We start from the raw sequence: 86,690 nt of genomic DNA, 5'->3' as shown, positions 1-86,690 counted from the left end.
TAAAAGCTCGTTCACGCATGCCGACCATACACGATTGGCGAACTATCTCATAAAAAAATGCGAAGCCAAATGGCTGTTAGACATCAAAGCTACGCCGTTTATACTTTCACTTTATGAAAACAAAGGGCTGTCAATAACCTCATTCGATAAAAAATATCAAGTAAGTTTTATGAACCGAAACGACAAAGCCGTAAAGCATTTGATAATAAAAAACTATTAAATGCAGATACTAATAATTCTAATAGATGGAGGTTTAAAAATATTTGCACAAAATATTTGCCCTGTTATTAGAAAATTCCTATATTTGCAACTAATTATAACAACCTTGCTTTTGGCGACATCTTTACTAAAAACCGTGGATAGTCGGCGGAGGCATTTTAATACTTAAACAACATGAGAAAAGATCTTGAGATTTTTGATCTCATCGAGCAAGAGCACCAACGCCAGTTGAAAGGCATGGAGCTTATCGCTTCAGAGAACTTCGTTAGCGACGAAGTAATGCAGGCAATGGGGTCTTACCTCACCAACAAGTACGCTGAAGGCTATCCCGGCAAGCGTTACTATGGTGGTTGCCAAGTAGTAGACGTAGTAGAGAACCTCTGCATCGAGCGCGTAAAGAAAGTGTTCGGTGCATGCTGGGCAAACGTGCAGCCACACTCCGGTGCACAGGCTAACCAAGCTGTTCTTTCAGCAATTCTCGAACCGGGCGACACTTTCATGGGGCTCGACCTCAACCATGGCGGCCACCTTTCGCACGGTAGCCCGGTAAACAACTCCGGTATTCTCTACCGTCCTATCGGCTATCAGCTCGATAAGGAAACCGGTCGTGTAGACTACGACAACATGGAGAAGCTCGCTCGCGAGCACAAGCCAAAGCTCATCATTGCGGGTGCATCGGCATACAGCCGCGAGTGGGACTACGCACGCTTCCGCAAGGTAGCCGACGAAATTGGTGCAATCTTCATGGTAGACATGGCTCACCCGGCAGGTTTGATAGCTGCAGGTTTGCTCGAAAACCCTGTTAAGTACGCTCACATCGTAACAACAACTACACACAAGACCCTCCGTGGTCCTCGCGGTGGTGTGATTATGATGGGTGAAGACTTCGACAATCCATGGGGAAAGACAACTCCAAAGGGTGTTATCAAGAAGATGTCGCAGCTTCTCGATTCTGCTGTGTTCCCCGGAAACCAAGGCGGTCCGTTAGAGCACGTTATTGCTGCTAAGGCTGTTGCCTTCGGTGAAATCCTCGAACCAAGCTGGAAAGAGTATGCTACACAGGTGAAAAAGAACGCTGCCGTGCTTGCCGAAGAACTCGTAAAGCGTGGCTATGGCATTGTTTCAGGCGGTACCGACAACCACTCAATGTTGCTCGACCTCCGCACCAAATTCCCGGAACTTACCGGTAAGGTAGCCGAAAATGCACTCGTTGCAGCCGACATCACCGTAAACAAGAACATGGTACCATTCGATACACGTTCTGCTTTCCAGACCTCAGGTATCCGTCTTGGTACTGCTGCCATGACAACTCGTGGTGCTAAGGAAGACTTGATGATTCTCGTTGCCGAGCTTATCGACAAGGTTCTTTCTGCGCCGGAAGACGAAAAAGTCATCGCAAAAGTTCGCGAGAAAGTAAATGCTACAATGAAAGAATATCCATTGTTCGCTTACTAATCAAGAACAAAAACAAATTTCTCATAGCTAAAAAGACTCCCTCAACGGCATGCCGTTGAGGGAGTTCTGTTTTCTTATGCAGTCTGTTGCTTTATTATTGGGGCGTGCTTCATCATGCCGGCGCACTTCTTCGACATCGTTAGGGCAGTCTGTCGCTTTATTGTTGGGGCGTGCTTCATCACGTTTTGTCCTTATCAAACTTACGTGAGTTCAGCAGAAAGAAAACAAGTTGAGCAGGTTATCTTGCGGATGTTTTTAGGCAGGTTCACCAATGAAACCGTGAGCGTTTTTCGGTCTTACTTTGTAAAGATAATTCTGTTAAAAAGTGATATAATCGCTTTGACGTTGCGAAACCGTAGGTTTTGCGATGCAAAACCTACGGTTTAACCGTGCAAAACCTACGGTTTTGGAATGCAAAACAATAGGTTTTGCAATACGCTGATAGTAAGATAGTTATACGATAGCTACGCTTATGAAAAACTTTTACGTTTTTATCGCCTTTTTTCTGCATAAAACAGACGGTTTCGTGGTGGGTGGGAAAGAAAAGAGTAGGGGATATAAAACGAAAGAAAGTCGCTCGTTTGGGGCGACTTTCTTGCATTTAGTTGCGGGTGCAGGACTCGAACATGCGACCTCCAGGTTATGAGCCTGGCGAGCTACCAACTGCTCCAACCCGCGATATTAACCAGTTGCAATTTATAAAATAAGTTATATTGACTTGTTCCTGAATTGCGAGTGCAAAGGTACACATTTCTTTTTAAACGTGCAAAACTTTAGGGAAAGAATGAAAAGAATAGGCGTTTATTTAACATTTGTAAATATTTCAAGCCATAAAAACTTGATAAGTGGTGGCATTTTATTTTGTAAAACGGATATTTTCCATTACCTTTGTCTGTGGTTTTATTTGCTTGCCGCAAGGGCAAAGATGGCAGATAAAGAACCAATAATTAATATAAGGTGGAATGTAATAATGACACCTCAACTTAAACAAGATAATACATGGAAAAGAAAATTGTAATGGTTACGGGCGCAACAAGCGGCATTGGCGAGGCTTGCGCTAAGAAGTTTGCACAAGGCGGATACGATGTCATCATCACGGGGCGTCGGAAAGAGAAGCTCGATGCGCTGAAAAAGGAACTCGAAGGTATGGGTGCCGAAGTGCTGGCGATGCAGTTTGATGTGCGAGAACGCGAAGCTGCCAAGAAAGCAGTGGAGTTTCTGAAAGGCAAGTGGGCAAAGATTGATGTGCTGATAAACAATGCCGGACTTGCATTAGGCTTGGACAAGGAGTATGAAGGCAACTTCGATGACTGGGACACGATGATAGATACCAATATCAAGGGACTGCTGAACATGACACGTTTCGTAGTGCCTGCCATGGTGGAGCGCAACGAAGGACACATTATTAATATAGGTTCGGTTGCCGGCGATGCTGCTTATGCAAACGGAAATGTGTATTGTGCCACGAAGGCAGCGGTGAAAACCATTACCGACGGTCTGCGCATTGATGTGGCAGAGAGCAACGTGCGTGTTACGAACTTGAAACCGGGGCTGGTACAAACCAACTTCTCGAATGTCCGTTTCCATGGCGACGATGCCCGTGCCGAGAATGTTTATAAAGGCGTGAAGCCACTGACGGGCGACGATATTGCCGACGTTGCGTTCTATGCAGCGAGTGCACCGGCACACGTTCAGATAGCCGAAGTGCTTATTTTGGCTACACATCAGGCAAACGGTTCGGTGATTGTGCGAAAGTAAATACGAGGTTTAAGAGAAGAAAAACAAGGATATTGTAAGACAATAAAGAAGAAAACAGAAAGGCGAAGTGTTGTATAGTCGTGGTTGCGACGGTTCGATACTTCGCTTTTTCGTGCCTAAGTGCGTGGTTGCTTTAGCCTTGCTTTCAGCCGTTTGTAGCCTTCTACGCCCAAAATAGTGAGTCCGCTGTATTGGAAAGTCTTTGCCAATCCGAAGAAAACCACCCACAATATGCCTTTCGTGGCAGCAGAAAGGGGGAGGGCGAATTGCGCAAACGAGACGATGTAGAACGGAATGCACATAGCCAAAACCATTACGCCGGTGCGAAACGAGAGACGTTTAAGCCACGCTATGATGCGTTTCAATGCAGTAGATGTTGTCATTTAATGGTTATTTTCGGAAATTATCCCACACCTTTTCGGCAGGCAAGGGCGAAACTACGGATATGTTTTCCTTGCTTACGGGGTGTATAAATTCTACCGTACGGCTTAGCAGCGATATGCTGCCGTCGGGGTTGGAGCGGCGTGCGCCGTATTTCAAGTCGCCTTTAATGGGGCAGCCGATGGCTGAAAGCTGACAGCGTATTTGGTGGTGGCGACCTGTAAGCAGGTTCACTTCGAGCAGTGTGTAGTGCTCGGTCTGCCCAACGGTTTTGTATTTCAGTATTGCTTTCTTTGCATTGGGCACTTCGTGGTCGTATGCGTAGCTCTTGTTTTGCCGTTCGTTGCGCACCAACCAGTGGGTCAGCGTGCCTTCAGCCTCTGCCGGTGGTGCCTGCACCATTGCCCAATAGGTTTTCTTCACTTCGCCTTTGCGGAACATATCGTTCAGGCGGGAAAGTGCTTTTGATGTCTTTGCGAAGACTACCAATCCCGATACGGGGCGGTCTAAACGATGCACCACACCAAGAAACACATTGCCGGGCTTGGCATATTTCTCTTTTATCCACGCCTTGATGGTTTCCGAAAGCGGTTTGTCGCCTGTTTTATCGCCTTGTACTATCTCGCCGCTTTCTTTGTAAACGATGATGATATGGTTGTCTTCGTAGAGAACTTGCATAGTTTAAAAAAGTCTATCGCCCCTTACCGACGAGGGCAAGGGGGATAGAAAAGTTGAAAGGAGTTTTACATATTCATACCGCCATCAACCTGAATGACCTGTCCTGATACGTAGCTTGAAAGGTCGGAAGCAAGGTAGAGGGCTGTGTTTGCGATGTCTTCGGTAGTTCCGCCACGGCGCAATGGAATCTTAGAAGCCCATTCTTTGCGAATTTCGTCGGAGAGTTGCTGTGTCATCGCTGTGTCGATGAAACCCGGAGCAATGGCATTGGCGCGCAAACCCTTTGGTCCCATTTCCTGCGCCACACTCTTTGCAAGGGCAATCATACCCGCCTTAGATGCAGCATAGTTAGCCTGACCGGCATTACCGTGCACACCTACCACGCTTGCCATATTGATAATGCTGCCGCTGCGCTGTCGCATCATCACCGGAATGCAAGCGTGAATGAAGTTGAACGCACTCTTGAGGTTCACACCGATAACTGCGTCCCACTGTGCTTCGGTCATACGGAGCATCAAACCGTCCTTTGTGATACCTGCGTTGTTTACAAGTACGTCGATGCTGCCGAACTCTTCCTTCACTTGCTTTACCACTTCTTCCGACTCAGCAAAGTCGGCTGCGTTGCTTGCATAGCCTTTGCACTTTACGCCGAGTGCTGAAATTTCAGCTTCGGTAGCCTTTCCGTTCTCGTCGATAACGAGGTCGGTGAATGCGATATTTGCACCTTCGCTTGCGAACTTAATGGCGATTGCCTTACCTATACCACGTGCAGCACCTGTGATGAGGGCTGTCTTACCTGTTAATAATCCCATTTTCTGTTTGTGTTTATGTTGTTAATATCTATTTTCTTAATATGTTTATAGCTTCTTGATAATAATTATTGGCTATGTTCTTAATGAATATTGGTTACCCTTTAAATAATCAATATCTGCCTTCTTAATATTTGTTGTTGTCGGATTTGCCTTTCCCCATCTTGTTGCCCAACGCTCCGTACACCACCTTTGCCACGAGTGGGCGGCTGCTTTCTTCGGTCAGACCGTGTCCGAGGCGACCGTAGATGAAGGGAACTTCGAGTCCTTTGATACAATAATGGGTGATGTCGGCAACCAAATCTACGTTGTCGATGTCGAAATCGCCATCGGTTTTCGCCTCCGTATATACCTTTCTGAAGAGTTCTATCTCGTCTTCATCGAAGTTTTTGCGTACACGTTCCACCATCCAGATGTTGCGAAAGAACTCCGCTCTGAGGTTTCCGTTTCTCATTACTGTTTCTTTTATCATACTCAGGTGGGTGTAGATGAGTTCGATAATCTTGTCGTGAGGCGGTATTCGCTTTGATGCCACTTCGTCCAACTTGTCCGACAAGCGTTCCAATTCGGCTTCTATAACCGCATAATAAACGTCGTCCTTGCTTTTAAAGTAGGTGTATAGCGTGCGACGGCCCTTCCCTGAGGCTTCCGCAATATCGTTCATAGTTGTGTTGGCTATGCCTTTCTTGGCAAAAATCTGCCTTGCCACATCTACGAACATCTGTCTTGTCTTGGAAATAGACATTTTTTCTTTCCTCCTAATTTTCCTTTTAGTGTGATGAAAGACTCACGCTTTCTGCTATTGCACAATGTATTTATTGTGTGCAAATGTAGAGAAAAAAAACTAATCTCACAAGTAATTCAACAAAAATACTTGCTTTTTAGGGTTCTGATAGTTTATAGATGTTCTAGAAATCCTAGGGATTCTAGAGCTTCTAGGAGCTCTAGAATAAATAGAAACTGTGGGAAACAGGGCGCACCGCAAGCCCTGCTCGCAAGCAACCTGTGCTTGCTTACACTTTTATCTCTGCTTGCTTACAACTTTCTGTGCTTGCTTGCAACTTTCATCTCTGCTTTCTTACACTTCGATTTCCAAACCGTCGTAGGCAAAGAATATATTGTGGGGAAGGTTTTGCTGCGCTACTTCGTGCAGTCCTATTTCGTGTGTGAGGTGCGTTAGATAGGTGCGCTTGGCGTTGATGGTACGGCTGAAGGCGATGGCGTCGGCGATAAGCTGATGCGAATGATGCTCGCGCTGCCAGCGTAAGGCATTCACTACGAGGGTTTCGACACCTTCGAGATAAGGCAGTTCGGCAGCGTTGATGGCCTTCATATCGGTGATATAGGCGAAGTTTCCTATGCGATAGCCCAAGATAGGTAGGGCTCCATGCATCACTTCGATGGGTACGACGGTGCAATCGCCTATCGGAAAAGCCTTGTGAGGGACGATTGTGTGTAGGTTTAGCTTGGGTACGCCGGGGTAGAGGTGCTCTTTGAAACAGTAAGGAAAGTTGTGGCGCAGTCCGTTGCAGGTGTCCTCGTTCGCAAAAATATCTATGTCGGAAAGCCAACTGAAGGGGCGCAGGTCGTCGATTCCGCCTACATGGTCGTAGTGGATATGCGTTACCAATATGCCGTCAATCTTTCTGTAGGGTAGGGGAAGTATCTGTTGGCGGAAGTCGGGACCGCAATCCATGAGTATGCGTGTAGTTTCGGTTTCGAGTAAAGCCGACGTGCGCAGTCGTTTATCTTTCGTATTGCTGCTTTTACACACCTTGCAGCTGCAGCCAATGACGGGTACTCCGTTGGAAGTTCCTGTGCCTAAAAAACGTAGTTTCATCGTTGCTGTTTAGCGTATGTTCACTTCCGGGTTGATTTCGATGCCGAATTTCTGCCTCACGTCGTGCTGAATGGTTTCGCAAAGGTGCACCACCTCGCTGCCCGTTGCACCGCCGCGGTTCACCAATACCAATGCTTGCTTGTCGTGTACGGCAGCTCTGCCCATTGCTTTTCCTTTCCAACCGCATTGTTCTATCAGCCACCCTGCGGGTATTTTCTCGTGTTCGCTGTCGATGGTATAGTGGGGCATACCCTCGTATTGCCGTGCCAACTCGTTGTATTTCTGCGTCGGAACTATCGGGTTCATAAAGAAACTGCCGGCATTGCCCAGCACTTTGGGGTCGGGCAGCTTTGCATTTCTAATCTCGGAAATAACTTCGCGCAATTCCGTAGCAGTGGGAAAGTCTATCTGTTTCGCAGCCAAGGCGGCACGAATGTTGCCGTAGTCCAACTTCGGAGCGTAGGTTGTAGACAGCTTGTAAGTAACGGCAGTGATGAGAAACCGCCCCTGCCATGCGTGTTTGAACTTGCTTTGCCGGTAGCTATATTCACATTCGGCGTTCGTGAAGTGGCGAATGCGCCCCGTTTCTATCTCTACTGCCTCCACAGACACTATCAAATCCTTTACTTCCACGCCGTAAGCACCGATGTTTTGCACAGCACCGGCACCCACTTCGCCCGGTATAATCGACAAGTTCTCGGCTCCGTACAGTCCGTTTTCTACGCAATAAGCCACCACATCGTCCCAAACGTAGCCCGAACCGCAGCGAATGTGGCATTCGTCGATTTGTTCGAGAAAGCGAATGCCCGAATGCAACACCGTTCCGTCGTAGTCGGCAGTCAGCAATAAGTTGCTGCCGCCACCGAGAATAAGCAGCGGTCGGTCGGCTTCGGTAAGCATCTGTGCCACCTGTTGCGCCTCTTCCACCGTGTCATACTCTATAAATCGCTTGCATTTCGCATCGATTCCGAACGTGTTGTGCCTAAGCAGGCTGTAGTCTTTTCGGTCTGTCATTGTCTTTTCCCTTGTGCTTCGTTCTTCTTTTCCTTGCAAAGTTGCAACCTTATTTAATAGGCAATAACTTTCTCTAAACGCCAATTGTTGCCTCTTTGCCTAAACTCAAGTTGGGTTTCAACACCGTTGGAGAGTCCTCGGAATACCAGAAACTTCTTTTTACTCTTCTCGTATTTCTGTCCGTAAAGAATGTTGTAAATGATGTTTCCCGGCACTTCCGGCAAGTATGTGCTCCATTCCGATGCAGGAATGGTGGTGTTCACCCTGCTCGTTACTTCGCCGTTGGGGTCTATACCCGAGTAGGGCAGTGGATCTTTTATGCTGCCTTGCCCATCGTTTGCGAGGAATTTCTGCAGGAACTTCAAGAACGAAGCATTGTGATTTTGCGAGAAACCGATGTTTTTAATCTTGTTCATCTCCCAGCGTCCGTCCTGATGGTCGAAGCAATATTGCTCAACAAGTCCTTGTTTCAAGTTGATTTTCTCTACTATCACGGTGTCGAGGTTGGTCGATTTTGCTAATTCGGCTTGCTTTTCATTGTCGAAAATCAGCGTGTAATAGCCTTGCGGACGGAAGAAACGCTCCATTTTCCACCGGTTTTGTGCTATCTGTTTCGTAACTTCTCCGTTGGTTTCCACCGGCAGCGGGAACTTAATGCGGTTGCGTTGCAGCTTCTTGTTGGCGATGAAGTTGAAGAAGAAGTCGTCGAAGAGTTGGTCGGCTGCCTTCGGCATCGGTGTTTCTGCAATGATTTCTGTTGCCGAATCTTCCGCTTCGGTTGTATCCTCAACGGTTGTCGAGTCTGTTTTTGTAGAATCAGCCGGCTCTACTTTCTTGTTGTTACAGCTTGTTGTGAAGCATACCATTGCGGCACACACCACTACAACGAATAAGATTGCTTTTCTCATATTCTAATAAATATTGTTCTCAAATTTTGATGCAAAAGTACTACTTTTATTTTATAATAACATAACTTTTATTTTATAATAATATCGTAAGCGCAATAATTTTCTCTGTCTGTACTTCCCTGTTCGGATTATATATTGTACCTTTGCACTAAAATTAGGAATTATGATTCTCGAAAAGATAGAAGAACTTTTAAAGGAAGTGAGTTCCGTATCGGCTAAAAACGCCGAAGAGGTGGAGCAGCTTCGATTGAAATATCTCAGTAAAAAAGGCGAAATAAACGCCTTGATGGGCGAGTTCCGCAACGTAGCTGCCGACCAAAAGAAAGCAGTGGGCATGAAAATAAACGAGCTGAAGCAGCTTGCACAAGCCAAGATTAACGATTTGCGCGAACAATTGGAGACAAGCGAAGCGCAAAGCACCGACATCGACCTTACCCGAACAGCTTATCCCATCGAGCTGGGCACGCGCCACCCGCTGACGTTGGTGAAGAAAGAAATCATCGACATCTTTGCGCGAATGGGCTTTACCTTATATCAAGGACCGGAAATCGACGACGACCGACACGTGTTTACCATGCTGAACTTTGCCGCCGACCACCCCGCTCGCGATATGCAGGACACTTTCTTCATAGAACGCTCAAGCACAATGGACGTTACGAAGAACGTTCTGCTGCGCAGCCACACTTCTAACGACGAGGCACACTATATGTCTACCCACGAGCCACCTATCCGTGTGCTCTGTCCCGGACGCGTTTACCGCAACGAAGCCATCAGCGCACGCGCCCACTGTTTCTTCCATCAGGTGGAAGGACTGTATGTAGACAAGAACGTCAGCTTCACCGACCTGAAGCAAGTATTGCTTACTTTCGCCCGCGAAATGTTTGGTGCAGACACCAAAATACGTTTGCGTCCAAGCTATTTCCCCTTCACCGAGCCGAGTGCCGAAATGGATATAAGCTGTAATATCTGCGGTGGCGAAGGCTGTGGTTTCTGCAAACACACGGGTTGGGTTGAGATTTTGGGTTGCGGAATGGTAGACCCGCACGACCTTGAAGCCTGCGGCATCGACTCATCGGTTTACACCGGCTACGCTTTCGGTATGGGTGTGGAGCGCATTACCAACCTTAAGTATCGTGTCAGCGACCTCCGTCTGTTCTCTGAAAACGATGTTCGCTTCTTGAAAGAATTTGAAAGCGCGCTGTAAGCGCATTATACATATATATAATAATGTAGGGGGCAAGTTCCAAGAACTTGCCCCCTACATTATTATTCTAGAGTTCCTAGAACCTCTAGAAATTCTAGAATAAAGCTATAAATCCCCCTTGTTTTTGTAAAGATAAATCCCTTAAAAAACGATAATTGCGCTTTGGCGTTGCGAAACCGTAGGTTTTGCAACGCAAAACCTACGGTTTTACCGTGCAAAACAGCCGCTTTTGCAACGCCAAACAATAGGTTTTGTAATGCGCTGATAACGAAATAGTTACGCGATAGCTACGCTTGCGAAAAATATTTACACATTTATCGTCTTTTTTCCGTACTTTTCGAGGAACGAAAAAAGTGCGTTTTCTCGGTATGGCTGTGCTTAAATAAATTGGGCATTGCGCGTTTGGCTGAACGAAAAAGTTTATGAATAATGTGGCTTCGGTGTAAGAATTTGAGGACAAAGATACTTCATATCTTCTTGATAATAAGCATATTAAATCACAATCGGTTCTTTCTTTGCGTATCTTATAAATAATATACCGATGTAATTCTGATGCCCGGCTCATGTTGAAGCATATTTTTTATGGCACCGGCACGTCTAAAAAGCACGATGAAGTTGTGCATTTTGATTTTGAATTTCCACCGAAACAACTGAAGAGATAAAAGGTATGGTTTAGACATTGCGTAAGAAGAAACAGCTTATTTTAGCCAAAATCTTCCTCTTTTTATGACATAATGAAGCGAAAACATATTTTTTTGAATAGTTTAAGGCTAAATATTTTGTAGTTTGCCGCCTTATTCTTAATTTTACACCGTAAAGAAACTATGCCTAAGAAATTTAATATACAAAATAAAAATGGTACAAGAAAAACAAATCATTGAATGTGTCCCTAATATTAGCGAGGGACGTAACAAAGCTGTCATCAAGCAAGTAACAGACGAAATAGAACGTGTTAAAGGCGTGAAACTGCTTGATGTAGACCCGGGTGAAGCTACAAACCGTACGGTAATTACTTTTGTAGGTGCTCCTGATGTTGTATTGGAAGCTGCTTTTCAATGCGTAAAGAAGGCTGCACAACTTATCGACATGCGCCAACATCACGGTGCGCACCCACGTATGGGAGCTACCGATGTTTGCCCATTAATTCCGGTTGCAGGCATCACACTTGAAGAATGTGCTGAATTGGCACGCAAGTTGGCAGAACGTATTGCCAACGAATTGCAAATACCTTGCTATTGTTACGAAGCTGCTGCAAGAACTCCGGAACGCCGCAACCTCGCTATTTGCCGTAAGGGAGAGTACGAAGGATTGGCAGAAAGAATGACTGTTGAAGCTGAAGCACCTGATTTTGGTGCCCGCGCATGGGACGAAGGGGTAGCTCGTACAGGTTGTACTGCAGTGGGTGCCCGCGACTTCTTGATTGCGACAAACTTCAACTTGAACACTACTTCTACCCGTCGTGCCAATGCAATTGCATTCGATGTACGCGAAAAAGGTCGTCCACAGCGCGAAGGCGGCTCACCGGTTGGCAAACCAATGAAGGACGAAAACGGAAAAACCATTATGATTCCCGGTACATTGAAAGCTACAAAAGCCATTGGTTGGTTTATCGACGAATACGGCATAGCACAGGTTTCAATGAACATTACCGATATAAATGTAACACCGTTGCACGTTGCTTTCGACGAAGTTTGCCGTTGCGCACAAAATCGTGGCATTCGTGTTACAGGTACGGAAATCGTAGGTTTGATACCCAAGCGTACATTGATAGAAGCCGGTAAATACTTCTTGAAAAAGCAAGACCGCTCTACCGGTATTCCCGAAGAAGATATTTTGCAGATTGCCATTAAATCAATGGGACTGGACGACTTGAAGGAATTCAACCCACGCGAAAAGGTTATCGAATACCTTTTGGAAGACGAGAACAAGTCAAAGAAACTTATCGACCTCACCGTGAAAGGCTTTGCCGACGAAACATCGCGCGAATCGCCGGCTCCGGGTGGTGGTACCATCTCCGCTTATATGGGTGCTTTAGGTGCGGCATTGGGTACAATGGTTGCCAACCTCTCAAGCCATAAAGCCGGCTGGGACGCTCGTTGGGAAGAATTTAGCAACTGGGCGGACAAAGGACAGAAGATACAAGCAGAGCTGATGGTACTTGTAGACGAAGATACGGAAGCTTTCAACCGCATTATGGAGGCATTTGGTCTTCCTAAAAAGACCGACGAGGAGAAAGTAGCCCGCTCTGCGGCTATCCAAGCTGCAACGTTGTTTGCTACACAAGTGCCTCTGCACACCATGCAAGCATCGTTCAAGGTGTTCGAACTCTGCAAAGCTATGGCAGAAGAAGGTAATCCGAACAGCGTTTCCGATGCCGGTGTAGGCGTATTGGCAGCCCGTGCAGCCGTACTGGGTGCAGGTTTGAACGTTAAGATTAATGCGTCGGGACTGAAAGACCGCGAAACTGCCGACAAGCTTGTAGGCGAAGCCAACGAACTCATTAAGAAAGCTAATGAACTTGAAGCTGAAATAATGAAGATAGTAGAAGGTAAATTATAAAAACTATACAAAAATGACTAAGGAACAATTTATAGCAGACATTCGTGCCGGCATACCCGAAACGCTTCCGGAGCCTCAGGCATACGACACGTCTATTAACCATGCTCCAAAACGCAAGGATATTCTTACCGCAGAGGAAAAGAAACTTGCACTGCGCAATGCATTGCGCTATTTCCCAAAGAAATTCCACGCTACATTGGCACCGGAATTTGCCAATGAGTTAGAAACATACGGACGCATATACATGTATCGCTTCCGTCCTACATACGAAATGTACGCTCGTCCCATCGACGAATATCCGCACAAGTCTCATCAGGCTGCTGCTATCATGATGATGATTCAGAACAACCTTGACAAGGCTGTGGCACAACACCCGCACGAATTGATTACATACGGTGGCAATGGTGCTGTTTTCCAAAACTGGGCGCAATACCGTTTGGTTATGAAATACTTGAGCGAAATGACCGACGAGCAAACGCTTGTTATGTATTCGGGACACCCTCTCGGACTTTTCCCATCGCACAAGAATGCACCACGTGTGGTTGTAACCAATGGTATGGTTATTCCTAATTACTCTAAACCGGACGATTGGGAACGCGACAACGCACTCGGCGTAAGCCAGTACGGTCAGATGACAGCGGGTTCGTATATGTATATCGGTCCGCAAGGTATCGTTCACGGGACGACAATCACAGTGTTGAACGCTGCACGCAAGGTAGGTGGCGACAATATGAAGCTGTTTGTAACAGCCGGTCTTGGCGGAATGTCAGGCGCACAGCCTAAAGCCGGCAACATTGCAGGCGTTGTCAGCGTAACTGCCGAAATCAATCCGCTGGCTGCTCGCAAGCGTTATGAACAAGGTTGGGTAGATGAATTGCACGAAAATCTCGACGAACTGATTGCTGCAATCCGCAAGGCTGTTGAAGAAAAGCGTGTCGTTTCAATGGCATACGTGGGCAACGTAGTAGACCTTTGGGAACGTTTGGCAGAAGAAAATATCCACGTAGACCTTGGTTCCGACCAGACTTCGCTCCACAATCCTTGGGCGGGCGGCTACTATCCGGTAGGTGTTTCGTTGGAAGAAAGCAACCGCATGATGGCAGAAGAACCCGAATTGTTCAAGGAAAAGGTACAAGAGTCTTTGCGTCGTCAAGTTGCTGCAATCAACAAACTCACTGCCGACGGTATGTACTTCTTCGATTACGGCAATGCTTTCCTATTGGAGTCGAGCCGTGCAGGTGCTGACATTATGGGAGAGAACGGCAAATTCCGTTATCCTTCATACGTTCAGGACATCATGGGACCAATGTTCTTCGACTATGGTTTCGGTCCTTTCCGCTGGGTATGCTCGTCCGGCGACCCTAAAGACTTGGAGACAACCGACCGTATCGCAACAGAAGTTCTCGAGGAAATACGCAAGACCGCAACTCCTGACATTATCGGACAATTGGACGATAATATCCACTGGATTAAGGAAGCAGGCAAGAACAAGCTCGTTGTAGGTTCACAGGCTCGTATTCTCTACGCTGACTCTGAAGGTCGTACGAAGATTGCCTTGGCATTCAACGAAGCTATCAAGCGAGGCGAAATCAGTCGCCCCGTAGTATTGGGACGCGACCACCACGACGTATCAGGTACCGACTCACCATTCCGCGAAACCAGCAACATTTACGACGGCTCACAGTTCTGCGCTGATATGGCTGTTCAGAACGTTATCGGCGACTCTTTCCGTGGCGCAACATGGGTTTCAATCCACAACGGTGGCGGCGTAGGCTGGGGCGAAGTTATCAATGGCGGCTTCGGTATGGTTATTGATGGCAGTGAAGATTCAGCTCGCCACATTCGTCAAATGCTCCTTTGGGACGTGAACAATGGTATTTCTCGTCGCAGCTGGGCACGCAACAAGGGTTCAATCGACGCCATCAAGCGCGAAATGGAACGTACTCCGGGCTTGACCGTAACGCTTCCTAACTTTGTTGATGACGATATTATCAACGAAGCATACAAATAAAAAAGCAACGTATTCACAGATAGGGCACACGTCCTTATCTGTGAATTTTAATTTTAAAACAATACCTTAAACTTTTAAATACAATTATGACACATAAGATAAGTGCAGACCACCTCTCTATCGAAAGAATTGGTGAAATCATTGAAAACAACATTAAACTTGAACTATCTGACGACGCACGCAACCGCATTGTGCGTTGCCGCGAATACTTGGACAAAAAGATTGAAACATCAGATAAGCCTATCTATGGTGTAACAACAGGCTTCGGCTCACTCTGTAAAATCTCTATCGACAAGCAGCAACTTTCCGACCTTCAGAAAAACCTGATGATGTCGCACGCTTGCGGTGTAGGCGAAAGAGTGCCAAACGAAATCGTTAAGATTATGTTGCTGCTCAAGATACAGTCGCTAAGCTATGGTTTCTCAGGCTGCCAGTTGGTTACTGTAGAGCGTTTGATTGATTTTTTCAACAACGATATTTATCCTGTTGTCTACATGCAAGGCTCTCTCGGCGCATCGGGCGACCTCGTTCCATTGGCTCACCTGTGCTTGCCGCTCTTGGGTATTGGCAGTGTGGAAATGAACGGTGAAGTTATTTCCGGCGAGGAAATGCTGAAAAAGATGAACTGGCAACCAATCCAACTCGTTTCAAAAGAAGGTTTGGCATTGCTCAACGGTACACAGAACATGAACTCATTTGCTGTTTGGTGCTTGCTCCAAGCACAGCGGTTGAGCGATTGGGCAGACAAAATCGGCACAATGTCGCTCGAAGCTTACGACGGACGTATCGAACCATTCACACACGCTGTACACGCCGTGCGTCCTCACCAAGGGCAAATCGAAACAGCCGCTCGCATTCGTGAATTGCTCGAAGGCAGCGAACTCATCAAGCAACCAAAGGTAAACGTGCAAGACCCTTACTCTTTCCGTTGTATGCCACAGGTTCACGGCGCATCAAAAGACACTATCCGCTACGTGAAATCTGTAATCGACATTGAAGTGAACGCAGCTACCGACAACCCAACTGTCTGCCCGGACGAAGATTTGGTTATCTCTGCGGGCAACTTCCACGGCGAACCTATCGCACAACCAATGGACTTCCTTGCCATTGCACTGTGCGAACTGAGCAACATTTCAGAGCGTCGTATCTACAAACTCGTATCCGGCACACGCGACCTTCCAAGTTTCTTGGTAGCTAAACCGGGCGTGAACAGCGGTTTCATGATTCCGCAATACACTGCCGCTTCTATCGTTAGCCAGAGCAAGATGTACTGTACACCGGCTTCTGCCGACAGCATTCCTTCATCACAAGGTCAGGAAGACCACGTCAGCATGGGTGCTAACGCAGCTACAAAGCTCTACCAAGTAGTGCTGAACACAGAGCGTGTACTCGCTATCGAGCTTTTCAATGCGGCACAGGCACTCGAATTCCGTCGCCCATTGAAGTCTTCTCCTGCCATCGAAGCTATCTTCGAGGCTTATCGTAAGGTTGTGCCATTCGTTGAAAACGACCAATTTATGGCACCGCACATTGCTAAGTCAGTAGATTTCCTCCGCAAATGAAACTCTTAGTAACAAATATCGGCATACTGGCAGGCATCGGACACGAAGGTAAACGATGCCTGCGAGGGGCTGAAATGTCCCAACTAAACACCATTGAAAATGCTTACCTTTACGTAGAAAACGGTCGCATCGTTTCTTACGGTCCACGCGTCGATATGCCACAAATAGGGCGCAGCACATTGGTTGTAGATGCAGAAGGCGGAACCGTTATGCCGTCGTTCTGCGATTCACACACTCATGTTGTCTACGCCGGCAGCCGGGAAGGCGAATTTGTAGATAAAATACGTGGATTGAGCTATGCGGAAATAGCAAAGCGTGGTGGCGGTATCCTCAATTCTGCCGACCGCCTGCACGAACTGTCGGAAGACGAACTCTACGAACAGGCAATGAAACGGGTAGACGAAGTTATTCGCAAAGGTACGGGTGCGATGGAGATAAAGAGCGGCTACGGCTTGAACCTTGAAGACGAGCTGAAAATGCTGCGTGTCATTCGCCGAATAAAGGAGACAGCTCCCGTTAAAGTAGTTGCCAACTTCCTCGGTGCGCACGCTGTCGGTCGCGAATATGCCGGTCGCCAAGCCGAATACGTAGACCACATCATCAACGATATGTTGCCGGCCGTGGCAGAAGAAGGACTTGCCGACTTCATAGACGTGTTCTGCGATGAAGGTTTCTTCACGCCCGACGAAACGAGACGCCTGCTCCAAGCAGGTGCCAAATACGGTCTTCGCGGTAAAATTCACGGCGAAGAGCTTGCTGTTTCAGGCGGTGTGGAAGTAGGTGTTGAATGCAATGCCCTCTCCGTAGACCACCTTGAAGCGATGGACGACCGCGACATAGAACTGCTGAAAGACGCTGAAACCATGCCAACCGCTTTGCCCGGAACATCGTTCTTCCTGAACATGCCGTTTGCGCCGGGCAGGAAAATGATTGACGCAGGACTTCCGATGGCAATAGCTTCCGACTATAATCCCGGCTCTACACCATCGGGCGATATGAAGTTTGCCGTATCGTTGGCGTGCATCAAGATGCGCCTGATGCCTGCCGAAGCCATCAACGCAGCTACAATCAACTCGGCTTATGCCATGGGACTGAGCGAAGAGTACGGCTCTATCACTGTGGGTAAGGTAGCCAACTTTTACATTACCGACCCTATCCCGTCTATCGACTTTATCCCTTACGCATACACCACACCTATTATTCGCCGAGTATTCCTCAATGGCGAAGAGTATGCGCTATAAACATACAGCAATCCCACTGCCCGCACTCGCAGCAGTGGGATTTTGTTTTTTCCTCCCTCATTTTACCGTGAGTCCAACGAATTATACTTAATTGCAACTAGTGTACTCTAGTTTTTCTAGATTTTCTAGACATAGGAACACAATAAATTGCACCTAATTGCAACTGGTGGGTTCTGGTTTTTCTATAGCTTCTATGCATAAAAACACAATAAATTATACTTAATTGCAACATAATAGCAGGAAAGTAAAAAAAGATTATAAAATATTTGCTGTTTTAAAATAAAATTGTTATCTTCGCAAATATATCAACAACAACTGTTAAAGTTCAGAACATAGTTTACATTAACTTATGAAACGCCCGCATCTCCGACACGGCGTTGCTCTCCAAAGCGGGGGTTCAACAGGGAGATATTGCAAACAATGAATACAAATTTACTTAAGAGCGTGTATGCAACCATCGCTGCATTGTTCGTTGCAATGTTTGCACTGCCCACCACGGCACATGCACAAGGAAAGGCAAGAATCATTCTCGAGGCACACAATGTGTGGCAAGATGGTAGCGGCTATCAGATGTTGCTCGATGCCGACCACAATCTCTACGGCGACAAAATTCCTGCCGACGGACCGTTATGGAATGATGCCAACCCGCCGGCTGACCTCTACAATGGCTTCGAATACAAAATTCCGGCAGACGCCGACCCTTCTACCGAGCCCAAGCATATGGTGGTTGATGGCGAAGACTTTGTGGACATTCCGGCAGGAGTTTACGATTTCTGCATTGCGGCACCGCAGGCAGAAACTAAAATATGGATTGCCGGCTTTTATGACGGTCCTACAAGAGCCGATGATTACAAGTTCGAGGCAGGCAAAACCTACCGTTTCACGATGCACATGACGGAAGATGAGAGTAATGATGCTGCCAAGCTGACGATTACCGAAGAAGGTGTTACAACTTACGAACTTGCAATTTGTGGAGAAAAAGTAAGCTCTGAAAATTGCAACGACCTTTCTGTGATTAACGGTGTAAGCGGAACGGTGAAGTACGACCCAACCAACAACGTTCTCACACTGCAAGATGCTACAATCAATGCAGGAGAACAGAATGCTATCTTTTCAAACATCAATGGCTTAAAAGTACAGGTTGTTGGTACAAACACCCTTACAGCTAAAGACAGATCAACGTTTAGCTTCACCGCCCCGCTGCTTATAATGGGTGACGGAGTACTTAATGTGAAGTGCGAAGGCGACTGTGCTCTCTACGCAAGCGAAACCAATCTCACCATCGAAAATTGTACCGTGAATGTTGAAGGAGCATACGCCATCGCAGGAAGGAACGGCACAAGCGAGATATTTACCGTTAAAAATGCTACGGTAACAGCCGTGGGAGCAGAATACGGCTCTATCTGCGACTTCGCCGAACTTAACATGACAGGCTGCTATATCTCTCAACCTTCGGGAGCTAAGTTTGACCCAACATCGCACAGTGTAGCACTGAACGGAGAGACGGTAAAGGATAAGGTGGTGATTACGAAAGACCCGAATGCCATTGAAGTACCGACTGCCGACAACAACACCGCCACACAAGGCATCTATACCCTTAGCGGCGTGCGCCGGGCGGGCGAGCTGAAAGACCTTCCAAAGGGCGTTTACATCGTGAACGGCAAGAAGGTTGTGAAACCATAAATAGATTTGCGAGTGTACGAAACATTGCTTTCATACACCCTATTAGTTAAACATGAGTAATAGAAACGATGGTAGGAGCGTGAGCAAATCGCGCTCCTACTTTTTTACCCCAATTGTTCATTAGCGTCCTTGACCGATTTTGTTCGATTGTCGGGCAGATGTGCTGCCGTTTCAAAAGCGTAGTTGCTGATAACTTCTTCGGCTTAGGAACACAATAAACTGTGCCTAATTGCAACTGGTGAACCCTAGTTTTTCTAGGGCTTCTAGGCTTTAAAACACAATAAATTATACTTAATTGCAACATAATAGCAGAAAAGTAAAAAAAGATTATGAAATGTTTGCTGTTTTAAAATAAAATTGTTATCTTCGCAAATATATCAACAACAACTATTAAAATTCAGAGTATAGTTCATATTAACTTATCAAACGCCCGCATCTCCGACACGGCGTTGCTCCCCAAAGCGGGGGTTCAATAGGGAGATACTGCAAACAATGAATACAAATTTACTTAAGAACGTGTATGCAACCATCGCTGCATTGTTCGTTGCAATGTTTGCACTGCCCACCACGGCGCATGCACAAGGAAAGGCAAGAATCATTCTCGAGGCACACAATGTGTGGGGAGACGGCAGCGGCTATCAGATGTTGCTCGATGCCGACCACAATCTCTACGGCGACAAGTTTTCTGCCGAAGGACCATTATGGAATGATGCCAACCCACCGGCTGACCTCTACAATGGCTTCGAATACAAAATTCCTGCCAATGCCGACCCATCTACAACGCCTCAGTACATGATTGTGGACGGTGAGGACTACGTGGACATTCCTGCAGGAGTTTACGATTTCTGCATTGCAGCACCGCAGGCAGAAACTAAAATATGGATTGCCGGCTTTTATGACGGTCCCACAAGAGCCGACGATTACAAGTTCGAGGCAGGCAAAACCTACCGTTTCACGATGCACATGACGGAAAATGAGAGTAATGATGCTGCCAAGCTGACGATTACCGAAGATGATCCGACCGCCATTGAAACACCGACTGCCGACAACACTACCGCCACACAAGGCATCTATACCCTTAGCGGTGTGCGCCGGTCGGGCGAGCTGAAAGACCTTCCAAAGGGCGTTTACATCGTGAACGGCAAGAAGGTTGTGAAACCATAAATAGATTTGCGAGTGTACGAAACATTGCTTTCATACACCCTATGAGTTAAACATGAGTAATAAAAACGATGGTAGGAGCGTGAGCTATTCGCGCTCCTACTTTTTTATCCCCACTCGGTTATTAGCGTCCTAATGCTCGATTGGGGTTTAATGCGTCCGTTACGCCCTGCCACAGATGCGGATCGGCAAAGTCGTGGTATGATTTTGCACACCCATTTTTGCGGTCGTGAAAAGGCGAAATATCTTTACAGAAAATCAATGGTTTTTCTTTGGTTTTCCAAAAGCGTAGGTTTTGCGATGCAAAACCTACGCTTTTACCTTGTAAAACCTACGGTTTTGCAATGCCAAACAATAGGTTTTGGAGTGCCAAAGCGTAGTTATTGATAGTCAGTGTGTTATGTGCGGTGTGCGAAAGCGGTATTTTGTTATGTTTTTTCGCAAGGAAAAATACAACCGTTCCGCATTCATTTTAACCCTAATCGGTTCATTAGCGTCCTAATGAACCGATTGGGTTTTAATGAGAATAGACTACAATGGAGCGGCAAAACTCTATTCGTTCTGCAACAAATTCTTTGGCGATACACCGAAATGCGCTTTAAACTGGCGGCTGAAATGCTGCGGATAGTCGAAGCCAAGTGCCGAAGCCGTCTCTGCCACAGTCAGTCCTTCGGTCAGCAGAACCTGTGCCCGCTGCATGACAAACTTACGAATGGTGTAGATGGCGGTGTCGCCCGTAAGCTGTCGGACAAGGTCGCCAAAATAGTTGGGAGACAGAAACAGCTCCTGCGCGCAGTATTTCACGGTCGGCACACCATGTTTCAGCTGTCGGTTTTCCTTATAATACAGATGCAGCAACTTATTGAAACGCTTCAGAAGGTCGTTGTTGTTGCCCACCGTTTCGGCATGGAACTGCCGTTCGTAAAAGCGCGAGCAGTATTCCAAAATCAGCTGTAGATAGGTTACGAGAATATTCCGCCGGTGGGGTGCATCGCGATGTGCCTGCAGTTCGTAGCGTATCATCTTCATGCAAGTAACTATCGTGCGCCACTCATCGGGCTGCATGCGCAACGCCTCGCTTTGATAATAGGAGAAGAAATGGTAATTTTCCATCTGCCGTTCAAGCGGTGTGCCGGCTATAAGCAGCGGAGAAAAGAGCAGTGCCCAGCCTTTCAAGCTGATTTCCTCGCCCGTATCCGACACTCCGCCCATCTGTCCCGGCGCAACACAGAGCATCGAATGATTACCCGACTGATAAATTCCCTGTCCGTAAGCAAGCGTGTAGGGGCTTTCTTCCATCAGGAAAAGCCCATATACACCATAGTTGTTCAGGCTGTGCCTGCAATGTTTCAGCTCGTCGTAGTGTATGATGCTGACGAGCGGGTGCATTGTTTCAGCTCCTATATATTCTGCGTAATCATTGACAGAATTTACCTTTAACACCTTCTTCATTGTTATATCTTTTCTCTTTCAAGGGGTAAAGATACGCATTTATAGTTACATATCCATAAAAATGGTAGCTGTTTCAGTAAAATATTTATGCCTTCTTCCAACTTTTAGCTTTAACTTTGCACTATCAATTTAAAACAATAGAAATTATGAAAGAATCGAAAATTGCATTAGGAACTTGGGCTTGGGGCGCAGGAGCCTTCGGTGGCGACAGCGTGTTTGGTAGCAAAACAGACGAAGAGACACTCCGTCCGGTATTTGAAACTGCCATGAAAGCAGGACTGAACCTGTGGGACACAGCCACAGTATATGGTATGGGAGAGTCGGAACGCATACTTGGAACATTCGTAAAGGAGCAGAAACGCGAAGACGTACTGGTATCGACGAAGTTCACACCGCAGATAGCCGAGATGTACGAGAACAGCGTCGGGAAGATGGCAGAAGCTCAATGGAACGCATGGGCTTAGACTATATCGACATTTATTGGATACACAACCCCATGGACGTGCAGCGTTGGACACCGGAACTCGTTCCTCTTCTGAAGTCGGGCAAGGTGAAACGCGTCGGTGTTTCCAACCATAACCTCGACGAGATACGCCGTGCCAACGAGATTTTGAACAAGGAAGGTTTCAGAATATCAGCCGTTCAGAACCATTATTCCCTGCTTTACCGCTCGTCAGAGAAAGCCGGAATACTCGACTATTGCAAGCAGAACGACATCAGTTTTTGGGCTTACATGGTCTTGGAGCAAGGCGCACTGTCGGGAAAATACAATAAAGAGAACCCCCTTCCTGCAGAAAGCGACCGCGGCAAACGCTACAATCCGGTGTTGGACAAGCTCGAAAACCTCACCAACGGCATGAAAGCCATCGGCGAAAAATACGGCATTTCCTGCTCACAAGTAGCGTGGCGTGGGCCATTGCCAAAGGAGCGCAACCGCTAATCGGTGCAACCAAGGAGCGACACGTGCTTGAAGCCGCCGCTGCAGCCAAGATACAGCTGCTGAAAGAAGAGGTAGAACAGCTTGAACAGCTCGCCGATGCCACCGGAGTCGATACTCGCGGCGAATGGGAGCACAGCATGGAATAGGCAATGGTGAAGAACTTAATCCTCATAAGTTTTATGGCAATACTTTCTTTGGGCATGAAAGCGCAAACGCATGTAGTGCGCATAGCCGACATAGAGGTCTATCCTCAATACTTGGACGAGTACATCAAGATGGGTAAAGAGATTGCCGCAACGAGCATACGGGAAGAGACGGGCGTCGTCTGCCTCTTCCCCTGCCAGTTGAAAGAGGACAGTACGCGTTTCCGTATCGTGGAGATATACGCATCGCCGGAGCTTACCGCCACCATATAAATACGGAACACTTCCTGCGTTACAAGCAGAAAACAATGAAAATGGTGAAGTCTTTGAAGCTGAACGACCTAACACCGCTGGACACTGCCGGCATGGCGAACATCTTCAGGCGGAACGATTGATGACAAAGAACAGAATATTAAGAAACCGACAACAAAGCAAAAGAGATGAAGAAGAGAATATTTCTTATCCTGACAGTGATGACAGCATTTTGTCTCACTGCCTGTTCGCAGAGTAGTAAAAACAAGGAGAACAAGAATATGAAGACATTAGTAGCTTATTTTTCTGCATCGGGAACCACACGAAAGGCAGCCGAACGGTTGGCTAAAGCAACAGGCGCGACGCTTTGCGAGATACAACCGCAGCAGCCTTACACAGATGCAGACCTCGACTGGACCGACAAACAGTCGCGTTCGAACGTAGAGATGGAAAACAGAAACTCGCGTCCGGCTATCAAGAAACTATCGGTAAACATTGCCGACTATGATGTTATCTACGTGGGTTTCCCCATTTGGTGGTACACTTGTCCTACCATTATCAACACCTTTATGGAGTCGGCAGACTTCAAAGGTAAGACCGTTATACCGTTTGCAACGTCGGGAGGAAGTACCATAGCGAAGGCATGCACAGACCTTAAAACGGCTTATCCGGAGGTAAACTGGAAGTCAGGCTTGCTGATGAACGGCGTTTCAGACAGCGAAATCAACAAATGGATTAACCGGTAGGCAATGAAAAAGACTATCATAATGGCACTGTTAATGGCTTCTTCGCTTCATACCGTATCGGCACAGAACATCATAGACGTACATTCGCACGTCGTTTCGCCGTCTTATCTTGACGCTCTCACCCGACATGATGCTTTGTTGGAAGAAGGGTTTCCGCTTCCTCAATGGAGCGTAGAAAGCCAGTTGAAGTTCATGGACGAGGCAGGCGTGAAGACTTCCGTGCTTACTTTGGCTGCTCCACAGCCTTATTTCGGCGACATTCGGGAGAGCCGCAGTGTCGTCCGTCAGCTTAACGAGGAGGCTGCACGCATAAAAAGCGAATACCCCGACCGCTTCCTTTGGTGTGCCACGTTGCCTCTGCCGGACGTGAATGCAGCCATCGAGGAAGCGCGGTATGCCCTCGACACACTCCATGCCGACGGCATAAAGCTGGCAACCAATGTGCGCGGGCAGTATCTTGGTGCACCCGAATTAGACCCGTTGATGGCTTTTCTGAACGAGCGGCATGCTGTTGTGGTGCTCCACCCGCACAAGCCGGAACCCATCAACGAGCAGGTTATGGCACAGACACCGCTTGCCATGCAGGAGTATCTTTCCGAAACGACACGTGCCGTTGCCAACATGATTAGTCGTAACGTGCCGGCACGGTATTCCAATCTGAAGATAATCGTTCCCCATTGCGGTGCTTATCTGCCCATAGCCATACCCCGAATGAAGTCGCTCACGCCCGTAATGCAGCAGGCAAAGCTCGTCGGGGCAATCGACTGGGAAAAGAATTTGGCACCGTTCTACTATGATTTGTCCGGCTCGCATTCCCTTGAAGCCGTTCGGTTGCTGCTCACCATCACCTCGCCCGACCGTCTTCTCTATGGTTCAGACTTTCCTTATGTTGCCCCGCATGTGCTTACAGGCGGCTTGCAGCGCATGAAAGACTATCTTTCGTCTGCGCCCGACCTGCAACCTTACAAGGAAATGATACTGTGGAAGAATGCCCAAAAGTTGTTCGGAAAGGGCACACCGCATTCCAAATAAGCAACGGAAAAGCCGTGGGCATCGTGATTGCACGTTCCTACGAACCCACGTTGCAAGTGGGTGGTTGTCGGAAAAGACACCTTCTGAAATATTTACAGAAAAGCAAGAGCTTTTCTTTGGTTTTCCAAAAGCGTAGGTTTCGCATCGCAAAACCTACGCTTTTACCGTGCAAAACCTACGCTTTTGCAATGCCAAACAACAGGTTTCGGTGTGCAAAAGTGTAGTTACTGATTGTCAGCGTGTTACGTTTGGTAAGCGAAAACGGCGTTTTGTCATGTTTTTTGCAAGGTTTCGAGCGGTTGTTATTTGTCCGTGGGCGGTTGCCGGGCGTAGGGAACGTGTAGCCGGTGCACCGACATGGCAGGCTCGTATGCCTTATAAAATACCCATTTTTGGGTATTGTGGCGTTTTCATATCTTTGCTACTTTTGCAAAATAAATATTGCTTTTATGCGAAGAAACTACATTTATAGACAGATAGAGCAACCTTGCTCGTTTTATAAAGCGCACCGTTCGGTTTTGAAACGGTGCGTTTTTTGTGTGAACAAAAACACACTTGGTTCATTATTGACACCTTTATAATTACGCTATGCAGACATTGAAGAACGACATCAGGCAACGTATCGTAACGATAGCGCGCGAGGAATTTATCGCTCACGGCGTGCGATACACTTCCATACGAACCGTGGCAAGGCGCGCCGGCATTGCTGCGGGCAACGTGTACAACTACTTCCGCAGCAAGGACGAGCTGTTTTGCGAGGTGCTGCACCCGCTTATTGCTGCCCTGAACCGCCATCTGCTTTCTCATAATCAGGAGCGAAACCTTAACATTAAGGTATTTAACGTAAGTGTTTTTCAGAACGAATACCTCACCGCCATGAAAGAACTTATAAGGAATTACCGCCCCGAACTCCGGTTGTTGTTGTTCAATGCCGAAGGAACATCGCTTTCCGGGTACAAGGAAAGAATTGTAGAGCACCAGATGAAGATAGGGGCTGAATACATGCAACTGATGAAAGAACGCTATCCGCACATCAATATCGACATATCGCCCTTCTTCCTGCACATTGCAAGTTCTATGTGGGTGAACATCTTCTGCGAACTTGTGCAGCACGAAGACTATGAAGAATGCGAGATAGAACGTGCGCTCGAACAGTATGCAGCCTACAGCATGGCAGGCTGGAAAGAACTGATGAAACCATAAAACAATGTTTTCGTTCAACCAAATGAGCAATGCCAAATTTATTTGAGCATAGCCATGGCGAGAAAACGCACTTTTCGAGGAACGAGAAAAGAAACTTTTTAAAACATAATAAAAGACTATGATAAAAATACTCAAACGTTTAGGAGCTTACATGGGAGGGCGCAGAATGTTGCTCCCTTGCTCCGTTGTGCTGTCGGCAGTCAATGGTTTGCTGTCGTTAGTTCCCTTTGTTTTCTTGTGGTTGGTGGTGCGTACGCTGTTCACTGCCGACGGAAATCTTGCCGATACGCCTATATGGGACTATGCCATTGCGGCGTTCGTGGTGTCGGTGGCGAATGTTTTGCTCTACTTCGCCGCCCTTATGCTCTCGCATCTTGCCGCTTTTCGCATCGAAACCAATATGCGGCGCACTGCCATGCAGCGGCTTATGCGTGTGCCGTTGGGCTTTTTCGACACGCAGAACACGGGGCGCATGCGCAAGATTATCGACGAAGATTCGAGCCAGACACACACTTTCGTGGCACACATACTGCCCGATGTGGCAGGCAGCATCGTCGCCCCGATTGGCATTGTCGTGCTGTTGATGGCGGTAGACTGGCAGCTGGGCATTGCCGCAATGGTGCCGATAGTGTGCGCCTTCGGCATCATGGGCTATATGATGAGCCCTAAAAGCAACCATTTCCAACGTATGTACCTCGACGCACAGGAGAAAATGAGTGCCGAAGCCGTAGAGTACGTGCGCGGAATACCCGTTGTGAAAGTCTTCCAACAGACGGTATTCTCGTTCAAACGCTTTCACGACAGCATCATCAACTACCGCGACCTCGTCATCAAATACACCCTTTCGTGGCGCACACCTATGTCTGCTTACACCGTAGCCATCAATGCTTTCGCCTTTCTGCTGGTGCCTACGGGCATCATAATGATAGGGCACGGCGGCGAAACAACGGTCATCGTTGCCGATATGGTGCTCTATGTGCTCATCGCACCTGTCATTTCGGCCAATGTAATGAAAGCCATGCACCTCAGTCAGAACCTCTTTATGGCAAACGAAGCGGTAGACCGGTTGGAGCAACTCACCGCTACGCCGCCGCTTCCCGAAAGTTCCAATCCCGAGAAAGCAGCAGTCTTCGACGTCAGTCTGCGCAATGTGTCGTTCCGATACGAAGCTGCGGAGCGCGATGCCGTAAGTCATATCGACCTCGACATACCGCAAGGCAAGACCGTTGCGCTGGTGGGAGCGTCCGGCGGTGGCAAGACAACCATTGCAAGGCTTATTCCCCGCTTCTGGGACGTGCGCGAAGGCAGTTTGAAAATAGGCGGTGTAGACGTTCGGAACATGGATAAGGCAACGCTGATGCGCAACGTGTCGTTCGTGTTTCAGAACACCCGACTGTTCAAGACCTCCATTTTGGAGAACATACGCTACGGCAGTCCCGATGCAACAATGGAACAGGTGAACCGTGCCGTAGACCTTTCGCAGAGCCGGGAAATCATCGAGCGGCTGCCACAGGGGTTGAATACCGTCATCGGAGCGGAGGGAACATACCTCTCCGGCGGCGAACAGCAACGCATAGTGCTTGCCCGTGCCATTCTGAAAGATGCCCCCATCGTGGTGCTCGACGAAGCTACCGCCTTTGCCGACCCCGAAAACGAGCACCTTATACGGCAAGCCTTTGCCCATCTGACACGTGGGAAAACCGTGCTGATGATAGCCCACCGACTGACCACCGTGCAAGATGCCGACAACATTGTCGTGGTAGACAACGGCAGAATAGTCGAACAAGGTACGCACCAACAGCTCATGGAACAAGCTGCGCTATATTATAAGATGTGGAACGAATACCAAAAGTCGGTTGCATGGAAACTATAAAACCTAACAGAAAGGACATAAAACTATGATTAAATATCTTCAACAACGGTTCGCCCTCACCGAAAAAGGAGCGAAAGACTTGCGGAATGGCATCGCATTCTCTACACTGCTGAACCTCGCATTGATGCTGCCGCCCACCTATTTGTTCTTCTTCCTCATGGAATACATCGACGCCAACCTCCACACCGAGCCGCACACGCTGTGGTTCTACGTGCTTGTGGCAGCGGCATTGGCAGTGCTTATGTTCTTTATAGCCCGCCGACAGTACGACAGCACCTACACTACCGTTTACAACGAGAGTGCCCAACGCCGCATCGGAGTGGCGGAAAAGCTGCGCCGACTGCCCCTCGCTTTCTTCGGAGAGCGCAACCTTTCCGACCTCACCTCTACCGTAATGGAAGACTGCACGATGCTCGAACAAACCTTCTCGCACGCTGTTCCGCAACTGTTTGCGTCGGCTCTGAGCGTCATCATCATCGCCGTGGGTATGTTCTGCTACAACTGGCACTTGGCTTTAGCCCTCTTTTGGGTCGTTCCGCTTGCCGTAACCACCCTTCTGTTGTCGCGCCGCCAGCTCCACAAAGCCTTCGTCGAGCATTATAAAGTGAAGCGCGGCGTAACCGAACAGATACAGGAAGGTTTGGAATGTGTACAGGAAATAAAGTCGTACAGCGGCGAACAGGCATACTGCCGCACCTTCGACGAACGGCTGAAGGGCTACGAGCGCGAGCTGGTGCGCGGCGAACTCCTGTCAGGCGTATTCCTCAACCTCGCCGGAATGCTGCTCAAGCTCGGCATGCCCACCGTTATATTGGTGGGAGCGTGGCTGTTGCAGCAAGGCGAAGTGTCGATGTTCAGCTATCTGGCTTTCCTTATTGCTTCGGCAATGGTCTATAATCCATTATCGAAGTGTGCAACTTTCTTGCCCTGCTCTCCTTTCTCGACGTGCGTATCAACCGCATGAAGGAAATAGAAAGTATGCCCGCGCAGGAGGGAAGCTCAGCCGTCCGACTCGAAAACTACGACATCGAGTTCCGCAACGTAAGTTTTGCCTACGAAACCGAGAAGCAAGTGCTGCACAATGTTTCGTTCACCGCACGCCAAGGCACCGTTACCGCCCTCGTAGGACCGTCGGGTGGGGGCAAAAGCACTACTGCCAAGCTCGCCGCACGCTTTTGGGACATCGACGACGGACAAATTCTTGTGGGGGGAAACGACATCTCGAAGATTGACCCCGAAACGCTGCTGCAACACTATTCCATTGTCTTTCAAGACGTGTTGCTGTTCAATGCCTCTGTTGCCGATAATATTCGCATCGGCAAGCGCAATGCTACCGACGAGGAAGTGCGCCACGCTGCCCGACTGGCACAGTGCGATGACTTCATTAGTCGAATGCCGCAAGGCTACGATACCGTCATCGGCGAAAACGGCGAAACCCTCTCCGGCGGCGAGCGGCAGCGCATTTCCATTGCCCGCGCCCTGCTGAAGAATGCACCCATCATACTTCTCGACGAAGCCACAGCAAGCCTTGATGCCGAGAACGAAACGAAAATACAGGCAGGTATCTCCGAATTGGTGCGCAACAAAACCGTTATCATCATCGCCCACCGCATGCGCACCGTCCGCAATGCCGACCAAATCGTGGTGCTTAGCGGCGGTACGGTGAGCGAACAGGGCACACCCGACGAGCTGCTGACCCGCAACGGCGAGTTCGCCCGTATGGTTCGTTTGCAACAAGAAAGAAGCAACAGTATGTAATACGCACGAGTTGGCGAGCCGAAAACGTAGGCTTTGCATGTTAAAAGCGGCTGTTTTGCATTGCAAAACAGCCGCTGAAACATTGAGCGTTTTTCGGTTTGATTTTGTAAAGATAATTCTGTTAAAAAGTGATATAATCGCTTTGACGTTGCGAAACCGTAGGTTTTGCGATGCAAAACCTACGGTTTAACCGTGCAAAACCTACGGTTTAAGAACGCGAAACAATAGGTTTTGCAACACGCTGACGTACAGCTGATTACGCGATAGCTATGCTTGCGAAAAATATTTACGATTTTATGGGCCTTTTTTATGCTTTTTCTTGGCTTCTTTCCGTTCTTTTCTCGTTCCTCGAAAAGTGCGTTTTCTCGCCATGGCAATGCTCAAATAAATTTGGCATTGCGCATTTGGCTGAACGAAAACATTTATAAATAACGTGAGTTCGGTGTAAGAATTAGACTCGGAAGATGCTTCACTTCTTCTTGATTATAACTATATTAAATCATAATCCATTCTTTTTAAAAGTCTTATAAAATAATATATTGGCATAATTCTTACATCGAACGCATGTTAATATTAAGTATATAGGGTGTGGGAATGCCATTGCCGGCACATCTATACACTTTCTTCTATTGCTTCACAACCTTCTTTCCGTCCACAATATAAATACCTTTTGGCAGACTGTTTAAATCTTCCGAAAGGCGAACACCGCTAAGACTGTAAACACCTTGCACCACTGCTGTGTCGGCAGTAGGGCTACTGATGGCTGCCGGGTCGTTGCTGATAACCACCTTGCCTCTTACTTTCTGCCCATTTACAGCCAAAAAGTGCTGTTTCGTATCGTACACTGCGCCTATGGGCTGCGTGATAACGCACTTTGTAAGCGTTAGCGATGCAAAATCGCAGATGCTGCCGTGCTCCTTGCCTTCGGCTGTAACCATGGCATTGTCTATGTTCAGCTGCTCGTTAGAATTGCCGTCCCAGCCGGCAAAACCAAACTGGTAGCCTTTCGCATTCACCGTGCAATCCTTGATGGTAAGGCTGGTTTGGTTTACAAAGACGGCACAGTTGTCAAGACTTTGCACATTGAGGGTTCCGCCACCCGTAACGGTTGCGGTCGCTGCAACGGTGAATGTGGAACCTTTCGAGGTGATATAGTTGTTTCCGATAACCTTCAGCGTGAAGTCAGGGATTTCTACCGAGATGGCTTTCGGACCGTTTTCTTCCTTCATAATGGTGGCATTTTCAAGGGTGAGGGTCTTTGTTTGCGGGTCGTACTTTACGGTTCCGGCCACTCCGTCAATCTGAGAGAGATTGTTATAGTTCTTTGTTGTTACCGACTTACCTGCAATGGCGAGTGGGTAGGCAATAGATTCGATAACCACCTTGTCTTTTACCAGCTGTCCGTTTGCTGCGATTCCCTTCAGCGCAGCGTCGTATGCGGCACCTGCGGGTTGCATGATTTCGCAGTCTTCGAGGGTGAACTTCATAATGCCGCGCATCGTTTCGTGTGTGCTTCCCTTTGCTGTGATGTAGCTCGGATAATGGTTATCTCGGTGTTTCCTTTTTCAGCACCGATTGAGCCGTCCGATTCTATGGTACAGCCATCGATGGTTATGCCTGCGTTGTTGGTGGCGTGAAGTCCGAAACTCTTTCCGTGCAGTTTCATTTTCCCTTTTCCTGTCAGGGTGCAATATGCATTTTCGGTATTGATGGCAGCACCTCCGTCGGCAGAAATGGTGTTGTCTCCTCTTACAACAATCATCAGTCCTTTTATTTTCGAGCTGATGCCGTGTGCCTCGCCTGTTGCTTCTATGCCGGCGTTTTCGAGCCAAAGGATTTTGTTTTTGGGGTAATAGCGCACACTTCCCTTTACGCCTGAGATTACAGAAAGGTCGTTGCAGTTCTTCGCAGTAACCTGTTCGCCTGCGATAATCAGGTCGTACTTCTCTTGTGCGTGCATTTTTGTAGGCATGGCAAGCATGGCAATGCAGAGTGCAACCATGGCTGCATAGCTTTTCCTAAGTAGATTTGGTTTCATTGTTAATTGTTCCCTCCCTGTTGAAACTCTTCGCAGAGCAACGCCGTATCGGAGGTTTGGGCATTTTATGTGATGAATTAGGTTTTGCGTTAATGCTTTTATTGTTGTAGCTGTTTTTAGGTTTAACAGGTTGCCCGCGTGCATTTCGGTATATATGCTTATGCCGTTCGCCGGTACTATCTTGTGCAAAGATAACGCCAACGAGCGACATGAGAATTTATTCTCAAATGTCCGAGTGCAGCTTATCTTATGCAAAAATAATATATTTGTTTTAGAATTTGAAATATTTTCTAATGTTTTTTATTTTTTGTTGCAACGTTATCGGAAGGAGAACGTTGTCTGTTGGAAATGCTGTTGCAGCTGCAAAGTATCATTATAACGTGAGTTCGATATAAAAAAATCTCTGCTCTTTCACTTGCATTCGCACACAGTTTGCGCTTTGCTGCACCGTAAATATTTTTCGTAAGCGTATATATTGCATAACTATCTCTGCATCAAAGCATTGCAAAACCTATTGTTTTGCGTTCCAAAACGTAGGTTTTGCAAAGTAAAAGCGGCTGTTTTGCAATGCAAAACAGCCGCTTTCGGCGTGTCAAAACGCAATTATCGCTTTCCAAGAGAATTATCTTTGCAAAGTTAAACGGAAAGACTCTCACTATTTCAGCAGCGTTTTAGTCCTTTCTTTTTGTTGCTTTTTCCCTTTCTTCTTGTCGCTTTTGTCATGGAAACCTATTGAAAGGGCGGTGTTAGAATGCACCGCTCTGTCAGTCGTTCTTGACCACAACGATGCGCGATAGACCGAAAAGGTTGCACGAATAACTCTTTACTACGTTCCAATTGAGATTTTCCACATAGGTCTGATAAGAGAATTCAGACTGAAAGCCTATCTTCGTGGCAAACGGACTGACTATCTTTTCGAACATTGCCCAAGGAGAATGAACACCCGAGAAATGGTTGGCGATGATGATAAAGCCGTCTTTCTTGCAGACGCGCCTGACTTCCTTGATGAGCTTGATGGGGTCGGGGGTTACGGAATATGTGTAGGGCAGCGTGATGCAAGTAAAATGATTGTCGGGAAAGGGTAGCTGTTCGCCATTGACTTGCATCAGCGATACGGCAGCAGTACGGCTACTGTCTACTTTCTCTTGTGCCTTGTCGAGCATTTCCTTAGAGATGTCTACCCCCGTAACAGTAACGTCCTGAGGATACATCGGTAGCATCAGACCGGTACCTACACCCACTTCGAGCACGTCTTTGGTGCCGATGCCCTTCATCTCCTTGATGATTGCTCGGCGTCCTTGCTGAAATACTCTGCCGAAAAGCAGGTCGTAGAGCGGCGCATAACGCTTGTAACACTTGATTACTTTAGACTCGTTGGAATAGTTTTTGATAGAAACAGTAGTGTCTGACTTTTTCATACGTTTTGTTAATCTTTTGTTATAGGTTAAGAATATAATTACCAATATATGCGGAGAAATGGCAAAGGTATGGCGTGCAACAGGATTTCTTACACTTTTCCACAACCTCTTAGCTTGCTCTGTCGGGCTTTCTGTGCCCTGAGAAGACAGCCCGTATCCGGCTTTTAAGACTGCAAATGTAAGAAATATTTGTGAAAATATCAACTTTTTTGTTATTTTTCTGCGTTTTATGCAGTTGTGCCTTAAGCTCTTCCAAGGGGTTCTATTCTTCCTAGTATACCTAGGTTACCTAGAATGTCTAGGGCTTCCATATAACCAAAGCAACACCCTTTCCACGCTAATGCCTATATGCGGCAGACTTTCTGCGCTACTATGCCGGCGTGGAGCCGCCCCTTTGTGCTTGTTCGTTAGACGCAAAACTATGCGTAGGAGTGCATGCCGCCAAGGAAATAGTTCACGCCGAAGTAGGTCATGAGAATGCAGAGGAACGCCAGCACCATATAAACATGATAGCGGAGCGGCTTGCGGAAAGAGGGAAGACTCTGCGTATGGAGCACTACGGCATACACGAGCAGGGTGATAAGCGACCATGTTTCCTTCGGATCCCAGCTCCAATAGTTGCCCCAACTGATGTTTGCCCAGATGGCACCGATGAAAATGCCAAGCCCCATCGTGGTGATGGCAGGGTAGAGGAACAGCCGTGAGAGTACTTGCAGGGCTTGCAACTGTTGGTCGGCAATGGCTTTCTGTTCGTCGGCGATGGTTTTCTGTTGGTCTGCAGCGGCTGTGCGTACCTTATATATAAGGTATATGGTGAGGGCGGTGAGCCCGCAAATGAAGGTTAAAGCCAAGAGTGCATAGCTCATCATGATGATGCTGACGTGGACGCTAAGCAGGGGCGAGTTGAGCACGGGCATCATTTGACCGATGGCAGGGTCCATTTGGGAAATGTGGCTGACCAAAAGAAAGAAGCCGGAGAGCAGAAAGGCGAAGACAAGAGTGATGCGTGCCTTGCGATAAGCAGCAAAGGCAACGAGTATAACCAGCCATGCCACGGTGAGCATAGTTTCGTATCCGTTAGACAAAGGAATGTTGCCCGATACTATCCACCGCAGAGCGAGGCAGACGGTGAGGGCGGTTTCGGACAGAAAAAGTACAGCGAGCGAGAAGCGTTCTATGGTGCGCCGGCTTATATGTTTGCTTACTTTATCTTTCTTTGTAACCAGTCGGTAGAGCGTAAAGCCCAGCGTAAGGAGTCCCATTGCAAGGTTGAACATGAATAGAATGGTAGCGAAAGGCACTTGGTTGTAAAGTCTTTCAGCCTTTACTTGTGTGTCGGAGGGTATCGAAGTGCCCCCGTTCTTCAGCTGATACTTGCGAATTTTGCCCAAGATGGTATTGACTTCGGTGTATTTTTGCAGTACGATGTATTCGTGAAGGATAGCGAAAATGTTCTTGATAAAGAGCACATCGGCTTGTGGCAACGACTTGGGCAGAACGTCGTTAGGGCTGTACCACACAGTGGAACTGCCTTGTGTGTGGGGGAAAATGGTGAGCGGAATGCCTTGTTGCAGCGTCATTACAATCTGCAACTTGCTGTCTATGTCGGCACAAGCCTTGTGGAAGGCGTCCTGATTGCCTTGTCGGTATTGCTCGACATACGTTCCGAGACGATAGGCACCGTTGCTGAAGAATGCGTGGGCAGTGGTATATTCGGGCAAATCGAGTTGTTGGCGCATCTCGCTACTCTTGATTTTGATGATGGGTTCGTTGTTCCAATCCTCCGGAAATAGTATCCAGCTCATGAGTATCTGCTCGGGCGAGTAGCCATTATAGCTGCGTTTTCCGTACAGTTTCTTCACCATTTCGTAGGCAAAAGTCTGCATGGGGCAGATGCGTTCGTTGTAGTTGATGAACAATTGTCCGAACTTCTCGGCAGTTTCGCGAGGCACAACCGTTGCGGCGGTGGCACTGTTCTGAAGAGACAGTCCGCTTTCGGCGAGGCTGCAACTTCCGAAAAGCAGTGCAATAACGAGTGCGCCCTTCTTCAGTACAGGACTTTTCAGCAGTTGGCGGAACGTTCCTTTCGGGTCTATAAGCAGCCAGATGAGCGAAAGAAATAGCAGTCCGTAGCCCGTATAGGTAACCGGAATGCCCCATCGGTCGCTGTTTACGCTGAGATAGCTGCCTCGGTTGTCGGTGTCGTAGCTGGCTTGATAGAAGCGCACACCCTTATAGTCGTACACTTTGTTCATTGATACTTGCGCCTTTAGGGTGTGTTCGCCGTCGATGATGGCGAAGTGGGTGGTGTAGTCGGCTGCGGCTTTTGTGCCCGAATGGTAGTCTATGGCGAACCTATCGAGTTTTATAGAGAAAGGTAGGGTGCGTGTTTCGGTTTGGTTCATAGCCGTCATGATGGTGTACTTGTTCGTGGGCTGGTCGCCACGGAGGTGTACAATGCCCTTGAAAGCGGTGGTATGGGTGAGGAAAGCCCCCAACAGAATAACGACAAACGACAGATGGAGCAGGAGCGTGCTCCATTTGCGAAGTCTTTGTTTAAAGATATAGGTCAGTCCGACCGCTGCAAGCAGCGTCCACAACAGTGTGAACCACCGGCTTCCGTATATGGTTGTACTTACGTAGGGCGTGCCATAGAAATGTTCTACCACCGTTGCGACAGCCATTACAAGGATAATGGTGATGTAGAGTGCGCAGAGTACTTTCTTAATCATCTATTTTCAATGTTTTTGTATTAATTGTTTCTACGAGCAAGGCAGCAACAGCGTAAGGGTATTTATTTTGTTCCTCGTACCTGATATTGGCTATTCAGCTCCTTGTTGTTCCCTCGTTTCCTTTTCCGTTTAAATCATTCCGCCGTTTCAATTCGTGGGTGTTCCAAATTCATTTGAGCATTGTCATGGCGAGAAAACGCACTTTTCGAGGAACGACAAAAGAACGAAAGGGCGATAATAGAGACGTAAATATTTTTCGCAAGTATAACTATCGCTTAACTCTTTAACTATCAGCGCATTACAGAACCTATTGTTTTACACTGCAAAAGCGGCTGTTTTGCACGGTAAAACCGTAGGTTTTGCGTTGCAAAGCAGCCGCTTTCGCAATATTAAAACGCAGTTGTTGCTTTTCAACAGAATTATCTTTACAATGTTCAACCGAAGAACGCTCGCTGTTTCATCAGAGAATTTGCTAAAGAACATCTGCGAGATAGCTTGCTCAACTACTTTCTTATAGCGAACTCACGTTAGTGACACATGCCGTGCATGTGTCCCTACATTTTTTGTTTCGTGTTTGTTTCACCTTATATATTATATGGCGTTGATGAACGCAACCACAGCATCGCGGTCGTTTTTCGACAGCTTATAGAACTTCTGCGTTTCGTTATAGGCGTCGCTCTTCTTGCTGTAACCGTGCCACATAATGGCTTCTACGACGGTTTGTGCGCGGCAGTCGTGGAGTCGTTCGCTCGCTCCCGTCTCCTGTGCCGACAGTCCGCGTCCCCACAAAGGCGTGGTTCGGCACCACCCGGTGCGAATATCGTTCACCATATAGAGTCTGTGTTGCACAAGGTCGGTGTAGGGCCAGATGGTTTGGTTGTTGTATGTTGGGAGCTTGCCGTGCGCCATTGAGATGTTGTCGTACCACACCTTGTCCTGTCGGATAGTCCATGATGGGCGGTGGCAGTGGGTGCAGCCCATCTCGTAGAACAACTCTTTGCCACGTTGCACCTGCTTATTCTGCAGCTCTCGTGCTCGTGGAACGGCAAGACCGCGGTGCCATACCATGAACGCATAGAAGTCTGCGTCGGTCATTTCCTCGCGACCGTTTTCCGGTGCTACGTTCAGATAGTTCTTTTCAAACACGTCTTTGTCTGCCTTTGTGGGCGAATTGAGTCCCAAGAGCTTGAATACCTGCTGCTTGATGCCCTCGTCTGTGCCGTCAGCATAGTAGGGGTGGAGCAACGAAAGCGGTGAAGCACCCTGCTTTTTTATTTCTGCAATGACGGTCGGGTCTTCGCTCATCGCCTTTGCCCACGCATCTGTGGTGTAGAGATAGTGTCGGTCTGAACGGGTTACGTTGGTGATGTTCCATATCGCATTCGCCCCCGGACCGTCTTGAAGCGTGGCACGTGTCATGCCGTAAGTGAAGCGTTTGATGCGCTTAACATCGTCGGCTTTGCCGTTGGTGTTGTTTATTCCGTTGGCAAAAGTGTAGTAGGCAGACTTTGCCCATGTGTTGGCAGCTGCGTCCCACATGTTCGGATTGAGTGTAAGAAAGCGTGCTGCACGCCGGTGTTGCACCTCCATAGAGTCTTGGTCGATGGCGTCTAAAAGACCTGTACCATAGAGACCGATGGTCGATTCCAAGCGTACTTCGTAGTCTTTTGGCTTTGGAATGGTGTTGAAAGCACTGCGCTCGATGGTTACTTCAGGGTAGGTGAGGCTGTAGGTCTCGCCATCAGGGAATTTGTTTCCGTGCTCATCGGTTGCTTTCAGCCACTGCATGTGAATACCGTTTTCATCAACCGGTGCCTTGAACGGATACATTGCCTGCGTCTGTGGCATACCCGTTACCTCGCTAATGTAGTTTCCTGCCTTGTATTGTGTGCCATCGTCGTTCACTCCGTCTTGCGTGTGATAGATGACAAGGAGGTATCCGTTGCCCATCACATTGGCGCGATAGCTGTTCTGTCGCTTGCCATGACCGTAGGAAGGGTGGCAGTATTCGCAGCCGGAGCGCACCCAAGCCGGTCCTAAACCTCTGAATGGGAGGGTTGATAGGGTGTAGGTGTGCTCGAAAAAGTCCTCTCCTTTTTTGAAGATATTGAAGAGACCTTGTTCTTCTACTGCAGGCGAAGGGTTGGAATAGCAGCCCTGCTCGTTGGTGGTAGTGCCAAGCTCGCCCCCCGGATTCCACTCTGCGGCAGTGAAGTTGCCCACCGGTTTGTTCACGAAATCGTTCTCGTTGTCTATTATTTCTATCTTGTCGTCTGAACAGGCGGCAAATGTAAGCCCTGCAAATGCAATGGCAAACAGTTTGTTAAGTGTTGTTCTGTTCATATTATAATGTTTTTGAAGTGAAACCATCGGTCACCATTTCCTTGCTTGAAATGATGACCGAAGTATTAGAAAATCCCGATAATGAGACTTACTTGTTGTTCTTTGCGATGAATTCGTCGGCGTTGGCGAGGGCTTTTGACAATGCTGCGCAAGCCTCCATAGCCTTCTTGCACTGTGGGTCGGTGTAGTTAAGAGCGAATGGTTTCTTTATTTTGCCGATTTCAGCCTGTGCGTTGTCGATAGCGTCCTGCACTTCTTTACCGATAGTTGGTTCGTATTTCTTGAAGTATTCGGCGAACGAATACTTTCCACGAGCTTCTTCTACGCCACCATTCCATACATTGTTGATACTTTGAATGTTGTCGGAAAAGTCGGTGAGTGAATTGTAAGAGTATGGCGATTCAATGTAGTGAACGTCCTCTCCGGTGAACGGATTGCCTATCTTCTTTTGACCAACCTCGTCTGAAATAGCTGCGCAACCGCCATCGCCGACAAGGATTGAACTTACAGCATGCTTGATGCTGCGGAATGTAGACCCTGCTTCGCCGGCGTGTTTCACGCTCCAGCCGTAGCTTGTGTCGCTCAATGGCATGTGTGTCTTCATTTCAAAGGCTTCCAATACATCTACGTGTGCCTTCGGAGCATTCTCGTTCCAGCATACTTCCAATTGGAAGATGGCGTTGCGAAGGTCGCCTGCAACCACTTCGGCATATATCAGTTCGTATTCGCCGGAGAACTTTGTGAAGTCCTGTCCGTTCTGGTTGTAGGTGTCGAAACCGTTCAGTTCCTCAGCTTTTCTTGGCTGTCCGTCGCGGAAGAGTATAAATTCGATGCCATGGAAACCAAGCACCGTCTGACCAAGGTCGCTGTTGGCGCGTGCCACACCGTCTTCAGCGTCGTAGCTCTGTATCTGCTTTGTGTTAGAAAGCAGTGTGTGGAGGGCAGCAAGGTCGAGTGGCCAAGTGTCGATGTGTGGGTCGATGTTGTAGTCGGCAGCAGCTCCCAAGAGGAAAGCCTCGCTCTTTTCGTAACGCAGACGTGCTTCTTTCCAGTATTGGCATGCCTCGTTCACCATAGTCTGATTAACGCTCTTGGTCTTTGACGCAGCATGAATTTCCTTCACCTTGTTGTACAGTTGGTCTGCCGCAACAGCCATTGCTGCATACGTTGGGTTCACGGTGTTGTCTACATAGGTGCCGATTGCATTCTGCAAATACTGGTCGCCTTCGCTTAATTTTACTTCGGGAGTGTTATCGTCTTTATCGCTACATGAGCTGAAACCTAATGCGAGCGTGCCGGCAACTGCCAATACGAATGTGAAATTAAAAATCTTTTTCATTGTTACTGATAATTATTTAAATTTTATTTGTGTTGTTTTTACAGGAAGAAGCCTTCGTAGGCAATACCTATATTCAGGCTTGGCTCGTTGTTATACGGGCTTTTCAAAATCCTATGACTGTAGTCTGCCTTGATGGCTATCTGCGGGATAGGATAGTAGTTGATACCGAAAGCGATGTTCGTCTTTTTGGTATATTCAAAGTTGGGCTGTCGTTTGTCGGGGATATACGAGTTGTAATACTCATAACGACCGAAGATATAGAGCTTCTGATTGTCGGCACGGAGTGTGTTTATGCGCGAGAAAATGTCGTAGCCGGCTTCTATTCCTATTGCCACGGCGTTCTTTCCAACGTAGTCTTTCGAGTAAGGCGCGGTGCGACTCTGGCGTCCTGCCAGCGTGTAAATGTCGTAGGCATCGCCCAAATAGCCGTAGTCTGCTTGTCCGCGTACAATCCAATTGTATTTATTGAAACTGAAATCGAAACTTCCGATAGCCACCTTTCCGTGCAGTTTGCTTTCCTTTCCGTTGGCGTCGCGCGTGTAGCTGTTGTCTATCGAGTTGCCTATGTAACCGCTAATGCCCAATCGCAGTCCCGGAATATGATAGTTGTCGATGCGTAAAGCCACTGCGTATTTGTTGGCAGGCTTAAACTCGAATGGGTTCTTCGTGCCGTAATGAATCCAGCCATTGCGTGTAAACTGCAATGCATCAAGTCCTGCAAGGAACTGCAGTTCGTATCGCCAATGGGCTGTTCGTCCCCAAACGCTGACACCCGTCTCGTGCCATGTGCTTGGCATAATGGTGTTTTCGCCTTCAGGACGGTACACGGTGAAGAAGTTCATCGGCTCGTGGTGGGCATTGTTCAAGCCTACGGGCACAACGATATGTCCGGCACGAATGTTGAATTTGCCTCCGCAGAACTGCTTCTGAAGCCAAAACTGTTCCAGTTCCACTTCGCCGCCTTTCTCTATTTCAGCTTCCCATTCGCCTCCTTCTTCGTATTCTTTCTCATAGGCTGAACCCGTTCCGCCGTGTTCAAACTCTATTTCCGTTCCCATGCTCCAGCCTTTGCCGAAGTTATAGTTTAGGTAGATGACAGCATGCGGTATATCGAACTGACCGTGGCTTGGGTCGTTCTTGTACTTGCCGGGGTCCATATACTTATAAACATTGTTACTGTAGAACATTCGCGAGAGCGCAACCTCGCCATAACCGCCTACACTCAGTTTGCCTTTCTTGTCGTGATTCATCACCGAGTCGGCAGCGTTTACCTGCGCATTTACTCTTGCTGATGCTGCGAAAATCAATATTCCGGCCAGCAAGCCTGTTGTTATTCTGTTCATAAACTGGGTTGTTAATGCAACATTACATCTTTTTCAGTGCAAAAGTACGATATTGTTACTTCACTCGCAATACCTAAAAGTTATGGGATTTTAATTAAAATTGTCAATATAACACATATTTTTGACAGTATTAAAGGATTGTAATACCTACACTAAGGTATAGAAGCGGAAATGTCGGAATGGAATTTTTATAAATTCTTGCGGGTTTCAATCAGGAGGAAGTAAAGTATCTTCGTTCCTAAATTCCTACACCGAATTCACGCTGTTTTTCTGCAAAAAGAAGGCAATAAAAACGTAAATATTTTTCGCAAGCATAGCTATCGCGTAACTATCTTACTACCAACGCTTTGCAAAACCTATTGTTTTGCATTCCAAAACCGTAGGTTTTGCACGGTAAAACCGTAGGTTTTACATCGCAAAACCTACGGTTTCGCAACACCAAAGCGATTATGTCACTTTTTAACGGAATTATCTTTACAAGATTAAACCGAAAAACGCTCACCGGTTCATTAGCGAACTTGCTTAAAAACATCTGCGAGATTACGTGTTTAACCTGCGTTCTTATGCCGAGCTCACTTTATAATAAGGTATAAGACTATCATATAATAAGGTGTGGGAACGCCTTGAAAGTGATTGGCGTAATTGTGCGCAGGGTATAAGACTATAATATAATAAGGTGTGGGAACGCCTTGCAGGGCATTCCCACATACCTTTCCTATTGTTTTACAACTTTCTTTCCGTTTACAATGTAAATACCTTTTGGCAGGTCTTTCAGCTCGCCGGAGAGACGTACGCCGCTGAGACTGTAGATGCTGCGTGGGGTTGTGGCAGCGTCGGTGCTCGTGGGTGCATCGATGCCGGCAGTGATTGCCTGAATGGCTACCAAGCCCGTAACAACCTTTTTGTCTGCACCGAAGAGCGAATAGTAGCTCTTGTTGGCACTCTCAAACTTCTCCCAGTAGGCATCTGCGGGCACTATGATTTTGCATTCTACGAACTCCGGCTTTCTTGTCAGCCATGATATGGTGCCCGAATACATGTCGTCGCATGGTCCGCCCTTTGCAAATACGTTGCAACGGTCGAATTTCCACATACCGTTACCCAGTCCGTAGATGCCTCCGTTTGCTTCGAGGGTGCACCCGCTTACGGTGATGATGCCACGATTTACAATGCCTGCGTTGGGGTCTACGGCATTTGGAACAGCCGCACCGTTTATGGTGAGCTTGCCATTTCCCGTAATGGTGAGGGCACAGCTTTCGTAGTTGAACAGTCCCCATGCCTTTTCAGAGGTGATGGTGCTGTTGCCTATCAGGTTGATTGTTAAGCCGTCGATAAAGCTGAACAAGCCGTAGCGGTCTTCTTCCGTTACCTTGATGGTGGCATTGTCGAGCGTAAGCGTTTTTGTATTGTCGTCGTACTTTGCCGTTCCGTCCACTTCTTCAAGTGTGGAAAGGTCGTTGCAGTTGTCCGTATGTATTGCCAAGCCGCCTATTATAAGGCCGTAGTAGTCTACAGGCTTGATGGTTATCTTCTCGGTTGTTATCTTTCCTTTCACTGTTACACCGTGTGCGTCAGCGTTGAACCTTGCTTTTCGGGGCGCAACGAGGGCGCAGCTTTTCAGCGGCATCTTATCGAAGTTGCAGATAGAGCCCTTGCCTTTGCCTTCAGCAGTTACGGTAGCATTGCTGATACCAAGTTTTTCGCCACTCTTTCCGTCGTCTCCGGAGATACCGCACTCGTTGCCTTTTGCGTTCACGGTGCAGTGGTCGATAACAAGATACGTTTTGTCTACAAAGATGGCGCAGTCGAAATCGCCCTCTATATTGAGTGTTCCGCCACCTGTAATGGCTGCTCTTTTTGAGAAAGTAACGGCTGTAAACTCTTTGTTTGTAATGTTGTTGGTGCCGATAACCTTTACGATGAGGTTTTCTACTTCCGATTTGATAGCGAATAAGTTGCCTCCGTCTATCCTTGCATCTTCCATTGTGAGGGTTTTGGTGTCAGGGTCGTACGACACTTTGCCCGTTACGCCCTTAATCTTCGACAGGTCTTTGCAGTTCTGGTCGGTTACCGCATAGCCTGAAATCCAAAGGGCATAGTCGGTTTGTGCCTGTATTTGGGCAGGCAGAATAAAGAATGTGATGAACATGGCAACGATTGTTACGTAGCCTTTTCCGATTGGTAGTCCGGTTTTCATTGTTATTAGGTGCACCTCCCTGTTGATTCTCTTCGCAGAGCAACGCCGTGTCGGAGGTTTGGGCGTTTTGTTGTGTTATAATAGGTTTAAGCTAATGAATTGATTGTAGCTGTGATGTAATTAATGCAAAAATAATGCTTTTCTTCTAAAAAACTGAAATGTTTTGTCTTTTTTTCTATTTTTTTGTTGTGCAATAGCTTCGCGAGCGTACAATGCGTTGTCTGCTTTTATGCCGCAGCACGCTGCTTTTTACAGTTTTCTTCCTGCATTTCGGGATAGTCATAAGGCAACGAGTAGCACTTCTGCAAGCTGTGCAACGGGCACAATAGCAATGTCTTGTGCAGTAGAAACATACGTTTCACGGCTCTTGTTGCAAACGATTGCGCATAAAAATATGCGAAAAAGCAATAAGTATTTAGATGATTTGATGGTTAGTGCGTACCTTTGCACCGAACAAAACCAATATAGGTAAAGAGTTTAAAGGTAAATAGATTGCTTTTCAAGATAATTATGAATATGTCTGTTTTAGTATTAAAGCGAAACAAAAGGATACTTTAAGGCATTTCAAAATTTTATGTAGATAGGTTTTCATAGGTATAAATTCAGATTATATTTTTGGTTCTATGGGCTCGTAAGCTGTGATAGCATGCGAGTCTTTTTTTGTGCCAACTTCAAAAAAGTTGCTGTTTGCTTTTCCTGAATTTGCTGCTTGCGCTTCTCAAACAGCCAGTATGTTTTTTCTGTATCTGCTCCTTGTTTTTGTAAAGATAATTCTGTTAAAAAAGTGATATAATCGCTTTGGCGTTGCGAAACCGTAGGTTTTGCGTTGTAAAACCTACGCTTTTACCGTGCAAAACCTACGGTTTTGGAATGCAAAACAATAGGTTTTGCAAAGCATTGATAACGAGATGGTTACGCAATAGTTACGGTTGCGAAAAATGTTTACATAAATTATGGGTATTTTGAGCAGCCACAATGGAATATCCGGACTTGCCAATGAAAAGTTTTATCCTTACAGTAGACGCTGTTAAGGCGTTGCTTTCAGCCATCAGCAATTTTCCTTTTTTATTGTATGGAATATTGATAGAATGTTGAAAAACATCACGATTTTTCTTCTTTTCGTTTGTGTAGTTAAAATAATATTTTTATTTTTGCAAAAATTAGTAGAGCTTTACCGACAAGAAAAATAAATAAAAAGCATATACTTGGCTACACCTTATTTATATATAGGGTAGGGTCGGGAACGTAACAATCAGAAATCTGAGATAAGAAAAGCAATCTTCAGGCAGGTCGATACGTAGCTTTGGCGAAAGACAGCTACAATGTGCGCACTGCCAACACCACACACTTGGTGGTAGAGAAGTAAAGCCGGGAAGCCGTACGCAGATACGAAACTATTGGCAATCTTTTTCGTCATCATTGTGGTAATATATTAAATACTAAATTTATTGCTTATGGAAAAGAAGTCTAACTTTATGTTCGCCGGGTTATTAGCCTTTTTGCTGTGCCTGCCGTTGGGAATTATGGCACAGGGAAACAGCCGGCGCGAGAGTAAATTGAGAGATGTCTTGTCAAGCAGACAAGGCGGTTTGGTGCGGGGCTCAACACTGAATATGCCTGTTGGCTCACTTCTTAATACAGATAGTCCGATGCTGCAAGTAGTGGGGGCACCGCTGCAGAAACCACTCGGTGCGCCTGTGCTGAAAGCTCCTGCAGGCACTGTTCTGTGGGGAAACATCATTCATCAGGAAGGCTGGAAGGTTGGTTCGGCTGCCTACGGTATGTATTCGGTGGGCACAACGGCTCCCGTTCAAGTAAATCCGTTGGGTATTATGGATTTCATGGAGGTAAATTCGGGTTGCGGTATCGTGGGCGACGTGTTCCATGCTATGTATTTGGACTTCCTCGCGTACTCTAACAACCACATCGTGGTGCACCACTTCACCTACGATATAGACACATGGGAACAGCTGTCGGACGACGACCTCGGGCAAGACGGGCTTTCGCTGTGTGCAATGGAAACAGCACAAGACCGCAACACAGGCAAAATCTACGGTGTATTCTGGGACGAAACCGGTACGAACCTGCAATGGGCAACTATCGACTACACTGCCATGAAACGCCAATTCATCGGTTGGGCGAAGCATCAGTTTGTTGCGCTCGGCATCAGCAACGAAGGAACGCTCTACGGTATATCGCTCGATGGCGACCTCTATTCTATCAGTACTGCCGACGGAAAGGAAACACTTGTCGGTCCGACCGGCGTAACTGTCAAGAACGAGCAAGGGAAATACTATTTGCAGAGTGGAGAAATAGACCAAAAAACCAATACTTTCTACTGGGCAAGCGTAGATAAAGACGGACATTCGGCACTCTACAATGTAGACCTCGCTACAGGGCGCGCCAACAAGATTGGCGATATACCGCTCGAATCGCAGGTGCTCGGTCTCACCATACCTGTAACAACGGCTTCGCCCGAAGCCCCTGCACGTATTGCAGACCTGAAGATTGTGTTCGACAAAGGCAACACTACGGGTCGCGTGCAGTTCACCGCACCAAGCAAAAAGGTGAACGGCGAGAGCCTTACAGGCAACATAACCTACTATGTTGTAGCCAACAACGACACCATAAAGAAAGACGTGGTAGCGGCAGGTTCGAAGGTCGATGCAGAGATAACCGTTCCCGGTGGCGACACCAAATTCCTCGTTACCACTGCCAACGCTGCCGGCTCGTCGCCCAAGGTCAGATATTCTGCATGGGTGGGCTACGACATTCCTGCCGAAATAGAACGCGTGAAGTTCAACTACGACGGCACAACAGCCCACATTTCATGGACTGCTGTAACGAAAGGCGAGCACGGAGGCTATGTAGGCGATGTGAAATACGACGTGCAGAGAATGCCCGACAATGTGCAAGTAGCGACCGATTTCGTCGGAACAAGCACATCAGCGGTGCTCACAGCTACCGATTTGAAGAAGTATAGCTATGTTGTTACACCGAAAGCGGGCAACAAAGTGGGCAAGCCGGTGGCGTCTAACGGAATCGTAATCGGCAAGGCAATCACACCACCGTTCACGGAAAGCTTCGCCAACGATGACTCTTTCGACAACTTTACTTCGGTAGATGCCAACGACGACGGCGAAACATGGGAGTGGGGATTGGCAGACGACTTTATGGGACGTGCGCAATCGGGCTATAATTCTAAGAGTGCGGCAGACGACTGGCTTATGTCGCCACCGTTTGAACTGAAAGCCGACCGACTCTACAGCGTTTCGTTCGATGCCTATAATGTGCTTGCCGCAGAATATACAGAGGTTATGGAGGTTGCCTATGGCACGGGCTACAACCCTGCAACCTACACGAAGATGGGACAGCCGGTAGTTGTTCCGAAAGAGCAGACGAAGTTTTCTTACGAACTTAGAGTACCGACAGACGGTATATATCGTTTGGCAATTCACGACCGAAGTGCGCTTAACCAATGGCGTTTCTATGTTCGCAACTTCCAAATAACTCTCGGTTCGCTTCTGACAGCACCCGACGCATCGACCGATTTCACCGTAACAGTAGACCAAACGGGCGCAAATAAAGCCACGCTCAACTTCACCATGCCTACAAAAACCATCGGTGGCGATGCCCTTGCTGCACAGTTGGATTCGGCAGTCGTATATCGCGACGATGTCAAACTTACCGTGATGAAAAATCATATAACAAGCGGTGCGAAGTTGAACTATCAAGACAACAACGTTGCAAAGGGTGCACATATATATAAGGTGGTAGCCTATAATGCGTCGGGCGCAGGCCGCGAAGCAGTGGCGAAAGCCTTTGTCGGACCCGATATGCCTGCAGCCCCAACGGGTTTCAAGGCAGAAGACAAGAACACAATGGCAGCTCTGTCGTGGGATAAGATTTCTACGGTGGGAGCCAACGGAGGCGTTGTCTTCCCTGAAAAGGTTACCTACACCGTTATGTCAATGAAGAATACGAAAGAACCTGCCGACACTTTGGCATCGTTCAAGAACAAAACCAACTTCGACGTAACATCAATCGACCTCAACGACGGCACACAACGCTTTGCTTATTGGGGCATTTCGGCACAGAACGAACAGGGTAGCGGTGCCATCTCTACAACACGCTTGGTTGTGGGCAAGGCTTACAACGTTCCGTTCAAGGAGAGTTTTGCCAATGCCTCGCTCGCTTCATTGGTTTGGTTGGCTGATACAAAGGCACATCATGGAAGATTAGACGCGGCGTAGCATACGATAACGACGGCGGTGCGCTCTGCTTTGAACCGACAAATGCAGGCGATGAAAGTACTTTAGGTACAGGAAAGATTTCGCTAATGGGCACAACCACCCCGAAATTGATATTCAACTACTCGCGAAAAGAGTTCCCCGACACTAAGCTCGTTGTGTTTGTGCAACGCCCTGACGGCACTCGCACCGAACTGAAGACCATCGATTTCGCTAAAATAAATGGCAGCGAGCCATGCTAACCGAAGTCGTGCCATTGGAAGGATTTGAAAACGAACGCTACATATTTGTAGGTTTCAAAGCCATCGGTGGCAATAACCGTGCGCCAATCTTCGTTGATAACATTCGTGTAATGGAGGTTCAACGCCACAACTTGGCTGTTACCGTATCCGGAACAGGCAAAGTTATCAAGGGACGCAATGCCAAACTCAATGTAAGAGTTGAGAACATAGGCGAGAAGGAAGCCGAAGAGTTCACCGTACGCATAAAGTCCGGCGACAAGGAAATAGTTTCTTCCGACCAGACAGAGGCACTCGCGTCATTCAATAATCGCACTCTGACCTTTGATGTTCCTACATCTGCCATCATCAAAGAAGCAAAAGAAATGAAGGTAGTGGCAGAAGTTGAATACGATAAGGACTTGGATAACGCCGACAACAACGCCGAATTTATTATCAGACTCGAAGATTCTGAAAAGCCAAAAGTTCGGGATTTGCGTGGAATAAGGGAAAAATCGAAGGTTTCGCTTATATGGAGAGCTCCGAATACAGAGCCACAAACCGTAACGGAAGACTTCGAACGCTACGACGCATGGTCTACGGAGTTCGGCGATTGGACTTTGGTAGATGGCAACAAAGGCTATGCAGGTGGTTTCTTCAACGACCTTTGGTATCCTAACCAGTTCACGCAGTTTGCCTATATCATCTTCAATCCCTATGTATTGGGCGAAGACGTGCCACGCCTTAACCCTTGGTTGCTGGCATTCTCGGGCAAGCAATACGCTGCCGTTCCTTACGAACTGGACGCTACCGGACAAGCTTATGTGAACAGCGACAACTGGATTATCAGTCCGAAACTTTCCGGTCAGGCACAAACAATATCGTTCTATGCACACAACATGGTCGTAAACAACGCCGCTTATATAGAAGATTACGATGTGCTTTGCTCGACAACAGGAAACAAAGTAGCCGATTTCACCAACATCGTTGTCAAGAACCGACAAGCCATATCGGGCGAATGGGAGAAGATAACCATTGATATTCCGGCAGGTACGACCTACTTTGCAATCCATCAGAAGACACCACAGACCGGTCTGATGTTTGGTATTGACGACGTAACCTTCACCAAGGAGACGCCTGTGCCAACGCATTACGGTATTTACCGTGAGGGAGAGCGCATCGATAAGGTGCCTGATATTCAGTTCTACTATGTAGACAACGCTGCAGGAAACAGCACACGATATGCCGTAACAGCAATCTATGCCGACGGAACAGAGTCTGCTCCTGTTGAAGTAAGCGTTGCTACGGGTATCGACAACATTGTTGCAGACGGCAAGCCTTTCGATGTTTACACCATCGACGGTAAACTCGTGCGCCGCCAAACCACCACGCTTCGTGGTCTGCGTAAGGGCGTATATGTTGTTGGAAACAAGAAGTAGTAGTGGAATAGACAATTTTTTATCGGTGTCCTCGTTCTTAATCCGTCGGGGACGCCGATATTTCTCAATACCGCAGATAACGGAAAACCGAGCAGCAAATGCAGTTCGTTTCCCCATCTGATATTTATTTTTTAAACATATAATATATGAAAATTAAACAAAACCTATTCGTAGCCTTTGCGCTTCTGATGCTCGTGCCTGCGTTTGCATGGGCGAAGCCGCGTACAAAGGCAGAAATGAAGAAGACTGCTGCAAGTGCCATTAATCTGCAGACCACACTTGGCAAGCACAAAACGAACGCTCCACAGCAGGGCGGAAAAAGAACGGCAAACCTGTTGCGCGAGCTGAAGCACACCAACACGTACACCGTGTTCGGATATACCGATGGTGGCTTTGCCGTAATCTCGGCTGACGACCTTGCGCCCGAACTGCTTGGCGTATCGGAATCGAACTTCGTAGAAACTGATAACCCTAGTTTCAAATGGTGGCTGAAGGCTATCGACGAGGTCATAACCCACGCTGTGAAGAACAACAAACCGCTGAATGTCATCAAACCGGACCCATCGAAGTATGCTGCCGAAGTGCCAACGTTGCTCACAACAACGTGGGGACAGCAGATGCCTTACAACAAACTGCTGCCCAATACGAAGAGAGGACGACTGATTACAGGCTGTGTGGCAACGGCAACAGCGCAGGTACTCAACTATTTCAAGTATCCGGTGCGAGGCATAGGCTCACACACGGTATATTATCCGGTCAACGATCCCAGCGGTATCGCTATCACTGCCGACTTCGGAAACACCACTTACGACTGGGCAAACATGAAGGACAATTACCGCGGCAATTACACCGAAGCTGAAGCTAACGCTGTGGCAACCCTTATGTTACACTGTGGCGTGTCTACCGAAATGCAATACGGCGGTCCCGACACGGGTAGCGGTGCATTTATGACCGACTGTGCTGCAGGTTTGCGAACCTATTTCGGATTTCCCGAAGCAACACACATTGTTCGTGCCGACTACACCGACGAACAATGGATGGACATTGTTTTCGGCGAACTTTCTAAAGGACGCCCACTCATCTATGGCGGTGTAAGTCCCGGCTCTATGGGTGTTGATGCCGGACACGCTTTTGTAATCGACGGCTATAACAAAGCCGGCTTGGTGAGCGTGAACTGGGGTTGGAACGGCGAAGTCGATGGTTACTACAAGATAGACTTGCTTAATCCGGACAATATGTACTCTTTCACTGCCGAGCAAGATATGATTAGAGGCGTTTACGGAGCAGCCAAAGACCTTGTGAAGCGAACCATAAACCTACCCGAAGCAGGCGTATTGGCAGACAGCATACCTGCCGATATGCGCGAAAAGATAGGCGAACTCACGCTGACAGGCGACATCAATGGCTCTGATTTCCGCGTTATCCGCGAAATGGCAGGCTGCGACTATGCTGGGAAATTCACACAAGGAGGACTCTCTATGCTCGATATTAAAGGTGCACGCATAGTAAGTGGCGGCGAAGCATATCTGAAAGACGGAGGTCTGACTACCACCAACGACAACCTTCCGGAGCGTGTTTTCTATGGCTGCAACAGTCTTAGGAAAATCGTTCTGCCAAGCGGACTCAAGACAATCTCCGATGGAGCATTCGCATTCTGTCGTGCAATCGAAGCCATTGATAACATTCCGGCCAACGGCGGCGACAATTTCGTTTACGATGGTGGAGTTTTCTACACCAAAGACCGCAAGGAAATCATCAGCGCAGTTCCTTTTATGAAAGACGACCTCGTTGTTTCAGAAGGCATAACCACCCTCCACAACTACGCCCTTGCAGGCTGCGCAGGCATCAAACGCCTCGTATTGCCTAAGACCATCACCGGCTTGGGCGACGAGAGTATGGCAGGTTGCCACAGCCTTTCCGAAATAAAGATATTCGCACAGCAACCGCCAAAGGTGGGTAAAAACCCACTGCTCAGCAGCCGAATCAATTCCATCGTTCTGCGCGTTCCTATCGATACCAAGAAGAATTACAGAGGTTGGGCAGGAATACCAACCAAAAATATAAAGGAATTCGGCAGCATTGTAACTGTACGCAACACCGTTCGTGCATACGGCGAAGCCAATCCGAAGTTCGGCTACTCTGTACGTGGCGAATACTTCGAGGGCAAACCGGACATCACTTGCGAAGCCACAGAGAAGTCGCCGGTGGGCAAATACGACATTAAAATCGACTACGGAACCATCACCGACAAGAGTATACAGCTTGTAGGGGGCGTCCTCACCGTTGATAAGGCTACCCTCACGGTCAGCACCGACGACGTTACACGCCAAGAAAGTCAGCCAAATCCGGAGTTCGTTCTCCATTACAGAGGATTTATGAACAACGAAAACGAACAGGTGCTCACCGTCCGTCCGACAGTGTCTACCACGCAACCGAAGCCAGTCCTGCGGGCGAATACGACCTTGTCATCAGTGGTGGCGAAGCACAGAACTACAAGTTCAGCTACAAGAACGGCAAACTCACCATTCTTACAGTTGCAGGTATCGACCATGCCAATGCCTCTGACACAGCCACACCTCAAACCGTCTACTCCGTTTCAGGTGCTAAGGTCGGTACAACCGCATCTCTTTCTTCACTTCCTCGCGGTGTCTACATCGTGAACAAGAAGAAAGTAGTTGTGAAATAAACATTCGTGAAACCTCAATAAGTTGTTTTCAATAACAACCTATTGAGGTTGATGCTGATAAAACAACTCAAATGGGCTGTTCATAAAAGCAACAACCCATTCATTTGACAGATATATTGGTGTCCGCAACAATCTTTTTGCGGGCACCAATCGTAAGGTATTCTATATGCAAGGACCGATTCGACCCGTTTCTAAATCTACACTATGAAGAGGCAGGGAATAATGTCATAAGATGATTTTCTTGCACGATTAGTTGGCGATAAGGGATATTTTATGTAACTTTGCAACATCGAAACAATGAAAATAATCTAAAATCCAAATATCTAAAACAGTGGGAAATGAGAACAGTTGATATTAAAGACTATGCTACCTACATTGGTATTACCATGCTAATGAAAGGAATTACGGTAAGCCCGCTTAAGTTACAGAAAATCCTGTACTATGAGCAAGCATGGCATATGGTGGGCTTCGGCAGAGAGAATACACTGTTCGAAAATGCTCCTGAAGCATGGGTGAATGGTCCAGTTTACCCTGAAATCTTCCATATATATAAGAATAAAGTCCCTGGAATGTGCGAGCATCTGAAGTATGAAGACTTCGATACAGATGAAAAAACAGCACAAAAGAGAGCTATTGAATTAAAGGAGAGCATGCAACTCAATAAGGAAGAGATTGATTTAACTGAACAAGTGATTATGCTGTATGGTACTAAGACACAAAATCAACTCATCTTATTAACACATAGCGAGAAGCCTTGGAGTGAGAAAAGAGAAGGTTTGATGCCATACGAGTATTCGAACACCTCCATTTCGTTAGACACTATGCACGGCTACTACAAGGAACGGTACGACCGTAATAGAGCGAAAAAGTAATTATGATACAACTTTCTATTGACGATACCGACGATTTAAAGCCGGTAAGTTTGGGTGAACGGTTAAGCAATGAAGATCTTGTAGACTCTCAATGTCAATGCATCTCTATTCAATATAATGCAATTGACCTCGGAGAAACAGAGTATGGATTCCATAAGCCTTTTGAGGGAAACGAAGCTAATTTGTACTTTGAACGTATGAAAGAGTTCTCTGAAAACACGTTGAACGAGATAAAAGAGAATGCCGGGCATAAGTTGCATTTCTATAGGACTGACGTTCGGGGAAACTTAAAAAAGGTGTTTGACGCTATCGATCCGAAGATAGCGAAAGTTAATCCACTGATTTTTCACTTTGCTCTCGACCCTAACAACACGAATTATGCGAGTCGAAAGAAAAACGTTCGTAATCCGCGGGTATACTTTATGGTGGGAAAACACGGCATGATACATATTCTATTCTTCGACCCATATCACGAAATTAATCCATAGCATAAAGAATATCAACAACAGATACATATGAGAACACTTACCAAATAAGTTTCATTCACTTTGTAAATATAATTCTGACGAAAAGCAAGAATTTCGATTTGACATTGCGAAAGCGTAGGCTTTGCAATGCGTTGATAGATAGAGCGTTATGCAATAATTACGCTTGCGAAAAATATTTGTGTTTTTATCATCTTCTTTCCATTCCTTTCTCGTTCCTCAAAAAGTGCGTTTTGTAGAAGTCGATATAGTCTTTCAAGAACCGGTGCGCACCGTCGAGAGCCGTCTTGGGGAAGCCCTCCGTGCGTGCGTATGTGCCTTGCAAGGCGTCTGCGGTGCGTTGTTATCATCAATTTCTTCATTCTTCTCGTTTTCTTTAATGTCATCTTGTTGTTTAATTTCCTTGGTAATAACGGTCAAGCTGTTGCGATGTTCGGCTGTGGGTGTGGCTTTGACGATGTCTTTCAGCATTTCATATTCGGCTGTATAGCAAGTGCCTGACTGTATCTTACCCTTAGCGGTTATGGGTTTGACCTTTTCGGAAAGAAAAATGGCAGGGCGTTGTAAACATATTCCGTCATCGGTCGGTATTCGTGTCTTGCACCGTCTTTCTCGTGAAAGCTCATGTTTTGCAGATTGAAGAAGCTGCCTGCCGAAGCCATTCCTTCTATCTGATTGAGCGTCTCGCGGTAAGCGGAGTCGCTTGTGCCGCTGGCTGCCCAGATGTAGAAGTCGCTTGTGCCGTAGCCCTGTTGCTGTATGCGTTGTTCCAAATAGCGTGATGTCTCTGTCGGGCGATTCATTCCGGCAAAGGCACCGAGCGACCAGCTGTCGCCACTCATAGGTAGGAACCATCGGAACATCGAGAGCGTTTCGTCGAGCGCATACCACGTGGTTACGCCACCCATGGAAAATCCGCCGATGGCACGATGATGTCGCGAGGCTGTCAGTCCGACCGAGTCTGCCGTTAAGGCATACGTGCGGTATCGGCTTTCGACGACCGGTATCAGGTCGTGCTGCAACTCTTGGGGCAATGCCCTGCAATATCGGTCGGCATCCACATAGTTAGGCGTGGGACGTCCGTAATTATAGGTAGGCGTAACGACGATGAGCGGTTCAATGTCGGCATGTTCAATCATGTTGTCGAGCACCTTGCGCAACAGTCCACCGTCGGCTGTGAGGAAGGTGGAGGCGTCGCCATAATGTCCGTGCACCAGATAGAGAATGTTGTATCGGCGACCGGTATCGGCATCGTAGCCATAGGGCAGATACACGTTGGCTGTATTGTTGCGGGCTGCGCCTGTACCTTCGGCATAATCGCGAGTGGCGTACTGCAGCTCTACCACCTGTCCGCGCTGCTTTGCCTCTTGCTCGTAGGCGTCAGGATAAGGTGTAGTCTTGCTCACAAGGGTGGTATAGTGCTGCGGTCTTTCGTCTTGCGGTTGCTCGTCCTGCTGCGGTTCGGGCGCAGGAACAACCGATTCCGCCCCTTCCGAGCATGATACCAAAGCCACAACGAACAACGCAAGGATTAGACTTTTACTCTTCATAATTTACTTGACGTAGAATTTCTTTCCTCTCATTATATATATTCCCTGTGCAAGCCCGTCGGTATTGCCGTTGTCGCTCACCTTTTGTCCGTTGAGGTTGTATATGCTGCTCTGCACCGGTTTGTCTGTCTTCTCGACACTGCCTATTGCCGTGGATTCTTGGTCTAATCCTATTCGGCGGAGCCATGCGCCGATGGCGTTGCTGTCGTAGCTCGATGCTCCGCTGACGCCCAAGCCTTCGAGATGGTTGGAATTGGGTGTGGCGTTCACGATGTCGTTGAGTGTTTCGTAGGCAGCCGTGTAATAGGTGCAGAAAGGTATGACGGTTTTGCCGGCGAAATTGTATGTCTCGAGAAAGGTGTGCATTATCATCGGTGCATCGAACCACCAGACGGGGCAGCCCACGAAGATGTATTCGTACCGGCTGAAGTCTTGGTTGGTTTCTTTCAGTGCAGGGCGCGCGTTGGTTTCTTTTTCGTTTCGTGCGATGGTGTATGCCAGCGTGTTGTAGTCTGTGGGATAGGGAACGGCAGGTTCGATGCGATAGATGTCGGCACCTGTTTGTCTTTGTATTTCCTCGGCAAGTGCTTTTGTGTTTCCTCCCCAGCTGAAGTATGCCACGAGAATGTTGCTTGCCTGCATTGTGCCGACTGCTGCCAGCATGATGACGATTAGTAAAATTGACTTTTTCATATTTCCAAAAGTTTTAAATGTTGATTGATACGGCAAAGATACGCTGTTTGTTTCTGATGCGTTTTACACAAAAGTCGGCTGTTGGGAACAATTTTTCAGAAAATGAAAAAGTCGGCAACTTTTCCCCGCAATCGTTTTGTCGGTAGCCAATTAATATGTAAATTTGTAATCAAAGAAATGAAAACATGAAACTAACTTATCAACAAATACCTTACGGTTGGGCGTTCTGCTTTCTCAACCAATGCGCCCGAAAAGACGAATGCCTGCGCTATCGTGCCGGGCTGACCATTCCCGACGATTGTGATACCGCCAACGCCGTTACGCCGACGGTGCTGAAAGGCGGCACGTGCCCCTTGTTCAGAAAAATGGAAACCATACGTGTTGCCGTCGGCTTCGAGCACATTTTCCACGACGTGAAGGCGCGGCACGCTCCCTACCTGCGTTCGAAAATCACAGACTATCTCGGTGGAAACGGCACCTACTACCGCTACTTGCACGGCGAGCGGGCACTCACGCCGGAGCAGCAAGAATGGATTTGCGACCTTTTTCGTGAGTATGGCTATAACGAGAACATTGTCTTCGATGCCTACGAAGAGCGTTTTCGTTTCTACGACGACTGACGATTGGAGGGTTACTTACATCATATAATCGGGTTACTTACGTCGGATAGCCGAACTACTTATATCATATAATCGGATTACCAATCGGTGGTAATCCGATTACAGAACGATGGTAATGCGATTACAGACCTATGGTAATCTTATTACCAACGGTTGGTAAAATGGTAAGAAGCGTACCGTGATGGAATGCAATCCGATATTTCTCCGAAAAATGAACGGGAAGCCGACTTTTGTGTAAAGGCGGTTTCCCGTTTTCGTGCTAACTTTGCCGCCGAAACCAATAAGTAGAAAAGATGAAGAAACCTATTTCAACAATCGCATTCTTTGCCGCATCGGCACTTTGCTGCGCGGCATGTTCGGACAACCCCTACACGCCCGAAAACGAAAACGGCGACAATACGCCCCAGAAAACCGTCATGCAAACCACAACACCCGTGCCGCCGGCTTACTTTCAGTCTGCCGCCGAGCAGGGACGAGTGGAACTGATGCACTACGAATCGAAAGACTACACCCGCGCCGACCGACCCACAACGCGCAAACCGGCATACATCTACCTGCCCTACGGCTACGATGCCTCGAAGAAATACGACATCATCTACCTGCTACACGGCTGGACGGGCACTGCCGAACAATACTTCGGTCTGCCCGGTATGCCGCAGATGAAGAACCTCTTCGATAATCTCATCGCGCAGGGACTGACGAAACCCTTCATTGCCGTGTCGCCCACGTGGGACAAGGACAACCAAGCCAAAGGCTGGGGCGAAAGCACGCAAGAGGCAGCCGTGTTCTCGCAGGAATACATTAACGACCTCGTGCCTGCCGTGGAGAGCCGTTACAGCACCTACGCCGAAACCACCGACGATGCCGGACTGCTGGCTTCGCGCAGCCACCGTGCACTGGGCGGCTTCTCGCTCGGAGCAATCACCACGTGGTACGTCTTCGAACAAGCCTTCCCTTACACCCGATGGTATCTGCCCATGAGCGGCGACAACTGGCATATCGAGATGTATGGCGGACAAACACACCCGCAGGAAACAGCCGCATTCTTGGCAAATCTCGTGAACGCATCGCCCTATAAGGACGATTTCTACGTGTGGTACGCCGTGGGTAGCGACGATGTGCGGCTGCCACAAACCCACAATCAGGCAATGGCAATGGCAGAACTCAGCGAAACATTCAACGCCCGCAACTTCTCGTACCACCAGAAACCGGGCGGCAGACACGACTTTAACGCCGTGTGGGAATTTTGTTACCACGCCCTGCAATTCTTCTTTCCCAAGGAAAATGCCCGGCCGTCCAAGACTTATACTCGGACAAGCCGCATCGACGACGTAATGGCTGACCCCTCTTTTGCCGACTTTGGCAGGCTGATATTCCCTGTAAACCGCGATTATTGGAGCGGCGAGACCCTCGAACAGCTGCAACTCACGTGGTACAACTACATCAATGCCGACAAGACGGTTGAGATAGTGAACTACATGAAAACCCATGCAGACGCAGGCAATCGCATCTTTTACGACATATACACGGACGAAGAGAAAGCTGCCGACCCGCAAAAGCGCAACACCGGTCTGTTCTTCTTCCGCGGAAACAAGGGTGCACCCTTTGCCATCTGCAACGCCGGCGGCGGATTTGCCTACGTCGGGGCAATGCACGACAGCTATCCCCACGCACTGGAACTATCCAAGCTGGGCTACAATGCCTTTGCGCTCATCTATCGTCCCGGTGCACAAACGGCTTTGGAAGACCTTGCCCGCGCCATAACATTTGTTATCGACCACGCCGAAGAATTAGGTGTGCGCACCGACGGCTACTCGCTTTGGGGCGGAAGTGCCGGTGCACGAATGGCTGCCGCATTGGGCAACGCCGACAATCTGCGCCGGCTTACGGGGCGAACCGACATTGCACAAGCCGCTGCCGCGGTGATGCAATACACGGGTTATACTGCCACGTCGGCAACCGACGCACCCACTTACGCCTGCGTGGGCACCGCCGACGGCATCGCATCGTGGCAAACCATGCAGCGTCGCCTGCAAACGCTCGCGGCTTTGGGCATTCCCACCGAGTTTCATGCCTACGAGGGCTTGCCCCACGGCTTCGGATTAGGGCAGGGAACAGTCGCCGAAGGCTGGCTGAACGATGCCGTGCGCTTCTGGCAAACGCAATCGGGCGTAACGAGAATTAAGCCGACCACGGCACGCACAGCAAAAGACGACACCATATATACAGTGAACGGCATGCGGCGCAACAGTCTGCAGAGAGGCATCAACATTGTGAACGGCAAGAAAATCGTAAAGAAATAGCGCATAGATGCACAAGTTGTAGAATATAGAAAGACTATCGTAAAATAAAAATGAGACCATATATCATTTGCCATATCATGGCACCGGTGGACGGAAAAGTGGACAACAGCCGATGGACAGCTCCCTATAAAGATTATGACGAAAGCGAAATAATGGAGCAATATCGCGACATAGGGCAGCGATTGGCTACAGACGCATGGCTCTTCGGAGCGGCTACCGTCAGGCAGTTCTTTCCCGAACGGTTTGATGGCTGTGCCTGCCACGTGGCTTATCCCGACCAATTGCGCACCTTTGTGGGCGACTGCGGCAGTCGGCGGCAGATGATTGCTCTCGTGCCGGAGGGCGATGTGCGCTTCACAACCAACCAATTGCGTGGCGACAACATCATTGCCGTACTGTCTGAATGCGTCAGTGCCGACTATCTTGAGTTTCTCGAAGACATGCAAATAAGCTATATCTTCGCAGGAAACGATGGCATGAATCTCGACAAAGCCATGGAAACTTTGCAGCGCGACTTCGGCATTCACCGCTTGTCGCTGCAGGGAGGGGGCATCGTCAATGGCAGTTTCTTCGCTCATGGGCTTGTCGATGAATTGAGTATTGTAGTCAGTCCACAACTCGATGGGCGGCAGGGCGCACCTTCCATCATAGAGTATTGCGGTGAGGAAGCCGACCGGTTGCAAGGTCTGACGCTCCGTCTCCTCGACGTAGAGCGGCTCAATGCAGGTTGTGTATGGTTGCATTATCAAGTACGGCAAGCTGTTGGAAGAACTTGAACTTTAACGTGGGTTCGGTATAAGAAAGCAGATAAGCAGGCTGTCTCATAGGTGTTTTTGTGCAAATCCGCTGATGAAACAGTGAGAAATTTTTCGTTTAATCTTGTAAAGATAATTCTGTTAAAAAGTAACAACTGCGTTTTGACATTGCGAAAGCGTAGGTTTTGCATCGCAAAACCTACGCTTTTACCGTGCAAAACCTACGGTTTTGGAACGCAAAACAATAGGTTTTGCAAAACGTTGATAACGAGATGGTTATGCAATAGTTATGCTTGCGAAAAAAATTCACGCTTTTATTGTCTGCTTTCCGTTTATGAAATAATGTGAATTGGTGTAATAATTTGAGGACAAAGATACTGAAATCGAGGAATTGCGTCAGGAAATTGTGCCACAATTCTTTGTAGTATAAAAAAAAAGCTTATCTTTGTTGCCATAAGGTCAATAAAATAAAGCTTATGCCATTCAACAGAAACAACTTAATCGTAGAGCATGGACTCGAACGTCTCGGTACGGTCGGAATGGAAGATTATGTGGCGCACATTATTTGCATGCGTGGAAGGTTTGACTTTACATTTGATGGAAATCCGTTCTTGCTAAAATCGGGAGAAGCAATGATTGTTGGCATTCAACAGTTGTTGGAGAAATTGCAGCCCTCTGCCGACTTGGAAGCAATGTGTATCTATGTGAAAAACGACTTCTTGGAACTATGTACGCCCCGCAGCAACTATGGCATGAAAGGCTCGCTGGCACTCTATTCCTGTCCTGTGATGCAAATGGACAAAGACAGATTTGAACAACTTCGGCATGACTTCGTACAGATAGAGCAAAGATTGCAAAACATCGACAATCCTTTTCAGGAAGATGTGCTGATATGCGCTACGCAAATGATGTTTCTCGACTTCTTCGATATACACGCAGCACTAAACGGAATGGCAAACATTTCGTTTCAAGACACCGACATTATTGCCCGTTTCATGCAGATGCTTGAACGCGGCGACTACGTGAAAAACCGTGAAGTGGGCTATTATGCCGACAAATTGTGCGTAACACCGAAGTATCTTTCAGAAGTGACCAAGGATGTTAGTGGGAAGACAGCCAACTATTGGATTTTGCGTTTCACTATCGTTCACATACGGCGGCTGCTGAAAGAGCGTGAAATGACGTTTACCGAAATCTCCGACCTCTTCGATTTCTCCTCGCCTGCCTATTTCAGCCGCTTCGTGCAAAAGCATTTTGGAGTTTCTCCAACAAAGTTTCGAGAGTAACCCTATTTTATGGTTTGCAAAGCGTTGGTATCGAGAGAGTTATTCTATAGATAGACTTGTGAATAATTTTTATAACTTTTATGCTGTTTGTTAGATATAAGTTGGCAAGCAGCAACAAGTGGTAGGGGCGTGGTTTATCGTAATTCAAACACCCGATTTTCTTATAGTTGTTCTTAAGTATGCTTTGTTTTAAAAACGTAATAAACTACATTCTTACGCCCAATTTCTCTTACTTGTTCTTGTGTATGCTTGTTTTTAGGAACGTGATAAATCAGTTTTTACCATATAACCAATGAGTTGTGGGCTTACCATTCTATTATGCTGTCGTCGTTGGAGAGTATGGGCTGAGCGTTTTCGGTGTCGATAAAGAGGAGACTGTAAATGTAGTTGTAGAGCCGGGCGTCGTATTTCAAGGAAAACCGGACGGTGCCTCCGTCTACGGCGAAGATGGTGATGAAAGGGTCGGCAGCCAACTGCTGTTGGGCTTCGCGTGGCAAGAGGTGCGTGTCGTAGTAGTTTTCAAAGATGGGCGCACCATAATGAGAGCGGTAGAAGTTGGTCAGAATTTTGTAACTTCGCAGCGGGTTGTTTACATTGATGAGATATACGTGCAAGGTGTCTACCTTTTCGGTGTGGCTTTGTCCTACTTCGACGATGCACGGAATGTTTTCGAAGCGTCCGCGAAACACAGTGTTGGCTTTGTTGATGGGCAGGCGGAGTGCGGCGGTTTCGGGCTTGAAACCTTTTGCAACGAGCGAGTCGGCAAAGGCTGCAGCGGTGTTGTTGAGGGAAATACCGCTGAAAGTAATGTGCCGGCGTTCGGCTGTTGTGGGGCTTTGCGCCAGTGCGGGGGTGCAGAGCAGCAGGAAGGCAAAAACTAAAAGTTGCTTCATGTAGTTATAACGTGGTTTTAGGCCGGATATTATGAGTGTGGTAAACCGGAGCTTAGCCTTTTCCAAGGGTGCCGGGAGCCGGGGATTCCTAGAACCTTAGGTATTCTAGGGGCTCTAGGAATACTAGTTTTCTAGAAAATCTAAGTATTCTAGAAAAACCACACACGCTAACAGCCATAAACGAAACGCCCAAAGGAACCTTTCCTTTGGGCGTTTCGTTATAATTTAAAATGTATTTTTGCTTGCTTAAACGGCTGCTGCAATCCATTCGTAAACGCAGCTGAAGACACCGAAAAGCACGATGCCGGTTGTGCAAACGGCAAGGGCAAACTTGGTGTTGTTGTCGCTCTTGAAGGTTGGCATAGGTGTATCGCATCGGGTGATGTACATTGCCTTTACTATCTTGAGGTAGTAGTAAAGCGAAACGACGGTGTTTATCAGTGCAATGAACAGTATGCCGTAAATCCAAGCACCTTCGGTTGTGGTGATGTCAGCTCCCTTTACGCCCGACATAAAGACGAAAAACTTGGAGAACATACCTGCAAACGGAGGTATGCCACCGAGCGAGAACATAGCAATGGTCATAAGAAAACTCAAACGCGGATTGGTTTTGTAGAAACCATTGTAGTTTGAAATTTCGGTCTTGCTGCCATTGTTCTGCTCTACAACGGAGATAATGGTGAACACAGCCATGTTGGCAACCACATAGATAAGTACGTAGTAGCTTAGCGATGCCACCGATGCGTCCCAGTTGTTGCCCAATGCAGCAAGCATGATATAGCCTGCTTGCGAGATGGAACTGAACGCCATGAAGCGTTTCAGCTCGCCTTGGCGGATAGCGAAGAGGTTGGCAATGGTGATGGAAAGTGCAATGACAATCATCATAAGTACATGCCAGTAGGCTATCATACTGCCGAAGACGTGGAACAGAATGCTCAACAGGGTGAAAGCGGCAGCCCCTTTAGAGATTACGCTGAGGTAGCCCGTAACCGTGTAGGCGCACCTTGGTAGGTGTCGGCTGTCCAAAAGTGGAACGGAACGAGCGAAATCTTGAAGCCAAGACCGCTGAAGAAGAACACCAAACCCATGATGGTGAGCGGTGTAGCCTGCATATTGGCAGCAATATCGTCGAAATACATTGTGCCGTAAGCTGCATAAATGAAGCTGATACCATAGAGCATTACACCGCTTGAGAAGGTTGCAGTGAGAATGAACTTGGCTGCTGCTTCGGCAGAATTGTTGCGATAGGCATCGAAGGCAACCACGCACGCCATCGGCACAGATGCCATTTCCAAACCAAGGAAGAACATTAGGAAGTTGCCCGCGCTCATCATTGTGTTCATACCCAATAGGGTTGAAACGACCAGCATATAGAACTCGCCCTCTTTTCCGCTCTTTGCTGCCCATACGCGGCTTTGCAGCACCACGATGAACGTACCGAAAGCGAGGATTGCTTTCATAACGTTTACCGCAGCCGAAGTAACATACATGCCGCCAAAGGCTTCTTCGGGCTGCATCGGGAGCAGGCAAACGATGGTGTTTGCAAGCAGGAGCGCACAAGCCAAAGGATTGAACCACTTGCGTTCTTCGGTCTTTGCTGAAATAAAGTCAGCAACGAAAAGGATTATCAGAACGGCAACAAGACTTGCCTCCGGAATCATTTTAAAGAAATCAGTATAATTCATTTTTTTGCTACTTTATTAAAGATTACCTAAATTTGGAACGTATGCGATGATGTGGTCGAAGATAGGACCGACAGCATTGATAATCATATCCTCGAAGAACAGTGGGAAAAGTCCGAGCCCTGCAACACAGAAGATGAGTCCTGCAACGGCGAAACGCTCGTCCCAAGTGGCATCGTGAAGCTCGTAGAACTTTTGGTTAGGAATGGTTTGGAACAAAATCTTGCCCACCACGCGCAGAATGTAGACTGCCGTAACAACGATTGATGTGCAGGCAACGAGCGTACAAACGCGGTGGAAAGTACCGCCATTCTCGAACGAACCTACGAAGATGGTCATTTCGGCAACGAAACCTGAGAAGCCCGGCAAACCGAGGTTAGCCAAACCGGCTACTACATAAGAAACGGCAAGGAAAGGTATTACCTTCATCAAACCGCCAAGGTAGCGAACGTCGCGTGTTCCTGCGCGGTGGTAAATCATACCGATGCAGGCGAAGAACAAGGCTGTCATCAAACCGTGTGAAAGCATTTGGAGGATTGCACCCGTGATAGCGGTCTGCGTTGTCATAAGCAAAGCGAAGAGCACCATACCGCAGTGAGACACCGAAGAGTAGGCGTTGATGTATTTCAAGTCGGTCTGAACACAGGCAGAAAGTGCACCGTAAACCACAGAAATGGTTGTGAGAATGAGGAAAACAGGTGCCCACATCTCGAGTGCGTCAGGCATAATGAACATGGCGATGCGCAAACAGCCGTAGCCTCCCAACTTCATCAATACACCTGCGTGGAGCATTGACACAGCCGTAGGGGCTGAAGCATGACCGTCGGGCGACCATGTGTGGAATGGGAACAACGCACCGAGAACACCAAAGCCGATGAACACGAACGGGAAGAAGATGTTTTGAACCTCTTTCGACATTGCGTGCATCTTTGCAAGCTCTATAACGTCCATGGTAGAGCCGCCACTGAAGTAGTAGATACCGAGGAAACCGAAGATAAGCAAGCCGGAACCACCCATCAACATAAGGGTCAGCTTCATGGCTGAATATTCCTTTGCACCTGTTCCCCATACACCGATGAGAAGGTACATAGGTATCAATGCCACTTCGTAGAACATGAACATGGTGAACATATCGGTTGAGATAAAGAAACCGAATACACCCGATGACAGCAGTACGAACCAAAGGAAGTACTCCTTCTTCATCGGTTCAAGCTGCCAACTGGCAAACGTACCCGTGAAAACAATGATTGCCGAAAGCAAAATCATTACCACGGAGATGCCATCGACACCCACTGCAAAGGCAATGTTGAGCGGTTTGAACCACATTACAGAGTTTGCCAATAGCATGGAATCGGTATTGCCGGCTGCCCGCTGTTGAACAAAATATACGGTGAGCCATATAGCACCAATCAACAAGGCAGAGGCTCCTGTTACCATCACGCCGCGTACCTGATTGTCGTTCTTAGCGACCCAAAGGCCGAAAAGCATCAGTACGGGGATTATTACAAATATTGTTAAAATCCAACTCATCTCTTTATATCAAGCAAAGTATTACTAATGTTAAAGCCACGGTTCCTGTAATGAACCAAATTGCATAATGGCGAACGTCGCCACTCTGCCAAGGACGAATGCTCTCGCCTGCCTCTTGAGTTCCCCAAGCAAGGAAGTTGAACGTACCATCGACAACTTGACGGTCGAACCAAGCAATAGGAATAGAGAAGCAACGGAAAACAATCTTGTGGGTAAAGAACTGCCAAGCGTTGTCGATATAAAATCTGTTGAGGGCAGCCTTGTGAAGTCCCGGCATGCGTTTGGCAAGTTTGTCGGCAACAGGATTGTCCTTAGGCATGTACATCCATGTAGCAAGGGCAATGCCGATGGCAGCTGCCAAAAGGCTGAACCAAGCTACACTTGAGAAGTGGAAGTGCTGCAAGTGAATGTCGGCACTCTGACCTGTTGCTGAAACGAAGTGTCCGAATGGAATCCAACCTGCAAAGATGGAAATGATGGCGAGGAATACCAACGGTCCCCACATAACGAAAGGAACTTCCTGCGGACGGCGACGGTTCTCCGGATCTTCCTCGTAGTACGACTTGCCCCAGAAGATAACATAGTACAAACGGAACATATAGAAAGCTGTCATACCCGATACCAAAGTCATAAACCAGCCCAAAGCCGGAGAGAACTGGAAGCAGGCACTCACGATTTCGTCTTTAGAGAAGAAACCTGCAAGAGGCCATACACCGCTGATAGCAATACAGCCGATGAGGAAACAAGCGTTCGTTATCGGCATATACTTGTGCAAACCGCCCATGTACTCTTTAAAGTTGCTGCCAATGATGACGATGATAGCACCGGAACAGAGGAACAACAAAGCCTTGAACATGGCGTGGGTGAACAAGTGGAACATGGAAGCCATATAGCCCAAACCGCCTTCTTCGTTGTCGAGGGCATAGCAAACGCCGAGCGCAACAAGCATGTAGGCTATCTGAGAAATGGTTGAGAACGCCAAACCACGCTTAATATCGCTTTGGCAGCAAGCTACTGCAGCTGCATAGAAAGCGGTGAATGCTCCGATGTAGGCAATCCAGTGAAGTTGCTCGACAGCACCGAACTGAATGTAGATGGGGAACAAACTTGCAACTTGGAATACACCGGCAACAACCATGGTAGCAGCGTGGATTAACGCCGATACCGGTGTCGGACCTTCCATAGCGTCCGGCAACCAAATGTGGAGTGGGAACATGGCTGATTTACCAGCACCACCGATAAACATTAAGAACAATGCTGTGGGTATTGCCCAAGCTGTTGCAGGGTCGGAAGCTACATTTGTAAGTTTATCTACCAAAGTTGAATCGACAGACAGGTCGAAGTTGAACGTTCCAACATAGAAGCTGAAGAACAGAATACCCATCAAGAAGAACAAGTCGGCAAAACGTGTAACGATGAAAGCCTTCTTACTTGCATGCACGGCAGTGTGTTTTGGATAGTAGAAACCGATGAGCAAATAAGAGCAAACACCCACCAGCTCCCAGAAAAGATACATCTGGAAAACATTGGTTGCTACCACAAGACCTAACATAGACATTGTAAACAATGACAGATAGGCATAGAAACGCTGGAAACCGTGCTCGTATTCCTCGAACTTATACTTCTTATCGCGCTCTGCCATATAGCCGAACGAGTAGATATGAACCATAAAGCTGACAGTGGTAATGACGATAAGCATCATTACGCTGATAGGACTTAGACGGAGACCAATATTAAATGTCAATAACTCAGAGAACCTCAACCACGTGAAGTTGAAGACTGTAACAGTCGGGTAAACACCATTTGCCAAGCGTCCGTCTACTACATTGAAGGTCTGACCCATAGCAGTATATTCGCCTGTATAGAAGAAATACTGATAAGCAGTGTAGAGGCTCAAGGCAAAAAGCGCGCCCACAATACATGTACCGATGATACCTGCCACCGGCTTAGGCATCTTCATGCCTGCCAATCCTAAAACGATTGCGCTCAGGAAGGGGAGAAGAAGTATCAAAAATGCGTAATCAAACATAGCTTTTTCTTATAATTTCATATTTTCAATACTGTTCACCTGGTCGCTGTGCAGATGTCGGTAAACATTAATAATAATAGCTAACGCAACTGCAGATTCAGCTGCACTCACACCGATAGAGAAGATTGTGAAGAACATACCTTCGTATCCATCCGGATAGAGCAAACGATTGAAAGCTGCAAAGTTAAGGTCTACGCTATTGAGAACTAACTCGATGGAGATAAGCATCGCAACAAGGTTGCGTCGGGTTACAAAACCAAAGACTCCAATAAAAAACAACAGTCCGCTAAGGACGAAAAAATATTCTACCGGTATCATTCTTCTACCTCCTCTTTTTTCTGTTTATTCAAGATAACCAAGCCACCAATGATGCACGCAAGCAAGAAAACAGAGATGAATTCGAACGGCAAAACGTAGCCATACTTATCGGCACTCATAAGGTTTTTACCGATAACTTGCATCGAAACTTCTGTGCTTGATGTGTTGGTAGACACCAATTCAGTGAAAATCTGGTTCTTCAGGAACACACCTAACACTGTGGCAACGCCCACCAATGCGATGAGTGCTGCAAGAAAGGTGCGCTTTCCGAGCCATCTTTCAGACAAACCCTGAAGCGTTCGCTTGCTTACCAATTGAATGGCAAATACATACATCACGGTGATACCGCCGGCGTAAATGCTGATTTGTGCAGCACCAAGGAATGTATAGTCAAGCAGGAAATAAAGCCCTGCTACGCCAAAGAGCACGAACAGCAATGCTGTTGCAGCCCGCATGATGCGCTTTGTAGACACGCAGAATACTGCTGAACCGAGTATCGCTACTGCCAAAATCGCAAACACAATTAATTTAGCCATAACTTTATCTCCTCTTTTATTTGGTTTTAGTGTTAAACGTTCCTACTTCCCAATCGGCTCCGCCATCGATAAGATTAGGCAGCGAACCGCCTTTGTAAACCTCTTCGTTCAGATGTACCAAGAGTTGCGAACGGTCGAAAACTGCGTTCTCGAAATCGTTTGTAAACTCAATGGCATCAAAATTGCAGGCATTTACGCACAGTTGGCAGAACATACAGTCGCCGAGGTCGTACTGATAGTCTAAAAGTGCACGCTTCTTTTTGCCGGTTTCGGGGTCTTCGCGCATTTCGCTTGCTATGCGGATAGTGCCGTTGGGGCATGCTTTCTCACACATCAGGCAAGCAACACACTTATAGTTTTCGCTTTCATCACGCTTAAAAACCAAGCGTCCGCGGTGGCGTTGGGCAACGTGCAGCGTTGTTTTACGGTTTTCAGGATATTGCTCGGTAGACTTTGGCGTGAAGTATTCCTTCATGGTTGTTTTCAAACCGGTAGCCAATGTCTTAAAAGCATTTCCTATTTCACCGAAATATGATTCTTTTTTTTCCATTAGAATAATGAATTCTTAATTTCTACTTTATGATAGCCTTTTATGCGATTGTGAATGTCCAGCCGAATGCTACGCACACTGTCATAAGCACCAAGATAACAAGGCTCAGCGGCATAAGGTATTTCCACTCGAGCTTCAGTATCTGGTCTACACGCAGACGTGGGAATGTCCAGCGTATCCACATAAGAAGGAATACTACAACAAAGGTCTTTCCGAGAAACCAAACGATGCCGGGAATGTAGTTCATTATGGCGTCGAAGCTTTCGATACCTATATTGATAGGTGCCCAACCACCAAGGAAGATAGTTGCGGCAAGCCCTGAAATCACAAAGAGATTGAGGTATTCTGCCAAATAATAGAAACCGAAGCCCATACCGCTATACTCTGTGTGATAGCCGGCAGTAAGTTCGCTCTCGGCTTCTGCCAAGTCGAACGGCCCGCGGTTCGCCTCTGCGTTACCTGCAATGCAGAACACGAGGAAGCCGAGTACGGCAGGGATATGGCCTTGGAAGATAAGCCACTGCCACGGACCTGTCTGTGCTTCGACGATACCTGATATTTGCATGGTGCCTGTAAGTATAACGGCTGAGATGATGCAGATACCCAACGAAAGTTCGTAGGAAATCATCTGAACGGCGGCACGCATAGCCGAGAGCACGGAGTACTTGTTGTTACTTGCCCAGCCGGCGATGAAAACGCCGAGCACACCGATAGAGCTGATGGCTGTTACAAGGAAGATGCCCACGTTGAAGTCGAGTATTTCCGCGCCCTTGTTCCATGGAAGGAACGAGAATGTTCCGATTGATGCTGCTATTACGAGGAAAGGTGCAAGGTAGTAAAGCAGTTTGTCGGCTTTATCTACGGTGAAAATCTCCTTGATAAGCATTTTCAACACGTCGGCAAAGACCTGCAGCGTACCCCACCAACCTACACGGACGGGACCGATACGGCACTGGAAATAAGCACAAACCTTACGTTCCATGAAAATGAGCACGATGGCAAGCACGGCATAGCCAATGATAATTGCCAAGCCTACTACCACACACTCGATAAGAATGGCACCGAAATTGCCAAGCCCCAAGGTGTGCCTCAGCAGCTCGTCGAACCATCTTGTTACTATACTAAAATCGAACATGTATATGATTTATTTCTTATTCATTACTTAATATATTGTTTCTCTCTTAGCGGTCGATGTCGGGAATGACAAAGTCGAGTGCAGCACCGGTTGTTACAAGGTCGGCAATCTTTTGTCCTTTCAACATTTTGTCCATGGCACCCACCAGCGTCAGTCCCATCGGACGGAACTTCAAGCGGTACGCGCTCTTGTCTCCGCGTGAGTCGAGGTATGCGCCGAACTCGCCGCTTGCTCCTTCCACGGAGAAGTACCATTGTCCTTCGGGAACTTTGATGATAGGTTTCTGCTTGATGTAGAAGTCGCCTTCGGGAATGTTATCGATGAGTTGCTCGATGATGTCGAGGCTCTGATACATCTCTTTGATGTGGCAATAGTAGCGATCCATAGAGTCGCCGCCGGTCATAACCACCTCTTCAAAGTCCACTTTGTCGTACACGGCGTATGGGTGATATTTGCGAACGTCGTTGCGCCAGCCGCTTGCACGACCTGCAGGACCGGTAACACCGTAGCTTATGCAGTCTTTTTCGTTCATCGTACCAATGTTTTCAAAACGCTGGTGTGTGATAACGTTGTCGCCAAACACATCGAGATACTCCTGAATCATCGGGCGCAGATACTTGCAAAGTTTCTTTGTGTTCTCCACGAAGTTAGGGTCGATGTCGTCTTGCAAGCCTCCTATTCTGTAATAGTTCTGAATAAGTCTGCCGCCTGTGGTTTCTTCCATCACGTTCAACACGTGTTCGCGGTCGCGCATGCCGTAGAGCATACCCGTGAGTGCACCCAAGTCCTGTGCGCAGCACGATGTGTAGAGCAAGTGGTTGTCGATGCGCTGCAATTCGTCCATGATGGTTCGAATGTACAGAATGCGCTCCGAAAGTTCTATGCCCATTGCTTCTTCGATGACGCCTACCAATGCGTGGCGGTGCATCATCGCCGAAAGGTAGTTCATACGGTCGGTCAATGCGAGTGTCTGCGGATAGGTGTACGATTCGCACATCTTCTCTATGCCGCGGTGAATGTAGCCGAGGTGTGGATAGATGCGCTTCACGTTTTCGCCGTCGAGCACGGTCTGCAGTCGCAATACACCGTGGGTTGATGGGTGCTGAGGACCGATATTCACCACGAAATCGTCGCTTGTGAACAGCTTGTGTGTGGTGGCGGTCAGTCGTCCGTCGGCGTTAAGGTTCCATTCGGTGGTTGTGTCCACTTCGATGTCGTCTTCCGTGGTGTACATGTTCTTCGCCGGATCCATGTCGTAGTCCTTGCGAAGCGGATAACCCACGAAGTCGTTTCTCAGGAAGAGGCGGCGCATGTCGGGGTGTCCGAGGAATTTTATGCCAAAGAAGTCGTAAACCTCACGCTCCAGCAAGTCGGCATCAGCCCATAGGTTGTACACCGATGGTACGACGTAGTTTTGCTCCACCTGCTTTGCAAGTTGCTTTACAGAGCAGCGTTCGTGTGTTTGCGTATTTTCAAGTATATAGATACAGCCAAGACCTTCTTCTGTGCCGAAGTCTTCTCCTACTATTGTAACAAGGTAGTCGAAATGCTGTTCCTTTTTCAGCTTTGCCATTTCGTCGGCAAAACGTTCAAAACCAAACTCTTTGTTTTCTAATTTCATTTTTCCGTACCTTATTTGTTAGTTAGCTGCTGTATTGTTGTCGGTAGGCTCTTGTTTTGGGGTTGCTTCGTTTAGCTTGTCCAATTCCTTGCCTAACTTTTCCACATCGTTTTTCGTTACAGGCTTGTCTACGACGATGGTTTCCTTCTTCGGAGCTGCCGCAGCGGGTTTTGCAGCGGCAGGGCGTGCCGGCTTTGCAGCAGGCTTCTTGCTTTCTGCCCATTCTGCTTCGCGCTTTTCCTTTATGTCTTCGGCTTTGATGCCGAGTTTTTCTTCAAAGATAAGTGCCTGATTACTCTTGCCGAGCTTGCTTTCCTCTGCTGTTTGCTTGTGGTTGGCACCGCCAAAGAATTTCTCTATCTTCACTTTGCGTTGCAATTGCATCATACCGTATATGATGGCTTCGGGGCGCGGAGGGCAGCCGGGAATGTAAACATCGACCGGAATAATTTCGTCGATGCCGCGCATTACGTGGTAGCTGTCCTTGAAAGGACCGCCCGAAATGGCGCAACCGCCTACGGCAATCACGTATTTGGGCTCTGCCATCTGGTCGTACAGACGTTTCAGAGCCGGTGCCATCTTGTTCGTTATCGTACCTGCACACATAATCAGGTCTGCCTGACGTGGCGAGTTGCGGGTTACTTCAAATCCAAAACGAGAGAAGTCGTAGCGCGCACAGCCCACTGCCATGAACTCAATGCCACAGCAAGATGTAGCAAACGTGAGCGACCACAGCGAGTTGCTGCGTCCCCAGTTTATGAGCTGGTCGAGATTGCCCAACACAAGGTTCGTACCCCCATCGTTCAGGTCGTTTGCCATCTTCTCCAAGGTGTCGTTGTCCTTCCACTCCTCGTAAGGCATAGCCTTGATTTTCGGTTTTCTTATTTCCATTCAAGAGCTCCTTTCCGCCAAGCGTAAGCCAAGCCAAATACCAACACCAACATGAAAAATCCAATCGTTGCCAATGCCAAAACGCCGTATGTGTTCACCACAACTGCCCAAGGGTAGAGGAAAACAGTTTCAACGTCGAACATCAGGAAAAGGATTGCAAACAGGTAGTAGCCCACGTGCATCGGCAACCAAGACGTGCCGTAGGTAGGAATACCACACTCGTAAGGTTCACCCTTCGTCGGATTGTAAGAACGGGGGCCCAGCAGTTTTGCAGTAACGTATGCTGCAACAACCAAAAAGGCTGCCGTTATGAAGACGGTGATTAAAAGTGTAAAATACATAAATTTATATAGCTATAATAATATTACATTTTGTTAATGTATAAGATTTTTTTAAAGCGATTGCAAAGATACGAAATTAATTATTAAAGTTGCAAGGAAAATATAAAAAAAAGCTGCCTTTTGGCAACTCAACTTTACAAATCATTGTTTAAGGCAGGTTCCGAAATTTTGTCTTTGCAGTATTTCTGCCTTCTATCCGTGCGGTTCTTTCCTTTCCATCTTGTTGGAGAATAGTCTTGCCGCCTATCTTCCCGCTTTTCGTTGCTGCGTCGTACCCCTATATTATATATGCCGTGTCGTTATATTATATGTGTCGTGTCTCTATATCATATATGCCCTGTCCCTATATTATGTATGCTGTGTCTCTATATTTATATATAAGGTGTAACGCACCAACTTTCCCTTTTGTTTTGTAAAGATAATTCTCTTAAAAACTGATAATTTCGATTTGGCGTTGCGAAACCGTAGGTTTTACAACGCAAAACCTACGGTTTAACCGTGCAAAACCTACGGTTTTGGAACGCCAAACAATAGGTTTTGCAAAACGTTGGTAGTAAGATAGTTACGCGATAGTTATGCTTATGAAAAATATTTACGTTTTTATAGGGTTCAATTTGCTGTAATAAGGCTGAAAAAAAGAATCGGTCTGATTATCCAATAAGAATAATCAGACCGATTGTTATTGATTTCCATATATTCCCTTCTGCGAGGAAATGGGAGTGAATTTATTTCCTTTTATCCGTAGACAGGGTAGGGAAATGACGAGTGTTATTTCACTACGACTTTATGTACCTTATTGCCTTGCTTTACAATATAGATACCGGCAGGAAGCGATGCCGTGCTGTTGCCAACGAGTACTCCCGATGTGTATATACGAAAACAGGGCTATTGGCAGTTGCGTCTGTATCAACGCCGTTGATATTCGACGGTACAGCAGAAGCAACGTTAGACGGACCGGACTTGCCAACATTATATAATGTAACGACATAATACTTGTCGTTCTCGGTGCCGTCGGGGTCGATGACAGTCGTTTCGTTCATATTTTTGCTGCTTACAATGAGCTTATCGCCACGATAAACATTGTAACCGAGAATTTGCAGTGGTGCGCTCTCGTAGGTAATGTCGTCGATAAGAAGGCTTGCGGGCTCATAGCCGGAAGATGTCTGCGGTGTTGTTGAGGTATGAACAATAGCGAAATATTTCGCACCTTCAGGTAGATTGACAGATACTTTCTTCCAGTTGATGTTGTCAGATGCACTTTCGTCGAGTATCTTCTTAAAGTTGTCAATATTCTTATCGCCCGTAGAGTAAGCCACATACAAGTCTTCCGGACCATAGTTGGCATAGTCGCACTGTGGTGCCTTGGTGTAGAAGGTGATGGTTTGTGCCTTGCCTGAAAGCTCGGGAGAAATAATCCAGTCGTTGTTGCCATTGGCAGCATCGCTCAAATTGCCAAAGCTCAACATAGCCTGATCGCTGTTATATCCGCCGAAACGCTGCTTGAAAAGCTTTGTGGTAGCATCGTCCATACCGTGGGTAGTGCCATCGCAGTTGAACACTGTGTAAGCATAAGGCATTCCGTTGCCCGGGAAAGAGATACCGCCGAACGTGTTGGTACGGCTTTTATCTGCATCATAGAGCGTCCATGGGTCAATTTCGTCAATGAGGAATGGTGCATAGTTCTCGAAACTTTCGGTGATGGTGCATTTTTCTACCGCAGGAGCAGTCCACTCAAGTTTCACTTTGCCACCGTCTTTGGCGGCTTTCAAGTCGTTGATGGCAGGGTATGGAGTGGTAACAATCTTGACGGTCTTCTTTTCCGAAGTATTGTTTCCCTGATTTTCATCGATACTCCAATCGGCTTCTCCCCATACTTGGAAATCGCTGTTTTCGAAAGGTGCAGTACAATTGAATGTGTATTCCTTGGTTTCGCCCGGAGCAATTGTTCCACTTTCGGTATCTATGGTAGTTCCATTGCTTGTATGAAGTTTAACTTGGAAACCTTCGGCATCTTTTAATCCTACGTTGTGAACGCGGATGGTTACTTCTGTCTTGTCTCCCGCCTGTGTATGAAGTGGCGCAGTAATGTTGGTGATGACATTGTAGTTGATGGCATCATTTACGTTCACATCGTCCACTACGATGTTCTCTCCGTCAGATATGGCGTGGATAAGAACGCGACCATAGCCGTGCTCTTTCTTGAAGTCGGCATCGGCGCAGTCTACGTTTATGGTACGCCAACCGGGGTTACCTGTCAGTGTAGCATAGTCTATTTCTGATGCAAGTTTCCTATGTTGTCCGTTCACATCAAGATATATTTGCAGCTTGCTCTTACTGCCCGGATAAGCATAGAACTGGAATGAAAGGCGAGGGTTGGTTGCCTTGCCCATATCCATCTTCGGTCCTACGATGGTTGCAGCATCGCCTCCCTTTTCCGGCGTGAAAAGTAATGAGCCTTCATCGTCATCGGCCGAGAAGTCGCGAGAAATCTTGAAGTGTCTCTTCGTGTCGTTGTAGCTGGCACTCCACGGTCCTTTTTCCCACGTTCCATAAGGCCACGATTCGTGGAATGGGAAGTCGTATGGCGTTCCAAAGAAGAATGGGTCGGCGAAACCTCCCGCACCGATGTGCTCCGTATCAGTGTATGCCACCACCTGATAGTACTTATAACCTTGTGCGCCGTTGAGCGGAATGTCCTTGATAGTAACCTCTGTAGTTGTGATATTCTCGGCAATGGGTTGCTCGTAGAATCCTTCGAAGATGCCATACCGAATGGTAGATGGGTTAATGTAACCTCCGCCGGCTCCTGTCGTAACAGGGTCCCACTTCAGAGTAATGGTTCCATCGAGATTGTCGTAAACGGTTACATTCTTTACTTGCCCCGGAACGGTCTCGCTGCCAACATATACCTTAGCTTCAGCCTTGGCACTCTTCAGGTCGCCTACGTATGTGTAAACCTCATAAGAATGTTCTCCCGAGGTTACGTTATTATCCGTCCATTCTATCTTTTGTCCGATAGCCGGGTTGTCTATCTTATGAACGGGCATTGCAGAGCCGTCGCGATAGATGGCTGCCGAAGTAAGCGATGTAAGATCACGTCCCATAATATCTTTTGTAGGAGTTGTAAATGTAACCTTCACAACCTGCTGTCCGTTCTGTCCAGCCTGCAATGTCAGGTCTGAAACGGCAACCGGCGTACCCGAGGTAGCAGCGGTTACATCGACTTTCACCGGACGCATGATGATGTAGCCCGAGTGATCGCTCACGGCGTGAAAGGCGATACGGTAGTCTCCGGTAGCCGTAGGAGTGAATGTAGTCTTCAGTGTGGTAGGCGTTCCGAAAGCTGTTCCGGAGATTGGAGTGGTAGCAATGATTTCACTATATGCCGTTGGGTCATCGCCTGTTCCGTAGGCTACGTTCATACGTTGCCCTGTACCTGAGATGCCGCCAATCACTGCACCGGTCTCGAGTGTGTATGTTTGACCTGCCGTGAGGTGCAGAGGTGGCGAAACGAGCCAGTCGTCAGCCTGTGCGGTAGCATTGGCTCCATTGTAGGCAGGTGCGCCTGCACCCATGTCTTCCCACGTGTTTCCATCGTTGTTTTTGTCCTCCACGGTCCATACTTTCTTTTTGAGTAGTGTGCCGGTACTTCCCCAATTCTCTTTGTATGGGTTCTCTTTTGTTACATTGTACGGAGTTCCCGTCGATGCAGTTTGTGCGTTACTTGTTAAGGGGAGCCCGGTTATAGCGAGTACTCCACCAAGAAACAAAGCATAAATTCTTTTTTTCATAGAAGATGTTTTTATGTTATTACTTTATCTTACAGTGTTTATAAATTTACAAGAACTTCATTTATAGCTTATAAGAACTTCTTGGATTTAAAAGGTTCACCTATCCTAAGAACTTTAAATTATTTGTTTACTCGCTTCTTTCCATTTTGGATAACGATTCCCTTGTAGCCTTGTTGTACACGCTGACCGGCAGTATTGTACATCGGATAATCCTTGCGGAGAGTAGGATTATTGCTGATATTGCCAATACCTGCGGTTACATCTCCCTGAACAACAGTGAGGGGCTTGTCGGAAACGAAGCCTTTTCCGTTAATCAAGATGTCGCATTTACGACCTTGAACATTTGATGGAAGAGCCTCGCAAGTAAATTTGATGACGGTCAGTCCGTAGTCCTTGTAACTCTCTTCATCTACGGTGTATCCCTTAATCCAGTTTGCCATTCCGGACAACGTGTACTGTTCTTGTTTCTTGTCATCGTACCACGTTCCATTAAGTTGCGCAACAGCACCGGGGAAAACCATACCCTGTGTACAGGTTGTCTGTCCCATTGTACCTTCATTGTTCATCTGCACGAGTCCATAGTTGAAAGAAGTGCTACTTCCTTCGTCCACATACGCATTGGCATAGTCGAACTTTGCCGAGAAAGTAACGCTTAGCGCGATATTGTTGTCAGCATAGATATTAGCTGTTTTCTTGTTGCCTTCTTTGGTCGTTATGAGGCAAAGAGCCGGATTTAACACCTTATTATAATAAGGGATTCCGGCACCTGACAAGCCCATATCAACGCCTGCTTGGTCGAATCCGCGCACAACAACGGCAAATTCCTTGTCAATGAGGAAGCCTTTGCCCTCCGGAGAGAATATAGCGGCGAACTTGTTGTAAGTCGTTCCATTATCATCTTTGATAGGGTCGTTTGTTTCAAGGTTGTCAGCCGTACATTTAAGTTCGGCAAGAATTTCGCTTCCGGGCTTCTTAAAACCTTGCGCATCGGTTTCCACATTGGTAATGAGCATCGTCAATTCTGTGCCTTTGGGCAGCGGTGTACTGCTCTTGGAGATGACAGGCAGGAAGACATTCTCTACCCACAGTGGAGCCATTGGCTTCTCAAGAACTTGCTGCACGCCGCGTGAAGTGTACTCTCCCTTAGATATTGTACCCGATCCGAAGAGATAACCATTGTCCATACCGCCAAGAAAATAACTGTTTACCTTGTCGTCAGTGAATTGTAAAGGACGGATATGACTTTCTTTGGCTGACAACGTTCCGCTCTTTAACTGTGGGTACCAATACATTACAGCAGGGAGGTCATAGTCGAGCGGTCCCCAATGAGGGTTCTCTTCCGAGAGCGTAAAACTGTCGGTGCCAAAAACGATGGTAGGCAGTGCATCGGCTCCGTTGAAGCGAGATGTCAGATAAAAGTTGCCATCGTTGTCGGTACTGAAAGATTTACCTGTTTGTCCCGTTCGGTCAAAAGAGGTACATTTGCCTTCCATATCGTAAATGTTTTGATGCCAAGAGAACTGCGTACCCGTTGGTACGACAGGTGCGAACTTTGTTTTGCTGTAGCCGGGTACGTAGAGATAACTCGTACCGATTGTCTTGCCGTTCTTGGGGGTGGCTTCGAACAGTGCACCTGCAGGCTTGAGATAATAGACTGTCTTTGGTGCTGCAGTTTTAGGCGATTGCTTTCCTACACAAACAGCCTTGTTTTGTGAAAATGCCGTTGTGGCAATCGCCATAACGAACATGCCTGAGAATAATTTTTTAATCATAGATTATAAATTTAAAAATTAAGTTAATATAGTATAAGGTTTAGGGAACCAATATCCATTTTCGCCTTTCAACAAGGCTTATAGCGTCGCAAATGATATTTGTGTTGTTAGGATTTACCGGGCAGTTCTCCTTAGGTTCATACCTTAAAACCCTTAAAATATGCATCACGGTTTGAGTTTTGGAACTATAAATGCATGGTATTCTGCTAAGTCTTGTTTTTGAATAGCAAGGTTACATATTATTTACAGTTACCTTTATTCCTTTTACTTTTATACTTTTTTTAATTATAATCGCAAAGATAAGAAAAAAAAAATGAAACTATAAAAGCATTTTTTTTAATTTTTGTAATTTTTTTGTCTTTGCGGGCAAAGTTTATTGTTTTATTGGTTGTAAAATAGCATTAGTTCGGCATAAGAAAACAGATTAAACAGGCGGTATCGCAGGTCTTTTTTTGCAAGCCTCTGATGAAATGGGGGGAGCTTTTCCGTTTTATTCTGTAAAGATAATTCCGTTAAAAAGTGATATAATCGGTTTGGCTTTGCGAAACCGTAGGTTTTACGATGCAAAACCTACGGTTTAACCGTGCAAAACCTACGGTTTTGGAACGCAAAACAATAGGTTTTGCAATGCGCTGATAGAGAGATAGTTGCGCAACAGCTATGCTTGCGAAAAATATTTACGTTTTTATTGCCTTTTTTCCGTTCTTTTCTCGTTCCTCAAAAAGTGCGTTTTCTCGCCATGGCCAATGCTTAAATAAATTTAGCATTGCTCATTTGGCTGAACGAAAACGTTCATGAATAACGTGAGTTGGGTGTAAGAATCGGATGAAGAAACTTCGCTTCTTTTTGTTTGTAAGCGTATAAAAACACAATTAAAGCATCTTGATAACTAAATAAACTCGCATCATTCTTATGTCGAACTCACGTTAAAACAAAAGAGAGTGTGTTATAAAAACACACCCTCTCCAATATTATTCCATTTTATTTATAAGGTCTACATTTCCTCAACAGCCGCCTGCGCCGCAGCCAATCTTGCAATTGGAACGCGGAAAGGAGAACAGCTTACATAGTTCAGACCTACACGGTGGCAGAACTTAACAGAGCTTGGTTCGCCTCCATGCTCACCGCAGATACCGCATTTAAGGTTCTTGCGGGTTTTGCGACCTTTCTCTACTGCCGTCTTAATAAGCTGTCCGACACCTTCTTGGTCGAGAACTTGGAATGGGTCTACGTCCAAAATCTTCTTTTCAAGATAGCTTGGCAAGAAGCTTGCGATGTCGTCGCGGCTGTAACCGAAAGTCATTTGGGTCAAGTCGTTCGTACCGAAGCTGAAATATTCTGCCTTGTTAGCGATTAAGTCAGCTGTAAGTGCTGCACGCGGAATTTCTATCATAGTACCCACTTTGAACGGCACTTCAACGCCTTCTGCCTTGAAAATCTTATTAGCAGTCTTACGAATGATTGCTTCCTGATTGTCCAACTCGTGCACGATACCTACGAGTGGCACCATAATTTCGGGCATCGGATTGAAGCCTTCTTTCTTTAGCTGAACTGCTGCCCCAAGGATAGCGCGAGTCTGCATCGCTGTAATTTCGGGGAAAGTATTGCCAAGACGGCAACCGCGAAGACCCAACATTGGGTTGTGTTCCGACAAAGAGTTCACACGATTGCGGATAAACTGCACACTAACACCCATTTCTTTTGCCATGGCTTCCTGTCCTTCGTCATCGTGTGGCACAAACTCGTGCAACGGTGGGTCGAGTAATCGAATGTTCACCGGCATACCGTCCATACATTTCAAGATACCATAGAAGTCTTGTTTTTGGTATGGCAACAACTTTTCAAGTGCTTTCTCTCTGCCTTCAACCGTATCCGCGAGAATCATTTCGCGCATGGCTTTAATCTTCAGGTCTTCAAAGAACATGTGCTCCGTACGGCAAAGACCGATACCAACAGCACCAAATGTACGTGCAACTTCGGCATCGTGTGGGGTATCTGCGTTTGTACGGACACGCAACTTTGTATATTTGTCGCAGAGCGTCATAAGTTGAGCAAAGTCGCCCGTAACTTTGGCAGCCTTTGTCTTAACTTCTCCATAGTAGACCTCGCCTGTTGAGCCATTCAAAGACAAGTAGTCGCCTTCGTGTAATACCGTTCCGTCGATTTCTACAGTGCGTTTTTTATAGTTTACAACAACGCCGCCGGCTCCACTGACGCAGCATTTACCCATACCGCGGGCTACAACGGCAGCGTGAGAAGTCATACCGCCACGGGCTGTAAGAATGCCTTCAGCGGCTGTCATGCCCGCCAAATCTTCCGGAGAAGTCTCGATACGCACCATTATAACCTTGTGTCCGTCTTCGTGCCACTTTGCTGCATCGTCGGCAAAGAATACGATTTGTCCGGTTGCGGCACCGGGAGAGGCGGGCAAACCACGTGTAAGCACTTTGGCTTGTGCCAATGCTTCCTTATCGAATACAGGGTGAAGCAGTTCGTCGAGTTTGTTTGGTTCGCATCGCAGAATAGCTGTCTTCTCGTCGATTTGCCCTTCCTTGAGCAAGTCCATTGCAATCTTGACCATTGCCGTGCCTGTGCGCTTGCCGTTACGAGTCTGCAAAAACCACAGCTTACCGTCTTGTACGGTGAACTCCATGTCCTGCATATCGTGGTAATGCTTCTCCAATTTATCTTGAATAGCGTTGAGTTGCGCATATATTTCGGGCATCGTCTCTTCCATTGAAGGGAACTTTGTGCGACGGATTTCTTCGTCTACGCCTTGCTGACTTGCCCATTTGCGTGAACCTTCCAAGGTAATTTGCTGTGGAGTACGGATACCTGCAACAACGTCTTCGCCTTGTGCGTTTACCAAATATTCGCCATTGAAAACATTTTCGCCATTACCTGCATCGCGAGAGAAGCATACACCTGTTGCAGAAGTGTCGCCCATGTTTCCGAATACCATTGCCTGAACGGTAACGGCTGTACCCCATTCTTGTGGAATACCTTCCATCTTGCGATAAAGAATGGCACGTTCGTTCATCCACGATGTGAACACGGCGCAGATAGCACCCCATAGTTGTTCCATCGGATCGGCAGGGAAATCCTTTCCGGTTTGGCTTTTGATAGCTTTCTTAAACTCTGTAACAAGTTCCTTTAAGTCGGAAACGTTCATCTCGTTGTCCAACTTAATGCCGCGTTTTGCCTTTACTTTCTGGATAATAGCTTCGAATGGGTCAATGTCTTCCTTGTTTTCAGGTTTCATACCCAATACTACATCGCCATACATCTGTACGAAACGGCGGTAGCTGTCGTATGCAAAACGCTCGTTGCCGGTCTTCTTTGCCAGACCTTCAACCACCTCGTCGTTCAATCCAAGGTTCAAGATGGTGTCCATCATACCCGGCATTGAGGCGCGTGCTCCTGAACGTACACTTACCAACAAAGGGTTTGACGGGTCGCCAAACTTTGAGTTCATCAAGTCTTCAATGTGCTTAACGCTTTTTGTTACCTCTGAAGTTAAAACCTTGACAACAGTCTCTTTACCTCTTTCAAAGTATTCGTTACAAACGTCGGTTGTGATTGTGAACCCCGGGGGTACAGGCACTCCGATTAAATTCATTTCTGCAAGATTGGCACCCTTGCCACCTAACAAATTCCTCATACCAGCTTTGCCTTCAGCTTTTCCGTTGCCGAAGGTATAAACTCTTTTCTCAGTCATAATAATATATAAATATTTAAATCTTTTTTCGTCAGTGCAAATATAGCAATAATTTAGTAAATAAGCAAACTTTTAGAAAGGAAAGCACATTATAAACTTTACATTTGTTTTTTATCTCTTGTATTTATCAATTCTAAATGTTATTTCTTGATAATATCGTATCTTTTATTTCAGTGCGTTATACTGTTCGTCCGAAACAGGTTCCAACCATTCGTTGCTCACTTTCTCGCCGTTTTTTGCCGTTACAACGTGTGTTGCAAGGTGCTGAAACCATGAGTCTTTCTGTGCACCATGCCAATGTTTTACTCCGGCAGGAATGTCTATGACGGTGCCGGGAAGCATTGGAACAGCTTCTTTGCCCCATTCCTGATACCAGCCTTTACCGGAAACGCAGATGAGTATCTGGTGTGCTCCGTGGTGTATGTGCCAGTTGTTCCGACACCCCGGCTCGAAACTGACATTACTTATTGGCATAACGGTTTCTTCATCTTGGGCAAGATTGGCGGGTTTGATGGGGTTGAGATAACTCTCGCCCACGAAATACTTTGCGTAATTCACGTTAGGTGCGCCTTTGTCGAAATCGCTTTTCAACGTGTATCCTTCCTTGTCGAGCCAAGCACACAGCTCGTCTACCTGCGCTTGCGTATTCCCCATGTTCACAGCCCCTCTCTTGTGAGCAGCAAGTTGTGGCTCAACGCCATTCATACCGCATAACGCTGCTAAGGTAACAATTTCACGGTCGGCCGGCGAAAGCTGGTTTCCGGCAAAGATGTCGCCAAAGAGATGAGCTTTCAGATAGTAGTCGTTTTGTGGAGAGAAGGTATAGTTGAAAGGACGTCCGGAAACTTTCGTCTGTACTTCTGTTCCTTTCTTGAGTGCTTCTTCTGCGTTGTCCCACATTTCGGGGCGTTCAAAAGCCTTCCCTTCCTGCCATTCCGGTTTAGGTGTTTCGAGCACCTTGCCCAACACTCCCAACGCATTCAGCGAGCGTGGAAAGCCCGTATAGGCATAAAGCTGCGAAAAAGCTTCTTTGAGTTCGTTGATACTGACTCCTTTGTCGAGGGCATTCTTCACTTCTTTTTCAAGGCGCACAAGGTCGCCTTTTGCTTCGAGGCATGCACAAGCGGCAAGTGACTTCTGTCTTTCGTTTAAATTCTGTGCCATAGTCATTGTTGTTGTTAAAGCTATTGCCATAATTAAAAGTATTCTTTTCATATTGCTGTTGTATTTTAATGTGAAGTATGCGTTCTTATGAAGTTCTTCCGATGTCATACCATTCTGTATCTGAAGAAGCAGTTGAACAGTATATTTATTTTTCTTATATTGTTGTTTTCAATTATGTTTTGGGGCTTTTTATCTCTGAATATCGTCTCCCGTCTTTACGATGAGGGCAAGAATATTTGCTGCCCGGCTTGCAAATTCATGTGTCAAGGGTAGGAAAGACGTTGTCTTCTCTGTAAGTTTCTATATCTACTCTTGTTGATTAGCGACTTTTCTGTTACAAAGATACGGATTTTTCTTTAAAGTTCTATGCTAAAAAAGGTTATAAGGAGTGAAAAGCATCTTATTATCTTGTTTTACGTATTTTATGCGAACAATCGGCTGCCACTTTACGAGCGGACTTCGATGATATTGACTTCTATCGCACCACGAGGTATCTGTCCGGTATGTTATTTCTGCTATATACCTTTATTTAATGGAAGAAAAGAAGCCCATAAAATTGTAAATATTATTCATAAGAATATCTATTGTGTAACTATTTTGTTATCAACGCATTATAAAACCTATTGTTTCGCATTCCAAAACCGTAGGTTTTGCACGGTAAAAGCGTAGGTTTTACAACGCAAAACCTACGGTTTAGCAACGTCAAAGCGAAATTATCATTTTCTTTCCGAATTATCTTTACAGATTTGGAGATATTTTCAGCAATCGTCTTGGGTAAGAAAAAGGAAACCAACTGCGCTGATAAGCATTGGCAGCCTTGCTTTTTAAGTTCTTCAAAAGCATAAATGCCGAACTGTTATTGCAACAATTCGGCATTCGTAGTTAGTCTTTTTAAATCGTTGAGGAATATGTTTAGGTGTATTCTCCTACCTCTTTCCTCTTTTCTTTCCGAAGAAACCAAACAGGCTCGGCTTGCCACTGATGCGTCGGTAGAGTTTCCAACCCAATATAACTGCGTCGGCAACACCTACGCCGGTAGCCATTAAGCCCGAAAGTCTTTTCGTTGGAGCAGACGACTTCTGCGGCTTATGGAACATACCGTCCCATAAAGTGGAAATCTGTTTGCTCTCTTTTGTAATGTCGGTAAGCAACTGTGCCTTCCGCAAACGAATTTCGTTCAAAGTCCTGTATGCAGGTTCGTTGTTTGAATTGTTATGCATAGGGCAGTTATTTTGACATTAACAGATGTGCCAGAAACTTAACAAGCGGTCGCTGGATAAGCCGATGGCGGAATGAAACAATCAAGATGAGCAGTAGCAGATACACTCCTCCCACTATGAGGAAGGCGCAAGCTAACGAGCCTACCAATGGTTGCAGCGCATAAGCAGCAGCGAACGAGAAGTAGATTGCAGTTAATGACAGCAAGCCAACTATCGCTGTTAAAATGGCAATGGCTGTGAACAAGCGCACCACCTTTTCTATTACATCGAGCTTTACATATTCTGTTTGAAGCCCTATGTAACGTTTCAGTCGCTCTATGAGCTGCGCAAGCGTCTCTACATTATTATCGTTCGAGAACATACTTATGGTTTAGAGTGCGTCAGATGCAGCGTCCTTAATGTCTTCTACAAATTCTTCTGCTTCTTTCCGGCTAAGTTTAATATCGTGTTTCTTGCAGAAGTCGTCTACCGCATCAGAGATTTTCGTACGTGTGTCGGCACCTTTTTCAGGAGCCATCAATATTCCCAATGCTGCACCTGCAATTGCGCCTCCGAGAAATGCGCCAATATAACCTAATGTTTTCATAATTTTTCAATGTTTATAGTTGAACATATATTATTATCAAAGGCAAATATAACATTTTTTTTTACTTATAGCGGATATTGATACTTATTTTGTGTTAATTTTTTTGTAAATGATTTATTTAACAAACTTTAGTTGGAAGAATAAGTTTAGTTTGCTGCTAAATTCGTAATTTCGCACAGTTTATTTTTTGAAATCAAAAAGAATATTGTCAAACAAAAACGGAAAGAATATGAAAAAATTGATGATTTTTGGCGCAGCTGTCTGTGTTGCGATGGCTTTTACGGGTTGTAAATCAAGCGAAAGTGCATACAAGAAGGCTTACGAGAAAGCCAAGGCACAAGAGCGCACAGGCTATACAACCGACGAAACTGCAAATGGGTCATCAGATGTACCTACGGTTGCTCCGGTTGAAACACAGCCTGCAATCGACACAAGTGTTGAAGACAACTACGACAACGAAGCGGTTCGTCAGGAGAATGTATCGGTTGTAAATGGTGCAGGTTTGAAATCTTACAGCGTAGTTGTTGGCTCGTTCGGTGTCAGGGCTAACGCTTACAACTTCCAAGAGCGTTTGAAGAATACAGGTTACGATGCACAGGTAGCTTTCAACAGTGGCAACAATATGTACCGCGTTGTGGCAGCTACCTTCGACAGCAAGGCTTCAGCTGTTCAGAGCCGTAACCGTTTGCGCTCTCAATATCCTGACGCTTGGTTGCTTTATGCAAGGTAATGAGCAGGATTTTATCTGTTGATTACGGAAAGAAAAGAACAGGTTTAGCAGTTACCGACCCATTGCAGATTATTGCAAATGGATTGGTAACTGTTGCTACATCTAAACTGTTCGATTTCCTAAAAGATTATATAAGCAAAGAGGAAGTTGAACTTATAGTCGTCGGTCGTCCGTTGCAACTGAACGGAAAACCGAGCGAAAACTTGGCAAGAGTAGAGCAGTTTGTTAATCGTTGGAGGAAAGCAATGCCCGCTATTCCGATAGAATATTACGACGAACGCTTTACTTCGGTACTTGCCCAGCAAGCTATTATAGCCGGAGGAGTGAAGAAAAAGACACGCAGAGAGGATAAAGGACTTGTAGACGAAGTGTCTGCTACCATTATTTTGCAAGACTATATGCGGTCGAAAGGTTTATGATTAGGTATTGATATTGATTTCGACCATACCTGATATATAATAGAAGAACTTAAAAATGATATTACCAATATATACTTTAGGACAGCCGGTGCTTCGTAAAGTGGCTGAAGATATACCTTTGGATTACCCCGATTTGCAGCAGCTGATAGCCGATATGTTTGAAACATGTGCTGCCAGCGATGGCATTGGATTGGCTGCTCCTCAGATAGGCAAAGCCATTCGTGTTGTAGTAATCGATTTAGATGTTATCTCAGAGCATTTTCCCGAGTACAAAGGCTTCCGCCATGCTTTCATAAACGGACATATATTAGAATTCGACGATACGGAAACCGAAACGATGGAAGAGGGCTGTCTGTCGTTGCCGGGAATACATGAGAACGTTACTCGTGCCACTCGCATTCATGTGAAATATCTGGACGAAGAACTCAAAGAGCACGACGAATGGTCGATGGTTATTTGGCGCGGGTCATTCAGCACGAGTTTGACCATATAGAAGGTAAACTATTTACCGACCGTATTTCGCCTTTCCGCAAGAAAATGATAGCCAAGAAGATGAAAGCCTTGGCATCCGGGGATTTTAATTGTCATTATAAGGTGAAATCGGCTAACCGAAAATAATAAATGTTTCGGTGCTTCGTAATATCCGTTTTGGCTTTGTTTGCGTTGCCTTCCTTTGCTCAATACAATATTAAACGATTGATGGAGGAGGGGAGACGCTCGCTTGACAGTGGGTATTACATTGCTTCCATGGAAATATTTCGGCGCATCGTGGCTCTGAAACCAAATCTTTACGAGGCTTGGTATTTAATGGCACTGTCCAAATACCACCTTGAAGACTATAAAGGAGCCGACGACGATTGTCGGAAAGCACTGCAACTGCAACCTTATATAGCCGATATTTACGACCTTTACGGCATGGTCTGTATCCGCGAAGAAAAATACGATAGTGCCATTGTTGCCTATACAAAGGCATTGGAAATCGACCGCGACAACCAAGAGTTTTGGTTTAATCGGGCATACAGCTTGTATATGACAGGCAACAACAAAGAAGCCACATCGCAATTGGCATTTATTCTTAAGCGGTGGCCGCAGTTTTCTGCGGCAAAAACCCTGCTCGATGAAGTGAAAAGCGGGCGCAAGCCAACTAAGAAATCCATTCAACGTCCGAAGAACGATAATCTGAAGCTCCATTCATTGAATAAAGGCTCGTGGCTAATGCAGCGTGTGCAGGAAGAAAACGAAGAGAAACAAAAGCAGAAAGAAATAAAGATGAAACTTAATTAATGGTTTCATCTTTTTGCATTTTAATGTTATT

At 47.0% G+C, this 86,690-nt stretch carries 69 protein-coding genes, 1 tRNA gene and 6 pseudogenes; 34 read left to right on the top strand and 42 right to left on the bottom strand.

What is annotated here, in order from left to right; translation table 11 throughout:
• Positions 1–220, top strand: a pseudogene (locus tag JCM15124_RS16165) (DNA adenine methylase); the annotation flags it as partial.
• A 173-nt stretch (positions 221–393) separates the two neighbouring features.
• Positions 394–1,674 carry a serine hydroxymethyltransferase gene (glyA, locus tag JCM15124_RS05320; protein ID WP_024998595.1) on the top strand — a complete coding sequence of 427 codons (1,281 nt, stop codon included), beginning with the start codon at positions 394–396 and terminating at the stop codon, positions 1,672–1,674.
• A 27-nt stretch (positions 1,675–1,701) separates the two neighbouring features.
• Here the strand turns inward: glyA and JCM15124_RS15845 are convergent, their stop codons facing one another.
• Both JCM15124_RS15845 and JCM15124_RS05315 read right to left on the bottom strand, forming a co-directional pair.
• Positions 1,702–1,872 (bottom strand): hypothetical protein, encoded by a 171-nt coding sequence (locus JCM15124_RS15845; protein WP_156930671.1) that lies wholly within the window; start codon positions 1,870–1,872, stop codon positions 1,702–1,704.
• Positions 1,873–2,279: 407 nt separating this feature from the next.
• A tRNA-Met gene (locus JCM15124_RS05315) sits at positions 2,280–2,352 on the bottom strand.
• Between the two features lie 106 nt (positions 2,353–2,458).
• Here JCM15124_RS05315 and JCM15124_RS13370 point away from each other — a divergent pair.
• Complete coding sequence (locus JCM15124_RS13370) at positions 2,459–2,692, top strand: hypothetical protein (RefSeq protein ID WP_036885108.1); 234 nt, start codon at positions 2,459–2,461, stop codon at positions 2,690–2,692.
• Positions 2,674–3,432 carry an SDR family NAD(P)-dependent oxidoreductase gene (locus JCM15124_RS05305; RefSeq protein ID WP_024998593.1) on the top strand — a complete coding sequence of 253 codons (759 nt, stop codon included), beginning with the start codon at positions 2,674–2,676 and terminating at the stop codon, positions 3,430–3,432. The genes JCM15124_RS13370 and JCM15124_RS05305 overlap by 19 nt, the downstream gene beginning before the upstream one ends.
• 116 nt (positions 3,433–3,548) lie before the next feature.
• On the opposite strand, the gene JCM15124_RS05300 is transcribed toward JCM15124_RS05305, so the two are convergent.
• The 7 genes from JCM15124_RS05300 to JCM15124_RS05270 form a co-directional block, all read right to left on the bottom strand.
• Positions 3,549–3,815 (bottom strand): hypothetical protein, encoded by a 267-nt coding sequence (locus JCM15124_RS05300; RefSeq protein WP_024998592.1) that lies wholly within the window; start codon positions 3,813–3,815, stop codon positions 3,549–3,551.
• A 7-nt stretch (positions 3,816–3,822) separates the two neighbouring features.
• Entirely contained in the window at positions 3,823–4,491 is a 669-nt protein-coding gene (locus tag JCM15124_RS05295; RefSeq protein ID WP_024998591.1) for an RluA family pseudouridine synthase, read from the bottom strand.
• Positions 4,492–4,556: 65 nt separating this feature from the next.
• The gene (gene fabG, locus JCM15124_RS05290) at positions 4,557–5,303 is read right to left on the bottom strand and encodes a 3-oxoacyl-[acyl-carrier-protein] reductase (RefSeq protein WP_024998590.1); all 747 of its coding nucleotides are present in this window, start codon (positions 5,301–5,303) and stop codon (positions 4,557–4,559) included.
• 124 nt (positions 5,304–5,427) lie between these two features.
• Positions 5,428–6,045, bottom strand: coding sequence for a TetR/AcrR family transcriptional regulator (locus JCM15124_RS05285; RefSeq protein ID WP_024998589.1), 618 nt, complete (start codon positions 6,043–6,045; stop codon positions 5,428–5,430).
• A gap of 333 nt (positions 6,046–6,378) precedes the next feature.
• Entirely contained in the window at positions 6,379–7,140 is a 762-nt protein-coding gene (locus JCM15124_RS05280) for an MBL fold metallo-hydrolase (protein ID WP_024998588.1), read from the bottom strand.
• 9 nt (positions 7,141–7,149) lie between these two features.
• The gene (gene murB, locus JCM15124_RS05275) at positions 7,150–8,193 is read right to left on the bottom strand and encodes a UDP-N-acetylmuramate dehydrogenase (RefSeq protein WP_262499267.1); all 1,044 of its coding nucleotides are present in this window, start codon (positions 8,191–8,193) and stop codon (positions 7,150–7,152) included.
• Positions 8,194–8,207: 14 nt separating this feature from the next.
• On the bottom strand, positions 8,208–9,062 hold the full coding sequence (locus JCM15124_RS05270) for a DUF4348 domain-containing protein (RefSeq protein WP_024998586.1): 855 nt from the start codon (positions 9,060–9,062) through the stop codon (positions 8,208–8,210).
• 163 nt (positions 9,063–9,225) lie between these two features.
• On the opposite strand from JCM15124_RS05270, the gene pheS reads away from it, so the two are divergent.
• The 7 genes from pheS to JCM15124_RS05230 all read left to right on the top strand — a co-directional run bounded on the left by pheS (position 9,226) and on the right by JCM15124_RS05230 (position 20,486).
• Positions 9,226–10,266, top strand: a complete 1,041-nt coding sequence (pheS, locus tag JCM15124_RS05265; RefSeq protein ID WP_024998585.1) for a phenylalanine--tRNA ligase subunit alpha — start codon at positions 9,226–9,228, stop codon at positions 10,264–10,266.
• Positions 10,267–11,121: 855 nt separating this feature from the next.
• Entirely contained in the window at positions 11,122–12,825 is a 1,704-nt protein-coding gene (ftcD, locus tag JCM15124_RS05255; protein ID WP_024998583.1) for a glutamate formimidoyltransferase, read from the top strand.
• Between the two features lie 13 nt (positions 12,826–12,838).
• Positions 12,839–14,836, top strand: a complete 1,998-nt coding sequence (gene hutU, locus JCM15124_RS05250) for a urocanate hydratase (RefSeq protein ID WP_024998582.1) — start codon at positions 12,839–12,841, stop codon at positions 14,834–14,836.
• Positions 14,837–14,922: 86 nt separating this feature from the next.
• Positions 14,923–16,398 (top strand): histidine ammonia-lyase, encoded by a 1,476-nt coding sequence (hutH, locus tag JCM15124_RS05245; RefSeq protein WP_024998581.1) that lies wholly within the window; start codon positions 14,923–14,925, stop codon positions 16,396–16,398.
• Positions 16,395–17,639, top strand: coding sequence for an imidazolonepropionase (gene hutI, locus JCM15124_RS05240; protein ID WP_024998580.1), 1,245 nt, complete (start codon positions 16,395–16,397; stop codon positions 17,637–17,639). The genes hutH and hutI overlap by 4 nt, the downstream gene beginning before the upstream one ends.
• A 420-nt stretch (positions 17,640–18,059) precedes the next feature.
• Positions 18,060–19,322, top strand: coding sequence for a DUF2436 domain-containing protein (locus JCM15124_RS05235; RefSeq protein WP_024998579.1), 1,263 nt, complete (start codon positions 18,060–18,062; stop codon positions 19,320–19,322).
• A 492-nt stretch (positions 19,323–19,814) separates the two neighbouring features.
• Positions 19,815–20,486 carry a DUF2436 domain-containing protein gene (locus JCM15124_RS05230; protein WP_024998578.1) on the top strand — a complete coding sequence of 224 codons (672 nt, stop codon included), beginning with the start codon at positions 19,815–19,817 and terminating at the stop codon, positions 20,484–20,486.
• A gap of 121 nt (positions 20,487–20,607) precedes the next feature.
• Here the strand turns inward: JCM15124_RS05230 and JCM15124_RS15840 are convergent, their stop codons facing one another.
• Both JCM15124_RS15840 and JCM15124_RS05225 read right to left on the bottom strand, forming a co-directional pair.
• Complete coding sequence (locus JCM15124_RS15840) at positions 20,608–20,745, bottom strand: hypothetical protein (RefSeq protein WP_156930670.1); 138 nt, start codon at positions 20,743–20,745, stop codon at positions 20,608–20,610.
• 290 nt (positions 20,746–21,035) lie between these two features.
• The gene (locus JCM15124_RS05225) at positions 21,036–21,935 is read right to left on the bottom strand and encodes a helix-turn-helix domain-containing protein (protein WP_024998577.1); all 900 of its coding nucleotides are present in this window, start codon (positions 21,933–21,935) and stop codon (positions 21,036–21,038) included.
• 146 nt (positions 21,936–22,081) lie between these two features.
• On the opposite strand from JCM15124_RS05225, the pseudogene JCM15124_RS13365 reads away from it, so the two are divergent.
• From JCM15124_RS13365 to JCM15124_RS13355, 8 genes and pseudogenes are all read left to right on the top strand, one after another.
• Positions 22,082–22,875: pseudogene (locus JCM15124_RS13365) on the top strand (aldo/keto reductase).
• Complete coding sequence (locus JCM15124_RS17155) at positions 22,839–23,021, top strand: hypothetical protein (RefSeq protein ID WP_373277526.1); 183 nt, start codon at positions 22,839–22,841, stop codon at positions 23,019–23,021. The pseudogene JCM15124_RS13365 and the gene JCM15124_RS17155 overlap by 37 nt, the downstream one beginning before the upstream one ends.
• Positions 23,022–23,024: 3 nt before the next feature.
• A complete protein-coding gene (locus JCM15124_RS13360) occupies positions 23,025–23,291 on the top strand; it encodes a putative quinol monooxygenase (RefSeq protein ID WP_232220093.1) in 267 nt (88 codons plus the stop codon).
• 167 nt (positions 23,292–23,458) lie between these two features.
• Positions 23,459–24,016: a flavodoxin gene (locus JCM15124_RS05210; protein ID WP_024998576.1), complete on the top strand. Its 558-nt coding sequence runs from the start codon at positions 23,459–23,461 to the stop codon at positions 24,014–24,016.
• Between the two features lie 3 nt (positions 24,017–24,019).
• The gene (locus tag JCM15124_RS05205) at positions 24,020–25,048 is read left to right on the top strand and encodes an amidohydrolase family protein (RefSeq protein WP_024998575.1); all 1,029 of its coding nucleotides are present in this window, start codon (positions 24,020–24,022) and stop codon (positions 25,046–25,048) included.
• A gap of 588 nt (positions 25,049–25,636) precedes the next feature.
• Positions 25,637–26,251: a TetR/AcrR family transcriptional regulator gene (locus tag JCM15124_RS05200; RefSeq protein ID WP_024998574.1), complete on the top strand. Its 615-nt coding sequence runs from the start codon at positions 25,637–25,639 to the stop codon at positions 26,249–26,251.
• Between the two features lie 118 nt (positions 26,252–26,369).
• A complete protein-coding gene (locus JCM15124_RS05195; RefSeq protein WP_024998573.1) occupies positions 26,370–28,124 on the top strand; it encodes an ABC transporter ATP-binding protein in 1,755 nt (584 codons plus the stop codon).
• Positions 28,125–28,149: 25 nt separating this feature from the next.
• A pseudogene (locus JCM15124_RS13355) lies at positions 28,150–29,882 on the top strand (ABC transporter ATP-binding protein).
• A 626-nt stretch (positions 29,883–30,508) separates the two neighbouring features.
• Here JCM15124_RS13355 and JCM15124_RS13350 read toward each other — a convergent pair.
• From JCM15124_RS13350 to JCM15124_RS15835, 10 genes are all read right to left on the bottom strand, one after another.
• The gene (locus JCM15124_RS13350; protein ID WP_051527362.1) at positions 30,509–31,381 is read right to left on the bottom strand and encodes a hypothetical protein; all 873 of its coding nucleotides are present in this window, start codon (positions 31,379–31,381) and stop codon (positions 30,509–30,511) included.
• The gene (locus JCM15124_RS13345) at positions 31,366–31,920 is read right to left on the bottom strand and encodes a hypothetical protein (RefSeq protein ID WP_156930669.1); all 555 of its coding nucleotides are present in this window, start codon (positions 31,918–31,920) and stop codon (positions 31,366–31,368) included. The genes JCM15124_RS13350 and JCM15124_RS13345 overlap by 16 nt, the downstream gene beginning before the upstream one ends.
• 764 nt (positions 31,921–32,684) lie before the next feature.
• Positions 32,685–33,338, bottom strand: a complete 654-nt coding sequence (locus JCM15124_RS13340) for a class I SAM-dependent methyltransferase (RefSeq protein ID WP_036885127.1) — start codon at positions 33,336–33,338, stop codon at positions 32,685–32,687.
• A 419-nt stretch (positions 33,339–33,757) separates the two neighbouring features.
• Entirely contained in the window at positions 33,758–36,070 is a 2,313-nt protein-coding gene (locus tag JCM15124_RS05160; RefSeq protein ID WP_024998571.1) for a cytochrome c biogenesis protein CcsA, read from the bottom strand.
• A gap of 591 nt (positions 36,071–36,661) precedes the next feature.
• Positions 36,662–38,413, bottom strand: a complete 1,752-nt coding sequence (locus JCM15124_RS05150; protein ID WP_024998569.1) for a di-heme oxidoredictase family protein — start codon at positions 38,411–38,413, stop codon at positions 36,662–36,664.
• An 88-nt stretch (positions 38,414–38,501) separates the two neighbouring features.
• Positions 38,502–39,752, bottom strand: coding sequence for an imelysin family protein (locus JCM15124_RS05145; RefSeq protein WP_024998568.1), 1,251 nt, complete (start codon positions 39,750–39,752; stop codon positions 38,502–38,504).
• 38 nt (positions 39,753–39,790) lie between these two features.
• Positions 39,791–41,095 (bottom strand): hypothetical protein, encoded by a 1,305-nt coding sequence (locus JCM15124_RS05140; protein WP_024998567.1) that lies wholly within the window; start codon positions 41,093–41,095, stop codon positions 39,791–39,793.
• 715 nt (positions 41,096–41,810) lie between these two features.
• Complete coding sequence (locus JCM15124_RS14535) at positions 41,811–43,292, bottom strand: hypothetical protein (protein WP_024998566.1); 1,482 nt, start codon at positions 43,290–43,292, stop codon at positions 41,811–41,813.
• 227 nt (positions 43,293–43,519) lie between these two features.
• On the bottom strand, positions 43,520–43,645 hold the full coding sequence (locus JCM15124_RS16930; RefSeq protein WP_262499266.1) for a hypothetical protein: 126 nt from the start codon (positions 43,643–43,645) through the stop codon (positions 43,520–43,522).
• An 899-nt stretch (positions 43,646–44,544) separates the two neighbouring features.
• Positions 44,545–44,712 (bottom strand): hypothetical protein, encoded by a 168-nt coding sequence (locus tag JCM15124_RS15835; RefSeq protein ID WP_156930668.1) that lies wholly within the window; start codon positions 44,710–44,712, stop codon positions 44,545–44,547.
• A gap of 34 nt (positions 44,713–44,746) precedes the next feature.
• Between JCM15124_RS15835 and JCM15124_RS16490 the strand changes: the two genes are divergently transcribed.
• From JCM15124_RS16490 to JCM15124_RS05110, 7 genes and pseudogenes are all read left to right on the top strand, one after another.
• Positions 44,747–47,545, top strand: a complete 2,799-nt coding sequence (locus JCM15124_RS16490) for a choice-of-anchor J domain-containing protein (RefSeq protein WP_232220092.1) — start codon at positions 44,747–44,749, stop codon at positions 47,543–47,545.
• A gap of 86 nt (positions 47,546–47,631) precedes the next feature.
• Complete coding sequence (locus JCM15124_RS16485; RefSeq protein WP_232220091.1) at positions 47,632–47,784, top strand: hypothetical protein; 153 nt, start codon at positions 47,632–47,634, stop codon at positions 47,782–47,784.
• Positions 47,778–49,199, top strand: coding sequence for a choice-of-anchor J domain-containing protein (locus tag JCM15124_RS16480; protein WP_232220090.1), 1,422 nt, complete (start codon positions 47,778–47,780; stop codon positions 49,197–49,199). The genes JCM15124_RS16485 and JCM15124_RS16480 overlap by 7 nt, the downstream gene beginning before the upstream one ends.
• 146 nt (positions 49,200–49,345) lie before the next feature.
• Positions 49,346–51,421: pseudogene (locus tag JCM15124_RS13325) on the top strand (C10 family peptidase); the annotation flags it as partial.
• Positions 51,422–51,570: 149 nt separating this feature from the next.
• Entirely contained in the window at positions 51,571–51,885 is a 315-nt protein-coding gene (locus tag JCM15124_RS17150; protein WP_373277527.1) for an MBG domain-containing protein, read from the top strand.
• A gap of 338 nt (positions 51,886–52,223) precedes the next feature.
• Positions 52,224–52,757, top strand: coding sequence for a Panacea domain-containing protein (locus JCM15124_RS05115; protein ID WP_036885121.1), 534 nt, complete (start codon positions 52,224–52,226; stop codon positions 52,755–52,757).
• A gap of 2 nt (positions 52,758–52,759) precedes the next feature.
• Complete coding sequence (locus tag JCM15124_RS05110; RefSeq protein ID WP_024998564.1) at positions 52,760–53,245, top strand: hypothetical protein; 486 nt, start codon at positions 52,760–52,762, stop codon at positions 53,243–53,245.
• 252 nt (positions 53,246–53,497) lie between these two features.
• Here JCM15124_RS05110 and JCM15124_RS05105 read toward each other — a convergent pair whose 3' ends face one another.
• From JCM15124_RS05105 to JCM15124_RS13315, 3 genes are read right to left on the bottom strand one after another with little or no spacing between them, the layout of a single operon-like run.
• Complete coding sequence (locus JCM15124_RS05105; RefSeq protein WP_024998563.1) at positions 53,498–53,713, bottom strand: hypothetical protein; 216 nt, start codon at positions 53,711–53,713, stop codon at positions 53,498–53,500.
• A 50-nt stretch (positions 53,714–53,763) separates the two neighbouring features.
• Positions 53,764–54,792, bottom strand: a complete 1,029-nt coding sequence (locus tag JCM15124_RS13320) for an alpha/beta hydrolase (RefSeq protein ID WP_084608882.1) — start codon at positions 54,790–54,792, stop codon at positions 53,764–53,766.
• 3 nt (positions 54,793–54,795) lie between these two features.
• Positions 54,796–55,485, bottom strand: a complete 690-nt coding sequence (locus JCM15124_RS13315) for a flavodoxin (RefSeq protein WP_024998561.1) — start codon at positions 55,483–55,485, stop codon at positions 54,796–54,798.
• A 185-nt stretch (positions 55,486–55,670) separates the two neighbouring features.
• Here JCM15124_RS13315 and JCM15124_RS05090 point away from each other — a divergent pair, with 185 nt between their 5' ends.
• From JCM15124_RS05090 to JCM15124_RS05075, 4 genes are all read left to right on the top strand, one after another.
• Positions 55,671–56,105: a DUF6078 family protein gene (locus JCM15124_RS05090; RefSeq protein ID WP_024998560.1), complete on the top strand. Its 435-nt coding sequence runs from the start codon at positions 55,671–55,673 to the stop codon at positions 56,103–56,105.
• Positions 56,106–56,398: 293 nt separating this feature from the next.
• Positions 56,399–58,408 (top strand): alpha/beta hydrolase-fold protein, encoded by a 2,010-nt coding sequence (locus JCM15124_RS15020; protein ID WP_024998559.1) that lies wholly within the window; start codon positions 56,399–56,401, stop codon positions 58,406–58,408.
• A 50-nt stretch (positions 58,409–58,458) separates the two neighbouring features.
• Entirely contained in the window at positions 58,459–59,184 is a 726-nt protein-coding gene (locus JCM15124_RS05080; protein ID WP_024998558.1) for a dihydrofolate reductase family protein, read from the top strand.
• Positions 59,185–59,639: 455 nt separating this feature from the next.
• Positions 59,640–60,449: a helix-turn-helix domain-containing protein gene (locus tag JCM15124_RS05075; RefSeq protein ID WP_024998557.1), complete on the top strand. Its 810-nt coding sequence runs from the start codon at positions 59,640–59,642 to the stop codon at positions 60,447–60,449.
• A 305-nt stretch (positions 60,450–60,754) separates the two neighbouring features.
• Here JCM15124_RS05075 and JCM15124_RS05070 read toward each other — a convergent pair whose 3' ends face one another.
• The 18 genes and pseudogenes from JCM15124_RS05070 to JCM15124_RS04985 all read right to left on the bottom strand — a co-directional run bounded on the left by JCM15124_RS05070 (position 60,755) and on the right by JCM15124_RS04985 (position 84,226).
• On the bottom strand, positions 60,755–61,342 hold the full coding sequence (locus tag JCM15124_RS05070; protein WP_024998556.1) for a hypothetical protein: 588 nt from the start codon (positions 61,340–61,342) through the stop codon (positions 60,755–60,757).
• 246 nt (positions 61,343–61,588) lie between these two features.
• Positions 61,589–63,027 (bottom strand): annotated as a pseudogene (locus JCM15124_RS13305) (NADH-quinone oxidoreductase subunit N).
• Positions 63,028–63,042: 15 nt separating this feature from the next.
• Complete coding sequence (locus tag JCM15124_RS05060; protein WP_024998555.1) at positions 63,043–64,554, bottom strand: complex I subunit 4 family protein; 1,512 nt, start codon at positions 64,552–64,554, stop codon at positions 63,043–63,045.
• Positions 64,555–64,558: 4 nt separating this feature from the next.
• On the bottom strand, positions 64,559–66,583 hold the full coding sequence (gene nuoL / locus JCM15124_RS05055) for an NADH-quinone oxidoreductase subunit L (protein WP_024998554.1): 2,025 nt from the start codon (positions 66,581–66,583) through the stop codon (positions 64,559–64,561).
• A gap of 9 nt (positions 66,584–66,592) precedes the next feature.
• Positions 66,593–66,901: an NADH-quinone oxidoreductase subunit NuoK gene (nuoK, locus tag JCM15124_RS05050; RefSeq protein ID WP_004361841.1), complete on the bottom strand. Its 309-nt coding sequence runs from the start codon at positions 66,899–66,901 to the stop codon at positions 66,593–66,595.
• Positions 66,898–67,437 carry an NADH-quinone oxidoreductase subunit J family protein gene (locus JCM15124_RS05045; RefSeq protein WP_024998553.1) on the bottom strand — a complete coding sequence of 180 codons (540 nt, stop codon included), beginning with the start codon at positions 67,435–67,437 and terminating at the stop codon, positions 66,898–66,900. The genes nuoK and JCM15124_RS05045 overlap by 4 nt, the downstream gene beginning before the upstream one ends.
• A 16-nt stretch (positions 67,438–67,453) precedes the next feature.
• Positions 67,454–67,987, bottom strand: a complete 534-nt coding sequence (locus JCM15124_RS05040; protein ID WP_024998552.1) for a NuoI/complex I 23 kDa subunit family protein — start codon at positions 67,985–67,987, stop codon at positions 67,454–67,456.
• 40 nt (positions 67,988–68,027) lie between these two features.
• Positions 68,028–69,122, bottom strand: coding sequence for an NADH-quinone oxidoreductase subunit NuoH (gene nuoH / locus JCM15124_RS05035; protein WP_024998551.1), 1,095 nt, complete (start codon positions 69,120–69,122; stop codon positions 68,028–68,030).
• A 46-nt stretch (positions 69,123–69,168) separates the two neighbouring features.
• Entirely contained in the window at positions 69,169–70,743 is a 1,575-nt protein-coding gene (locus JCM15124_RS05030; protein ID WP_024998550.1) for an NADH-quinone oxidoreductase subunit D-related protein, read from the bottom strand.
• Between the two features lie 18 nt (positions 70,744–70,761).
• Complete coding sequence (locus JCM15124_RS05025) at positions 70,762–71,634, bottom strand: NADH-quinone oxidoreductase subunit B (protein WP_024998549.1); 873 nt, start codon at positions 71,632–71,634, stop codon at positions 70,762–70,764.
• A complete protein-coding gene (locus JCM15124_RS05020; protein ID WP_014708334.1) occupies positions 71,625–71,975 on the bottom strand; it encodes an NADH-quinone oxidoreductase subunit A in 351 nt (116 codons plus the stop codon). The genes JCM15124_RS05025 and JCM15124_RS05020 overlap by 10 nt, the downstream gene beginning before the upstream one ends.
• A gap of 806 nt (positions 71,976–72,781) precedes the next feature.
• The gene (locus JCM15124_RS13300) at positions 72,782–75,766 is read right to left on the bottom strand and encodes a choice-of-anchor J domain-containing protein (RefSeq protein WP_232220088.1); all 2,985 of its coding nucleotides are present in this window, start codon (positions 75,764–75,766) and stop codon (positions 72,782–72,784) included.
• Positions 75,767–75,885: 119 nt separating this feature from the next.
• On the bottom strand, positions 75,886–77,538 hold the full coding sequence (locus tag JCM15124_RS05010) for a hypothetical protein (protein WP_232220087.1): 1,653 nt from the start codon (positions 77,536–77,538) through the stop codon (positions 75,886–75,888).
• A gap of 994 nt (positions 77,539–78,532) precedes the next feature.
• A complete protein-coding gene (gene ppdK / locus JCM15124_RS05005) occupies positions 78,533–81,256 on the bottom strand; it encodes a pyruvate, phosphate dikinase (RefSeq protein ID WP_024998547.1) in 2,724 nt (907 codons plus the stop codon).
• A gap of 165 nt (positions 81,257–81,421) precedes the next feature.
• Positions 81,422–82,450 (bottom strand): carboxymuconolactone decarboxylase family protein, encoded by a 1,029-nt coding sequence (locus tag JCM15124_RS05000; protein WP_198019121.1) that lies wholly within the window; start codon positions 82,448–82,450, stop codon positions 81,422–81,424.
• Positions 82,451–83,346: 896 nt separating this feature from the next.
• Entirely contained in the window at positions 83,347–83,640 is a 294-nt protein-coding gene (locus tag JCM15124_RS04995; protein ID WP_024998545.1) for a hypothetical protein, read from the bottom strand.
• Positions 83,641–83,647: 7 nt separating this feature from the next.
• Positions 83,648–84,001: a phage holin family protein gene (locus JCM15124_RS04990; protein ID WP_024998544.1), complete on the bottom strand. Its 354-nt coding sequence runs from the start codon at positions 83,999–84,001 to the stop codon at positions 83,648–83,650.
• Positions 84,002–84,010: 9 nt separating this feature from the next.
• The gene (locus tag JCM15124_RS04985; RefSeq protein WP_024998543.1) at positions 84,011–84,226 is read right to left on the bottom strand and encodes a YtxH domain-containing protein; all 216 of its coding nucleotides are present in this window, start codon (positions 84,224–84,226) and stop codon (positions 84,011–84,013) included.
• A gap of 229 nt (positions 84,227–84,455) precedes the next feature.
• On the opposite strand from JCM15124_RS04985, the gene JCM15124_RS04980 reads away from it, so the two are divergent.
• From JCM15124_RS04980 to JCM15124_RS04965, 4 genes and pseudogenes are all read left to right on the top strand, one after another.
• A complete protein-coding gene (locus tag JCM15124_RS04980; protein ID WP_024998542.1) occupies positions 84,456–84,956 on the top strand; it encodes an SPOR domain-containing protein in 501 nt (166 codons plus the stop codon).
• A complete protein-coding gene (gene ruvX, locus JCM15124_RS04975) occupies positions 84,956–85,375 on the top strand; it encodes a Holliday junction resolvase RuvX (RefSeq protein ID WP_024998541.1) in 420 nt (139 codons plus the stop codon). The genes JCM15124_RS04980 and ruvX overlap by 1 nt, the downstream gene beginning before the upstream one ends.
• A 55-nt stretch (positions 85,376–85,430) precedes the next feature.
• Positions 85,431–85,993, top strand: a pseudogene (gene def, locus JCM15124_RS13295) (peptide deformylase).
• A 3-nt stretch (positions 85,994–85,996) separates the two neighbouring features.
• Positions 85,997–86,659 carry a tetratricopeptide repeat protein gene (locus JCM15124_RS04965; RefSeq protein ID WP_024998540.1) on the top strand — a complete coding sequence of 221 codons (663 nt, stop codon included), beginning with the start codon at positions 85,997–85,999 and terminating at the stop codon, positions 86,657–86,659.
• The last annotated feature ends 31 nt before the right edge of the window (positions 86,660–86,690 follow it).

It is taken from the genome of Prevotella falsenii DSM 22864 = JCM 15124, assembly GCF_000613945.1.
Taxonomy (GTDB): Bacteria; Bacteroidota; Bacteroidia; order Bacteroidales; family Bacteroidaceae; genus Prevotella; species Prevotella falsenii.
The sequence above is the reverse complement of the archived record's forward strand: the minus strand, read 5'-3'. Positions and strand labels throughout refer to the sequence as shown.

Bases quoted from the DNA above. Each gene is read 5' to 3' on its own strand.
- glyA (WP_024998595.1), top strand. From the start codon at position 394: ATGAGAAAAGATCTTGAGATTTTTGATCTCATCGAGCAAGAGCACCAA.
- JCM15124_RS13370 (WP_036885108.1), top strand. From the start codon at position 2,459: ATGAAAAGAATAGGCGTTTATTTAACATTTGTAAATATTTCAAGCCAT.
- JCM15124_RS05305 (WP_024998593.1), top strand. From the start codon at position 2,674: ATGGAAAAGAAAATTGTAATGGTTACGGGCGCAACAAGCGGCATTGGC.
- JCM15124_RS05300 (WP_024998592.1), bottom strand. From the start codon at position 3,815: ATGACAACATCTACTGCATTGAAACGCATCATAGCGTGGCTTAAACGT.
- JCM15124_RS05295 (WP_024998591.1), bottom strand. From the start codon at position 4,491: ATGCAAGTTCTCTACGAAGACAACCATATCATCATCGTTTACAAAGAA.
- fabG (WP_024998590.1), bottom strand. From the start codon at position 5,303: ATGGGATTATTAACAGGTAAGACAGCCCTCATCACAGGTGCTGCACGT.
- JCM15124_RS05285 (WP_024998589.1), bottom strand. From the start codon at position 6,045: ATGTCTATTTCCAAGACAAGACAGATGTTCGTAGATGTGGCAAGGCAG.
- JCM15124_RS05280 (WP_024998588.1), bottom strand. From the start codon at position 7,140: ATGAAACTACGTTTTTTAGGCACAGGAACTTCCAACGGAGTACCCGTC.
- JCM15124_RS05270 (WP_024998586.1), bottom strand. From the start codon at position 9,062: ATGAGAAAAGCAATCTTATTCGTTGTAGTGGTGTGTGCCGCAATGGTA.
- pheS (WP_024998585.1), top strand. From the start codon at position 9,226: ATGATTCTCGAAAAGATAGAAGAACTTTTAAAGGAAGTGAGTTCCGTA.
- ftcD (WP_024998583.1), top strand. From the start codon at position 11,122: ATGGTACAAGAAAAACAAATCATTGAATGTGTCCCTAATATTAGCGAG.
- hutU (WP_024998582.1), top strand. From the start codon at position 12,839: ATGACTAAGGAACAATTTATAGCAGACATTCGTGCCGGCATACCCGAA.
- hutH (WP_024998581.1), top strand. From the start codon at position 14,923: ATGACACATAAGATAAGTGCAGACCACCTCTCTATCGAAAGAATTGGT.
- hutI (WP_024998580.1), top strand. From the start codon at position 16,395: ATGAAACTCTTAGTAACAAATATCGGCATACTGGCAGGCATCGGACAC.
- JCM15124_RS05235 (WP_024998579.1), top strand. From the start codon at position 18,060: ATGAATACAAATTTACTTAAGAGCGTGTATGCAACCATCGCTGCATTG.
- JCM15124_RS05230 (WP_024998578.1), top strand. From the start codon at position 19,815: ATGAATACAAATTTACTTAAGAACGTGTATGCAACCATCGCTGCATTG.
- JCM15124_RS05225 (WP_024998577.1), bottom strand. From the start codon at position 21,935: ATGAAGAAGGTGTTAAAGGTAAATTCTGTCAATGATTACGCAGAATAT.
- JCM15124_RS13360 (WP_232220093.1), top strand. From the start codon at position 23,025: ATGGTGAAGAACTTAATCCTCATAAGTTTTATGGCAATACTTTCTTTG.
- JCM15124_RS05210 (WP_024998576.1), top strand. From the start codon at position 23,459: ATGAAGAAGAGAATATTTCTTATCCTGACAGTGATGACAGCATTTTGT.
- JCM15124_RS05205 (WP_024998575.1), top strand. From the start codon at position 24,020: ATGAAAAAGACTATCATAATGGCACTGTTAATGGCTTCTTCGCTTCAT.
- JCM15124_RS05200 (WP_024998574.1), top strand. From the start codon at position 25,637: ATGCAGACATTGAAGAACGACATCAGGCAACGTATCGTAACGATAGCG.
- JCM15124_RS05195 (WP_024998573.1), top strand. From the start codon at position 26,370: ATGATAAAAATACTCAAACGTTTAGGAGCTTACATGGGAGGGCGCAGA.
- JCM15124_RS13350 (WP_051527362.1), bottom strand. From the start codon at position 31,381: ATGCGCGGCATTATGAAGTTCACCCTCGAAGACTGCGAAATCATGCAA.
- JCM15124_RS13345 (WP_156930669.1), bottom strand. From the start codon at position 31,920: ATGAAACCAAATCTACTTAGGAAAAGCTATGCAGCCATGGTTGCACTC.
- JCM15124_RS13340 (WP_036885127.1), bottom strand. From the start codon at position 33,338: ATGAAAAAGTCAGACACTACTGTTTCTATCAAAAACTATTCCAACGAG.
- JCM15124_RS05160 (WP_024998571.1), bottom strand. From the start codon at position 36,070: ATGATTAAGAAAGTACTCTGCGCACTCTACATCACCATTATCCTTGTA.
- JCM15124_RS05150 (WP_024998569.1), bottom strand. From the start codon at position 38,413: ATGAACAGAACAACACTTAACAAACTGTTTGCCATTGCATTTGCAGGG.
- JCM15124_RS05145 (WP_024998568.1), bottom strand. From the start codon at position 39,752: ATGAAAAAGATTTTTAATTTCACATTCGTATTGGCAGTTGCCGGCACG.
- JCM15124_RS05140 (WP_024998567.1), bottom strand. From the start codon at position 41,095: ATGAACAGAATAACAACAGGCTTGCTGGCCGGAATATTGATTTTCGCA.
- JCM15124_RS14535 (WP_024998566.1), bottom strand. From the start codon at position 43,292: ATGAAAACCGGACTACCAATCGGAAAAGGCTACGTAACAATCGTTGCC.
- JCM15124_RS16930 (WP_262499266.1), bottom strand. From the start codon at position 43,645: ATGTTTCTACTGCACAAGACATTGCTATTGTGCCCGTTGCACAGCTTG.
- JCM15124_RS15835 (WP_156930668.1), bottom strand. From the start codon at position 44,712: ATGATGACGAAAAAGATTGCCAATAGTTTCGTATCTGCGTACGGCTTC.
- JCM15124_RS16490 (WP_232220092.1), top strand. From the start codon at position 44,747: ATGGAAAAGAAGTCTAACTTTATGTTCGCCGGGTTATTAGCCTTTTTG.
- JCM15124_RS16485 (WP_232220091.1), top strand. From the start codon at position 47,632: ATGGGCACAACCACCCCGAAATTGATATTCAACTACTCGCGAAAAGAG.
- JCM15124_RS16480 (WP_232220090.1), top strand. From the start codon at position 47,778: ATGCTAACCGAAGTCGTGCCATTGGAAGGATTTGAAAACGAACGCTAC.
- JCM15124_RS05115 (WP_036885121.1), top strand. From the start codon at position 52,224: ATGAGAACAGTTGATATTAAAGACTATGCTACCTACATTGGTATTACC.
- JCM15124_RS05110 (WP_024998564.1), top strand. From the start codon at position 52,760: ATGATACAACTTTCTATTGACGATACCGACGATTTAAAGCCGGTAAGT.
- JCM15124_RS05105 (WP_024998563.1), bottom strand. From the start codon at position 53,713: ATGCTGAAAGACATCGTCAAAGCCACACCCACAGCCGAACATCGCAAC.
- JCM15124_RS13320 (WP_084608882.1), bottom strand. From the start codon at position 54,792: ATGAAGAGTAAAAGTCTAATCCTTGCGTTGTTCGTTGTGGCTTTGGTA.
- JCM15124_RS13315 (WP_024998561.1), bottom strand. From the start codon at position 55,485: ATGAAAAAGTCAATTTTACTAATCGTCATCATGCTGGCAGCAGTCGGC.
- JCM15124_RS05090 (WP_024998560.1), top strand. From the start codon at position 55,671: ATGAAACTAACTTATCAACAAATACCTTACGGTTGGGCGTTCTGCTTT.
- JCM15124_RS15020 (WP_024998559.1), top strand. From the start codon at position 56,399: ATGAAGAAACCTATTTCAACAATCGCATTCTTTGCCGCATCGGCACTT.
- JCM15124_RS05080 (WP_024998558.1), top strand. From the start codon at position 58,459: ATGAGACCATATATCATTTGCCATATCATGGCACCGGTGGACGGAAAA.
- JCM15124_RS05075 (WP_024998557.1), top strand. From the start codon at position 59,640: ATGCCATTCAACAGAAACAACTTAATCGTAGAGCATGGACTCGAACGT.
- JCM15124_RS05070 (WP_024998556.1), bottom strand. From the start codon at position 61,342: ATGAAGCAACTTTTAGTTTTTGCCTTCCTGCTGCTCTGCACCCCCGCA.
- JCM15124_RS05060 (WP_024998555.1), bottom strand. From the start codon at position 64,554: ATGAGTTGGATTTTAACAATATTTGTAATAATCCCCGTACTGATGCTT.
- nuoL (WP_024998554.1), bottom strand. From the start codon at position 66,583: ATGTTTGATTACGCATTTTTGATACTTCTTCTCCCCTTCCTGAGCGCA.
- nuoK (WP_004361841.1), bottom strand. From the start codon at position 66,901: ATGATACCGGTAGAATATTTTTTCGTCCTTAGCGGACTGTTGTTTTTT.
- JCM15124_RS05045 (WP_024998553.1), bottom strand. From the start codon at position 67,437: ATGGCTAAATTAATTGTGTTTGCGATTTTGGCAGTAGCGATACTCGGT.
- JCM15124_RS05040 (WP_024998552.1), bottom strand. From the start codon at position 67,987: ATGGAAAAAAAAGAATCATATTTCGGTGAAATAGGAAATGCTTTTAAG.
- nuoH (WP_024998551.1), bottom strand. From the start codon at position 69,122: ATGTTCGATTTTAGTATAGTAACAAGATGGTTCGACGAGCTGCTGAGG.
- JCM15124_RS05030 (WP_024998550.1), bottom strand. From the start codon at position 70,743: ATGAAATTAGAAAACAAAGAGTTTGGTTTTGAACGTTTTGCCGACGAA.
- JCM15124_RS05025 (WP_024998549.1), bottom strand. From the start codon at position 71,634: ATGGAAATAAGAAAACCGAAAATCAAGGCTATGCCTTACGAGGAGTGG.
- JCM15124_RS05020 (WP_014708334.1), bottom strand. From the start codon at position 71,975: ATGTATTTTACACTTTTAATCACCGTCTTCATAACGGCAGCCTTTTTG.
- JCM15124_RS13300 (WP_232220088.1), bottom strand. From the start codon at position 75,766: ATGAAAAAAAGAATTTATGCTTTGTTTCTTGGTGGAGTACTCGCTATA.
- JCM15124_RS05010 (WP_232220087.1), bottom strand. From the start codon at position 77,538: ATGATTAAAAAATTATTCTCAGGCATGTTCGTTATGGCGATTGCCACA.
- ppdK (WP_024998547.1), bottom strand. From the start codon at position 81,256: ATGACTGAGAAAAGAGTTTATACCTTCGGCAACGGAAAAGCTGAAGGC.
- JCM15124_RS05000 (WP_198019121.1), bottom strand. From the start codon at position 82,450: ATGGCAATAGCTTTAACAACAACAATGACTATGGCACAGAATTTAAAC.
- JCM15124_RS04995 (WP_024998545.1), bottom strand. From the start codon at position 83,640: ATGCATAACAATTCAAACAACGAACCTGCATACAGGACTTTGAACGAA.
- JCM15124_RS04990 (WP_024998544.1), bottom strand. From the start codon at position 84,001: ATGTTCTCGAACGATAATAATGTAGAGACGCTTGCGCAGCTCATAGAG.
- JCM15124_RS04985 (WP_024998543.1), bottom strand. From the start codon at position 84,226: ATGAAAACATTAGGTTATATTGGCGCATTTCTCGGAGGCGCAATTGCA.
- JCM15124_RS04980 (WP_024998542.1), top strand. From the start codon at position 84,456: ATGAAAAAATTGATGATTTTTGGCGCAGCTGTCTGTGTTGCGATGGCT.
- ruvX (WP_024998541.1), top strand. From the start codon at position 84,956: ATGAGCAGGATTTTATCTGTTGATTACGGAAAGAAAAGAACAGGTTTA.
- JCM15124_RS04965 (WP_024998540.1), top strand. From the start codon at position 85,997: ATGTTTCGGTGCTTCGTAATATCCGTTTTGGCTTTGTTTGCGTTGCCT.